The sequence below is a fragment of the Streptomyces sp. NPDC005576 genome (assembly GCF_042871745.1).
GTDB lineage: Bacteria > Actinomycetota > Actinomycetes > Streptomycetales > Streptomycetaceae > Streptomyces.
The window spans coordinates 1-111,854 of the sequence record NZ_JBIAJC010000010.1 but is presented as its reverse complement, the minus strand read 5'-3'; the positions used below and the strand labels follow the sequence as shown (position 1 = coordinate 111,854).

The following is a 111,854-nucleotide window of genomic DNA, read 5'->3' as shown; positions in this document are numbered from 1 at the left end:
TCTGCCGCGGACAGGGGCGCGGACCACTCCGCGTACCCGTAAGGCACGACTGCGGGTGTCGAAGGCCGACCCGTGGTCGGTGATGAAGGTGAGCTTCCTGCTCTCCATCGCGCTCGGCATCTGCACCGTGGTCGCGGCCGCGGTCCTGTGGATGGTGATGGACGCCATGGGCGTCTTCTCCACCGTGGGCGGCACGATCAGCGAGGCGACGGGTTCCAACGAGAGCAACGGTTTCGACCTGCAGTCGTTCCTCTCGCTGCCGCGCGTCCTCATCTTCACGTCGGTCATCGCGGTGATCGACGTGGTGCTGGCCACCGCGCTGGCGACGCTGGGCGCCTTCATCTACAACCTGTCGGCGGGATTCGTGGGCGGCGTGGAGCTCACGCTGGCCGAGGACGAGTAACCCGCGGGCTATCGATTTTGGGACTGGCCCCGACGTGCGCTAATCTTCAGAAGTCAGCGCAGCAGCGCGGCGGGGCTATAGCTCAGTTGGTTAGAGCGCATCCCTGATAAGGATGAGGCCACAGGTTCAAATCCTGTTAGCCCCACCAGTACGAAGGCCCCCCACCGGAAACGGTGGGGGGCCTTCTGCATGAAAGGCCACGTACCGGCCCCACGTACAGGCCAAGGAGGCCCGCACCATGAGCAGTACCCCTGCGTCCCTTCCCGAGCGGATCGAGATCTCGGAGGAGGGACTCGTTCTCCGCGACTGGACGGAGGCGGACGTGGCTGTGATGCCGGAGTTGTTCGACCATCCCGACATCGCGTACTGGACTCCGATCGTCTCCCCCTTCGACGAGGCGGCAGCCCGCGCACGGCTGGATCTGGCCCGGCGGATACGGGCGGACGGCACCACGATCCTGCTCGCCGTCACCGTGGACGGCGGCGCACCGCTCGGCGAGGTGATGCTGCGCCGTGCTGCCGGGGGCGCGGAGATCGGCTACGCGATCGGCCCGGCGCACCGCCGCCAGGGTCTGGCGGTGCGGGCGGTCCGGGTGATGGCCGCGTACGCCTTCCGGGAGCTGGGCGCGGAGCGGCTGATCCTGGAACTGGAGGCCGAGAACGCGGCCAGCGTCGCCGTGGCGACCAGGGCGGGCTTCGGACTGCTCGACGTGCCTCTGATCACGGGGGAGGAGAAGGGACGTCCCTTCGCGCTGCAGACATGGGGGCTGAAGCGCCCGTGACCCCGCTGCCTCCCCCGGGGCCCAAGGGGGAGGCAGCGGGAGCGGCCGGGGTGGGAGTGGGGGCCGCCGGCCGCACGAGAAGGCCCCCGGCCGGTGGGTACCGGGCCGGGGGCCTGAAGTCCGTGGTGGTGCGGGGCCATCAGGGAGGGGGGAGCGGGGACTCGCCTTCCGTAGCCGCGTAGTTGGTGCGGGCGGCTTCGGTGCCGGGCGCGTTCGCGGTGTCGGCGGGCAGGTGCCTGGTGGCGGGTGAGGAGCCGTGCGCCTCGGCGCGGATGCGCTGCTTCATCGTGGGTGGCAGCGCCCTGTCACGCGGAAGGGTCCATCGGACCGACGGGGTGGTCGCGGTTGCCGCGGTCGCACCCGTGTGCTCCTGGGTCGTGTGCGTCGGCTGCTGCTCCGTGGCCGAGGCGTTCGCCGCGGCGAGGCCGAGGGAGGCGAGGAGGGCGAAGAAGGCGGTGATGAAGGCTGTCCAGAGGTTCTTGACCTTGAAGGCGCTCATGGCCCCTCACTTTCAGGTGGTCCGGTTTGCTTACCTTTCTGATGATGTGGATGAGGAAGCGCATTTCTGGGAGCGACGCCACCGGTGCGCCGATCTTCTGATGAACACCACTCGTATGGTGCAACCGGGCTGGTGGAACGCTCCGGGACCTCCCGAGGGGGGCGTCGGAGGGTGTGGCCCGGGTGTGGTCCGGGTGCGGTCCGGGGGTTCCGCCGGCCTCGGGGATCGCCCGATGCGGGGCCTTGGGCAGGGTCCCGGGCAGGTCACCGATCGGTATCGGCCGGTGTGTATAGTCGGGCGGCAGAAGTCCCTTAGAACCTAGGAAAGACGAGGTAGCGCGGTGAAGAAGCTTCTCCTGGTCGCACTGGCCGCCATCGGCGGGCTCCTCGTGTACCGCCAGATCCAGGCGGATCGCGCCGAGCAGGATCTGTGGACGGAGGCGACCGACTCCGTGCCCGCAGGTTCGGGCGTGTGAGACGACGCAGTCTGTGAGAAGCCCCGGCCGCCTGGCGGCCGGGGCTTCGTGCTGTCCGGGGCCCCTCAGTTGCTCGCTGCCCGCTGCCCGGGTCCGCTGCCCGGGTCCGCTCTCCGGCCCGTGGCCCGTCGCCCGGTTCCGCCGCCCGGCCCGCCGCCCGGCCCGTTGCCCGGAAACGGCAACGATCCGCGGTGCTCGCAGACAGCGGAGGGGCCCCCGGGGCAGGATGGACGCGCATCGCGACCGCCGTGGCGACGGGCGCTCCGGTGGCGTCGGCGCGGGGTCCGTGCAGGGGCAACCCGGGCGCGGGGCGGTCGCCGGGACGACGAGGGGGAGCGCGTGAAGAGGCAGATCGGCAGGGGCGTCCGGGCGGCGTCGGCGGCCGTCGCCGCAGTGTGTGCGGTACTGGCGCTCTCCGGGCCCGCGTACGCGCGCGACCCGGCCCCGTACGCCTTCGATCCGGGCGCGAAGCGGGTGACCGGGAGGGTGGCGAACGCCGACGCACCGGTGCTGGACGCCGGTTCGGTCTACCGCAGCTCGATCGGGCCCGGGGAGAAGCTCTACTACCGGGTGAACCTGGACGCCACCTCGAACGCGTACGTCTCGGCGGTCGTGGTGCCCAGGACTCCGGAGGGCGAAGTCGCCTACGGCGACGGGATCACCGTCTCCATCCGTGACCGCAACGACACGCAGTGCGGTGCGGAGGACGCCTTCGTCGGCTCGGCGGAGTTCGCGCGCCCGATGTCGGCGTACGCGGTCCGCACCGTCAAGGAGGGGAATTCGTACTGCCAGGAGGCGGGGGCGTACGACGTCCTGATCGAGCGCAAGGGCAAGGAGACCTCCTCCCCCGAGGTGTGGGACCTGGAGATCCGCCACGACGTCGAGCCCGCACTGAAGGCAGCCGGTTCCCAACCCACCACGGCACCCTCGGAGTTCGCTTCCGAGCCGCCCGCCCCGCTGCCCACGTCGGCCCCCCGCGCCGCCCGGTCCGGCGGCACCGGCTTCTACGACGCGACCGGTCTGGAACCGGGCGAGTGGAAGGACTCCGTATCGCCCGGTCAGACCCTCTTCTACCGGGTTCCGGTGGACTGGGGGCAGCAGCTCTTCGTCACCGCCGAGCTGAGCAACAACAACGCCTCGACCACTTTCCTCGGCAACGCGCTCTCCCTCTCGCTGGCGAACCCGGCGCGCGGGCACGTGGAGGGAGCCGTCCTCTCGTACTCCGGAAGGCCCGCTTCCGTCTCCCTCGACCCGCTTCCCCCGGTCGGCTGGAGCAACCGCTACGCCTCGGCGACCAACATCTCGGCCATGCGCTTCGCCGGTTGGTACTACGTGTCGGTCGGGCTGAGCCCGAAGGTCGCGGAGGAGTACGGCGCCGGGCCGATCAAGCTGACCCTGACCGTCCAGGTGAAGAACGAGGCGCAGGGGTCTCCGTACGCCGGTGCGGCCGGGATCTTCGGAGTCAGCGACGACGACCGGGACATGGCGCGCAGCGGCCGGAGTGCACCCGAGGCCGCGAGGAGCGCGACCATGCGGCTGGTCGGAGTGGCCGGGATCGGCGCGGGGACGGTGCTGGTGCTGGGCCTGGGCGTCTGGACGCTGCTGGCCCGGCGCGGGCAGGGAGCGGGGGTGCCGGCGGCTTCCGGAGGGACCGCCCGGCAGCCCTCGCCGTACGGAGAGCCGCCGCAAGCTCGGTAGTGGCCTGGCGCTCGGTGAACTCGCCCGCTGTCAGGCCTGAATGAGGGCCCAGATGCCCACGGCGAAGCAGAGCAGCGCGACCAGCAGGACCGGAACCGCCACCTTCCGGGACGGCCCGGGACGCGGCGTACGGGCCGGGAGGCCGGTGGGTGCGGGGGCTGTTTCCGCCGGGCCCGCGGGATAGCCGTGGGGAGCCGTGTAGCCGCGTGTCGGCGCGGGCCGGTGGGGCAGCGGGGCGGTCTCGGTGCCGGTGGGGGGCGGCGACGGGGCAGGGGCCTGGGCCCGCGCCGGGTCGGGGCCGGGGTGCCGGGGCGGCGGGGGCGCCAGATGGAAGCTGCCGGTCTCCGACATGGACACCGGAGGCGACATCGATACCGGAGGCGGCATGGACACCGGAAGCTGCCCAGGGGGCTGGTGGGCCGCCGCGGGTTCCTGGTGCGGGAGTTGGCCGGGTCCGGCACTCCCCGCAGCGTACGGCGGTGCCTGGAGGGCCGTCGGCGGACCGCTGAGCGGACCGCTGAGCGGACCGTCCGGGCCGAACCCGTCCGGGAGTGGCCCGATCTGATCGAACACCTCCACGGGATCCTCGTCGGCAGGAGCCTCCGGCAGCATCTCCACAGCCGCGGCCAACGCCTTGCGGGCCCCGTTCGCGGTACGGAAACGGGCCTGCGGGTCGGGTTGGAGCAGCCCGGCGAGCACCTGCCAGAGGGGCTCGGGTACGCCCTGTGGGGCGCCGGGGGTGCCGTGGGCGACGAAGTGCTCGACGATCGCCCGCGAGTCGGGCTTCCGGCCGTGGAGGAGGTAGAGCGCGACGAGCCCCACCGCGAAGAGGTCGGCGGGGAAGTCGGGCTCGGCGCCCAGCATCTGTTCCGGAGCGAAGTAACCCGGGGTGCCGACCACGTAGTTGGTCTCGGTCAGCCGGGGTTCGCCCTTGCGCATCGAGATGCCGAAATCCGACAGCCGGAGGTGCGGGCGCCCCGAACCGGTCGCTTCCATGAGGATGTTGGCGGGTTTGATGTCGCGGTGGACCACGCCCTCGGCGTGCACGGTCGACAGCCCCGAGAGCAGCTGGTCGAGCAGGAGAGAGACGAAGCGGGGCGGCAACGGCCCGTAGTCCCCGATGACATGGGCCAGGGAACCCCCGCTGACCAGATCCATGGTGAACAGGACCTTGTCGTCGTCGGCCGCCCAGCTGGCGGGCGCGAGCACATGGGGATGCTCGATGCGCAGCGCCTGCTCGCGCACGAAGCGCAGGAGCGTGTGCGCGTCGCTCTGCTGGAGCACCTTGGCCGCGACGTACCTGCGGCGCCGGTGGTCCCACGCGCGCCAGACGGCGCCCACGCCGCCGCGTCCGATCGGATCGACCAGTTCGTACCGGCCGGCGAATACCTCACCCATTGCGCTGTGTCCGCTCCCAGTCCTGTGCCGGATGGTGCCGAGTGCCGGAACTCCGGACGCGTGCCGGTGCCAGGACATCGGGTGAGCCCCTGGCACCGGTGTGCGGCTGCGCCTGGCGCTGCTGTGCCGCTCCCGGCGAGCTGTGCCGGTCGCGGCGCTAGTTCTGGTGTCCCTCGTAGTGCGCGACGGCGTCCGCGGTGCGGCCCGCGCCGTACACCCGGAGGAACTCTGCCAGTTCGGGGTGGGTCGGGGCGAGGGAGTCGGCCGCGTCGATGATGTCGCCGGCCGCCGAGACCGACCGCAGCAGCGACTGGATCTCGCGGACGACACGGCGGACGGTGGGTGCTCCGCCGGTGGTCGTGGTCTGGCCGGTGCTGGACAGAACCGATCCTCCTTGGGACTTCTTGACCTGGTCCATCCGGTCGGTGGCCTCGCCCGCGCTGACGCTGCCGTCCGCGACCTGGACCGCGAGTTCCTGGAGCGCCTGGACGCGCTGGACCACCGCGGGGTTGCCGATCTTGGCCCGCTGGCCGCTCATCAGCTGGGAGAGCATGGGTGCGGACAGCCCGAGTACGGCCGCGAGCCGGGCCTGGTTCAGGCCAAGATCATCTATCAGTCGGCGGAAGAGCGCGCCGAGCGGCTCCCCGTACCAACTGCGCTGGAGTTCCCTGGCTCTTGCGGTGGCCTCTTGCTGCGCTGCGTCCATCACGCCTCCCCTTCGCTGCTGCGAACCTAGTCGGACATCTTACGGAGAGTGGTCGTCCCCCGGGAGTCCCCATCTCTTTGTGGGAAACCTGCCCGGACCCGGTACTCTGGTCTGCGACGGGCGCCCCGCGTACGAATCGTGGACGGCGGCGTTTGTTGTTCGGGGCCTTAGCTCAGTTGGTAGAGCGCTGCCTTTGCAAGGCAGATGTCAGGAGTTCGAATCTCCTAGGCTCCACCCCGTAAGACCCCTTTGACCCGCAGAAATGCAGTCAGAGGGGTCTTTTTCATCCCCGTCTCCCGTGCTGGCGAGCGGCAGTCGGGGGCTCGGTTCTCCGGGAGTCCCGGGGCGCGCTGCCGCGCTTCGCTCTCCCGCAGCCCTCCCGGCCCCGGCCGGGGCGGCCCGTCCCCGTCGTTGAGGATGGCCGGGGCGAGCGATCCGGTGCGAGCGATCCGGTGCGAGCGATTCGGTCCGAGCGATCCGGTGCGGGGGGGACGAAAGGGGGCTCTTGTCCCGGTCCTCCGGCGTTTTCGCAGCGTTCTCGCAGGTCAAGAGAGAGCGCGCCATCCGGGTGGAGTCGATGCGCGTCACACGGCGTCGTCGCGGATTGCCGAAACGGCCCGTGCGAGCAGCGACCGGAGCAACTCCCTTTCCTCCGGGCTGAACTGGTCCGAGATGCGCCGCTCGATCTCCACGGCGCGCACATCGGCGGCCTCGAACGCCTCGATCCCCTTCCGGGTCAGTTGCGTCTCCAGTACGTTGCGGTGCCAGGGGTGCGGGGTGCGCGCGACGAGGCCACGCTCGTGGAGGTTCTTCAGTACTACGTTCATCGCCTGCGGGGTCACCAGACAGGCCCGCGCCAGCGCGGCTGCGGAGATGCCGGGCGATCCGTTCAGCCCCAGCAGTGCCGCGTACTGCGGAACCGTCAGCCCGGCCGTCTTCATCACGGCGCTCTTGGCGGCGATGAGCTCCTGTTCGGCGCGCTTGATGTCGAGGCCGAGGCGATCCTCGGGGGGCATGGTCACGTATTGAGCATACGGGGTTGAGTATCGTCAAAGGATTGATAACGTTCAACACCATGACGATTCCTGAGAGCCACCTCGACCTGCTCACACGTCCGCTCTTCGTCCACCTCGCCACCACGGGCCCGCGCGGAATCCCGCACGTCAACCCGGTCTGGGCGATATGGGACGGCGAGTTCCTGCGCTTCACCACGAGCACCGACCGCCGCAAGCACAAGAACGTCGCAGCCGACCCGCAGGTCTCCATCTCGGTGAACGACCCTGACCACCCCTACCGCTATCTGGAGGTGCGCGGCGTGATCGAGCGCATCGAACCGGACACCGACGGCGCTTTCTTCGACGTCCTCGCCCAGCGGTACGGTCTGGAGTACGAGGCCCCGGTCAGTGACGCAGAGCGCCGTGTGGTGCTGGTGATGCGACCCACCCACACCACTTCCCAGTGACCCGCAGGCGCCCCTCGCCGCCCACCTGAAGGGCTTCGCCCCTGATGCGGGCCGTCCGGTCCCTCGAACTTCCGCGTCCTCGACCCCTTCGAGCCAGTGGACCGGCCTCATCGACGGCCCCCTCGGAATCGTGATGACGCGCTGACGCGGACGTGTGGACGCGGTGCCCCCAACGCCCCCCTGTGCGGGGCTCGATGGAGCGAGTCCCGCACAGGGGGGCGTTGCCTTGCTGCGGTTCTCCTGAGCCCTGTGGCCCTGCATGCATCCGCCGAACCGGACGGGCCACCGAGCACCGAGCGCCGAGCTCCGACCACCCACCACCGGGTTCCGGCCACCAAGCTCCGACCACCGGTCAGGACCCTGCCTCCGCGGAGTCCGGTCCACTGGCGCTGCCGTGGAGGAGCAGGACCCGATCGGTGGTCCCCACCAAGGCGGCTGCTCCAGCAGCGGGCCGGAGCACGGCGTCTCCGGCACTCGCAGCTCCGGCACTCGCAGCTCCGGACGATCCCGTCCCTCAGACCGGCCATCGGCGCTCAGGCCCGGACCACCCGGTGGCCGCCGCCGGTATCCGCCGGTATCCGCCGGTATCCGCCGCGGCATCCAGCGCTGACACCCGCCGACAGTGAGATGAAAGAACGCTGCGTTAGCGTCCCCTCTGGTCAGCCGGAGTCTTCCTCGGGGTGCACCCACCGCAGAGCGCGGAGTTCGTCGCACTCCTCATCTCGGCCGGGAGGCTCTCGCTTCTCGTACGCGGTCGTGGCCCGCCCGGCCTGGTCCTGCCCCCACCCCGTCCACGGGCGTCTCTGTGCCGTGTGCCGGAGACATGCGCCCCCGACATCCTCCCTCCCCCCTCGTGCCGCGACGGGACCCGCGAGGACGCCTTCCGGCACATCCGGTCGGAGGGCCGTCCGGCCCGTGGGCGGCTCGTCGAACGCGGCGGACTCCCCCGGAGGGCCGCGGGACCACGCCGTGACCCGGCTGCTCGACGACGAACGCGTCACCGAGGCGCATGCGGAGGCGGCGGACCGGGCTCGGGCAGCGTCCGGCCCGCGGCGGTGCTCCGTATGGTCCCCGGCTTCCGCTACGCCCACGTCTCGCACGGCATCCGGGCGAGGATCGTCATCGGCGGACTGCGGTGCGGTGCCGGGGCCCCGGGGAGACGCGGGCGAGCTCGGGCACACCCAGATGCCGGGACACTCCGAGAGGTGTGCCGCGCGCTCCGGCGCGCCACCGGTCTCGGTGCCGTCTCCGGCGGTGGTGTCTCCGGCGGTGCTGCCGCAGGGGGGTGTCAGCCGGGCGGCTCGGTGGAGTCCTGGCGGCCGGGCAGGGCGGTGGTGGACGGGGAGATCTCCGTCCACCGGGTGAGGGACAGCACCGACGGGACGGACTCCGCGGAAGGAGCCGCAATCCGTACGGCGAAGATCGTGGTGTCGTCATGGAGCCGTCCGTAGACGTGCCGCAGCATCCGGTCCCGTACCGCCCTGACCAGGCGGTACGGGGAATCGGCGAGCTGCGGGTCCTCGGCCACGGCCGCCTCCAGCGCCTCGGCCAGCGGGAAGAAATCGCCCGCCCGGTCCCGGGCCTCGGTCACCCCGTCCGTGGTGAGCAGCAGGGTCTCGTCCTCCGCGACGGGTACCCGGTACGGCCCCGCGGACCGCTCCGACACCGCGGCCAGCTCGCTGAGGCCGAGCGGGAGCCGGCTGCTGTCGGCGTCCAGTCGGCGGACCCCACGTGCGCTGACCGCAAAGGGCGGATCATGGCCGAAGTTGATGACGTCGATGTACCCGTCGGCCGAACCGGGCGGCGGAAAGTCCAGCAGGACGGCGGTGGCGAACCGGTCGCCGTCCTTGTAGCCCATCGCCTGCTCGTACAGCCGGTTGCGCTCCATCCTGATCTCCATGCGCTCGGCCACCACCCGTAGGTCCGGTTGGTGGAACCCCGCCTCGCGGAAGGTGCCCAGCAGGTTGGCGGCCACCGCGACGGCGCCGAGGCCCTTGCCCTGTACGTCACCCAGGAGGGCCCGGGTTCCCCAAGGGCTCGGCTGGATGTCGTAGAAGTCGCCGCCGAGCCGGGCTTCCGCGTCGGCGGGCAGGTAGATGTGCGCATGGAGCAAGCCGCCCCAGCTGGGCGGGAGCGGCCGGATCACGGTTGCCCGCGTGGTATCCGCGACGTTCTGGACGGAGAGCGCGCGCCGCTCCCCCCGGCGGCGCAGCCAGGCTGCCGCGACGGCGAGCAGCCCACCCGTGGAGACGAGGATGAAGTCGGGCAGGCCCGCGCGGAACTCGTGCTCCCACGCCTGGTCGACCACGGCGTAGGCGACCACCGCGGCGACCGCGAAGAGCGCGGTGGTGCCGACCGGGCAGAGAGCGGCGGCCACGACCGGGACCACCACGAGCCACGAGAGCACCCGGAAGTCGCCGGAAGTGTTCCAGTCGGCGAAGCAGACGACCACGAGCAGCGCGAGGGGCAGCAGCCAGCCGAGCCGGCGGCGCGGCCGGCCGAGGATCACCACCAGCGCCCGGTCCAACTGAGGCTGCCGCCGGAAGAGCCCGCTCCCGTGGGGAGGGGAGACCGGATCGGATTCCGGTGGGGAGGCGTGCGGAGAGGAACGGAAGGGCACCCGGCCAGCGAATCATGGTCTGCGACGCCACGCATCCGCGCGTCGGGGCATCTGCCCGCCGTGCCGGAGACGCGCTCCGGGAGGGCTCGCGGGGAGGAGGCCGGAGGGCTCGCGGGGAGGAGACCGGAGGGGGCCGCGGGGAGGAGACCGGAGGGGGCGCGGGGGGAGACCGGAGGGGGGCGCGGGCGGATACGCCCGAGGGGCGTCGGACGACGCTGTGGTCGTCCGACGCCCCTCGATGAGGCGGAGACTCTGGAGCACTGAGCGAGAGGGGGAGCGCGCCGTTTCACGTGAAACACGGGACGGCGCGGAGGAGGATTCGGGCGTACGGCTCAGAGCCGATCGGGGCCGTTCTTCCCTTCCGGGCCACCGGCCTCCGCCTCAGCCTGCTTCGCCCTGACGTCGGGGTCCAGGTCAGTGCCGTCGACCGAGGGCAGGGGCGCCTGGGCGTCCCCGACCTCGGTGGGCTCCGACGGCTCCACCAGCCAGTCCGGGTTGGCCTGCCGGTCCCACCAGCGCCAGGCGGCGTAGGCGCCCCCGGCGGCCATCGAGAGGACGAGGAATCCCTTGACGAATCGACCGGTCTTCGCCCGGCGGGCGTTCTTCCTGGCGAGCCGGTTGATGTCCTTGGCGGTGACCTGTCCGCGCAGGGCGGCCAGAGCCGCTGCGCTGCGTACCTGGGCCTCCTCGGCGACAGGGGTGGCCGCCGCCACCGCGTACTCGAAGCGGGGCATCGTGTACTCGGCCGCGTTCTTGGCCGCCTTGCGGGTCCGTACGGCGGCGCCCCGGGCCACGTCGTCGACCTTCGGGGGGACGTGGGCCAGAGCCTGGTCGATACGCGGCGCGACATGCGCGACGTACTGCACGCGGGCCTGCTGCGCCGCAGCCGACACCTTGGGTGCGAGACGCGCACGAGCCTCGTTGGCGTAGTGCGCGGCCTGGATCTTGGCTGTGTCGGCGTAGGGCGCCACCGCTTCCGCGGCGTGCTGCGCGCTTTCCTTCGCCGAGTCGGTTGCGGCGCGCACGCTGTCAATGCGGGTCACGGGATCCTCCTCCTTGGTGGCGGGTAGGTACTCCGCCTGTCCGCCCATGCCGAAATCATGCCTGCGGAGGTTCTGCGCGGCATGCGGAACGGGCATCCGGGTCATGGGACACATGCGATGAATCCGAATCATGGAGTGCGTGGACGACGATGCCACGGTTCAGGTGGGGGCGCGCCGCACGGCCGCCTGCCCGCAGGGGTGTGTCCCGGCGAAGCTCCCGGACGGGGCACGGGGAGAAGCGGCCTCCGCGGCCACTCCGCAGGGGAAGCCCGCCGTGCGAGGATCGGGGAGTTTCACCGCGCAGACCGAGGATCGATGGAAGGCAGACCGTGGCCGAGCAGCTGTACGCCACCCTGAGGACGAGCCAGGGCGACATCGAGATCCGGCTTCTGTCGAACCACGCCCCCAGGACCGTCCGGAACTTCGTCGACCTCGCCACCGGTGCCCGTGAGTGGACCCACCCGGCGACGGGCACCCGGTCCGCCGGCCGGCTCTACGACGGAACGGTCTTCCACCGGGTCCTGGAGAACTTCATGATCCAGGGCGGAGATCCGCTGGGGAACGGCACCGGTGGGCCCGGATACGAGTTCCCGGACGAGTTCCATCCCGACCTCGCGTTCACCCGTCCCTATCTGCTGGCCATGGCCAATGCCGGACCGGGCACCAATGGTTCGCAGTTCTTCCTGACCGTTTCGCCCACCGCGTGGCTGACGGGCAAGCACACGATCTTCGGTGAGGTTCCGGGTGCCGCCGGCCGCAAGGTCGTGGACGCGATCGCGTCGCTCCCGGCGAACCCGCGGACGAACCGGCCGCTTCAGGACGTCGTACTGGAGTCGGTCGTGGTCGAGCTGCGTTGAGCCGCTGAGCCGCTGAGCCGCTGAGCCGCGGAGCCGCGCCGCCGGTCCGACCGCCCGCCCGCCCGTCCGCCCGTTCGTCCGTCCGTCCCGCGATGTTCTCCGCGCGGGGAACCATCGGGGGTGTTGGTCCGTACGGTTACATAACGGACCAGGACTGGCAGTGACAGGACTGGCAGCGACGGACCGAGAGGTCGAGGCCGATGGATCAGCAGCCGCCAGCAGACCGCGACCCGTCCGAAGGGGACGGGGCGACGCGGTACTGCTACCGCCATCCGGACCGCAGGACCGGAATCCGCTGCACCCGGTGCGAGCGGCCCATCTGCACCGAGTGCATGATCAGTGCCTCCGTGGGTTTCCACTGCCCGGAGTGCGTCCGGAGCGGAGCGGGTACGGGCCACCACCCGGCCGCCGCGCGGCCTCGTACGCTCACCGGAGGCGCGGTGGCGGCCGATCCCCGGCTGGTCACGAAGATCCTGCTCGCGATCAATGTGGCGGTCTTCGCCGCTGTGTGGCTGACCGGCAGGTCGTGGCTGGTCGAGGACCTGATGCTGGTGGGCCGTGCCTGGGACCCCCAGCCGTTCCCCGGCGGCTTGACGGGTGTCGCCGAGGGCCAGTGGTACCGCCTGCTCACCTCGGTCTTCCTCCACGAGGAGCTGCTGCACATCGCCTTCAACTTGCTGGGGCTGTGGTGGCTGGGCGGGCCTCTGGAGGCAGCGCTCGGTCGGCTCCGCTTTCTGGCGCTCTACCTGCTGTCGGGGCTGGCGGGCAGCGCGGTCACCTACTGGATGAGCGCGCAGAACCAGGGGTCCCTGGGAGCGTCGGGGGCCGTCTTCGGTCTTTTGGGCGCCACCGTCGTGCTCATGCGGCGGATGAACTACGACCTGCGGCCGGCCCTCGTCATCCTGGCGCTGAACGTGCTCTTCAGCCTGCGGCCCGGCGTCGCATGGCAGGCCCATCTGGGTGGCCTGGTCGCCGGCACGCTCATCGCCGTCGCCCTGGTGCACGCACCCCGCGCGCGGCGGAACCTGGTGCAGTTCGGGGCCTGTGCGCTGGTGTTGGTGGTGTCGGTTGTGATCGTTCTTGCTCGCACTGCGGCGCTGACCTGACACATTCTGTCCACTCCTGGGGCGAGGTTATCCACAGAGCGGGACTGTGAGGCAGCACAGAGTGGGCACGCCTGTTCGTGCTGTCGCTGAACAGGGTATTTCTGGTCCGGAAAGGCCCTACAGCCTCCCTCGATGAGGGAGGCTGTAGTCACACCGGCGTCAACTTCGACCTTGGTTATCCACAGATCGTCTGACCTTTTCCCCTGCCTGTGGATAACTCTGTGGGTAACTTCAGGGCAGGGCTTGCGGGCAGAGCTGCCGGCCGGGGTTTGCGGTCGGGGCCCGTGGGCGGGCGCGGCCACCCGGAAGGCCGGTCGGACACCGCGGGCGCACGGGTTCCGCCACCGGTGATCCCGGGTGGTGCGGCCTTCAGGGTCGGGCGGGGCGGCAGGAGCAGGGGGGCAGCCGGGTCAGCGGACTACTTCCACTGCGTGGAGACGGCGAAGCCGCCGCCGATGAGCCCGAAGCCGACCACGATGTTCCAGTTGTGGAGCGCCTCGATGGGGAGCGAGCCGTCGGTCACGTAGAACAGGACGATCCAGGCGAGACCGATGAGGAAGAGCCCCAGCATCACCGGAGCGATCCACCCGCGATTGCCCAGCTTGATGGTGGTCGCCTGGTTCGCCGCGATGGGCGTGAAGCCGGCCTTCTTGCGGATACGTGACTTCGGCACGAGGAACGCTCCTGTCGATGCGCTGCGTGACCGCGCAGTGATCTTTGGCTCGCGCCCGAGGGCGCTGGGGGGAAGCTGCCTCCCCCGGGCGTCCGTTAGCGTAGTGCTTCCATGGCGCCTGATGAGATAAGGGTACGTTGAGCAATCTCGCGGATTCTCCCGAAGAGGCGGCCCGACGCACCTCGAAGCGGCCGGTCCGGCTGCTCACCGCTGCCGTCTTCGCGCTCGCCGGTCTGATCTTCGTGACGAGTGCCAACACGGCCAAGGGCACCAACATCCGCAGCGACTCCTCCCTGCTCAAGCTCTCCGACCTCATCGGTGAGCGGAGCGACAAGAACGGATTGCTGACCGACTCCAACGCGGCCGTGCGCGCGCGGATCGACGCGCTCGCCCAGCGCGACGACGGCAGCACCGAGGCCGAGGACGCCCGGCGCAGAATGCTGGAGAAGTCGGCGGGTACCACGGCGATCACCGGCAAGTCGGTCAGCGTGACGCTCGACGACGCCCCGCCCGACGCCACCGCGAACCCCGGTTACCCGGAGCCCCAGCCCAACGACCTGGTGATCCACCAGCAGGACCTGCAGGCCGTCGTCAACGCGCTCTGGGACGGCGGCGCAGAGGGCATCCAGGTCATGGACCAACGGCTCATCTCCACCAGTGCCGTCCGCTGCGTGGGCAACACCCTGATCCTCCAGGGCCGTGTCTACTCGCCCCCGTACAAGGTCACCGCCGTGGGTGATCCCGGCAAGCTCCGCAAGGCGCTCGACGCCTCCACGGCGCTGCAGAACTACCAGCTGTACGTGAAGGCCTACGGGCTCGGCTGGGAGCTCGACGAGAACAGCCGCACGACCCTGCCGGCGTACTCCGGCACGATCGATCTCCACTACGCGCAGCCCGCCGCGTAACGGCGGCTCCCGGGCATGACGGAGGCCGTCCCTCCGCCGGCCCCCTGTGGCTTTCCACAGCTGCCCCACGTCCGGGCCCCCGACCTTTAGTCTGGTCCCGAACCGAATGGAGGGGCAGCATGTACGGCTGGATCTGGCGCCATCTGCCGGGCAACGCGCTGGTGCGGGGAATCATCGCGCTCGTGCTCGTCCTGGCAGTCGTCTACGCACTCTTCCAGTACGTCTTCCCCTGGGCGGAGCCGCTGCTCCCGTTCGGCGACGTGACGGTGGACGGCCAGAGCGCCGGAGCGGAGGCAGGGCAGTGAGCGCACGCATTCTGGTCGTGGACAACTACGACAGCTTCGTCTTCAACCTCGTGCAGTACCTCTACCAGCTCGGCGCGGAGTGCGAGGTGGTCCGCAACGACGAGGTCACCACCGCCCACGCCCAGGACGGTTTCGACGGCGTCCTGCTTTCGCCCGGCCCCGGCGCTCCCGAACAGGCCGGTGTCTGCATCGACATGGTGCGCCACTGCGCGTCGACGGGCGTTCCGGTCTTCGGCGTCTGCCTCGGCATGCAGGCGATGGCCGTGGCGTACGGCGGGGTCGTGAACCGGGCGCCGGAGCTGCTGCACGGCAAGACCTCGCCGGTGTCCCACGACGGGCAGGGCGTCTTCGCGGGTCTGCCGTCCCCCTTCACCGCCACCCGCTACCACTCGCTGGCCGCCGAACCCTCCGCGTTCCCGGCCGAGCTGGAGGTCACGGCGCGCACGGCCGACGGCATCGTCATGGGACTGCGCCACCGCGAGCTGCCGGTCGAGGGAGTGCAGTTCCACCCCGAGTCGGTGCTCACCGAGCACGGCCACCTGATGCTGGCCAACTGGCTCGTCCGGTGCGGCGACCCTGGCGCGGTCGACAGATCGGCGGGGCTCACGCCGGTGGTGGGCAAGGCCGTCGCGTGACCGCACTCCGTCCCGAGCAGGACGCCGGGCAGGAGTACCCGCCCGGACGCGGGACGGACGGTTCGTTCGAGGACGCGGTGGGCCGGCTGGCGGACCCGTTGAACGACCCGTTGCCGGGCGGCTACGCCCCGCCCCGGGGCCGCCACGCCGGGGACGGCCCGGCCCAGAGCGCGCCGGGCGGTCCGCCGCCCGAGCGCTCCCGGTCCGGAAGCCGGCCGCAGGGCGAGCGACTTCACGCCGAACGCCCTCCCGCCGGGGGACGCGTGGTGGAGGGCGTGGTGGTGGAGAGTTCCCTGCGCGCCCGTACGGGGCGGCCACAGCCCCCGCCGCAGCCCGTCCGCCCCCATCCGCACCCGAACCCCCAACAGGCCCCGTACGGGCCGCAGGAGGGTCTCCCGCACCCCGGTGAGCCCGGCGAGTGGTACGACCCGGAGGGCTACCGCCGCGACTGGTACGGACAGGAGCAGCCGTCCGCCGTGTCCGGTCCCGCCCGGCCGACCGGCCCCACGGCGTCGGGCTCCGGCGGGTTCCCGGACGAGGCGGCGACCACCGTCGTGCCACCGCTGGACGTACCGGGGGATACCGAGGGCCAACTCCCGCCGCACGACGAGACCGTCGCCCTGCGGAGGGTGGTCCCCGACCGTGCGGAGGGCGTTCCCCGGGACGTACCGGTGCCGGGCGGCCGGGCGGAGCGGCGGCGGGCGGCCAAGGCGGACGGGCGCCGCAGGGCGCCCCAGCAGCCGGCCCCGTCCGGCGGGAACGGCCCGGCCGGGGGACCGGGGGGCAGGGAGCCGGCGAAGCCGATGTCGCGGGTGGAGGCCCGCAGGGCGGCCCGCGCGGCCAAGGACAGTCCGGCCGTGGTCGTCAGCCGGGTCGTCGGTGAACTCTTCATATCGCTCGGCGTGCTGATGCTGCTCTTCGTCGGCTACCAGCTCTGGTGGACCAACATCCGGGCGGACCGGATCGCGGGTCAGGAGACCCACAAGATCCAGGACCAGTGGGCGGCCGGGGAGCGGGACCCCGGGACCTTCGCGCCCGGCCAGGGTTTCGCGATCATCCACATCCCGAAACTCGACGTCGTCGCGCCCATCGCGGAGGGCACCAGCAAGGAGAAGGTGCTCGACCGGGGCATGGTCGGCCACTACGGCGAGGGAGCGCTGAAGACCGCGATGCCCTCGGACGACCGGGGCAACTTCGCGCTGGCCGGTCACCGCAACACCCATGGTGAGCCGTTCCGTTACGTCAACAAGCTGACCCCGGGCGACAAGGTCGTGGTCGAGACCCAGGACGCTTACTACACGTACGAGATGACGAAGACCCTCGCGCAGACCTCGCCGTCCAACGTGTCGGTGATCAGCCCGGTGCCTCCCGGATCCGGGTTCACCGCGCCCGGCCGGTACATCACTCTGACGACGTGTACGCCGGAGTTCACCAGTACCTACCGTCTGATCGTCTGGGGCAAGATGGTCGACGAGCGGCCGCGGAGCAAGGGCAAGCCCGACGCTCTCCTGGACTGACGGCAGTGCGCTCGCGGGCGGAACGGTCCCGACGACGAACAACCCCACGACAAGGGACGGTTGCGGTGGCGACGAGGACCGAGTACGAAGCGCGGGCCGACGGACCCGCGCCCCCTCCCGCGACGGAGGGGACCGTGCGGCATCCGGTCGCGGCGGCCGTCAGTATCTTCGGCGAACTCCTCATCACCGCGGGGCTGGTGCTCGGCCTCTTCGTCGCGTACTCCCTGTGGTGGACCAACGTGGTGGCCGACCACGAGGCCGACAAGCAGAGCCACGCCGTCCGCGACGGCTGGAGAGGTGCCACCGGACCGGGTGAGCTGAACACCGGGGGCGGCATCGGCTTCCTGCACGTGCCGGCCATGAAGAACGGCGAGGTGCTGGTCAAGAAGGGCACCGACACCTCCGTCCTCAACGACGGCGTCGCCGGCTACTACACCGATCCGGTGCCGGCCGCACTGCCGTCGGACGACCCGGGGAACTTCACGCTCGCCGCCCACCGGGACGGTCACGGCGCGAAGTTCCACAACATCGACAAGCTGCACGACGGTGACGCGATCGTCTTCGAGACCCAGGACACCTGGTACGTCTACAAGGTCTTCAAGACCCTCCCGGAGACCACGAAGTACAACGTGGACGTGCTCCAGCAGGTGCCGAAAGAGGCGGGCGTGACCAAGCCCGGCCACTACATCACCCTGACGACCTGTACGCCCGTCTACACCTCGAAGTACCGGTACATCGTCTGGGGCGAGCTGGAGCGTACGGAGAAGGTCGACGAGGACCGGACACCCCCGGCCGAGCTGCGCTGACCGCGAGCCGCACCGACCGCGAGCCGCACCGACCGCGAGCCGCTTCGCATGCGCCGCGGAGTCACCGTGATTCCGGTGCATCACCCGTAGAACATACGCAGGGGCCCGGACCACTTCAGGTGGTTCGGGCCCCTGCACGGGCGGGCGGGGGTCAGTGCCCCATGTTGCCGATGAGGCCCTCTCCGCCGCCGCCGAGCGTCTTCACGTTGACCGCGCTGTTCTTGTCGACCTGGGCGCCGGTGCCCGGGTCGGTGTTGATCACCATGGCGTTGTCGTCGGACGAGCCGTCCACGCTGCCGAGCTGCAGTCCGGCCTGGGCGAGCAGGTTCTTGGCGCTGCCGAGCGTCTGGCCCTTCAGCTCGGGAACGGCCACCTTCTCGGGCTGCGGCGGTCCCTTGGAGACCTTCAGCACGATCTGGACGTCCTTGGCCTGCTGGGTGTTGGCCGCCGGGGTCTGCTCGACCACCGTGCCCGCCGGGGCCGTCGAGTCGGTCTCTGCCTGCGAGATGTTGGAGAACCCGAGGGCGGACAGCTGGGCCTGTGCCTGTGCGAAGGTGCGGCCCGACGTGGACACGTCCGGCATGGAGATGAGCTTCTCCTCGGCGACGGTGATCGTCACCTCGGACTCCTTCTCGGCCTCGGAGCCGCCGTCCGGGCTCTGCTTGATGACCGTGCCCGGAGTCGCGTCGGATTCCTGGCTCTCCACCTTGACGGTGAAGCCCTTCTCCTCGAGCTTCTTGCGGGCGCTGTCCTTGGACTTCTCGGTGACGTCCGGGACCTCGACCTTGGGCGCACCGGAGGAGACGTGGACGGTGACGGTGTCGTTCTTCTTCAGCTCACCGCCGTCCGGATCCTGGGAGCAGATCTTGCCCTTCTCCTGGTCCTCGCACGCCTCCTCCTCGCCGACCTTGAGGGTCAGGGTGGAGTTGTCCGCGAGCCGCTGGGCCTGCGCGACGGTGGTGCCGACCAGGTTCGGCACCGGGACCGTGCCGGGGTCCTCCTTCTCGCTGAAGACGGCGCGGCCGATCAGGATGGCTCCGATCAGCACGAGCACGCCCGCCACCACGAGGAGGATCGTCGAGGTGTTGTTCTTCTTCTGCTGACGCCGCCGGCCGGGGCGGTCGTCGTGGCCGTAGCCGCCGTCGTCGGGGTTGAGCGGCGGCATCATCGACGTCTGCGGGGCGCCGGCGTTGTCCGTGGCGCGCAGGGCGGTGGTGGGCTGGTCGCCGCCGTAGCCACCGTCGTAACCGCCGTAGCCCCCGTAACCGGCCGCGCCCATGGCGACGGCCGCGGCGACGGGGCGGCCGTCGAGGCAGGCCTCGATGTCGGCGCGCATCTCGTCGGCGGACTGGTAGCGGTAGTCGGGGTCCTTGGTGAGCGCCTTCAGCACGATCGCGTCCATCTCGGGCGTGATCTCGGGGTCGAAGTTGCTCGGCGGCTGCGGTTCCTCGCGGACGTGCTGGTAGGCCACCGCGACGGGCGAGTCCCCGATGAAGGGCGGCCGGACCGCGAGCAGTTCGTACAGCAGGCAGCCGGTGGAGTACAGGTCGGAGCGGGCGTCGACCTGCTCGCCCTTGGCCTGCTCCGGGGAGAGGTACTGGGCGGTGCCGATGACAGCGGCGGTCTGCGTCATCGTCATGCCGGAGTCACCCATCGCACGGGCGATGCCGAAGTCCATGACCTTGACCTGGCCGGTGCGCGTCAGCATGACGTTGGCCGGCTTGATGTCGCGGTGCACGATCTGGGCGCGGTGCGAGTACTCCAGCGCCTGGAGGATGCCGACCGTCATCTCCAGGGTGCGCTCGGGCAGCAGTCTGCGGCCGGAGTGCAGGAGCTCCCGGAGCGTGGAGCCGTCGACGTACTCCATCACGATGTACGGGATCGAGACCCCGTCCACGTAGTCCTCGCCGGTGTCGTAGACGGCGACGATCGCGGGGTGGTTGAGGGAGGCGGCAGACTGGGCCTCACGGCGGAACCGGGCCTGGAAGGACGGATCGCGGGCCAGATCGACCCGGAGCGTCTTCACGGCTACGGTGCGGCCGAGCCGGGTGTCGTGCGCGAGGTAGACCTCGGCCATGCCACCACGGCCGAGCACCGAGCCCAGCTCGTACCGGCCGCCGAGGCGACGCGGCTCTTCCATCACTGTTCCAGCCCTCTCCGTCAGTCCCGACCGCACCCGTGTGTGGTCCGGCGGTGCGCTGTTCGCGCATACGCTACCGGGCACGCGCGACGCGTTCGGCCCGCACCCGTCAGCCGATATCCGACCGGTATCCCGATGTCCGGTTTGGCGGTCAGGCGTCGGGGCCCTGCTACTTGCTGTCGATGACCGCCTTCATGATGGCCCTCGCGATCGGGGCGGCCAGACCACCACCGGAGATGTCGTCGCGGTTGGCCTTGCCGTCCTCGACCACGACCGCGACGGCGACCGGGGAGCCCTTGTCGGTCTTCGCGTACGAGATGAACCAGGCGTACGGCTTCTCGCTGTTGTTCAGACCGTGCTGGGCGGTACCGGTCTTGCCGCCGACGGTGACGCCCTCGATCTTGGCGTTGGTTCCCGTGCCCTTCTCGACGACGGTCTCCATCATCTGCTGGACCTTCTGGGCGTTGGCGGCCGAGAGGGGCTGGCTCATCTGCTTCGGCTCGGCCGTGTAGATGGTGTCCGTGTTCGGTGCCTGGCGGGCCGCGACCATGTACGGCTCCATGAGCTTGCCGTCGTTGGCGACGGCGGAGGCCACCATGGCCATCTGGAGCGGGGTGGCACGGTTGGACGCCTGACCGATCCCCGCCATGGCGCTCTGCGACGGGACGTCCTCGGGGAAGACGCTCTTGTCGGCGCGGACCGGGGTGAAGATCTCCTTGTTGAAACCGAACTTGTCGGCTTCCTCGATCATCTTCTTGTTGCCGAGGTCGGCGCTCACCTTGCCGAAGACGCTGTTGCAGGAGTAGCGCAGCGCCTCACGGAGCGTGGCGTTCTCGCAGGGGATGGTGCCCTCGTTCTTGAGGGGGAGCGAGGTTCCCGGCAGCTCCCAGGGAAGCGGGGACTTGGTCGGCTCGTCGATGGAGTCGTAGAGACCGTCCTCCAGGGCGGCGGAAGCGGTGACGACCTTGAACGTCGAACCCGGCGGGTAGGTCTCCCGCAGCGCCCGGTTGAGCATGGGCTTGTCCTTGTCCGCGAGGAGCTTCGCGCGGGCCTCGGAGTCCTTCTCGGAGTTGCCGGCGAAGGCCGAGGGGTCGTAGGACGGCGTACTGGCCAGGGCCAGGATGGCGCCGGTCTGCGGGTCGAGCGCGACGGCCGCGCCCTTCAGGTTGCCGAGTCCCTGGAAGGCGGCCTTCTGCGCGGCACCGTTCAGGGTGGTGACGACGTTGCCGCCCTTCTTCTCGTCGCCGGTGAACATCGACAGGGTGCGGTTGAAGAAGAGCTGGTCGTCGTTGCCGGTGAGGATGCCGTCCTCGAGGTTCTCCAGCTGCGTGGAGTCGAAGGCCTGCGAGGAGTACCCGGTGACGGGGGCCCACATGGGCCCGTTCTTCCAGACTCGCTTGTACTTGAAGTCGCTGCCGTCCGTCTCGACGGAGCCGGTGATGGCCTTGCCGTCGACGATGATGTCGCCGCGCTCGTGGGCGTACCGCTCGATCCGGACCCGGCGGTTCTCCTTGCGCGAGTTCAGATCGTCGGCGCGGACGTACTGCAGGTAGTTCGTACGGACGAGCAGGGCCAGGATGAGGACCCCGCAGAAGATCGCGATCCGGCGCAGGGGCTTGTTCACGGGCGGACCACCTGGGTCATCTCGGCGTCGGGCGAGGGGGCGGGGGCGGGGGCCGGACGGCGCGCGGTGTCGCTGATCCGGATGAGGATGGCGATCAGCGCCCAGTTGGCGAGTACGGACGAACCGCCGTACGCCAGGAACGGCATCGTCATACCGCTGAGCGGGATCAGGCCCATCACACCGCCGGCGACGACGAAGACCTGGATGGCGAAGGCGCCGGAGAGGCCGACCGCCAGGAGCTTGCCGAACGGGTCCCGGGCGGCGAGCGCCGTACGGATACCGCGTTCGACGATCAGGCCGTAGACCAGCAGGACAGCCATCATCCCGGCCAGGCCGAGCTCCTCGCCGACGGTGGAGAGGATGAAGTCGGCGTTGGCCGCGAACATGATCAGGTCCGAGTGGCCCTGGCCGAGTCCGGTACCGAGGGTGCCGCCGGAGCCGAACGACATCAGGGACTGGGCGATCTGCTCGCTCGCGCCGGTACCGCCCTGGCCGAATCCCTTGAAGGGGTCCAGCCACGCGTCCACCCGCTGCTGGACGTGCGGCTCGAAGGTCGCGACACCGACCGCGCCCGCCCCCGACATCAGCAGACCGAAGACGATCCAGCTGGTCCGCTCGGTCGCGACGTAGAGCATGACGATGAAGAGGCCGAAGAAGAGCAGCGAGGTACCGAGGTCAGTCTCGAAGACCAGAATGAGGATCGACAGCGCCCAGATGGCCAGGATCGGGCCGAGGTCACGACCGCGGGGCAGGTACATCCCCATGAAGCGCCGGCTCGCCAGAGCGAGTGCGTCGCGCTTCACCATGAGATAGCCGGAGAAGAAGATCGCGATGAAGATCTTCGCGAACTCTCCGGGCTGGATGGAGAACGGACCCAGGCTGATCCAGATCTTCGCGCCGTTGACCTCGGGAAAGAAGATCGGCGTGATCAGCAGGATCAGGGCCACGACCATGGAGATGTACGTGTAGCGCTGGAGGACGCGGTGGTCCTTGAGGACCATCAGCACGGCGACGAAGAAGGCGACCCCGATCGCCGAGTACAGCAGCTGCTTGGGCGCGTCCGGGGTGTAGGTGTACCCCCGGATCTTCGCGTCCTGGATCAGCCGCTGCGACTGGTCGAGGCGCCAGATCAGTACCAGCCCCAAGCCGTTGAGCAGGGTGGCCAGCGGCAGCAGCAGCGGATCGGCGTACGGCGCGAACTTGCGCACCACGAGGTGGGCGACGCCGCCGAGCAGTACGAGCCCGGCGCCGTAGCCGAGCATGCCGGACGGCAGCTTGCCGTCGATGGCGAGACCGACGTTGGCGTACGCGAACACCGAGATGGCGACGGCGAAGACCATCAGCATCAGTTCGGTGTTGCGGCGGCTCGGTGCGTCGATCGCGCCGATGGTGGTCGTGTTGGTGACAACGCTCATGGTGCTGTGGGCCCCCTACGGCCTTACTGCTTACCGCACTGCGGGACCAGCTTCTGCTCTTCCTCCGAGAGGCTGGGGCCGGGAGTGGGGGTCGCTGCGGTCGGCTTCGTCTCCTTGTCGGTCTCCTTGTCGGAGGCCGTACCGGAGGTCTTGTCGGCGGAAGCGGTGCTCTCCGCGGCCTGCTTCTCGGCCGCTCGGCGCTGAGCGTCCTTCTTGCAGGCGGTGGCCTGGGTCGACAGTTGGTCGACCTTCTGTCGGGCGTCGGCGAGGTTGCCTTCGGCGATCGTCTCCTCGACCTGCTTGCGCTGGTACGGCGGCAGGTACTTGAGTTCGATCTCCGGGTGGTCCTTCTCGACCTTCGAGAGGGAGATCCAGCCGAGGTCCTGGCTGATGCCCCGGAACAGGGCGACGTTGTCGTTCTGCGCACCCACGTAGTACTGGGTCTGGGTCCAGCGGTAGCCGCCGTACACACCGCCGCCGACGATCGCCAGGGCGAGCACGGCGTACAACGACCGCTTGAGCCATCTGCGCCCGCCGGGCTTGACGAAGTCGTCCTCGGTGTACGAGTCGAAGGCGCCGTGCGGGCCCTCGCCGTAACCGGTGTCCGAGCCGCTGCCGGGAGGGCCGAAGCCACCGGCGGGGGGCGGGACGGAACGTCCGAGGCCCGCCGCGCGTCCGGCCGGGGTCTGCATGGCCCCGCCGTCGCTGAGCTGCGCCTGGTTCTCCGCGACCGCGCCCACGATCACCGGGGTGTCGCTGAGGTGGCCGGCCAGGGTGTCGTTGCTGTCGACGTCCAGGACGTCGGCGACGATGCAGGTGATGTTGTCCGGTCCGCCGCCGCGCAGGGCGAGCTGGATGAGCTCCTGGATGGTCTCCTGGGGCCCCTGGTAGCTGGCGAGCGTCTCTTCCATCGTCTGGTGCGAGACGACGCCGGAGAGGCCGTCGGAGCAGATCAGGTAGCGGTCGCCGGCCCGGACCTCGCGGATGGAGAGGTCGGGTTCCACGTGGTCGCCACTGCCCAGGGCCCGCATCAGCAGGGAGCGCTGCGGGTGGGTGGTGGCCTCCTCCTCGGTGATCCGGCCCTCGTCCACCAGACGCTGGACCCAGGTGTGGTCCTGGGTGATCTGGGTGAGGAGCCCGTCGCGCAGCAGGTACGCGCGGGAGTCGCCGACGTGCACCAGGCCGAGGCGCTGGCCCGTCCAGAGCAGGGCGGTGAGCGTGGTGCCCATGCCCTCCAGCTGGGGGTCCTCCTCGACCATGACGCGGAGCTGGTCGTTGGCCCGCTGCACGGCGGTGCCGAGCGAGGTGAGGATGTCCGAGCCGGGCACGTCGTCGTCGAGCTGGACGAGTGTGGAAATCACCTCGGAGCTGGCGACCTCACCGGCGGCCTGGCCGCCCATGCCGTCGGCGATCGCGAGGAGACGGGGCCCGGCGTAGCCGGAGTCCTCGTTCCCCTCCCGGATCATGCCCTTGTGCGATCCGGCGGCGAAACGCAAGGAGAGACTCATGCGCACCTCGCCCGTCGGTTCGGGGTACAGCCGGTCCTGTCGAGCCACACTGCCCACCCTCCGGTCGGGAGCCGGTCCGCGTCCTCGGTCAGGACCGCCGCGGCTCGCTCGCTCCGCTCGCTCATTGTCGTACTACTTCCGCAGCTCGATGACGGTCTTGCCGATACGGATCGGCGCACCCAGCGGAACGGGCGTCGGGGTGGTGAGTCGGGTCCGGTCGAGATACGTGCCGTTGGTGGACCCGAGATCCTCGACGATCCACTGGCCGTCCCGGTCGGGGTAGATCCTGGCATGCCGACTGGACGCGTAGTCGTCGTCCAGCACGATCGTTGAATCGTGGGCCCGGCCCAGCGTGATGGTCTGGCCCTGGAGCGCGACCGTGGTGCCCGTGAGGGAGCCTTCGGAGACGACCAGTTTGGTCGGTGCGCCGCGGCGCTGACGCGCCGGCTGCTGGCGTTGTTGCGGTGGTGCGGCCGCTTGTTGGCGGGTCTGCTGCGGACGCGTTTCGCTCCCCGTGCGGCGTGAGCCGCGCTGGGTGACGCGCGTTCCGAACAGATCGCTGCGGATGACCTGTACGGCCACGATCACGAACAGCCACAGAACGGCCAGGAAACCTAGCCGCATGACCGTCAGGGTCAGCTCTGACATTGCCCCCGCTTCACCCTTCGGCTTGCCGGTAAACGATGGTGGTACTGCCCACGACGATCCGCGAGCCGTCGCGGAGCGTAGCGCGGGTGGTGTGCTGCCCGTCCACCACGATGCCGTTGGTGGACCCGAGATCCTGGATCGTCGAGGGCGTTCCGGTCCGGATCTCACAGTGCCGGCGCGATACGCCGGGGTCGTCGATCCGCACGTCGGCTTCGGTGCTGCGTCCCAGCACCAGCGTCGGGCGGGAGATCTGATGGCGGGTGCCGTTGATCTCGATCCAGCGCCTGACCTGCGTCTCCGGCAGAGGGCCGGAAGGCACGGGAGGGCGGCGCCGGTCGTTCGAGGGGCCGGCCGCCCGTCCGCCGCCCGGTGGCGGGGCGGCGGGCATCGGAGGAGCCGCGGCCGGCGGGTAGCCGTAGCCGCCGGGGGCCTGCTGGCCCGGCGCCGGGCGCTGGGTGCCGTAGGCATCCGGACGCCCGCCGTGGGGCTGGTCGGGCCTGCCCTGCGGATCGGCGGGGTCCTGCTGCGAGGTACTCGACGCGAGGGTGCGGCTGCGTACGCGGTAGAGGCCCGTGTCCAGGTCCTCCGCCTTCTCCAGGTGGACCTTGATCGATCCCATGAAGGTGTAGCGCTGCTGCTTCGCGTAGTCCCGTACAAGCCCGGACAGTTCGTCGCCGAGCTGGCCGGAGTACGGGCTGAGCCGCTCGTAGTCGGGCGCGCTCAGCTCGACGATGAAGTCGTTGGGGACGACCGTCCGCTCGCGGTTCCAGATCGTCGCGTTGTTGTCGCACTCGCGCTGGAGCGCACCCGCGATCTCGACCGGCTGGACCTCGGACTTGAAGACCTTGGCGAAGGTGCCGTTGACCAGACCTTCGAGACGCTGCTCGAAACGCTTCATGACTCCCATGGGGCACCTCCTCCGGTGTCATCGTCCCTGTACTGCTTACTGATCGTATCCACGCCCGGGGAAAACGGCTGGTTCCCCTTGTCTGCACGGTGGATGAGTGTCCCCTCTCACACGGATCGTAGAGGTGCCCATGTGACAGTGTCCCGCACACGAGGTGCTCTCGGCAGGAGTGGGGAGATGGTTCCGCGTTCCCGTTTCCCGCTCCGCTCTCCTCGAAACAACGGATGTGAATCCTCCCCGCTCAGCGTGCTAATCTTCCGTTGTCGCCAGGGAGAAGCACCGAAACGGTGAGAGGAACTGGACACCACTTTGCGCGAGTGGCGGAACGGCAGACGCGCTGGCTTCAGGTGCCAGTGTCCTTCGGGACGTGGGGGTTCAAATCCCCCCTCGCGCACAACGAGTAGCTGGAAACATCTACTGGGTTGGTTCGACAGAACCCCCGCACCGGAGAGATCCGGGGCGGGGGTTCTTCGTTCTGTCCGTGGCTGTGCCTGCGCCGTGTCTTCGGTCCGGTCGGGAAGTGTCGGTGAGTGTGCCCTGTTTCACGTGAAACGGTGACGCTCGGCTGATGGTCTGCCTGAAGCCTTAGGACCCGGATCCGCTCGCGGCGTTGTAGCGCAGCAAGTACCGGGCGAAGGCGGCGAGATCCTCGGTGGTCCACTCGGCGAGACGTTCCTGGTACGCCGCCCGGCGACTGGCCCGGGTCGAGACCAGCGCCTTGAGTCCGGCTCCGGTGGGGTGCAGCACCTGGATGCGCTGGTCCTCGGGGTCCGGGTGGCGCTCGATCAGCCCGAGTTTCTCCAGGCCGGTGATCTGTCGGCTGACCGTCGACTTGTCCAGCATGTAGTGGGCCGCGAGGTCGGTGGCCCGGCAGCCCTGTCGCTCGTGGATGTACGAGAGCAGGGCTTGGGAGACCAGGGTCAGTTCGGGATGGAGCCGGGCGGCCGTGGCTCGGGCCCGCCGCGAGAAGGCGGTCAGCTCGCGCTGGATGATGTCGAAGGATTCCTCGCGCCCGCCGGGGGCGAACGCCCCGGTGGTGTCCCCCTCGGTGTCCGGCTCGGTGGTGTCCGGCACGTTGCCGTCCGTCTTGGTGTCGTCCGTCACGGGGTCCGCCTCTCCGCGCGTTCCTCCGCGCCGCCGTCGCACGAGGTCCGGTGCTCGATGCAACAAGTTGTACGATACAACTGAAGTAGAAGTTGTAAAACGCAACCATAGAGGATGGTGCCGATGTCCACAGGACCGACCACCGCCGGAGGTCCCTCCGGCCGTGCCGACGTCGCAGCGCTGCGGCATGTACTGACCCACCTGGTCACACCACTGCTGATGTGCGTCGGCATGGGACTCGCCTACCTGGGCGCCTTCCACGCCCCGGAGCCGCACGACCTCCGCGTCGACGTCGTGGGGTCGGGCGTCAGCGCCCAGGTGCTGGCGCAGACTCTCCAGGACAAGGGGGACGGTGCGCTCGACGTACGTACGGTCGCGGACCGGACGGCCGCGACGGAGCACCTGCGGACCCAGGACAGCTACGGCGCCTTCCTGCCGGGAACCAGCCCCGAACTCATGGTGGCCTCGGCCTCCTCGGACACCACCGCCACGGTGGTCCAGAAGGTCTTCACCGAGGTGGCCGCCGACCAGGGTGCTCCCCTGAAGGTCACGGACGTCGCTCCCACGGCTGCCGGCGACCCGACCGGGCAGGGCATCTTCTTCCTGCTCGTCGCCGTCAGCATCGGTTCGTACGCCTCCGTCGCGGTCGTGGGCGGCGCGGGCGGAGTGTTGCCGCTGCGGCTGCGGGCCGCGCTGGTGGCCGGCGCCTCGTTGGTGGTGAGCCTGATCGGGGTGGCGTTCGCCGGGCCGGTGTTCGGCTTGGTGGACCACGGTTTCGGCGGGCTCTGGGCGATGGCGTGGCTCTACTCGGCGGGCATCCTCCTGGTCGGTGTCGGGCTGCACACCTTCCTCAAGCGGTGGACGACGCTGGGGGTGATGGTCCTGTTCGTGATGCTCAACTTCACCAGCTCGGGCGGCATCTTCCGGCCCGAACTCCAGCCCGGTTTCTTCGGGGCGCTGCACTCCTTCTGGAACGGGGCGGGCTTCGTCGAAGGGGTGCGCAGCCACGTCTACTTCGGTGGCCACGGTCTCGGGCGCGACGTGCTGGTGCTGGCGCTCTGGCTGGTGGCCGGGATCGTGGTCATGGGCATCGCGGGGGCGGCGGAGGCGCGGCGGCGCCGTGCGGCCGTGGCCGGAGCCCTCTCCGGGTCGTCGGTGGCGCCGAGCGCGTCTGCCGCTGCTGCCGGGAGCGGCAGTCCCGCCGGGGAAGGGGAGACGGCGGCGGAGCGCGAGGAGACGGAGGAGGAGCTGGAGGAGACCGTGGGCGTCTGAGCCCGCGGTTCAACCAACGCCGTCCGCCGTGGGGATGCCTCCCGGGACTTCACCGGCCTCGTCACGGTTTTACTCGCTCTTTGGCCTGTTCAGCGACTTGTCCACAGGGTGGGGCGGTAGTTGTCCACAGGGACCGACGGGCCGGGGCGAACGGCGGTACGGTCATGGCCCATTGAGGACGAACAGGACCGCTGGTGGGCGGGGGAGGCGGTTTTCCGTGAGTGGGACCGATGCGGGGATCGATGTACGAGGGCTGCTGGGCGCGGCCGTGACGGATGTTCCGGTATCCGTGGACGGCGTGGCTCTGGGCGAAGCGTCGGCTGTGGGCGGCCTGGTGGCGGAGATTCCGGGTCGTGGGGTTCCTGCTCCGGGAATTCCGGTGCCCGGCATGCCCGGGGCGCGCATTCCGGCGGTCGCGGGGTTCGCGCGGCGGTCCGAGGAGTCCTCGCGCAAGGCGGCGGGCCGGGCGTTGCGCGAACGGGTGCCGCGAGCCTCCCACGCGTCGCTGGTCCTTCCGGCGGGGCGGCCGGACGCGGTGCGGGCGGTCGAGGAGTCGAACAAGGGGCGGGTGCCCGGTCTGACTCCGATACGCGTGGGGCGGATGGCGGCCAACCCCTTCGCGTTCCTGCGCGGATCGGCGGGGCTCATGGCGCACGACCTCACCGGGACGCCCGTCACCGGTGTGGGGGCGCAGCTCTGCGGCGACGCGCACGCCGCCAACTTCGGTCTGTACGGGGATGCGCGGGGGAATCTCGTCATCGACCTCAACGACTTCGACGAAACGGTCTTCGGCCCCTGGGAGTGGGACCTCAAACGGCTGGCGGCCTCCTTCGTGCTCGCCGGCCGGGTGGCCGGCGCCGACGAGGACACCTGCCGCAAGGGTGCGTACGACGCGGTGGGTGCCTACCGGCGGACGATGAGGCTGCTCGCCCGGCTGCCCGCGCTCGACGCCTGGAACGCCATCGCGGACGAGGCTCTGGTCTCGCACGCGGATGCGCGGGATCTCCTCGGGACGCTGGAGCGGGTCTCGGAGAAGGCCCGGAAGAACACGAGCGCCCGGTTCGCCGCCAGGTCGACCGAGGAGTCGGAGGACGGCGGGCGCCGGTTCGTGGAGGCCCGGCCGGTGCTGCGCCGGGTGCCGGACACGGAGGCGGCGGCCGTCGCGGCGGGTCTGGGCGGCTATCTGGAGACGCTCCCGGAGGACCGGGTACCGCTGCTCGCCCGCCACGCCATCCACGACGTGGCGTTCCGGGTGGTGGGGACGGGCAGCGTGGGGACCCGTTCGTACGTGGTGCTGCTGCTCGACCACCGGAGGGAGCCGCTGGTGCTCCAGGTGAAGGAGGCCCGGCCGTCCGCGCTGACTCCCCACCTGCCCGCCGTGGGGTTCGACGTTCCCGTGGTGGAGCACGAGGGCCGCCGGGTGGTGCTCGGGCAGAAGCGGATGCAGGTCGTCAGCGACCATCTGCTGGGCTGGGCCGAGGTCGGGGGTCGGCCCTACCAGGTCCGGCAGTTCAGGAACCGCAAGGGCAGCGTCGACCCGGCGACCCTGGCCCCGGCCGAGGTGGACGACTACGCGCGGATGACCGGTGCCCTGCTCGCGCGGGCCCACGCGCACAGTGCCGATCCGCGTCTCCTCGCCGCGTACTGCGGGAAGAACGACGAGTTGGAGGAGGCGGTGGCCGACTTCGCCGTGACGTACGCGGACCGTACGGAGGCGGACCACGCCGAACTGCTCAAGGCCATCAAGTCCGGACGGACAGCCGCCGAGCTGGGGGTGTGAGCACCGGCGGCCGACCCCGCCGGGTCCTCGGCGTGCCCACCGGGGCCATACGCTGGACGGGTGACCGACGAAGCCGCCGGGGTGGATGCCACCCGGAACGACGATGACCGGCAGAGCCCCGACCAGCTCCCGAGTGGGCTCCCGGTTCGGGAGAGTGCGGGCGGTGACCGGCCGCAGGACGCCGAGCCCGCCGTGGAGGGTGCCGCGCCGCCTACGGGGGCTCCGTCCGCCGAGGGCGCTGCGCCTGCCGCTGAGGAGGGGGTGTCCGGCGCTGACGGCGCCGCCGCACGGCCGGAGGCGCGGCTCGCCCGGGCCGTGCAGGCGGCCGAGCAGGCACTGATCGAGTTCGAGATCGCGGTGGAGACCTTCCGGGTCGAGGTGGACAACTTCTCGCGGCTGCACCACCAGAAGCTCGGCCCGATGTACGCCCGCCTCGACGAGCTGGACGCCCTGATCGCGGAGGCCACCGCAGCCAGGAGCGGCGACCCGGAGGACGCCCGCAAGGCACGGGAGGCACGTGCCGCCGTCATGCCGATGCCGGGGGTGGACGAGCTGTTCCACGGCTGGATGGACTCGGAGGGGCTCTACCCCGAGGCCGTCGCCATGCTCACCGAGCAGTCGGTCCGGCCGCCGAAGCGGGTACGTCCCAGCGACGAGGCCCGCAAGCTCTACCGTGAGCTGGCCCGCAAGGCCCACCCCGATCTGGCGCAGGACGAGACCGACCGGCAGCGGCGGGACGAGTTCATCGCCCGGGTCAACGCGGCGTACGGGCGCGGTGACGTGCCCCTGCTCCAGGAACTCGCCGCCGAGTGGGCCGCGGACCCGGTGCGCCCGCCGGTACTGCTCAGTGAGAGCGAGGAGCTCTACGCCCGGCTGGAGTGGCTCAGTCGGCGCAAGGAGTTGCTGACGGTGCTGGCGCAGGAGCTGGAACAGAGCGCGATCGGGTCGATGCTGCGGATGGCGCCGGACGACCCGGACCAGCTGCTGGTGGACATCGCCGACCAACTGCTGGGCGAGGTGTCCCGGCGGGAAGCGGAGCTCGCGGAGCTGGTGCAGTAGCGTTTCGACAGACGGTGTCCCGTATGTACGAGAGAAGGCATGACCCATGAATTTCGCCCCGCTGCCCTCGGTGGACGTCGCTGCGGTGCCGTCGGACGGCTTCGTGCTCGACGTCCGTGAGAACGACGAGTGGGCGGCAGGTCATGTCGAGAGCGCCCTGCACATCCCGATGAGCGACTTCGTCGGCCGCTTCGGCGAGCTCACCGAGGCTGCCGAGGACGGCCGCCGGGTGCACGTGATGTGCCGCGTCGGCGGGCGTTCCGCGCAGGTGACGCAGTACCTCGTCCAGCAGGGCATCGACGCGGTGAACATCGACGGCGGCATGCTCGCCTGGGATGGTGCGGGCCGTCCGATGGTCGCGGAGAACGGCGCTTCGCCCTTCGTCCTCTGAGGCGCCCGGAGGGCCGACCGCCGACCGCTGACAGCCGACCGCTGACAGCCGACCGCTGACCTCCGACCGGTCCCGCTGGTCAGCGGTCGAAGTCGATGGTCACTTCGGGGGTGAGCGGGTGCGACTGGCAGGCCAGGACGAAACCGGCCCCGGTCTCCTCCGGCTCCAGGGCGTAGTTCCGGTCCATCCGTACCTCGCCCCGGACCAGGAAGGCACGACAGGTGCCGCAGACACCGCCCTTGCAGGCGTAGGGCGCGTCCGTACGCCGCCGGAGCACCGTCTCCAGGAGTGAGTCGCCGCTCTCCACCGGCCAGCTGCCCGATCGGCCGTGCAGGGTCGCCGTCAGTGTGGCCTCCGCGGGGACCGTGACCCCGGCCCCGTCCACACCCTCGGCGGCCCCCGCGCTCGAGGCCGTGGTCCCGGCAGCCGGGGGCGTCGCGTCCTCCACGTGGAAGATCTCCTGGTGGATGCGGCCGCGGTCGACGTCGAGCGCGCGCAGGGCCCCTTGGGCTCCCCGGACCAGTCCGTACGGCCCGCAGAGGAACCAGCCGGCCACGTCCGGCACCGGAAGCAGTGCGGGTAGCAGCGTGGTCAGCCGCTGCTGGTCGAGCCGCCCCGTGGGCAGCCCCCCCGCCTGCTCCTCCCGGGAAAGCGCGGTGACGAGGTGGAAGCGGTCCGGGTAACGGTCCTTGAGGTCCGCCACCTCGTCGAGGAACATCGTCGACGCCACCGTCCGGTCACCGCGTACGAGGCAGAACCGGGCCAGAGGTTCGCGCGCGAGCAGGGTCGTGGCGATCGACAGGACCGGGGTGATGCCGCTGCCGCCGACCACCGCCGCGAAGAGCCCGGGCCGGGGCTCCAGGGTGAAGCGCCCGGTCGGCGCCATCGCCTCCACCTGATCGCCGACCGCGAGTTCCTTGAGCGCGTACGTCGAGAAGGTGCCGCCGTCCACCAGCCGGATGCCGACCCGCAGTACGGGCGGGTCAGGTGGGGCCACGGCGGGGGAGCAGAGCGAGTAGGAACGCCGAATCTCCTCGCCGCCCGCTTCGTAACGGACGTTGAGGTGCTGGCCGGGGACGTGGCGGAAGGTCTCCCGCAGTTCGGGCGGGACGTCGAACGTCACGGCCACCGCGTCGTCCGTGATGCGTTCGACGGCGCGGACCCGGAGCGGGTGGAACATCTACAACTCCTTGAAGTGGTCGAAGGGTTCACGGCAGTCGGCGCATCGGCGCAGCGCCTTGCAGGCGGTGGAGGAGAACCTGCTGAGCAGCTCGGTGCGGGTCGAGCCGCAGTGCGGGCAGCGCACGGCGAGGGCGAGCGGCACCGCCCCGTCCGGAGCCCGTACGGGGCGCGGGGGCGCGATGCCGGACGCGGCGAGCTTGCGGCGGCCCTCCGCGGTGATGTCGTCGGTGGACCACGGCGGTGCCAGCGCGGTGACCACCGAGACCTCGGTCGTCCCGTGGTCCCGGAGGGCCTCTTCGATGTCGTGGGCCATGGTCTCCACGGCGGGGCAGCCGGTGTAGGTCGGAGTGAGGGTGACGACGACACGGCCGGGTCCCTCCACCCGCACTCCGCGCAGAACGCCGAGTTCTTCGAGAGTCACCACCGGCAGCTCGGGGTCCGGTACGGCTCCGGCGATCCGGCGCAGTTCCTCCTCCAGGGGGGTGGTGGTCACCATGACGCCCCCGGGTGGCTGCGACGGAGGTGCTGCATCTCGGCGATCATCCGTCCGAAGGGCTCGGTGTGCACTCCCTGACGGCCGGCCCCCGCCGTCCACGCCCCGCTCCGCGGCCCGGTGGGGAGCGGGAGGGTGGCCCGCTCCACCACGTCCGTGACGGTGGCGAGCCAGTCGTCGCCGAGCGCCTGCCAGTCGACGTCGACGCCTTCCACGGGCTGGAGGAGCTCACCGGTGAACTTCCAGAGCCCGTCGAGGCCTTCACGCATCCGCCGGTGGCTCTCCTCGGTGCCGTCGCCGAGGCGCAGGGTCCACTGCTCGGCGTGGTCCTGGTGGTAGGCGACCTCCTTGACCGCCTTCGCGGCCAGGGCCTGGAACTCGCTCCGCCCGGCGGCCAGCCGCTCGTAGAGCAGGCGTTGATAGACGGAGAAGTAGAGCTGACGGGCGATCGTGCGGGCGAAGTCGCCGTTCTCCTGCTCGACCAACTGGGCGTTACGGAAGGCGCGTTCTTCGCGGAGATAGGCGAGGTCGTCCTCGTCGCCGACGAGGGAGAGGAGCACGCGGGCCTGGCCGAGCAGGTCCAGCGCGATGTTGGCGAGGGCGACCTCCTCCTCCAGCACCGGGGCGTGGCCGGCCCACTCCCCCAGCCGGTGGGACAGCACCAGCGCGTCGTCGCCCAGCGCGAGGGCACCGGCCAAGAGCGATGGAGGCGCCGCGGCCCTGACGCCGGGTGTCGCGTCGTGCGGGGTGGCGGTCACAGGTGCCGCACTCCTTCCGGGATCTCGTAGAAGGTCGGGTGGCGGTAGGGCTTGTCGGCAGCCGGTTCGAAGAAGGAGTCCTTCTCGTCGGGTGAGGAGGCGGTGACCGAGGTGGAGGGCACCACCCAGATCGAGACGCCCTCCGCGCGGCGGGTGTAGAGGTCGCGCGCGTTGCGCAGTGCCATGGCGGCGTCGGGGGCGTGCAGGCTGCCCGCGTGCGTGTGAGAGAGCCCTCGGCGGGAGCGGACGAATACCTCCCACAGGGGCCAGTCGGTCGTGCCGCTCATGCCGTCGCCTCCGTGTCCGGTGCCGGGTTGGTGGGCTCTGCCCTGTTCGCCGCAGCCGTGTCCGCCGCAGTGATCTTCGCCTCAGACGCCTCAGACGCCTCAGCCGCCTCGGCCGTTGCCGCAACGCTTACCGCCGCCGCGTACGGCTGGGTCCCGTGCGGCTCGGGCGTACGTCTCGTCTGCTTCGTCGCGTACGCGGCTGCGGCGTCACGGACCCAGGCACCGGCTTCGTGGGCGTGGCGGCGCTGGGCGAGACGCTCGTCGTTGCACGGGCCGTTGCCCCGGAGCACCTCCTGGAACTCCGTCCAGTCGATGGCGCCGAAGTCGTGCCGGCCCCGGGCGTCGTTCCACCGGAGGTCGGGGTCGGGCAGCGTGAGGCCGAGGGACTCGGCCTGCGGGACGCAGATGTCCACGAAGCGCTGGCGGAGCTCGTCGTTGGAGTGGCGCTTGATCTTCCAGGCCATCGACTGCGCGGAGTGCGCGGATTCATCGTCCGGCGGGCCGAACATCATCAGCGACGGCCACCACCAGCGGTCCACCGCGTCCTGTGCCATCCGGTGCTGGGCCGGTGTGCCGCGGCTCAGCGTCAGGAGGAGTTCGTACCCCTGGCGCTGGTGGAAGGACTCCTCCTTGCAGATACGGACCATCGCGCGGGCGTACGGGCCGTACGAGCAGCGGCACAGGGGTACCTGGTTGGTGATGGCGGCGCCGTCCACCAGCCAGCCGATGGCGCCCACGTCCGCCCAGGTCAGCGTGGGGTAGTTGAAGATCGAGGAGTACCTCTGACGGCCGGCGTGGAGCTTGTCGAGCAACTCGTCCCGGCTGGTGCCCAGGGTTTCCGCGGCGCTGTAGAGGTACAGGCCGTGTCCCGCCTCGTCCTGCACCTTGGCCATCAGGATGGCCTTGCGGCGGAGGGAAGGGGCCCGGGTGATCCAGTTGGCCTCGGGCTGCATCCCGATGATCTCGGAGTGCGCGTGCTGAGCCATCTGGCGGACCAGCGTGTCGCGGTACGCGTCCGGCATCCAGTCGCGGGGCTCGATCCGCTCGTCCGCCGCCACCATGGCGTCGAACGACGCCACGCGGCTGTCCTCCCCCGCTGCGGCGGCGCCCGCACCGTCCGGTGCCTGCCGACCCGCGGTCACTGTCGCCATGACGACTCCGTCCCGACCGATCGTTCGGTCCATCGACTTCAATGGTCGGCCGGTGGACCGTAGGGTGTCAACCCTGTGGATAACCGAGGGATGATCGACGACGATCGGGGCGGGATGGAATCGGATCACGGGGGGCGCTCGAATCGGCCGGCCGACGAGAGCGAGGAGCCGGCCGGGGAACGCAGGAACCAGGCGCCCGACGAGTCGGCCGGTGATCAGCCCGGGGAGCGGGAGAGGCCGGGCGGACAACCCGCCGAACCGCCTGCGGAACGGGCTGCTGACCAGTCCCGGGAGCGGCCCGAGGCCCGCGCGGAGGACCCCGGGGCCCGCGCGGAGGACCCCGGGGCCCGCGCGGAGGACCCCGGGGCCGACGCCGGTGATCCCGAGGGAGTCGGTGCCGGGAAGAGCGCAGGTGACCGGGCCGTCGGCGGGGTATCGGGCGCCGCGCCACGCTGGGCGCCGCCCGCTTCTCAGGCGCCGGTCTGGCCGCCCGGTACGGATGGGCACGAGCCGGCGCCCGGGCCCGACGGACATGACGTGGGCCGGGACCACGACGGCGACACCGCGGCTTCGGGCCTCGTGCCGCCGGGGCCGGGCGGGGTGAGCGCCGGGGGGCGCGAAGAGGGTCCGGACGGCAGCGGTGCCGGGGGCCCGGGTGGGCCCGACACCGGAGCCCGGACGCTCTCCGCTGCCGCTCCGGGCCCGGCGCAGGCCGGGATAGCCGGGCTGTCGACCCCGTACCGGGTCGTCGCGGGCGTGGTGATGGTCGTCCTCGGCCTGTTCACCTGTATCCACCTGGCCATGGTCTTCCTGCACGTCGCGCCGTCGAACACCCTGTCCAAGCAGTACGGACAGGGCATCTATGACTGGATCTATCCGGAGTTCGAGCAGAACTGGAAGCTCTTCGCTCCCAATCCGCTCCAGCAGAACATCTCCGTGCATGTCCGGGCGGAGGTCGTCGAAGCGAACGGGGACCGCCGCACCACCCCCTGGATGAGTCTCAGCGGGGAGGACGGCAAGGCGATCCTGCACAACCCGCTGCCCAGTCACGCGCACCAGAACGAGCTGCGCCGGGCATGGGACTTCTACGTCAACACCCATGACGACAAGAACCGTTCGACCGGGTCGCGCGGAAAACTCGCGGAGGCCTATCTGCGGCGCATCGTGATGCTCCGGCTCGGGGAACACGACTACGGCGGGACGATCGACCGCATCCAGCTGCGCTCGTCGGCGCGTATGGTCTCGGCGCCGCCGTGGAGCACCGAGAAGACCAGCACCCAGCCGATATACCGCGAGCTCGCCTGGTGGACCGTGTCCGCAGGTGATCTGCCCGAGGGCAGCGAGGCCCCGGAGGCCGCGTCCGGCGAGGAGGCCGACCAGTGAACACCGTCCCCCCGGCGGTCACCGCCGCCCCCCTCGGGCGTTCGGGCGCGATCGGCCGCTTCCTCCAGCGGATCACCGCCGCCGCCCTCGGCCCGTACCAGAGCGCGGTCATACGGATCGGGTTCGCCGCCACGTATCTGCTGTTCCTGTTGCGCGAAGTGCCGTACCGGCATGAGCTGTACGGGCCGGACAGCCCCTGGCAGTGGGACCTGGCGCACCGGCTGATATCCGAGAATGACGCCTTCACCGTCCTGATGTGGTCGGACAGTTCCGCGTGGTTCGAGGTGGTCTACGCGCTCGCGCTCGTGTCGGCGTTCTGCACGCTGCTCGGATGGCGCACCCGGACGATGTCCGTCCTCTTCATGGTCGGGGTCCTCTCGATCCAGAACCGCAACGTCTTCATGGGCGACGGCGGTGACAACGTCGTCCACCTGATGGCGATCTACCTCGTGCTGACCCGCTGCGGCCAGGTCTGGTCGCTGGACGCGCGGCGGGCAGCACGGGATGCAGCCCGCCGGGCGGCGGGCCTGGGGCCGGCCCGTGACGTGGTCGGGCCGCTGCTCTGGGCGGTCCTCGGGACGGTGCTGCTGGTCGCCCATGTGCAGGGTGGTCTGGGTGGCACCTGGTGGCTCCCGACGCTTCTCTGGCTGGTGTGGGTGGGGGCTGCCGCCCGGTGGGCCGTGACCCGGCACGCGCCGGACGGTCAGCCACGGGTGCTGCTCGACGTGGTGACCAACCTCGCCCACAACGCCGCTCTCGTGATGATCATGGCCGAGGTCTGTCTGATCTACGCGACCGCCGGCTGGTACAAGATCCAGGGTTCGCGCTGGCAGGACGGCACAGCGCTGTACTACCCCCTCAAGCTGGACTACTTCACCCCGTGGCCCGCGCTGTCGAACCTGATCGCGGCCAGCGCGGTGATGGTGATGGTGGTGACGTACGCGACGGTGATCGTGCAGGTGGCGTTCCCGTTCACGCTCTTCAACCGGCGGGTCAAGAACGTGCTGCTGGTGGTGATGATGGGTGAGCACGCCGGGATCGCGGTCCTGCTGGGTCTGCCCTTCTTCTCGATGGCGATGATCTCGGCGGACGCCGTGTTCCTGCCCACGGCCTTCCTGGTGTGGTGCGGTGCCCGCGTCGGCTTCGGCCGGGACCGGCTGTCGGCCCGGTTCGGCCGTCCGCGATCGGCCGCGGGGCGCGTACCCGGTCCGCGGGAGCCTGCCGGCACGGCGGTCGCCGGGCCGGGCGGGGAGCCCCCGCAGCGCCCCGGCGACGGGGGCCATACGCTCGTCGGGTGAGCAGTGAGACCGGCAGTACAGAGGAATTCGTGCCCTTCGTGGCCGAGGGGCCCGATCCCGCCCCGGAACCGGCGCAGTACGACGACGGTTTCGGGGACGGCATCGGCGTCGGTCCGCACCCGGCCCCGTGGCCGGAGGGCGAGCGGTACGACCCCGAGCTGCTGGCCGGCGGCGACCGGCGCAATGTGGTGGACGAGTACCGCTACTGGACCCGCGAGGCGATCGTCGCCGACCTCGATCTGCGGCGCCACGACTTCCACGTGGCGGTGGAGAACTGGGGCCACGACTTCAACATCGGTTCGGTCGTCCGCACGGCGAACGCCTTCCTCGCCAAGGAGATCCACATCGTCGGCCGACGGCGCTGGAACCGGCGCGGCGCCATGGTCACCGACCGCTACCAGCATGTGCGACACCACGCCGACACCGCCGACCTGACCGCGTGGGCCGCTGCGGAGGGGCTGCCGATCATCGGGATCGACAACCTCCCCGGGGCCGTGCCGCTGGAGCGGACCGTGCTGCCCCGGCGCTGTGTGCTGCTCTTCGGCCAGGAGGGCCCGGGCCTCACGGAGGAGGCCAGGGCCCACGCTTCGATGGTCTGCTCGATCGCGCAGTTCGGCTCGACACGGTCGATCAACGCGGGTGCGGCCGCCGCCGTCGCCATGCACGCATGGGTCCAGCGGTACGCCGAGGTGCCGGACCCCTCCGCGTGACCCGGCCCGAACGGGCCTGAGCCGAAACGGACCCGGCCCGAACGGGCCTGAGCCGACCGGGCCTGGGCCGGCCGGACCTGATCAGGCCCGGCCGGGCCGGCCCGTCGGTCCTCAGGCCTGGCGGCGGACCTCGATGGTGCGGAAGCGTCCCGCCACGAAGGCGCCGTCGCAGAGCGCCGCGTTGGCCGCCGGGTTGCCGCCGGAGCCGTGGAAGTCGGAGAAGGCCGACGTCTGGTTGACGTAGACCCCGCCGGTCAGATTCAGCGAGAGCTGGGCCGACTCCTCCAGGCAGACCTCTTCGATCGCGCGCTCCACCTCGGGAGAGGTGGTGTAGGCGCCGACCGTCATCGCGCCCTTCTCCCGGATGGTGCGGCGCAAGAGGTCCACCGCGTCGGCGACGGAGTCCACGGCGACCGCGAAGGAGACCGGGCCGAAGCACTCGGAGAGATGGACGGGTTCCGTGCCGTCCGGGCCGGGCTCCTTCGCGAGGACCTTCACGATCACGGGCGTTCGGACCACCGCCTCCGGGAATTCGGGGTGCGGCACCTCGCGCGAGGCGAGTGCCACCTCGCCGAGGTCCGGCGCGGCTTCGAGCCTGCTCCGCACGTCCGGGTTGACCAGGGCGCCGAGGAGGGCGGCGGAGCGCGCGTCGTCGCCGAGGAGCTTGGAGACCGCCGCGGCGAGGTCGGCGACCACCTCGTCGTAGGTCTTGGGGCCGGTGTCGGTGCTGATGCCGTCGCGGGGGACGAGGAGGTTCTGCGGGGTCGTGCACATCTGGCCGCTGTAGAGGGAGAGCGAGAACGCGAGGTTGGTGAGCATGCCGGTGTAGTCGTCGGTGGAGTCGATCACGACGGTATTGACGCCGGCCTTCTCCGTGTACACCTGGGCCTGGCGGGCGTGGGTCTCCAGCCAGTCCCCGAAGGCGGTGGAGCCGGTGTAGTCGATGATCCGGACCTCCGGGCGCACCGCCAGCTCCTTGGCGATCCCCTCTCCGGGCCGCTCGGCCGTCAGCGCGACGAGGTTGGGGTCGAATCCGGTCTCGGCGAGCACCTCGCGCGCGATCCGGACGGTGAGCGCGAGCGGGAGTACGGCGCGCGGGTGCGGCTTGACGAGGACCGGATTGCCGGTGGCCAGCGAGGCGAAGAGGCCCGGGTAGCCGTTCCAGGTGGGGAAGGTGTTGCAGCCGATCAGCAGGGAGACACCGCGGCCCACCGCTGTGAACGACTTCCGCAGCCGGAGCGGGTCCCGCTTGCCCTGTGGCTTGGACCAGTCGGCCTCGGCGGGGGTGCGGAGCTGCTCTTCGTACGCGTACGCGACCGCTTCCAGACCGCGGTCCTGGGCGTGCGGGCCGCCCGCCTGGAAGGCCATCAGGTAGGCCTGTCCGCTGGTGTGCATGACGGCCTGCGCCAGCTCGTGCGTACGGGCACCGACGCGCGCCAGGATCTCCAGGCAGACCAGTGCCCGCGCCTCGGGCCCCGCGGCCCGCCAGGCCGCCGTACCGGCGCGCATCGCGGGCAGCAGGACGTCGGGGTCGGCGTGCGGGTACTCGATGCCCAGCTCGGGGCCGTACGGGGATACCTCGGCGCCCGCCCATCCGTCCGTGCCGGGCTGGCCCAGGTCGAAGCGGGTGTGCAGGAGGGCGTCGAACGCCGCTCTGCCCTCGGCCGCTCCGAGGCTGCCGGGTGCGCCGCCCTCGCCGTACGCCTTGGGGTGCTCGGGATGGGGTGACCAGTAGGCGCGGGTCCGGATGGCGTCGAGGGCCCGGTCGAGCGTGGGCCGGTGGTTCTCGGACAGCTTCTGGAGGGAGAGCGCGGCGGCCATGGCGGACCAACTCCTCATCGAGCCGGGCGGGGACGTGCTGACGGAGTTAGAGTAACCGAACGATCGGTCGGGACAAGGGGCCCCGGACAACCTGTGGACAACTCATGGGGGAGGATCGCGTTCATGACCACGGCCAAGCGGGACACGTACACCCCGGAGACCCTGCTGACCGTCGCCGTGCGGGTCTTCAACGAGCGCGGGTACGACGGCACGTCCATGGAGCACCTCTCCCGGGCGGCGGGCATCTCGAAGTCGTCGATCTATCACCATGTGGCGGGCAAGGAGGAGCTCCTGCGCCGTGCGGTGAGCCGTGCGATCGACGGCCTCTTCCGGATTCTCGACGAGCCGGGCGCGGTGCGGGGGCGTGCGGTCGAGCGGGTCGAGTACGTCACGCGCCGCACGGTGGAGGTGCTGATGGCGGAGCTCCCCTACGTCACCCTGCTGCTGCGCGTCCGGGGCAACACGAAGACCGAGCGCTGGGCGCTGGAGCGTCGCCGCGAGTTCGACCAGCGGGTGTCGGCCCTGCTGAAGGCGGCCGTCGCGGACGGGGACCTCCGGGCCGACGTGGACATACGGCTCGCCACCCGGCTGCTGTTCGGCATGGTCAACTCGCTGGTCGAGTGGTACCGCCCGCACCCCGAAGGGGCCGTCACCGGTCCGGGCGGTGCGGACGGGGCGTGGGCGGTGGACGATCTGCCGGGGACCGTCGTGCGGCTGGCCTTCGAGGGGATGCGTTCCGCCGGCCGGTGAAGCGGCGCGTACCGGGCACGGTGGGTGCCACCGGTCGCGGCGCTGTCAGGCGAGGTCGGAGGGACGGTCCGCCAGGCGGTCCGTGGGACGGTCCGGGCCGTGGCCCAGTTCCGTCTCCTCGAACACCAGCAGGGTGCGGGTGGAGAGCACTTCGTCGATGGCCTGGATACGGGTGAGGACGAGCTCGCGCAGGGCGCGGTTGTCCGGGGTGTGGACCAGCAGCAGCACGTCGAAATCGCCGCTGACCAGCGCGATGTGGGTGGCTCCGGGGAGTGCCCGGAGCTGCTCGCGCACGGTCCGCCAGGAGTTCTGCACGATCTTGAGCGTGATGTAGGCGGACGCCCCCTGCCCGGCCCGCTCGTGGTCGACCCGGGCGCTGAAGCCCCGGATGACCCCGTCCTCGACGAGCCGGTTGATGCGGGCGTAGGCGTTGGCGCGCGAGACGTGCACCTGATCGGCGACGGCCCGTATCGAGGCCCGGCCGTCGGTACGGAGGATGCGCAGGATGTCCCGGTCGACGGCGTCCAGCGGGCGGGCCGGGGACGTCCGCCCGGCCCCGTCGGCCATTCGTTCAGCTGCCATGCCCCCGCGCCTCCCTGTTGTGGACGAGCTGCCTCCATCCCAGGCTGTGGACAACCGTTTGTCCACAGGGCGAGGGCGGCCGTAGCCAAATTGCGCCCGCGACCGAACAATCGGTAGGTGAGACACGTCACCCGGGGCTGCCCCGGGCGGCGTCCGCGTGCATCCACTTCCACTTCCACGTACACCCGATCCACGTAACACCCCGACGTAGGGCGCGAGGCCCGGCGGGATTCCGTTCTCCTCGGGCTTCGTATCCGGGTGTTCCCGTGTGCCGGCCCCGATGCCAGGAGGTGCCTCCCATGACGGTCCAAGAACTGCCCGGTCCGGCCGGTTACCGGCCCGCGCCGCCCCCGGCCTGGAAGCCGCTCACCGATCCGGTGCCTCTCCTCCCGGACCCCGAGCCGTACCGGGTGCTCGGTACGGACGCCGCGGCCGGGGCCGACCCGCGGCTGCTGCTGCGCCTCTACGCCGAGCTGGTGCGGGGCCGCCGGTACAACGCGCAGGCCACGGCGCTCACCAAGCAGGGGCGCCTCGCCGTCTATCCGTCCAGTACGGGTCAGGAGGCATGCCAGGTGGCCGCCGCCCTGGTGCTGGAGGAGCGCGACTGGCTCTTCCCGAGCTACCGGGACACGCTCGCCGCGGTGGCCCGGGGGCTCGACCCGGTCGACGCGCTGACGCTTCTGCGGGGCGACCGGCACACCGGTTACGACCCACGGGAGCGCCGGATCGCTCCGCTCTGTACCCCGCTGGCCACGCAGTTGCCGCACGCGGTCGGTCTGGCGCACGCGGCGCGGCTCAAGGGCGACGACGTGGTGGCGCTGGCCATGGTCGGGGACGGCGGCACCAGCGAGGGGGACTTCCACGAGGCGCTGAACTTCGCGGCCGTGTGGCGGGCGCCCGTCGTCTTCCTCGTGCAGAACAACGGCTTCGCCATCTCCGTGCCGCTGGCCAAGCAGACGGCGGCACCGTCGCTCGCCCACAAGGCGGTCGGTTACGGCATGCCCGGCAGGCTGGTCGACGGCAACGACGCCGCGGCGGTCCACGAGGTGCTCGCCGAGGCGGTGGCGCGCGCCCGGAGCGGCGGTGGCCCCACGCTGGTGGAGGCGATCACCTACCGCATGGACGCCCACACCAACGCCGACGACGCGACCCGCTACCGCTCAGAGGACGAGGTGGCCTCCTGGCGGGACCACGACCCGGTGCTGCTCATGGAACGCGAGCTGACCGGGCGCGGCCTGCTCGACGAGGCCGCCGCGGGGGCGGTGCGCCAGGACGCGGAGCGGATGGCGGCGGCGTTGCGGGAGCGGATGAACGCCGATCCGGTGCTCGACCCGGCGGACCTGTTCGCGCACGTCTACGCGCGGCGGACCGGACCGCTGCGGGAGCAGGAGGACCGGCTGCGCGCCGAACTGGAGGCCGCGGACGGATACGACGACGCCGGGCACGGGGGATCCCCCGGGGACGGCGCCGGCGGACGGGCCGGGCACGGCGGGAACGACCACGGACGGGCCGGGAACGGGCAGGGCGAGCGGGAAACGGAGGACGGGCGATGACGACGGCGGTGCGGGCGCGGGCCGGCCGTTCGGGGCCGGCCACGATGGCCCAGGCGCTGGGGCGGGCGCTGCGGGACGCGATGGCGCAGGACCCCTCGGTACACGTGCTCGGCGAGGACGTGGGCACGCTCGGGGGCGTCTTCCGCGTCACGGACGGGCTGGCGGCGGAGTTCGGCGAGGAGCGGTGCACGGACACCCCGCTCGCTGAGGCGGGCATTCTCGGCGCCGCGGTCGGGATGGCGATGTACGGCCTGCGGCCCGTGGTGGAGATGCAGTTCGACGCGTTCGCGTACCCGGCGTTCGAGCAGCTCGTCAGCCACGTGGCACGGATGCGGAACCGGACCGGGGGAGCCCTCCCGATGCCGTTGACCGTGCGGATTCCGTACGGCGGTGGCATCGGTGGGGTCGAGCACCACAGCGACTCCTCGGAGGCCTACTACATGGCCACCCCGGGACTCCACGTCGTCACCCCGGCCACCGTGGAGGACGCCTACGGGCTGCTGCGGGCCTCCATCGCCTCGGACGACCCCGTGGTGTTCCTGGAGCCGAAGCGGCTGTACTGGTCGAAGTCCGACTGGTCGCCGGAGGCCCCGGCGGAGGTCGGACCCGTCGGACGGGCGGTGGTCCGCAGGGCGGGGACGAGCGCGACCCTGATCACCTACGGTCCGTCGCTGCCGGTGTGCCTGGAGGCGGCCGAGGCGGCGGTGGCGGAGGGCTGGGACTTGGAGGTCGTCGACCTGCGGTCGTTGGTGCCCTTCGACGACGAGACGGTCGCCGCCTCCGTGCGGCGGACCGGGCGCGCGGTGATCGTCCACGAGTCCGCCGGGTTCGGCGGACCGGGGGGCGAGATCGCCGCGCGGGTGACCGAGCGGTGCTTCCACCATCTGGAGGCGCCGGTGCTGCGGGTCACCGGCTTCGACATCCCGTATCCGCCGCCGATGCTGGAGCGGCACCATCTGCCGGGAGTGGACCGGGTTCTCGACGCGGTCGCCCGGCTCCAGTGGGAGGCGACGCGCTGATGCCCACGGTGCTCGAATTCAAGTTGCCGGACCTCGGCGAGGGGCTGACCGAGGCGGTGATCGTGCGGTGGCTGGTGCAGGTCGGCGAGGTCGTCTCCGTGGACCAGCCGGTGGTCGAGGTCGAGACGGCCAAGGCCCTGGTGGACGTGCCGTGCCCGTACGGAGGCGTGGTGACGGCCCGTTTCGGCGAAGAGGGAGCGGAACTCCCGGTCGGCGCCCCGCTGATGACGGTCGCGGTCGCGCCGACGCCGGAATCCGCAGCGGAGCCCGCGTCGGCCGGCGCCTCGGGGAATGTACTGGTCGGGTACGGCACGGCCGCCCCGGCGGCACGCCGGCGACGGGTCCGCCCGGTCTCGGTGCCGACCGCTGCTCCGGCCTCCGGTCCGGCCGGTACCGCAACGGACGCCCCGACCACTCCGGCCCCTCCGGCGGCTTCGGCTCCTCCGGCTGCGGCGGGTGCCCGGACCGGGGCGGGCGGGCCGGTCCCCGTCATCTCGCCGCTCGTCCGCAGACTCGCCCGGCAGCACGGACTCGACCTCGGCGAACTCGCGGGATCGGGGCCGGACGGGCTGATCCTGCGGTCCGATGTCGAATCGGTGATCGGTAAGGCGCCGACGACGGCGGAGGGGTGCACCGCCAACGGCACCGTCGGTGCCTCCGAACCTGCCGCCGGGTCTGCTTCCGAGCCCTCGCGGGTCGGTACCGCGGCAGGTGAGCGGATCGCGCTGCGCGGTGTACGGGGTGCGGTGGCCGACAAGATGGCCCGCAGCAGGACCGAGATCCCCGACGCGACCTGCTGGGTGGACGCCGACGCGACCGAGCTGATGGCGGCCCGCACGGCGATGAACGCGAGCGCAGGCCCGAAGGTGTCGGTCCTCGCACTGCTGGCCCGGATCTGCGTGGCCGCGCTGGATAAGTATCCCGAGCTGAACTCCACCGTGGACACCGCCGCCCGGGAGGTCGTACGGCTGCCGTCCGTCCACCTCGGTTTCGCCGCGCAGACCGACCGGGGGCTCGTCGTGCCGGTGGTCCGCGACGCCCACACGCGTTCCGTGGACTCGCTGGCGGCCGAACTCGCCCGCCTCACCGAGGTGTCCCGGGGCGGGAAGCTGACGCCGGCCGAACTGACGGGCGGCACGTTCACCCTGAACAACTACGGCGTGTTCGGAGTGGACGGGTCCACGCCGATCATCAACCATCCCGAGGCGGCCATGCTCGGCGTCGGCCGCATCGTGCCCCGGCCATGGGTCCACGAGGGCGAGCTGGCGGTCCGTCACGTGGTGCAGCTCTCCCTCACCTTCGACCACCGGGTCTGTGACGGCGGCACGGCCGGCGGCTTCCTGCGGTACGTCGCCGACTGCGTGGAACGACCGGCCGTCCTGCTGCGAACCCTGTAGGCGAGGGGCCCGGCGGATCGACGCCCGGCGGATCGAGGCCGGCGAGGAGCGCCCTCGCCGGCCTCGATCCGCCGGGCATCGCCGAGGCCCCGCCCAGGCAGGTGCCCGGGTCGGCCGCGCTCCGGAGTGGGCGCCCATACTCGTCGCATGACCGCCTATGACGCCATCGTCCTCGCCGGAGGGGCCGCCAGACGGCTCGGGGGAGCCGACAAACCCGGGATCGGCGTCGGTGGCCGGGCGCTGCTCGACCGGGTGCTCGCCGCGTGCGCCGGTGCCGCGAACACGGTCGTGGTGGGGCCCCGCAGAGCCACGGTCCGGCCGGTGATCTGGACCCGCGAAACACCCGCGGGAGGCGGGCCGGTGGCCGCGCTGGGCGCGGGCGTCCGAGAGACCGCCGCGCCCTGGATCGTGGTGCTCTCGGCCGACCTGCCGTTCCTCGGCGCCGCCACCATCGACGCGCTGCTGGCCGCCGCCGAGAGGGGCGGCCGGGAAGGCGCCCTCTGCACGGACCCCGACGGGCGCCGGCAGCCGCTGGTCGCCGTCTACCGCGCCGAACCACTGCGGCGCGAGCTCGCTCTGCTCGCCACCGAACACGGCAACCTCATCGGACTTCCGCTGCGTCTGCTGACGGACGAACTCGATCTGGACGCCCTGGCCACACCGAAGTTCGCCTCTTTCGACTGCGACACTTGGGACGACATCAAGCTGGCGAGGGCGCACATCAGGGAGCATGAGGCCGTGCTGGACGAATGGATCACCGCAGTCAAGACCGAACTGGGCCTCGAACTCGACGTCGACACCGATGTTCTGCTCGACCTGGCGCGCGACGCCGCACACGGTGTCGCGCGGCCCGCCGCCCCGCTCACCACCTTCCTCGTCGGGTATGCGGCGGGGCTGGCGCGCGCGAACGCCGCAGCCGGCGACGGTCCCAGGGCCGTGGCCGAGGCGGCCCGCAAGGCGACCGCCCTCGCCCTGCGGTGGGAAGAGGAGTCGGGCGACGGCAAGGGAGCCGGAGCCCCGTGACCGGCCGGGAGCCGTTCAGGGCTTCGGAGGCCCCGACCGTGCGGATCTCGGGACGGGGGGCCTCGGGAGCCCCCTTCGTGCTTCCGGAGCTCGATGATTGCCCCGCGCCGGAGCGGGTGGCCTCCTCGGCGGAGGACGAGCGTGCCGTCGAACAGGCGCTGGCCCTGGCCAACCGGGTTCCCCCGCACGAGACTTCGCCCCACGACCACTCGCCCCCGGACTCCTCCCGCCACGCCCCTTCCCCCTCCCCCTCGGTCGAAGACCGGGCCCAGCCGTCCGACCGGGCCGACCGGGCCGACCGGGCCGACCGGGCCGACCGGGCCGACCGGGCCGACCGGTCTTCGGGGCCGACTCCTCCGGCGGCATCCGGCTCCGCGAAGTCCGGTTCCGCGCCGTCCGGTCCTGCGAAGTCCGACTCCGCGAAGTCGGGTTCCGTGACATCAGGACCCGCCGAGTCCGTACCGGAGAGTGGGCCCGCAGCCGTGCACCGGCCACCCGTCACGCACTGGGAGCAGGCCCGGGCGCTCGCCGTGCGAGCCGGTCGGAGGTCTTCGCTGCCCGCGATCCGGCTGCCGCTCGACAGCTCCCTGGGCCATGTGCTCGCCGAGGGGCTCGCGGCACTCACCGATCTGCCGTCCTTCGACACCTCGGCCATGGACGGCTGGGCCGTCACCGGTCCGGGCCCCTGGCGCTTCGGTGGGGGCTCAGGACTTCTGGCCGGGGACGGCGGCCTCGGCCGGCTGCCGGACGGAGAGGCGGTACGGATCGCGACGGGTGCCCGCATCCCCACGGAGGCCACGGCGGTCATCCGCTCGGAGCACGCCGCGGTGGACGAGGCCAAGGAAATGCTGCACGCCCGGCACACGGTCGTTCCCGGCCAGGACATCCGGCCGCGGGCGCAGGAGTGCCGGACCGGCGAGCAACTGCTGGCGCCGGGAACGCTGGTGACCCCCGCCGTCCTCGGTCTGGCCGCAGCCGCCGGGTACGACGCACTCGTCGTCGTACCGCGTCCCCGGGTCGAGGTGCTGGTGCTCGGTGACGAGCTGCTCACCTCGGGTCTCCCGCACGGTGGTCGCATCCGGGACGCGCTCGGTCCCATGCTCGGCCCATGGCTTCGGGCGGCCGGTGCCGACGTCGCCGACCCTCGCTGTCTGGGGGACGACCCGGAGGCGTTGCGGCACGCGCTCACCACCACCGACGCGGACCTGGTGGTGACGACCGGCGGTACGGCTGCCGGTCCGGTCGACCATGTGCACCCGATCCTCTCCGGGATCGGCGCCGACATGGTGGTCGACGGAGTGGCGGTACGCCCGGGCCACCCGATGCTGCTGGCCAGACTGGCACCGGACGGCCCCTGTTTGGTGGGGCTGCCCGGCAACCCGCTCGCCGCGGTCTCCGGACTCCTCACGCTCGCTCTTCCGCTCCTCGGCAGCCTCGCGGGGCGGGTGGCGCAGGAGCCGTACCGGGCGCTCGTCCATGACGCGGTGCAAGGGCACCCGCACGACACCCGGCTCGTGCCCGTGGTCCATCGGGCCGGGCGCGGAGAAACCAGGGACCACGTCGTGCCGCTGCGCTACAACGGCCCCGCGATGCTGCGGGGGATCGCCACCGCCGACGGGATGGCCGTCGTGCCGCCGGGCGGTCTGCGTCCCGGTGCGGAGGTGGAGATCCTCGATCTGCCGTGGGTCTGAGAAGTGTTTTGAGCGAGTTCTGAGCGAGTTCTGAGCAGTGTCCGGCGGCCCGGCTGATACCCGGGCAGTCCCGAAGACGGCGCGCATGTTTCACGTGAAACACGCGCGCCGGGCCGGCACAGGGCAACCGGCACAGGGCAACCGGCACCAGGCAGACCGGCGCCCGGCGGGGCGCAGGTGGTCCCGGTCCGGGTGTCAGCGGTCGGTCGGCCCCGACCGGCTGATGCTGATGACGCGGTCCGCCCGTTGGAGGACGGCGACCGCAGGGTCCGTGTAGTCGAGCAACTTCCTGTTGCGGAGCACCGCGACGATCAGGTCGGCGCACTCGCGCGGCGCTCGGCCGATCTCTTCCTCGGTCACCGCGCGCTCCCCCAGGTCCAGCCCGCTGCCGTGGGTCATCAGGTCCTCCAGAGTCCTGGCCACCGGTGGGCTGGCCATCGAGACCCCGAGCAGGCGGCCGGCCGAACTGGAGCTGGTGACCACCGTGTCCGCGCCGCTCTGCTTGAGCAGCGGGACGTTCTCGTCCTCCCGGACCGCGACGACGATGGTGGCGTGCCTGTTGAGCTGGCGGGCGGTCAGGGTGATGAGGGTGGCCGTCTCGTCGCGTTGAGGCGCGATGATCACTCGACTGGCGCTCTGGACCTCGGCCTTGAGCAGCGTTTCGGAGCGCGTGGCATCGCCGACCACGGCCACCAGCCCGTCGTCGCCGGCCGCGTGCGCGGCCTTCTGCTGCGGGTCCACCACGACGATCTTCTCCTTGCCGATGCCCGTGGAGAGCAGCGACTCGATGGCGTGCCGGCCCTTGGTGCCGTAGCCGACCACCACGACATGGTCGCGGGTACGGGACCGCCAGCGGTGGATGCGCACCTGCTGTCGGGTCCGCTCGGTGAGGACTTCGAGGGTGGTGCCGACCAGGATGATCAGGAAGAGCACTCGAAGGGGGGTGATGACCAGCACGTTCGTGAGGCGGGCGCCGTCGCTCACCGGGGTGATGTCGCCGTAACCGGTGGTGGAGAGGGTGACGGTCGCGTAGTAGACCGCGTCGAGCAGGTCGACGCTGCCGTCGGAGGTGTCGTTGTAGCCGGCGCGGTCGGCCCAGACGATCAACACCGTGACCGCCAGCACCAGCAGCGCCATCGCCAGGCGCCGGAGCACCTGTTGGAGCGGCGGCAGGGCGCCCTGCGTGGGCATGGTGATGGCACGGCTGGCCTCGCTGTCGTCCCGCGCCTCCGCTCGCGAGCGGTGCCAGAGGGTCCGCAGGATGAAGAACCTGTTGGTCCTGGCTGCTGGTTGGTTCTCGTCCTTCAAGGCATGTCCTCTGGCGGCGGCGGGCAGGTGGTCACGTCGTGGCCCATGGTCGTGGATCGACGACGAGGACGGACGCCGAAGTGCCCGGCACGCGGTGTGTCTTCCCCGGTCGTGCACCGTCACCGGCGGAGAGAAGCGTAAGGGGTTCGGCTTGGCCGTTCCGTCCCACGTCCTTCCGTACCCTGGGAGCCGCGCCGTACCGCGCGATACGCCGAACAGGGCGACCCGTCTGACCGTCGAGTTCCTGAATCGCTGGAGAAGCAACGTGCGTGATCACAGTGTGATCGTCGGTTTCGGTACGAAGGGCCGTTCGGCCGTGCAGACGCTCTGCGCGACCGGCCATCGGAAGGACCGGATCGTCATCGTCGATCCGTCCGGCAAGGTGATCGACGGGGTCAACGCGCAGGGGTTCACCGGGGTGCTGGGAGATGCCACGCGCAGCGCGGTCCTGCTGCGGGCCGAGGTCCAGAAGGCGCGGCAGATCATCATCGCCACTCAGCGCGACGACACCGCCGTCCTGGTGGCGCTGACGGCTCGGCAACTGAACCAGAGCGCGAAGATCGTCGCCGCGGTGCGCGAGGAGGAGAACGCCCCGCTGCTCCGGCAGTCCGGAGCGGACGCGGTCATCACCAGCGCGAGTGCCGCGGGCCGGCTGCTGGGGCTTTCGGCGCTCAGCCCGAGCGCGGGCACGGTGCTGGAGGACCTCATCCAGCACGGCAGCGGCTTGGACCTCATCGAGCGGCCGGTGATAAAGAGCGAGGTGGGCAAGGGAGTCCGGGAGACCGGCGACCTGGTGGTGAACGTGGTGCGGGGGCACCGGATGCTCAGTTACGACGACCCCGCCGCGAGCCCCCTGCAGATGACGGACCGGGTGGTGGTGGTCGTGCGGGCTTCCCCGCTGCCCTCCCCGCTGGCGCCGAACCGCCCGCCGCAGGGCCCGCAGCGGCTGTAGCGCCCACGCCCGGTCGTCGGCCGCCCGTCCGTCCGCCTGGCCGCCCGCCCCGCCCGGCTGTCCGTCCCGCCCGGTCACCCGGTCACCCGGCCCGCCGAGCTGCTTCGCCGGCCGCCGGGGGACGGAGCTTGCCGGGTGCGCCCGGTGGCTTCGGAGTAGCCTCGCGATCATGTATGCGATCACTATCCCGGACCCCGGTGGCCCCGAGGCGCTCGTCTGGACCGAGGCGCCCGATCCCGTACCCGGCGAGGGCGAAGTCCTCGTGGAGGTGCTCTCCAGTGCGGTGAACCGCGCCGATGTCCTGCAACGCCAGGGCTTCTACGATCCTCCGCCGGGTGCGTCCGCGTACCCCGGGCTGGAATGCGCGGGGCGGATCGCCGCGCTGGGCCCTGGGGTGAGCGGATGGGCGGTGGGTGACGAGGTCTGCGCGCTCCTCGCCGGCGGCGGTTACGCGGAGAAGGTCGCGGTGCCTTCCGGGCAGCTGCTGCCGGTGCCCGCGGGCGTGGACCTGGTGTCGGCGGCGGCGCTTCCCGAGGTGACGTCGACGGTCTGGTCCAACGTCTTCATGGTGGCGCATCTGCGTCCTGGCGAGACCCTGCTCGTGCACGGCGGTTCCAGCGGCATCGGGACCATGGCGATCCAGCTGGCCAAGGCGGTCGGCGCCCGGGTCGCGGTGACCGCGGGCAGTGCGGAGAAGCTGGCGAGCTGTGCGGAACTCGGTGCCGACATCCTGATCAACTACCGCGAGCAGGACTTCGTGGAGGAGATCCGCAAGGCGACGGACGGTGCGGGCGCGGACGTCATCCTGGACATCGTCGGCGCGAAGTACCTGGCGAAGAACGTCGAGGCGCTCGCCACCAACGGGCGGCTCGCCATCATCGGCCTCCAGGGCGGCGCGAAGGCCGAACTGAACCTCGGCGCCCTGCTGGCCAAAAGGGCCGCCGTCACCGCGACCTCGCTCAGGAGCCGCCCGCTCGCCGAGAAGGCCGCGATCGTGGCGGCGGTGCGTGAGCACGTCTGGCCGCTGATCGAGGCCGGCGTGGTCCGCCCGATCGTGGACCGTACGATCCCGATGGCCGAGGCCGCGGAGGCCCACCGGGTGCTGGAGACCAGCACCCATGTCGGCAAGGTCCTCCTGCTGGCGCCCGCCGCGAACCAGGGCTGACCCGCCTCCGGGGTCCGCCCCGGGAGTTCCATGACGAGAGCCCGGCCCGCACGGCCCCCCTCCGGATCCGCATGCGCATCGGACGGGTCGTGCGGGCCGGGCTCTGCCGGACACTGTCTACAGGTACGGACGCCTACGAGTACGGACGCCCACGGGTACGGACACCTACAAGTAAGGGCGCCCACGGGTACAGGGCCTACAGGTACGGGCCGGAGCGGATCGCGCCGTGCGGGTCGCCGGCGACTCCCTCTTCGTCGCCGGAGCCGGGCGGCAGCGCGCGCCGCATCTGCTCCAGCTGGGCCCGGGCCGCCATCTGCTGGGCGAACAGGGCGGTCTGGATGCCGTGGAACAGGCCCTCCAGCCAGCCCACCAGCTGGGCCTGGGCGATCCGCAGCTCGGCCTCCGAGGGGACCGACTCCTCCGTGAAGGGGAGCGAGAGGCGTTCCAGCTCCTCCACCAGCTCCGGCGCGAGTCCGTCCTCCAGCTCCTTCACGGAACTGGCGTGGATCTCCTTGAGCCGGACGCGGCTCGCCTCGTCGAGAGGTGCAGCTCTGACCTCCTCAAGAAGCTGCTTGATCATGCTGCCGATGCGCATGACCTTCGCGGGCTGTTCGACCATCTCCGTCACTGGGACCTCGCGGGACTCGTCGCCACTGGCACCGCCGCCGACAGCCATTCCGTCCTGTCCCACCACGAGGACCTGGGGGTGCTCCTGCGACCGGTCATTCCTCGGCATCTCCATGCCGCCATTGTCTCGCACATGCTCCGCACAGAAGGGTGGTGCCCCTTCTTAGGCGTGATCCACCGTCCCCCGCGCATCTGATACGTACCTGAATGCGTGATCGGTCCCCCCGGATGTCCCGGCGGATGACCGGGTGAGGACCCCGTTCGGCCCCCGTTCGCCCGTGTCCACGCCTCCACCCGCCGCCACGCCTCCACCCGCTTCCACGCCTTCGGCTGCGTCGACCGTGTCAGTCCCGCGTCAGTCCCGCGTCAGTCCCGCGTCAGTCCGCGCGGCGCATGCGGACGCCGAGGAAGAGCAGACCGAGGCCGACCAGGGTGATACCGCCGCCCAGGGAGAGCCCGTGGAGCCGTTCGGCGCCCCGGACGCTCAGGGCGTACTGCCGATTCGCCGGCACGGGTTCCGAGGGCGGGAAGGGCGGTGCGGTGGAGACCGGGGCGGGCGGGGGAACCGCCTCGTCGTCCTCCAGAGCGGCGACGGCCGACGCGAGCTCCTCAGGGGTCAGCGACCGCCCGGGGCGTACCCGGCCCTCCCCGGCAGGCCGCCCGGCGAACGGTGCCCCGCCCTCCGACGGCCTGGTTGACGGACTGGCCGAGGGGTTACCCGACGGGTCCAGGGACGAGGACGGCCCCACGGACGGTCGCCCGGACCGATGGACGGACGGGGGGACCAGCGGGTCGGCCGGGGGCGTGATCGTGGTGGGGCCCGTGGAGATGCTCGCGTCGACTCCGCCCGCCGGGGCCGAGGCGGCGGAGGCCGGGCGGCCGGAAGCCGGTGCGTAGAAGTCCGGCGAAGGCCACCCCGGGGGCGGCTCGACCCCCGGGGAGTGGCGGGTGGACGGAGCGGGCGGCGCGGGAGGGGCCCGGTACGGCAGGTGCGCGGCGGGTGCACGCGAGACGGGGGGAACGGAGGGAACGGCGGCGGTGGCGTCCGTACGCGGGGAGGCGGAGGCGGCCCCACCGGCCCCACCGGCCGTCTGCATCGGCACGGCGGTCAGAGTGGCGAGCAGGAGACAGGCCAGCGATCTCGACAGCCACGGAGACCGCGAGGGCGGAGGACCTGGAGCCATGGGATCAGCGTCACACGCCCCCACCGTCCCGGCATCCCGGATCGACGGATGTCATCCGCCGCGGTGACGGCACGTCCCCGTCTCACCCGAACGGCCGGTCAGGGCCCCGCACAGATGGCCGATCCGCCCGGTGCGGTCCGTGGACAGAACACCTAGTGCCGCCAGCGCCGTGCCCGGCAAGCTTTGCCCCGTCGCGGTGGTCGGCACGCGCACTCGCTGCGTTGACCAGAAGCCCTGGTAGCTCCGCTACAAGGACTTCCGGCCGCCTTGCGATCGCACGCACCGACCACCGGGCGCGGCACTAGCTCGGGTCCCCCGTGGAGACGCTCACCTCGATGTGGGCGCTGTCCGGATCGATGGCCGTACCGGCGGTCGGGAACTGCTTGACGATCTGGTCCTCGGCGTAGGTGTTGCCGGGTTCCTCGATCACCTTGAGGGTCCACCCTGCGGCGTCGGCGCAGGCCTTGGCGGAGAGCAGGTCCTTGTAGACGAAGTCCGGTGCGGAGACCTTCTCCGGGTCGCGGACGTCCGTGCTCGGACGGGTGCACTTGTCGGTGTTCATCGTCCGGTTGCGCTCGGGGCCCTTGTGCTGCCCCGCGACCGCCGGCGCGCTGCTGCCGGAGCCGTCGGTGGCCTCCGGTTCCTCGTCCCCGCCACGGTTGGTCAGGTAGACGGCCAGCAGGCCGACGACGGCGACGAGCGCGACGGCGACGGAACCCAGGACCGCCGCGTTCCGCCGGGGCTTGCCACCGCCGTTCCCCGTGCCGGTACCGCTGCCGGTCGCGGCGACGGCGTACGGCGGCGGGGTCTGCTGGTACGCCGCGGGGGCCGGCTGCGGGTAGCCGTAACTCGGCGTGGGGGTCGGGACCCCGTACGGGCCGGGATGCTGCGGTTGCTGGTGCGCCGGGTACGGGGTCTGGATGCCGTACGGGGTGGGCGGGGAGTGCTGGTCCACCGGCGGGAAGACCGCCGCGCCGACGCCCGACCCGCTGTTGGGGGGACCGCCGGCGACGATCACCGGGGCGGCGGCGTGGCCCGAGGCGCTCAGCACCCGGAGGACCTCGTCGCGCATCGCTACGGCGCTGGGGAAGCGTTCGTTCGGGTTCTTCCGCAGCGCGCGGGCGACGAGCGCGTCCACCGCCGGGGAGACCGCCCGGTTGAGGGTGGACGGGGTCGCGGGCTGCTCCTGCACGTGGGCGTACGCGATGGCGAGCGGTGAGTCCGCGTCGAAGGGGAGGCGCCCGGTGAGCAGCTGGAAGAGCATGACGCCGACCGAGTAGAGGTCGGAGCGGGCGTCCACGCCCCGGCCGAGGGCCTGCTCGGGGGAGAGGTACTGGGGCGTGCCGACCACCATGCCGGTCTGGGTCATCGAGGTGACGCCGGACTGCATGGCGCGGGCGATGCCGAAGTCCATGACCTTCACGACGCCACGCTTGGTGATCATGACGTTGCCGGGCTTGATGTCGCGGTGGACGAGCCCCATCTCGTGGCTGGTCTCCAGGGCGGCCAGCACGTCGGCGGTCACCTTGAGGGCCTTGTCGGCGGGCATCGCGCCCTGGGTGGCGATGTCCTCGCGCAGCACCGAGCCGAGCGGCCGGCCCTCCACGTACTCCATGACGATGTACGGCATCAGGGCGCCGCCGAGTTCGTCCTCGCCGGTGTCGAAGACGGAGACGATGTTGGGGTGCTGGAGCTTCGCGACGGCTTGGGCCTCGCGGCGGAAGCGCTCGCGGAAGGACTGTTCGCGGCCGAGCTCGGTGTGCAGGGTCTTGATCGCCACCTGGCGGTCGAGTGCCGCGTCGTAGGCGAGGTAGACGGAGGCCATGCCGCCTTCGCCGAGAAGATCACGGAGCTGGTACCGGCCACCGGCGACGGCTCCGCCCGCGTAGCGCCCCTGCGAACCGTCCTGGCTCATGACGTGTCTCCCCCTCGGCGCGCTGGTGCGCGTGCCCCATGTTTTCGCGGGTGTTCGCGGGTATCGCGGAAATCTGTCCGGAAACTTGGGTGAACAGAGAGCGCCGGTGCCCGGAAATCCGCGAAGATCCGTACCTGGGGCAAGTCTGCCCGAGGGGTGGGAGACGTCAAGCCAGGTGCCGGTTCCGTGACCCTGACCACACGAACCGTCTCGGAAGCGTTACAGGAACCGCCCGGAATGTGCCCGTGCGGCACACGAGGCGATCGGATGACCGGTTTCGCTCGGGACCGAGGGGCGCGGCGGAGGCTGTAGCGTGGCGTGGCAATGCAGCTGCCCATTCAGCTGATGCAGGTACCAGGCACCGTGAGGACCCGCGGACGCGCGGACAGATACGACGGCGAGGACTGATGGCACCCGATTCCGAAGCAAACGGCGGCGGAGTCTCGGATGGCACCGACTCCTGGGGCGTCGGCGGCGTCGTCGGGGACGGCCGTTATCGGATGACCCACCGCCTCGGCAGGGGTGGAATGGCGGAGGTCTACGCGGCGGAGGACGTCCGTCTCGGACGTACGGTCGCGGTGAAGCTGCTCCGTTCCGATCTCGCCGAGGACCCGGTTTCCAAGGCGCGGTTCACCCGCGAGGCGCAGTCGGTGGCGGGGCTCAACCACCACGCGATCGTCGCCGTGTACGACTCCGGCGAGGACACGGTGGGCGGTCAGACCGTCCCCTACATCGTGATGGAGCTGGTCGAGGGCCGCACCATCCGCGAGTTGCTGCTCAGCGCGGAGGCGCCGCCTCCCGAGCAGGCGCTCATCATCGTCTCGGGTGTGCTGGAGGCGCTGGCCTACTCGCACCAGCACGGCATCGTGCACCGGGACATCAAGCCGGCGAACGTCATCATCACGAACTCCGGTGCCGTCAAGGTCATGGACTTCGGCATCGCCCGCGCGCTGCACGGCGCGCAGTCGACGATGACGCAGACCGGCATGGTCATGGGCACGCCCCAGTACCTCTCTCCGGAGCAGGCGCTCGGCAAGGCCGTGGACCACCGCTCCGATCTGTACGCGACCGGTTGTCTGCTCTACGAACTGCTGGCGCTGCGGCCCCCGTTCACCGGTGAGACGCCGCTCTCGGTGGTGTACCAGCACGTCCAGGACATCCCGCTGCCGCCTTCCGAGGTCTCGGAGGACGTGCCGCCGGAGCTGGACGGTCTGGTGATGCGTTCGCTCGCGAAGGAGCCGGACGACCGGTTCCAGAGCGCCGAGGAGATGCGCGGGCTGGTCCAGTACGGCCTGCAGATGCTTCAGGTGCAGGGCAGCCACACCGGTACGTGGAACACCGGGCCGGTCGGCGGGTACGAGGGTGGTCAGACTCCCGCGCAGGGTTTCGCCGGTTCGACCCAGGTGATGGGGGCCGGCGGTTACGCGTCGCACGGGGAGACCTCGAAGGGCCCGATCCTGCCGCCGGTGAACCCGGAGGACGGCGGCTACGGCGGCGGGTACAACTCCTACGACGGCGGTCAGGGGAACGGCGGCGGCAAGAGCAAGGTGTGGCTCTTCGCGGTGCTGGCGCTGGTCGCGATCGGTATCGGGATCGCCATCGCCGTCAACGCGGCGAGCGGCAGTGACACCGAGAAGGGCCGGGTGGAGCAGCCCACCTCGTCCTCGCCGTCCCCGGACGAGACCTCGGCCCGGCCGAGCGACGAGCCGAGCGAGCAGACGCAGGCGCCCGCGGACTCCTCGGACGGCCAGTCGGACTGGTCCCAGGAGCCGACCTGGACGCCGACGCCGACGGAGTCAAAGCCTTCGGACTCGCCGAAGCCGACGCAGACGACGGAGGCACCCTCGACGTCGACCGGTGGTGACGAGTCCGGCTCCACGGGCGAGACGTCCGAGGAGCCGAGCACCGATCCGACGGACGACGGCGAGGGCGCCAGTTCGCTGGGCGGCACGGGCATCATCGGTGGCGGCAACTCCACGACCGGTTCCAGTGGCGACGCCACCACCGGCTCCACCGACGCGCAGGGGACGACGACCGGCAGCACCACCTGACCGGGGCCGCCTGACCGGCACCACCCGCCCGCCACCACCCGACCGGGCCCCCGACCGGCCCCCCGATCGGGCCCGCCTGATCCCGGGACTCCGTCCGGGGCGGGCGTGGGGGCCGCTCAGCCGGTGAACGCCTCGTTCACCGCCTCGTACTCCCGGGTCCACCACACCACCAGGGCCGACACCGCAGGGAACTGCGGGTCGGCCCTTCGGTCTCCCAGGGCGTAGCGCCAGCGCAATATCCAGAAGTCGTTGAGCCGCTCCCACCAGACCCGGTGCACCGCGGCCGCGAGTTCCGCCGAGCCGGCCCCGGCGGCTTCGCGGTAGGCGCGTGCGTACGCCCTCACCTTCTCCAGCTCCAGTTTTCCGGCCGGCTGGACGAAGAAGATGGCGGCCGCGCGTACCGCTTCCTCGGCGCGCGGCTGTACGCCGAGCCGGTCCCAGTCGACGATCGCCACCGGGTCGCTGCCCCGGTAGAGCAGGTTCAGCGGGTGGAAGTCGCCGTGCACCCAGCCGTGGGCGGGGCCCACGGGAGTGGGCGGGCGGCGGTGGGCGTGACGTTCCAGCAGTGCCCGGCGTTCGACGAGGCGGTGCACCGCCAGCTCGTCGAAGGCGTCCAGCGGGGTGTCGCGGGGGCGTACGCCGCGTGCCGCGTCGAGCAGCTCGTCGATGAGGGCGAAGGTGTCGGCCGGATCGGGGCTGCCGTGCCCACGCCGTGTGGGCGGTGTGCCGCTGCCCGGGCCCATGACCTGTTCGAGACCCGTGTGTACGGCTCCGAGGAGCGCCCCGAGACGTTGCGACTGGGCGGGGGTGAGCTGGGCGCCGATCCGGTGGCGGCCGTCGACCCACGGGTGCAGGGCGAAGCAGTGGCCGTCGATCACGGTGACGGTCTCGCCGTCCGCGTCGGCCAGCGGTGGGGCCACGGGGACGCCGATCGACTGGAGGCGCTGGGTCGCCCGGTGCTGACGGGCGATGAGGGAGCGTTCGCCGGTGGCGTCGTCCAGGTGCTGCTTGTCCAGGTGGTGCTTGAGGAAGTACGCGCCGCGCGTGGTGGAGACGCGGTATCCGTGGTTGAGCAGTCCCTTGGTGATCGGCTCGCAGGCGAGCGGTTCACCGACCGCGGGATAGCGGCGCATGACCTCGCCGACCGGAGGCTGGGGAGGATGGGTTACATATGAGCGCGGCACTTACCAGATGGTAGATCACACAACGTGGCCCGGATGCGGACTTGAATTCCAGCCCAGAGTGTGCACAGAGGCGAACTGCGGGTGCAGTCGGAGGTACACCGGATCAAAGGCCTCGCCGTTGACCTGCGCGGGCAGCGGGCCGAAACGGCCGCGCGGTGCGCGGGCGGTATCGAGCAGTTCGGCGGTGCCGGTGAACTGCACGGCCCACAGGCCCAGGTCGCCCGGGGAGGCCGTGTTCAGGTTGTCGGCCCCGTAGGTGACGACGCTGCCGTCGCAGGCCTCGTGGTGGCCGAATCCGGCGTGCATGCGCAGCACGACGTGCCCGTCGTGCACGACGTGACGGGCGAGTGCCAGCAGCGGGAGCGCACGCATGCTGGTCGCCAGCCGGCCGTACGGGACCCGGTCCAGCAACTCGATGGCCTGCGATTCCTCTGGAGACATGTTCTCCACTGTCCGATGGCGCCACGGCCGTGCGTAAGGGCCGGCGGCCCCGTGGGTACCGGGTCCAAGGTCCCCGTCAGCGGCGCTCTTCGGCCTGGATCCGAGCGACGTACGCGGCGGCCTGCGAGCGGCGCTCCATGCCGAGCTTCGACAGCAGGCTGGAGACGTAGTTCTTGATGGTCTTCTCCGCGAGGTGCAGGCGCTCCCCGATGACCCGGTTGGTGAGGCCCTCGCCGATCAGGTCGAGGATCTTGCGTTCCTGGTCGGTCAGGTTGGCGAGCCGGTCGTCGCCCTTGCTGTCCTTGCCGTCGCGCAGCCGGGCCAGTACCCGGGCGGTGGCCGCCGGGTCGAGGAGTGACTTTCCGGCCGCCACGTCACGTACCGCGCTCAGCAGTTCGTTGCCCCGGATCGCCTTCAGTACGTACCCGGAGGCCCCGGCCATGATCGCGTCGAACAGGGCCTCGTCGTCCGCGTACGAGGTGAGCATCAGGCACTTGATGTTCTCGTTCTGGGAGCGGATCTCCCGGCACACCTCCACCCCGCTGCCGTCCGGCAGGCGCACGTCCAGGACGGCCACGTCGGGGCGGGTGGCGGGGATGCGGACCAGGGCGTCGGCGGCGGTACCGGCCTCGCCGACGACCTCGATGTCGTCCTCCACCGCGAGCAGGTCGTGGACGCCCCGGCGGACCACCTCGTGGTCGTCGAGCAGGAATACGGTGATTTTTCCGTCTTCGGACACATTTGCAGTCTCACACACTCCGCTCCGGTCCGCCCTTCCCTGCTTCTCCGTGCTCCTCCCGTGCTCCTCCATGGTCTTCTTTGCTCTTCCCTGCGGGGACCCCCCGGGATAACGTGCCGTTGTTCCGGCGGCCTGCCAGGCTGTTACCAGCGCTGTGACCAGCGAGCATTCGGATTTTCGCGATTTACTTGGAAATCCAAGCAAAAACGCAGGTCAGAGAGGGTTTCGCGTATACGCGACCCACTGGGTAACGTGCCTGTGACAGGGTGCTCGCCGGGGCACCTGTCACGCCTGTTCCCGGCCGAGCGGCACCCACCCCGTGCACGGGTCCGGACACAGGCGAGCCGCACTGGTTCCCGGCAGACCCCGGGGTCCGGACCGACGGAGGAGCACGCACGTGACCGTGGAAAGCACTGCCGCGCGTAAGCCGCGACGCAGTAGCAGCAGGCGCACCAGCGCCGCGAAGGCACCACAGAGTTCCGAGCCCCAGCTCGTACAGCTCCTCACCCCCGAGGGCGAGCGTGTGGAGCACCCCGAATACAGCGTCGACCTCTCCCCCGAGGAGATGCGCGGGCTGTACCGGGACATGGTGCTCACCCGCCGATTCGACGCCGAGGCGACCGCCCTGCAGCGCCAGGGCGAGCTGGGCCTGTGGGCCTCGCTGCTGGGCCAGGAGGCCGCGCAGATCGGCTCGGGCCGGGCGCTGCGCGACGACGACTACGTCTTCCCCACCTACCGCGAGCACGGTGTCGCCTGGTGCCGGGGCGTGGACCCGACGAACCTGCTCGGCCTCTTCCGCGGTGTGAACCACGGCGGCTGGGACCCGAGCAGCAACAACTTCCACCTGTACACGCTCGTCATCGGCTCGCAGACCCTCCACGCCACCGGTTACGCCATGGGCGTCGCCAAGGACGGTGCCGACTCCGCCGTGGTCGCGTACTTCGGTGACGGCGCCACCAGCCAGGGCGACGTGGGCGAGGCGTTCACCTTCGCCGCGGTCTACAACGCCCCGGTCGTCTTCTTCTGCCAGAACAACCAGTGGGCGATCTCCGAGCCCACCGAGCGCCAGGCCCGGGTGCCGCTCTACCAGCGTGCCCAGGGCTACGGCTTCCCCGGCGTCCGCGTCGACGGCAACGACGTGCTCGCCTGCCTCGCCGTGACCAAGGCGTCGCTGGAGCGGGCCCGCCGCGGTGAGGGCCCCACCCTCGTGGAGGCGTTCACGTACCGCATGGGCGCGCACACCACCTCCGACGACCCGACGAAGTACCGGGCCGACGAGGAGCGCGTCGCGTGGGAGGCCAAGGACCCGATCCTGCGGCTGCGCACGTACCTGGAGAAGCAGAAGTTCGCGGACGACGCCTTCTTCACCGCCCTGGAGCAGGAGAGCGACGCTCTCGGCAAGGGGGTGCGTGAGGCCGTCCGCGCGATGCCGGACCCCGGCCCCCTGTCCATGTTCGAGCACGCGTACGCCGACGGGTCCTCGCTCGTCGACGAGGAGCGCGCCGAGTTCACCGCCTACCAGGCATCGTTCGCCGAGGAGGGGAACTGACCATGGCCGCGGAAAAGATGTCCATCGCGAAGGCACTCAACGAGTCGCTGCGCCACGCCCTCGACACCGACCCCAAGGTACTGATCATGGGTGAGGACGTCGGCAAGCTCGGCGGCGTCTTCCGGATCACCGACGGGCTCCAGAAGGACTTCGGTGAAGGACGGGTGATCGACACCCCGCTCGCCGAGTCCGGCATCGTCGGCACGGCGATCGGCCTGGCCCTGCGCGGCTACCGTCCGATCGTCGAGATCCAGTTCGACGGCTTCGTCTTCCCCGCGTACGACCAGATCGTCACGCAGCTCGCGAAGATGCGCGCCCGTTCGCTCGGCAAGATCAAGCTGCCCGTGGTGATCCGCATCCCCTACGGCGGCGGCATCGGCGCGGTCGAGCACCACAGCGAGTCGCCCGAGGCGCTCTTCGCGCACGTCGCCGGTCTGAAGGTCGTCTCGCCGTCGAACGCGCACGACGCGTACTGGATGATGCAGCAGGCCGTCCAGAGCGACGATCCGATCATCTTCTTCGAGCCGAAGCGGCGGTACTGGGACAAGGGCGAGGTCGACACCGAGGCCATCCCGCTCCCGCTGCACCGGGCGGCCACGGTCCGCGAGGGCAGCGACCTCACGCTCGTCGCGTACGGGCCGATGGTGAAGGTCTGCCTGGAGGCTGCCGCGGCCGCCGAGAGCGAGGGCCGGTCGGTCGAGGTCCTGGACCTGCGGTCGATGGCCCCGATCGACTTCGACGCCGTCCAGGCCTCGGTCGAGAAGACCGGCCGGCTGGTCGTCGTGCACGAGGCCCCCGTCTTCTACGGTTCGGGCGCGGAGATCGCCGCCCGGATCACCGAGCGCTGCTTCTACCATCTCGAAGCACCGGTCCTGCGTGTCGGCGGCTATCACGTCCCGTACCCGCCGGCCCGGCTGGAGGACGAGTACCTGCCGGGTCTCGACCGGGTGCTCGACGCCGTCGACCGCTCGCTGGCGTACTGAGGAGAGGGTCGTGACGACGATGACCGACACATCGGTCCGCTTCCGCGAGTTCAAGATGCCCGACGTGGGCGAGGGCCTCACCGAGGCCGAGATCCTCAAGTGGTTCGTCCAGCCCGGTGACACCGTCACCGACGGCCAGGTCGTCTGCGAGGTGGAGACCGCCAAGGCGGCCGTGGAGCTGCCCATCCCGTTCGACGGGGTGGTCCATGAGCTGCGCTTCCCCGAGGGCACCACGGTCGACGTGGGCCAAGTGATCATCTCCGTGGACGTGGCGCCCGGTTCGCCCGCCGAAGCGCCCGCGCAGGCACCGGTCGCCGATGCCTCCGCCGCCCCCGCCGTCTCCGCTCCGGTGGAGCCCGCTGCCGCCGCTGCCGCCCTGCCGGAGGAGGCGCCCACGGGCCGCCGGCCCGTGCTGGTCGGTTACGGCGTCTCCGAGGGCTCGACCAAGCGCCGCCGGCGTAAGGGCGCCGAGCCCGCCGCCCCGGAGACCGTGTTGAACGGCGAGGGTGCCGGTGCCGCGCAGGCGGTGGCCAAGAGCCGTCCGCTCGCCAAGCCCCCGGTCCGCAAGCTCGCGAAGGACCTCGGCATCGACCTGGCCGCGGTCACCCCGACCGGCCCGGACGGTGTCATCACCCGCGAGGACGTGCACGCCGCGGCCGCTCCGGCCCCGGCCGCCGCTCCGGCCCCCGTGGCCGTCAACGGCACGGCCGCCGCCCGGACGGAGTCGCTCGACGAGAACGCGCCGTACGACACCGCGCCTTACGACACCACGCCGTACGACACCACGTCGGCCGAGGCCGCCCCGGCAGAGACCGCTCCGTACGGTCAGCCGCCGGTGGCCGCGGTGCCGGGTACGCGGGAGACCCGCATCCCCGTCAAGGGGGTACGGAAGGCCATCGCGCAGGCGATGGTCACCAGCGCCTTCACCGCGCCGCACGTCACCGAATTCGTCACGGTCGACATCACCCGCACGATGAAGCTCGTCGCGGAGCTGAAGGAGGACAAGGACCTCGCCGGGGTCCGGGTCAACCCGCTGCTCCTGATCGCGAAGGCCCTCCTCGTCGCGGTCAAGCGCAACCCGGGCGTCAACGCCGCCTGGGACGAGGCCAACCAGGAGATCGTCCAGAAGCACTACGTGAACCTGGGCATCGCCGCCGCCACCCCGCGCGGGCTGATCGTGCCGAACATCAAGGACGCGCAGGACAAGACCCTGCCCGAACTCGCCAAGGAGCTCGGCGAGTTGGTCACCACCGCCCGCGAGGGCAAGACCTCCCCGGCGGTGATGGCGGGCGGCACGCTCACCATCACCAACGTGGGCGTCTTCGGCGTCGACACCGGCACTCCCATCCTCAACCCGGGTGAGTCGGCGATCCTCGCGATCGGTTCGATCAAGCTCCAGCCGTGGGTCCACAAGGGCAAGGTGAAGCCCCGTCAGGTCACCACGCTGGCGCTGTCGTTCGACCACCGGCTGATCGACGGTGAGCTGGGTTCGAGGTTCCTGGCGGACGTCGCCGCGATCCTGGAGCAGCCGAAACGGCTGATCACCTGGGCCTGACCGCCCCTCCCGATATGAAGGTGGGCCCGCACGCAGCAGCGTGCGGGCCCACCGCCATGTGCGGCCGATGCGGGCGCGGGAGACGTACCGCCCGACCGGGTGGTGGGCGTCCCCACTCCACCGTAACGAACGGGATAATGACCCCTTTTACGCCCCGAAGGGCTGAGCCGACGCGCTGCCGTGCCGCGTGGTCCCCCGCAGGGCCACGTGGCACGCCCATGTGGTCAGTGAGCCGGAGCCAGCCGCAGCTCGGCGAAGACGGTCTTGCCGACCGTGCGGTGCTCGATGCCCCAGGTGTCGGCGATGTGCGCCACGATCAGCAGGCCCCGGCCGTAACAGTCGGTATCGACGGGCTTGCGGGTGTCGGGCAGTCGTTCCGCCCGAGGATCGCTGACCTCGACCCGCAGGGCGGTCGCGGTGATCAGAAGGCGGACGCGGAAGAGCCGTCGTTGCAACCCGCCGTGCAGCACCGCATTGGTGGCCAACTCGCTGACGAGTAGGGCCACATCGTCGGCAAGCTCGTCATACCCCCACTCCGCGAGGAGCCGCGCGGCCCGGCGCCGGCTGAGTGAGACGTTGCCGGGCGTGGGCGTGTAGCTGAGCACGTCCTCGTGAAGGACGGGCTCGGGGGCGGGGATCTCCTGAGTGGGCGTCATGGACACGTACCTCCGTGGAAACGGGCGGTGGCGTTGCCGGGCCGGCGGCCGGGCCGGTACCTCTCCGGGCGCAGGGCAGGACGGTGCGCCTCCGCCGTTCGGCTCCGCTGAGCGAGCGGTTGGGGACTGAACGTAGCGACCCTGGAGCGCTGGGCACAAGTGAAACGGAGACAATTGTCCCCAACGGGGGAACGTTCTCGACGCCTACGTGACAGGGCGCCACACTGGCTCCGTGAATCGAGCAACCCAACTCGGGAACCGGACCTCAACCGTTCTGGGCCGCAGGCTCGGGAGCGAGCTGCTTCGCCTGCGGGACGCGTCCGGGAAAACGCAGCAGCAGGCCGCGCAGACGATCAGTGCGACCAACTCGAAGATCGTGAAGATGGAGCGAGGATGGGTCCCGATGCGGGACCCGGACATCCGCACGCTGTGCGAGTTCTACGGCGCCGACGATCCCAAGCTCATCAGCCGCTTGATGGAGCTGGCCGGGCTCGACCGGGAGCGCCGCAAGGCGAAGGGCTGGTGGAACCAGTATCCGGAGCTGCGCTCGCTGGTCGAGTACGTGGCGCTGGAGGACATCGCCACCGGCATCCGCACGTGGCAGGGCGCGTTCGTGCCCGGCCTGCTTCAGACACCGGACTACGCGAGGGCCCTCGCGGTGGGCAATGCCGAGTGGCGGGAGCCGGAAGAGATCGAGCGCTTCGTCGAAGCGAAGGTGGCCCGCCAAGCCCGTCTTGCGGATGACCCGCCCCTCGCGCTGTGGGCGATCATCGGAGAGGGCGCGCTGCGGCAGTTGGTCGGCGGCCGTGAGGTGATGCGTAACCAACTTGCACGACTTGCCGAAGCATCGCAGGAGCCACATGTCACCGTGCAGGTTGTCCCGTTCCTCGCAGGGTCCCATCCGGGGATGACCAGCGCGTTCAGCGTTGTTTCCTTCGCCGAACCGGGGGCGCTGGACGTGGTTTACATGGACACCACGTCGTCTACGCTGTGGTTGGAGAGCGAGACGGACGCCGCACGTCACAACGTCACGTTCGGCCGGATTGCAAGAAGCGGACTCGCTCCCCGCGATTCCATCGCTCTGATAGAGCGTATTCGCAAGGAGTTGTAGCTGTGCCCCACTTCGAATTCGTCAAGTCCAGCTATAGCAGCGGAGATGGCGAGTGCGTCGAAGTGGCCCGCAACATCCCTGGGGCCGTCGCGTTCCGCGACTCCAAGTGCCCTGATGGCCCAGTACTCGTCATAGCCCCCCGCACATGGGAGTCGTTCCGGTGGGCTGCGTGCCGCGTGGAATGACCTGCTGCTGACGGACTGCTCATTCGTCAGGTCAGCCCCCTGCGGCGGGAGCGCTGCCGAACAGGGAGGCAGGCGGGCCGACTCTGTTCAGTTCATTGAAGGCAGCGCAAAGGGATTGGGCAAGCGGAGTCGTACCAGTCACGCCGCGTGAGGCTTGGGACGAGTGCGACGAGGTGGGGTGCGTCTACGGCCCGCAGGTACTGAGCATTGCTCATCGACGGCAGCGTAAGGGGGATGAGCAAGTGAAGCCGGACCAGTTTTCGAAGTCCAGCTACAGCGGGGGGAATGCCGGTCAGGAGTGCGTCGAAGTCGCCCACAACGGCCCCGACTCCGTAGCGATCCGTGACTCCAAGGGCCCCGGCGGCCCCGTCATTGTGGTCAGCCTGGCGGCTTGGGCGGCCTTCGGTGCCGACCTGGGCCGGAGTGAGGTCCGTCCGTCTCGGTGAACGGACCTCGTACGGAAGGGGCGGCGTAGTGACGGCAGCGACCGACCCCGCTCAGTCCCGGGACGGGTAGGTGAGCCAGCGGTCGTCCTGGAACGCGGCGGGGATCTCGTCCTCCCCCGGATCGATTCCACGGCGCTCCAACGCGTCGAACCATCGGTCGCGCTGGGATTCGGGGAGGCGCCGTCCGCACCACGGGCAGAAGTCGATGCTGATCGCCGAGGTACCGCCGTCGTGGATGATCAGCTCGTACTCCTGGAACCGGGCATCGAAGGTGACCAGCGTGTCCGGGCAGGCGAAGGGGTCGTCGTGCTGGGCGCAGTCCACGTTCGCGTAGCGGGTCATCGTCTCGCAGCAGTGATCGGCCATGGCCTCGGTCTCTCTCGGCAGTGGGCGTTACGGGCGGCCGGCGGTCCGCCGCCCGGAAGGCAGCGTCGGGCGGTGCAGCCCGGCAGCAACCGCGCGCCCGCGGCGCCCGGCCGGAAAGCTGCCGGGCGCCGCGACCGCTCGGATCAGTGCTGTGAAGTGACAGTCCGGGAAGTGACAGTCCGGGAAGTGACCGTCCGGCCGAAGTGCCGGGCGAAGAATTCGACCGCGGCGGCGCTCTCGAACCTGGGCTGCTCCCCCTGTTTGCCGGCGTTGGCGTGCAGGGTCTTCTCCTCCGAGGCGAAGGCGTGGAAGAGTGCGAGGGCGTCCTCGCGCGCGATGTGCTCGTCGTCCCACTGCATGCTGAACTCGACCGGGACGGTGATGTGCTTCGCCGTTTCGACCACGGACTCGGACCAGTACAGACCGAAGACCGCGGCCGTGATCCGGGAGTCGGCCGCCACGAGCGGCATCCCGAACGCGGTGCCCATCCGGACGCCGAAGAAGCCGACCGGTCCGCCGGTGCCGATCTCCGGGAGCTCCTGGAGCGCGTCCAGGGCCGCCCGCATCTCGGGCAGGGCGCGGGCCGCCAGGTGCTCGTTGAAGCGCACGACGATCGGCATCACCGACTCACCCGCCGCCCTCGCCCCGGCCAGTGCGGCCCGCTCCTGCTCGTCGTGGTCCGTGCGCGGCCGGTCGCCGTGGCTGGGCGCGTCGAGGACGGCGACGTGGAAGCCGCAGCCGTTCACGAAGAGCCGGGCACGGTTGGCCATCGCCGGGTGCTTCTTGTCGTTGCCGCCGGCGTGGGCCATCAGGATCAGGGGCGCGGGATCGGCCGAGGCCGAGGCGGAGCCGGAGACGGAGGCGGGGGACCAGAGGACACCGGGGACGTCGCCCACGGTGAAGTCACGTTCGAGCACGCCGTCCGAGACGGACTCGGCGGTGAAGTGGAGAGAGTGCGTCTGAGGATGCATGGTGTTGCCCTTCGGGAGTGCCTTGTGTTCGAGGCGCTCCCGGCGACACCTACGTCAATCGCCCGACCGTGACGGCAGGGGGAGCACCCACATCGATACAGCGTTCATGGGTCTCACCTCCTGGGACAGCGTCGCGGTCGACGGTAAAAGTATCAGCGCGAGCCGGTCCCGCCCAATTCTTTTTCCGCGCGGATCACGGATCACGAATCACGGATCACATGCGCGGCCCCCGGGACCGGGGCGCTACCGCCGCCGGACCTCGGCCATGAAGCACCCGTACTCCACCGCCCGTACGTGGACCAGCGCCACGGCAGGGTCCGCGAAGACCTCGCGCAGGACGCCGTCCACCTCCGCCGCGCGCTCGCGCGGGATCTCGACGAGGCGCCCGCCGAGGATGTGCCCCCGGGCGTCGTAGGCCCGAAGGACACGCCGCTCACCGTGGAGTTGAGCCGGGTAGCCGGGCCCGGACACCGGGCCGCCGCAGCTCTCGGCGTGCAGGAAGACCGGGCCGCACTCGTCGTACGGTCCGGGCTCGGCGCCCGTCTCACGCGCCCAGCGGCGCAGCGGGGCGTACGAGACGAGGACGATCCGTTCGCCCGCCTCGCTCCGCCGGAGGCAGCAGCGGAGCGGGGCGCCGCCCTCGGGGTCGGTGGTCGCCTCCCGGGTGTGGCCGGCGTCGTCCTGGAGCCGGAGCTGGTCCGCAGTCGCGGGGGTGATGGCGTGTACCTCGTACGTCGTGGTCATGGGTCCAGGGTCCCGGCGCGGAGCCCGAGGCGCTGGCGGGAATCGGACGTGACGTTTTCCGGCGTGCGGCGGCCCTCGCTTCCCACCGCCTCGTCGGTCTCCGGAGGCCGAATGTTCCGTACTTCTCCCACCGGGGCGGGCGCAGGGCCGTTTCCGATCCGGCGACGGGGTTACTCGTGAGTCATGGCACCGACCCCCACATCACCCCAGGACAATGAAGAATCCGCCGGGTACCACCGTTCCGGGCACCAGAGCTCCGGCGAGTACGCCGGCGAATACGCCGACGCGGGCGTCGGCAAGGACGTGCGCGGGCTGCGGCCCACGACCAGCGAGAACGTCGGGCCCGGCCCGGAGGTGGAGCGCAACGCTCCCGACGCCCCGACCGGCATGCCGAAGAGGTCGTGGTGGGCGGTGCTGAAGCGGACGGCGAAGGAGTTCAAGGACGACGAGCTCACCGACCGCGCCGCCTCCCTGACCTACTACGGCATCCTCTCGCTCTTCCCGGCCCTGCTGGTGCTGGTGTCGATCCTCGGTCTCGCCGGGAAGTCGACCACCCAGAAGGTCATGGACAACCTGCAGAAGCTCGCCCCCGGGCCGGCGCGGGACCTGCTGTCCGACGCCGTGAAGCAGTTGCAGGGCAACGGCGGGATCGGTTCGGCCATGGCCGTCCTGGGACTCGTGCTGGCGGTGTGGTCGGCCTCCGGCTACATCGCGGCGTTCATCCGCTCCTCCAACGCCGTCTACGACGTCCCGGAGGGGCGCCCGGTGTGGAAGGTCCTGCCGCTGCGTCTCGTGCTGACGGTGATCCTGATGGTGATGGCGGTGGTCAGCGCGCTGATCGTGGTCTTCACCGGCCCCCTCGCGCGACGGGCGGGCGACACGCTCGGCGTCGGGGACACCGCGTTGACGGCGTGGTCGATCGCCAAGTGGCCCGTACTGGCGCTGCTGGTCATCCTCATGATCGCGATCCTCTACTGGGCCGCCCCCAACGCACGCGGCCGCGGCTTCCGCTGGGTGACGCCGGGTAGTTTCCTGGCGCTGCTGATCTGGCTGGTCGCCTCGGCGGGCTTCGCGCTCTACGTCGCCAACTTCGCTTCGTACAACAAGACGTACGGGGCCCTCGCGGGGGTAATCGTCTTCCTGGTGTGGTTGTGGATCACCAATCTGGCGATTCTCCTCGGCCTCGAATTCGACGCCGAGATGAGCCGGGAGCGTGCCATCGTCGGCGGACTTCCCGCGACCGAGGAGCCGTACGTCGAGCCGCGCGACACCAGCAAGTGGTCCGACGAGGACCGCCGCAGGCTGGGCTGAACCCACGGTGCGACCGCCCCGGGAACGGCCCGACATAGCCCCGGTGGCGGCCCGTCCGGGCCTGGGACCCATGACGAGCAGAAGGACGGGACATCGGTGTACGGGACAGCGAGCGACGGTACGACCCTGCGGCACGCGACGGGGCTCGATGCCCTGAGGGAGGGCGATCGCCGGCTGGTCCACCGCGTGGCGCGGTGGAGTTCGCACCTGACGCGGGAGGTGCTGCCCGCCGTGGAGTCGGCGGCCGAGCACACCAAGCTGTGGTGGGCCGCGGCGGGCGCCATGGCCGTGCTCGGCGGCCCGCGTCAGCGGAAGGCGGCGGTCGCCGGGCTGGCCGCCATGGGACTCGCGGAGTTCCTCTCCAACGGGGTGGGCAAGCAGCTGTACGAGCGGCGCAGACCGCCGGCCGAGCTGATCCCGCACGACGGTGTCCACGACCGCCCGGACAGTTCGTCCTTCCCGTCCGGTCACACCGCTGCCGCGGTGGGGTTCACCGCGGCGGTGGCCGGTGTCTCGCCGCTCCTGGGGGGTTTCTGCGCCGTTCCGGCCGCCGCCGTGGCGGTCGAGCGGGTGCAGTCGGGGGCGCACTACCCGACCGATGTGGCCGCCGGTGCGGCTCTGGGGCTGGCGAGCGCGTGGGTCATCCGCCGTGTTCCGAAGCTGTGGTGGCAGCGGCTTCCTCTCTGAGACGCGGCGCGCGGGGAGAGTGCGCGGGAGGAATGCGCATGGGGCGGACTCCCGGGGGTAACCGCCTTTTAGATGCATTCATGACAATCCAGAAATATGTGGTGGGCGACCGCCCCTCCCGAGGGGCGACGCCGCGAGGGAAGGCGGGCGAACGTCATGAGCACGGTTGAGCACACCGCCGGGCGGGACGGGTACGGCCACGGCGGCACCGCGATCGGCGGCACCCCGACCGGTGGTACCGGCCCCGAAGGCAGCCGCCGGGCCGGGGACGCCTCGGTCGGGGCGCTGGTGACCCAGGCGTCGCAACAGCTCTCGCAGCTGGTACGGGACGAAATGCGCCTGGCGCAGGCGGAGATGACCCAGAAGGGCAAGCGGTTCGGGCTGGGCGGCGGCCTCTTCGGTGGTGCGGCGACCGTGGGTTTCCTCGCCCTGGGTTCCCTCGTCGCCGCAGCGATCGCCGGACTGGCCACCGCGCTTCCGGTGTGGGCCTCGGCGCTGATCGTGTGCGCCGTGCTGGCGGCGGTCGCCGCGGTCCTGGCCATGAAGGGCAAGAAGGAAATCGCCCTGGCCACCCCGCCCAAGCCCGAGCGGGCGATCGACAACGTCAAGGCAGACATGGCAGAGATCAAGGAGAAGGCGCACCGATGAGTGAGACGCCCCAGCACCAGCACCAGAACCAGCACCAGAACCAGCCGCAGGACCTGGTCCCGCCCACGCCCCACCCCGAGGCCCAGCCCCGGCCCGACGAGGCCCAGACCCCCGAGCAGCTGCGTCGGAACGCCGAGGCGACCCGCCAGCAGCTCGGCCAGACGGTCGAGGCCCTCGCGGAGAAGGCCGACGTGAAGGCCCAGGTCCAGCAGAAGGCGGAGAACGCCAAGGCCCAGGCGCAGGTGAAGGCCTCCGAAGCCAAGGTGCAGGCGCAGCTCAAGGCGGCTGAGGCCACGGCGCAGGTGCGGGAGAAGGCCGCACAGGCCAAGGACCAGGCGGCCAGAATCGCCCGGGACGCGCAGGAGAAGCTTCCGCCGCCGGTGGTGGACAAGGCGGCACGCGCCAAGGACCGGATCACCTCGGCGGCCTCGGCCGTGGCGGCCAAGGTCGAGGAGAAGACCCCGGACGCGTTCGCGGAGAAGGCCGGCCGTGCGCAGCAGGCCGTCGGTCGCCGGCGCGGACCGCTGCTCGCGGTGGCCGCCGTCGTCGTGCTGCTGGTGGTCCGGAAGCGCAGGGCCGCAGGGAAGCGGTGACACCATCGTCCCCCGCCGGGAAGCCCCCGGCGGTGGCGACGCCGTACCGAAGGGCCGGACCCGGACTCGTAGGAGCCGGGGCCGGCCCTTCTGCTCTGCACGGGCACTACGGACGCCGTTCCCCGGGCAGAGGTAACCCGGGGCGGCGGCCTCTCGTACCGAAGCGGAGGAGCGGCGATGACCACTGACGCGGAGATGACAACTGACGCGGAGATGACACCCGGGACGGCGACGGCACCCGGGCCGTGGCCGGAGGCGCCACCCGGGACGGCGACGCCACCGGAGACGGCGACCCCACCCGGGCCGTGGCCGGAGGCGCCACCCCGGAGCGATACCGTCGAAGACCCGGAGTGGTGGAAGTCGGCCGTCGTCTACCAGGTCTATCCGCGCAGCTTCGCGGATTCCGACGGTGACGGGATCGGCGATCTGGACGGCATCACCAGCAGGCTCGACCACATCGCCGGCCTGGGGGCGGACGTGGTCTGGCTCTCCCCGGTGTACCCGTCGCCCCAGGCCGACAACGGCTACGACATCAGCGACTACCAGGACATCGACCCCGTCTTCGGTGACCTGGAGGCCTTCGACCGCCTGCTGGCCGCCGTGCACGCGCGGTCCATGAAACTGATCATGGACCTGGTGGTCAACCACACTTCGGACGCGCACCCGTGGTTCCAGGAGTCGCGTGTCCCCGGCAGCCCCAAGCGGGACTGGTACTGGTGGCGTCCGGCGCGCGAGGGCCGGGAGCCGAACAACTGGGGCTCGTTCTTCTCGGGCCCGGCGTGGAGTCACGACGAGGTGGGCGGGGCGTACTACCTCCACCTGTTCGCGCCGGGGCAGCCCGACCTCAACTGGGAGAACCCGCAGGTGAGGGAGGCCGTTTACGCGATGATGCGCTGGTGGCTGGAGCGGGGCGTGGACGGCTTCCGGATGGACGTCGTCAACCTCATCTCCAAGGACCCCGCCCTGCCGGACGGGGCGGCCACCGAGAACGGCCCGTACGGCGACGGCTCGGCGCACTACGTCTGCGGCCCGCGCATCCACGAGTACCTCCAGGAGATGCACCGCGAGGTGATGGGCCGCTACCCGGGCCGGCTGCTCAGCGTGGGTGAGATGCCCGGGGTGACCGTCGAGCAGGCCCGGCTCTTCACCGACCCGCGCCGGGCCGAGCTCGACATGGTCTTCCAGTTCGAGCACGTGGGGCTGGACCACGGGCACGGCAAGTTCGACCCGCGCCCGCTGCGGCTGACCGATCTGAAGGCGTCCCTGGGGCGCTGGCAGGAGGGCCTCGCGGACGTCGGCTGGAACAGCCTGTACTGGAACAACCACGACCAGCCCCGCGTGGTCTCCCGGTTCGGCGACGACGGCCCCCGCCACCGCACCCGTTCCGCGAAGATGCTGGCGACCGTGCTGCACCTGCACCGGGGCACCCCGTACGTCTACCAGGGCGAGGAACTCGGCATGGCCAACGCCCCGTTCGCCACCATCGACGACTTCCGGGACATCGAGTCGCTGCACCACTACGCCGAGGCCCTGCGTGCGGGCGCCCGGCCCGAGGACGTGCTGCCCGGGCTGCGGGCGATGGGCCGGGACAACGCGCGTACCCCCATGCAGTGGGACGCCTCCCCGCAGGCGGGGTTCACCACGGGGACCCCGTGGCTCCCGGTCAACCCCGACCACACCGAGGTCAATGCCGAGGCGGCCGAGGCGGACCCCGACTCCGTCCTCCACCACTACCGGCGGCTCATCGCCCTGCGCCACGCCGAACCGGCCGTCGTGCACGGGGACTTCACGATGCTGCTGCCGGACGACGAGCGGATCTACGCGTTCACCCGCAGCCACGGCCCAACGACCCTGCTGGTCCTCGGGAACTTCACCGGCGAGACGGTGAGCGTGGACCTGGCAGGAGCAGGAGCAGGAGCGGGGGCGGGAGCAGGAGCAGGAGCGGGGGCGGGAGCAGGGCTCGCGGGGTGGGAGGGGGCCGAACTCCTCCTCGGCAACGGTCCGTCGGCGACTCCCGAGCCCGGACGCCTGGTGCTCGCTCCCTGGGAGGCGAGGGTGCACCGCCGCGTCGGCTGAGTCCGGACCCGGGGGCGCCGCGACGATGATCCGGGCGTCCCCGGGTACCCGCGATCCATGACCGTCTACGGATTTCACGCATCACACGAGCAGATACCGCCGGCGGCCCTGTTGGCCGCCGCCGTCCGTGCCGAGCAGGCGGGCTTCACCGCCGCCATGTGCTCCGACCACTTCTCGCCCTGGAGCGTCCGGCAGGGCGAGTCGGGCTTCGCCTGGTCCTGGCTGGGGGCCGCCCTCCAGGCCACCGAGAGCGTCCCGCTGGGCGTGGTCAACGCCCCCGGGCAGCGCTACCACCCCGCGATCGTCGCGCAGGCCATCGGGAGCCTCGCGGCGATGTACCCGGGCCGCTTCTGGGCCGCCCTGGGCAGCGGCGAGGCGTCCAACGAGCACATCACGGGCGATGGCTGGCCGCGCAAGGACATCCGTAAAGCCCGGCTGCGGGAGTGCGTCGACATCATCCGGGCGCTGCTGAACGGCGAGGAGGTGAGCCACGACGGCCTGGTGACCGTGGACCGGGCCCGGCTCTGGACGCTCCCCGACGCGGTGCCGCCGCTGATCGGCGCCGCGTGCAGCGAGGAGACCGCGCGGTGGTGCGCCGAGTGGGCGGACGGGCTGATCACCGTCAACGCCCCGCACGCGACGTTGCGGCGGATCGTGGACGCCTACCGTTCGGCGGGCGGTGCCGGCCCGCTCCACCTCCAGGTGCACCTGAGCTGGGACCCCGACCCGGACACGGCTCTCGCCGTCGCCCACGACCAGTGGCGCACCAACGTGCACGGCGCGCCGGCCAGTTGGGACCTGGACTCGGCCGAGCTCTTCGACAGCGTCAGTGAGCACGTCACGCCCGAGCGGGTCGCGGAGAGCGTGCGGGTCTCGGCCGACCTCGGCCAACACGCGGCCTGGCTCCAGGAGTACGCCGATCTCGGCTTCGACTCGGTGATGCTGCACCACGTGGGCGTCGAACAGAGCGCCTTCATCGACGCGTTCGGCGAGAAGGTGCTGCCGCGCCTCGACGTCACCCGGCCCGCCCCCGCCGTGGTGGGAGGCAACCGATGAGGCTGACCCGTACCTCCGACGTGTGGTGGAAGAACGCGGTCGTCTACTGCCTGGACGTGGAGACCTACCAGGACGGCGACGGCGACGGGGTCGGTGACTTCGCCGGGCTCACCCAGCGGATCGACCACTTGGTGCGCCTCGGAGTCACCTGCGTCTGGCTGATGCCCTTCTACCCGACCATGGAACGCGACGACGGCTACGACATCACCGACTTCTACGGCGTCGATCCGAGGCTGGGCACCCTGGGCGACTTCACCGAGTTCGTACGGACCGCCCGCGACCGGGGCATCCGGGTCATCGCCGACCTGGTGGTCAACCACACCTCGGACCACCACCCCTGGTTCCTGGACGCCCGCTCCAGCCGTGACTCCGCCCACCGCGACTGGTACGTCTGGTGCGACACCCCGCCCGAGGACGGGCCGCAGGGGGTGGTCTTCCCGGACGAGGAGAAGAGCGTCTGGGAGTACGACGAGGCGACCGAGCAGTACTACCTCCACCGCTTCTACAAGCAGCAGCCCGACCTCAACGTCGCGAACCCCGCCGTGCGGGACGAGATAGCCCGGATCATGGGCTTCTGGACGGAGCTCGGGCTGTCGGGCTTCCGCGTCGACGCGGTGCCCTTCCTGCTGGAGACCGACGGGCAGCCGGACGCCGGCGACCTCCCCGACCCGCACGCGTACCTCGCCGACCTGCGGGCCTTCCTTGGCCGCCGCAACGGCGAGGCGATCCTGCTGGGCGAGGTGAACCTGCCGTACGAGGACACCGCCCGGTTCTTCGGCGGCGCCGAGGCCGGCGAGGGCGACGAGCTGACCCTCTGCTTCGACTTCATCGGCATGCAGCGGATGTACCTCTCCATGGCCCGGGAGGACGCCGGGCCGCTGGCTTCGGCCCTGCGCGAGCGCCCCGTACCGCCCCGCGACGCGCGCTGGGCGACCTTCGTCCGCAACCACGACGAGCTGACGCTCGACAAGCTCGACGAGGACGAACGCGGCGAGGTCTTCGCCGCCTTCGGCCCCGACAAGGACATGCAGCTCTACGACCGGGGGCTGCGCCGCAGGCTGCCGCCGATGGTCGGAGGCGACCGGCGCCGGGTGGAGCTGGCCTACAGTCTGCTGCTCACCCTGCCGGGGACCCCCGTGCTCTTCTACGGCGAGGAGATCGGGATGGGGGAGAACCTCGCCGCACCCGGCCGCCAGGCGGTGCGGACCCCCATGCAGTGGACACCGGACAAGGGCGGCGGCTTCACCCGGGCCGAGGGCGTGACGCTGCCCAACCCGGTGGTGGAGGGCGCGTACGGCCCGAAGCGGGTCAATGTGCACGACCAGACGCACGATCCCGATTCGCTGCTCTCCCGGATGCGGACCCTGATCGAGCGGTACCGCGAGGCGCCCGAATTCGCCTGGGGCCACTGCGAGGTGCTCGACACCGAGGACCCGGGCGTCCTGGCGCACCTCAGCTCCCTGCCGGAGGGGGCGGTGCTGGCCGTTCACAACTTCACCGGCCGGGAACTCACCGCGTCCATGGAGGTGCCGGGGCTGCGGGGCGGCCGTCTCCTCACCGACCTGTTCGGCGGCGAGGGGGCGAAGGCGGCGGCCGGCGGGCGGCTCGACGTCGAGCTGGAACCGTACGGCTACCGCTGGCTCCGGGTGAACACCCCGCTCGACGACCCGGACCGCACGATCGAGGAGTGATCCGGCCCTTTCGGCCACGGGCCGCGAGCGCCGGAGGAGCGCCGGAGGAGCGAAGGGGAGCGGAACAGACAGAGGGGCCCGGACCGCGCGGAGCGCGCGCGGTCCGGGCCCCTCCTGGGCACCTGTAGCAGGTGCCGGGACTACTTCTTGAAGCCGTAGTCGAGCAGCTTCTTCACGTCGGCGGTCCGGGTCGTCTCGGACGTGGACGCCAGGACGGCGCCGATCACCGTCTTGCCGCTGCGGGTCGCGGCGAAGACCAGGCAGTACTTGGCGTTGCTGCCGGAGCCGGTCTTGATGCCGATCATGCCGCTGTAACTGCTCAGCAGCTTGTTGGTGTTGGTCCACGACATGTAGCGGTAGCCGCCGGTCTTCGTGGTCACCTTCTGCTTCGTCGACTTGGTGCTGACGACGGCGCGGAAGGTGGAGTTCTTCATGGCGCTGCTGGCGATCTTCGTCAGGTCGCGCGGCGTCGAGTAGTTCGAGCCATTGCTTATGCCGTCGAACGAGTCGAAGTGCGTGTTCTTCAGACCGAGGGTCTTCGCGTCGGCGTTCATCTTGCCGAGGAAGGACTTCACCCGGGCCGCGCGGGTCGTGCCGACGCCGAACTTGTCGGCGAGCGCGTACGCCGCGTCGCAGCCGGACGGCAGCATCAGGCCGTACAGCAGCTGGCGCACGGTGACCTTGTCGCCGACGATCAGGTGCGCCGAGGAGGCGCCCTTGGCGACGATGTAGTCGCTGTACGCCTTCTGGATCGTGACGGTGCTGTTCAGGTTGAGGTTCTTCTGCGCCAGCACCACCTTGGCGGTCATGATCTTGGTGGTGGAGCCGGTGGCGCGGCGGGTGTCGGCGCCCTTGGAGTAGAGCGTCGAGGCGTTGGCGTTGTTCATCACGAACCCGCCGGGTGCGACGACGGTGGGCGTCGGAACCGTGGCCGCCTGCGCGGTGGTGGCGAGCGCCCCACCTGCGATGACGGCGCCGGCCGTCAGGGTAACGGTCGCCGCCACGGAAGTGCGACGAATGCCCGACATGCGGATTTTCAAGGTAAACGCTCCAAATGCCACTGGAATGCGGCTGCATGGGAGCCGCTGATGGGTGAGACTCCTGAGAAGGCCGCTTGGATGTACGAGCGCCGGGGCGCGTTTGGGCGGCGTGCGGAGCGTAGCGCGCGGGGTCTCCCGTCCGGTCATCGCTGGGGCGGGTGAGTCGCCTGGGGCGAAGGAGTCGTGTGGGGCGAAAGAGTTGCGTGGGGTTGTCGTGAAGTCCGCATCACGGACGGATCCCCTCATGCGTGCACGTTGTATCTATGCTGTGTGCATGCCTGCCGCACCTCCCGCCTCCCCCGCCGCCCACCGGGCGCAGCCCAAACCGCCCCCCGCCGCCGAGCGCGTCTACTCCCACGTCAAGGGGGCCGTGCTGGACCGCCGTTACGAGGGCGGGACGCTCCTCACCGAGGGGGACCTCGCCGAAGCGGTCGGCGTCTCCCGGACCCCCGTCCGCGAGGCGCTGCTCCGCCTCGAAGCGGAAGGGCTGATCAAGCTCTATCCGAAGAAGGGCGCGCTCGTCCTCGCGGTCTCCGCGCAGGAGATCGCCGACGTCGTCGAAACCCGGCTGCTGGTCGAGGAGTTCGCCGCCCGCAAGGCGATTCCGGCCTCCCCGCGGCTGATCGGCCGGCTCGAAGAGCTGCTGGCCGAGCAGAGCACCCTCGCCGAGGCCGGAGACCTGGCCGCGGTCTCCGTCGCCGACCGCGGCTTCCACGCCGAGATCGTCCGCAACGCCGGGAACCAGATCCTTTCCCGCCTCTACGACCAGCTCCGCGACCGCCAGTTGAGGATGGGCGTCGCCGTGATGGAGGCGCACCCCGGCAGGATCGCGGCCAACATCGCCGAGCACACGGAGCTGTTGGAAGCCATTCGATCGGGTGATGCCGACGAGGCCGCGCGGGTCGTCCGGCGCCACGTCGGCCGGGTCAAGGTGCTGGTGCGGGGGGAGGACCGATGAGTTCGGCGGCAGCGCCCACCCTCTCCCTCCCCGGTGATCCGCCCGGCGGACGCCGCGCCCTGCGGGTGTGGGGCATCGGGGTCGCCGTCTACTTCGTCGCGATCATCTTCCGTACGAGCCTGGGGGTCGCCGGACTCGACGCCGCCGAGCGGTTCGACGTCAACGCCTCGGCCCTCTCCACCTTCTCCATCCTCCAGCTGCTGGTGTACGCGGGGATGCAGATACCCGTCGGCCTGATGGTCGACCGGCTCGGCACGAAGAGGGTCCTCACCCTGGGGGCGATCCTCTTCACCGCGGGCCAGCTCGGCTTCGCGCTCTCCCCGTCGTACGGCACCGCGCTCGCCTCACGCGCGCTGCTCGGCTGCGGCGACGCCATGACCTTCATCAGCGTGCTGCGGCTCGGCAGCCGGTGGTTCCCGGCCCGGCGCGGACCGCTGATCGGTCAGGTCGCCGCGCTGTTCGGGATGGCGGGCAACCTCGTCTCCACCCTCTTCATCGCCCGTGCCCTGCACGGCTTCGGCTGGACCACCACCTTCGTCGGCAGCTCCCTGGCGGGTGTGGTGGTGCTGGTCCTGTTGCTGCTGTTCCTGAAGGACCACCCCGAGGGCCACGAGCCACCGCCCGTGGAGCACGCGGGCGCCGCGTACGTACGCCGGCAGATCGCCGCGTGCTGGCGGGAGCCCGGCACCCGGCTCGGCATGTGGGTGCACTTCACCACGCAGTTCCCGGCGATGGTCTTCCTGCTGCTGTGGGGGCTGCCGTTCCTCGTCGAGGACCAGGGGCTGAGCCGGGGGACGGCCGGCAGCCTGCTCACCCTGGTGGTGCTGTCGAACATGTCGGTGGGGCTCGTCTACGGCCAGGTGATCGCCCGCCACCACGCGGCCCGGCTGCCGCTCGCCCTCGGCACGGTCGGGGCGACGGCGCTGCTCTGGGCCGCCACCATCTTCCACCCCGGCCACGCCCCGATGTGGCTGCTGATCGTGTTGTGCCTGGTCCTCGGCGCCTGCGGCCCCGCGTCGATGATCGGCTTCGACTTCGGCCGGCCCGCCAACCCGCCGGAACGCCAGGGCACCGCCTCCGGCATCGTCAACATGGGTGGCTTCGTCGCCTCGATGACCACGCTGTTCCTGGTGGGCGTACTGCTCGACGCGACCGGCGACGACTACACGGTCGCCTTCTCCTCGGTGTTCTTCCTGGAGGCCCTCGGTGTCGCCCAGATCCTCCGGCTGCGGAAGCGCGCGGCGGTGCGGGAGAGCGAGCACCACGTGATCAGCCGGGTCGAAGCGGTGCACGTACCGGTGTGAGCGCGCGGGCGGGAGCGGGGGGGCGGGGGCGGGGCGGTGCTCGTGGGAGCGGCGCTCGTGGCGTCGTACGGGTTCACTCGCCTCCGCCCGTGACGTCGAGCCTGCGCGGGGGACGTCCTCACCCTCCTGCGGGAGATCGACGCCGACGCGCTCCATGTGTACGTGAGTACGTGAGTACGTGTGTGCGTGTGCGGCTACGGGGTCACGGAGAACCGGTGCAGGATCGCCGACGCCAGGTCCTCGTCGCCCTCCACCTTGATCCGGTCCGCGACGTTCGACGGGCGTACCCGCCCGCAGGCCAGCCGGTAGAAGGTCTCCCAGTCCATCGCCAGCGACACGGCGGGCCCCAGGGACGGCGAGCCGTCGACCGAGCCGCGCCCCTCCGCGTCCACCCGGATCGTACGGAGGAACTCCATCGGCCCCTGCACGTCGAGCACCACGGCCGAGTTCGGCGGAGCACCCGCGTCCTTGGCGACGACCTTCGGCAGCGCTTGGAGCAGGGCGTCGCGGACGATGTGGGCGCCCGGGGAGTCGAGGTTGCCGGGCTGCCCGAGGGCCCAGCGGAGGTCCTGCTCGTGCACCCACACGTCGAAGGCCCGCATGTGCAGCGCCACTTCGAGGGTCTGCTCGGCACCGAGGGGCGCCCGGACCATCGTCTCCGGCGGGCGGGACTCGTTCCGCAGTTGCCGGGAACGGCGGATGATCGTGTACTCCAGCTCCGAGGTCATCTCGGGCGAGGTGTGGTGGCGCCGTACGTCGACCTGCATCTCCATGTACCGCGCCATGTCGGTCCGCACGTGGTAGAGATCGCGCGGCAGCGTGTGGATGGGCCGTGGGTCGCCGAGCTGCTCGCACTCCATGCCGATGATGTGCGACACGATGTCACGCACCGACCAGGCGGGGCACGGCGTGCGGCGGTTCCAGTCCCCCTCGGCGAGCGGCAGCACCAGCTCCGTTATCGCCTCGATGGAGTGGGTCCAGGCATCGGCGTAGGTCTGGAGGCTGGGATGGACGGTCACGGGACCCCTCGTGCGGTTCTTCGGTGCGTGGGCTGGAGAGCAGGTAGTGCTGGCGGGCGGGCTGGCACTGACGGCGCTGTCTGGCGAGCTGCGTGGGAGGTTCGTTCCTTCGGAAAGTTCCAAGTTACGCTGCGAGCAGGCACCCCGGCAGTGCTTTCGTGTGACGATCGTAGGCCGGTGTTGACGGCTCGAATGCCAGGACGGTGGTACTGTGCGCGCCTCTCTGATCCAGATTGCGGTAAACCCGGACGAACCCGTCAATTACCGGAGAGCGAGGGTCGCTTCTCTGGTTGCGGGGGAGGTGTCGGGGCCCCAGCCCGCCGACTTGGTGGTGCTCCCGGAGCTCTGGCCGCTCGGTGCCTTCAACTTCACCGAGTTCGCGGCCGAGGCCGAGCCCCTCGAAGGCCCCACCCATGAGGTGATGTCCCGGGCGGCGGCCGAGGCGGGCGTCTGGCTGCACGCCGGATCGTTCGTCGAACGCGCCGAGGACGGCACCCTCTACAACACCTCCCTCGTCTTCGACCCCCGGGGCGAGCGCGTCGCCACCTACCGCAAGATGCACCGTTTCGGCTTCGACCGGGGCGAAGCGGTCCTGATGGGCGCGGGCGAGGACCTCGTCACCGTCACCCTCCCGGAAACCACCCTGGGCCTCGCCACCTGCTACGACCTGCGCTTCCCCGAACTCTTCCGGGGCCTGGTCGACGCGGGCGCCCAGACCCTCGTCATCCCCGCCGGCTGGCCGGAACGCCGCCGTGCCCACTGGACCCTCCTCGCCCAGGCCCGCGCCGTCGAGAACCAGGCGTACGTCCTCGCCGTCGGCACCGCCGGCACCCACGCCGACGTCCCGCAGGCGGGTCACAGCATCGCGGTCGACCCCTGGGGCGAGATCCTCGGCGAGGCGGGGGCGGAGGAGGAGATCCTGCGCGTCGAGTTCGACCCGGCGAAGGTCGAGAAGACCCGCGCGCACTTCCCGGCCCTGAAGGACCGTCGGCTGGGGGTGTAGGGAACGGGGCGGTGCTGGGGAGTCCCCGGGACCACGGCAGAGTGTGGGCATGGACGTCATCGATCTTGCCCGTGCCCTCGTTCTGGAGCGCCACCCCGACGCCCGCGCCGCGTTCCTCGGCGGCAGTGTCCTGACGAGCCGGCGTACCGCCCGGTCCGACCTGGACGTCGTCGTGCTGCTCGGTGGCCCGCCCGCCCCGTACCGCGAGAGCCTGCGGTACGGGGACTGGCCGGTGGAGTTGTTCGTGCACACCGAGGACTCCTGGCACACCTTCGTGACCCCGGAGATCGTGCAGCGGAACTCGCCCCTGTTGTGGATGTGCGCCGAGGGGGCGCTGCTGCTCGACGCCGACGGGACGGGAGCACGGATGGCGGAGACGGCGAAACGCCTCGCGGCCGCAGGCCCGCCCCCGGTCACCGACACGGCGCTCGAAGACGCCCGGTACGCGCTGACGGACCTGCTCGACGACTTCGCCGCCTGTACGGATGCGGGGGAGCGGCTGTTCGTCGTGGCCGAACTCGTCCGGCGGAGCGGCGAGCTGGCGCTGCTGACCCACGGCACCTGGCTCGGCGGCGGCACATGGCTGGCCCGGCGTCTCGAACCCGTTGCGCCGGACCTGGCCGCGCGCTTGGACGAGACGGCGCAAGCCGCGCTGCGCGGCGCACCGGAGGGCCTCACCTCGCTGGTCACGGAGGTCCTCGACGCGGCGGGCGGCCCGGTCTGGGAGGGGTACCGCCGCAGCGGACCGCGTAAGGCGGCCTGAACTCGTCGCGCCCGAGAGCAGGGCATCGGGCGGCGCGGGCGGGCCAGCATCCCGGATCGGTGGACAGCTTCGCGCCCCGGATCAGGCGTCGGACGGGTCGTCTCGCGGGCGCCGGAGGGACGTACTCCCCGCGCCGGCGGGACGCCCCTCCTTTCCCCGGCACGGCGCCGCCGGGGAAAGGAGGGGCCGTCGGTTCGGCCGCCCTACTGCTCGTCGACGAACTGCGGGTCCTTCTTCTGGTTGTAGATCTCCTTGCCGGATGCGTCGAAGGCATGGACGTAGGAGCTCGGGCCCCCGAAGCGCGGGCCGGGGTCGGCCGCACCGGTGGAGAGGGCCGCCGCGTAGACGAACGCGCCGCCCGCCATGGCCGCCGGGTACTGCTTCGGGTCGTCGCCGTAACTGACGCTGATCTTGGCGATGTTCGCCGCATAGTGCCCGGCGCCCAGCGCGAGGTACCGCCCCTTGCCGGCCGGTGCGGTGAAGGAATCGAAGTACGCGATCAGGTGACCGGTGCCCCACAGGCGGTCGTTGATGAACGTGGGCGGGGAGTCCGGGCTGCTGCCCTTGGCGCCCTTGGTCTCGCACTGCACGTACTGGCCGGCCGAGTCGACGGCGACGACCACGCCGTCCCAGTCCTGCGAGGCGACGGGAGTACGGACCCCGAGCACCGCGTGGTAGCGCGACGCGTCCGAACCCAGGCAGGAGGACAGGATCTTGGCGACGGTCCCCGCGTCGATCGGGGTCGTCGTCGCGCTGGTGACGACGGCCGGGACGGACGACTCGTCGGGCGCCACGACGGCTCCTGCCGACGGGGAGTCGGGCGTCGCGCTCGGAGTCGTACTCGGAGTCGGTGACGCGGCGGTGCTCGTCGGGTTCCCCCCGCTGCTCGCGGGAGAGGCGAGAGCCGGCGCGGAGTCCTCCGCACTGCCGAAGGCGGCCACGGCCGCGACGCTTACCGCCACGACCCCGGCGGCGACGCCCAGCGGCACTCCCCATCTGCGGCGCAGCGAAGCGCGGTGGTCCTCGGTGTCGATCTTCATCAGTAGTTCCTCTCGAATCCGCCGGTGGTCCGGCAGATCACGATCGGAAGGAGCCGCAGGAATGCCCTGCATGTCGTTCATCGTGCGACGTCCTCCGCGTTGACGGGATTCGTGGAACCGAATGACGCCGGAACCCTGGCTCCGCCGACGAGGTCCGCCCCCAACCGCCGTCGCGCCCGGTGCAGCCTGGATTTGACGGTACCGACCGCCACCTCCAGCGCCGCCGCGGCCGCTTGCTGATCAAGGCCGGACCATACGCAGAGCTCGACGACCTCGCGTTCGTGGCGCGGCAGCCGGGCCAACGCCCGGTGGATCGCCGACATGCGCCGCTCGTCGTCGATCAGGACGGCGACCCGGTCCGCGTGGTCGTCCACCGGCTCGTCGTGCGAGACGAGCCGGTGCAGCAGCGCCTCGGCCCGTCTCAGCCGCCGCCTGGTGTTCGACAGCAGACGGTCGGCGATGCCCAGCAGCCACGGCAGGGCCGAGTCGCGGTCCAGGACCGTCTCCGATCGCCGGCGCCAGGCGTGCATGAACACCGTCGACGTGAGGTCTTCCGCCTCGGACCAGTCGGCCGTCCGGCGGAACAGGTAGTTGTAGACGGTCTTCCCATGCCGGTCGAAGATCCGACCGAACGCCTCCCGGTCGCCGTCGACGGCCCGCGCCCACAGCTCCCGGTCGGACGTACCTCCGACCGGGAGGGCGGGACCAGCGTCGTTCAGTTCCATGCTCTGTACGTGTCCGGCAACGGACCAGAGGTTCCCGCCCGGATCCTTTCGTTCGCGGACCACGGTCGCGCTCGCGCGCGCGAGCCGAACGCAGGACTCCAAGGGCTCACTCGTCGTGCTTGTCGTGCTCCTTCTCCGCGAGCACGATCACGCACATCGCCACCGCGATCAGCAGCGAGGCGTCCGCGTCCTCACGCACGATGTCGATGCCGTACGTGTCACGAATGCTGAGCCACCGTCGGGAGATCTGGGCCAGCAGTTCACCGTCGTAGTCGACGGCGAACTCACGGTCGAGGATCTTGCCGCTGACGTCGAGTTCGGTGCCGTCCGCCATCACCACCCGGTAGTGGTTCCGCAGCAGCGACAGGTGCTTCTTCTTGACCCGGGCCAGCTCCTCCCCGTCCCGCTCGATGATCATCGTGTCGCGGATGCTGATCAGCTTCTGCCGCAGTTCGACGAGGACCCGCCCGTTCGCGTCCTTCAGCTCGAAGGTGTCGCGTACCCGCATGGCCTTGCCGTCGACGAGGAACACCTTGCGGCCCTCGGTGTCCTCGATCCAGTAGTCGTCACCGATGGCGAACAGTCGTTCGCGTACGAGAAGTCTCATGGGGGACAGGTTCCCGTTGCCCCGCGAGGAATGCGAGAAGCGCGCAGGGGTGTCGGGCGGGGAAGCCGGGGAGCCCTACCCGCGGGGGCCGCCTCGGCGGTCCTCGTCCACCCCTTCGGCGTTCCCTTCGCCATCAGCCGAAATATCTGGACACGCGGCATTCCATCGCTAGCGTCGGAGCATGGAACTCGTTCAGGTCGCCCCCGTCGTCTGGCAGCTTGCCTTTCCGGTCGGGCACGTCCACTTCGTCCGTACGCCGCACGGTTGGGCGTTGATCGACACCGGCGTCCCGGGGTCCGCCCCCGTGATCCTCGATGCACTGGAGCGGCTCGGTGGACGCCCGCGGGACCTGCGGCAGATCGTTCTCACGCACTCCCACCTCGACCACATGGGCTCCGCCGCGGATCTCGTCGAGGTCACCGGGGCCCGGGTCCTGGCGGGAGCCCCGGACGCCCCGTTCGTCCGCGGTACGGCGCCCGAACCCCGGCCGGTGCACACCGCCTCCGAACGCGCGCTGCACGAGCAGGTCGTGGCGGGCTTCTCCGAAGCGGACGTCCGGCCCGCGCGCCACCTGCCGGTGGACGGGGAACTGCACGAAGGGGACTCCGTGAGTGACTGGGGCGAGCCCGTCCACGTCCTGCACGTGCCCGGACACACCCCGGGGAGCATCGCCCTGCACCTGCCCTCCAGCGGCGTGCTCTTCCCGGGTGACATCGTCGCCACCGCGGAGGGCAGGGCGATCCTCGGCCCGTTCAACGTGGACCGGGAGCAGGCCATCGCCTCCTTCCGGCGGCTGGCTTCGCTGGAGGTGGAGGTGGTGTGCATCCCGCACGGGGAGCCGGTGCTGAAGGGCGCGAGCGAGGTGCTGCGGGCGGCCGAGCCGGAGAGGGACTGGGTGTGAGCCCGGCTCGTCGGGCCCCGCCCGGCCCGTGATCGGCGAGCGCACCGCGGGTGGCACCCTTGAGGCATGAACGATGCCGTCCCGGCGCCCACCCCCGCGCCCCACCGTGCCCGTGTCCGCGCCCCCGAGCTCATCGGCAAGGGCGGCTGGCTCAACACGGGTGGTCAGCAATACACCCTCGCTGACCTGCGAGGACGTATTGTCGTCCTCGATTTCTGGACCTTCTGCTGTGTGAACTGTCTGCACGTGCTCGACGAGCTGCGCGAGCTGGAGGAGAAGCACCGCGACACCGTGGTGATCATCGGTGTGCACTCGCCGAAGTTCGTGCACGAGGCGGAGCACCAGGCCGTCGTGGACGCCGTCGAGCGGTACGAGGTGCACCACCCGGTGCTGGACGACCCGGAGCTCGCGACGTGGAAGCAGTACGCGGTCCGCGCCTGGCCGACGCTCGTGGTCGTCGACCCCGAGGGGTACGTCGTCGCCCAGCACGCCGGTGAGGGCCACGCCCACGCCATCGCGAAGCTGGTGGACGAGCTGGAGGCCGAGCACACGGCGAAGGGCACGCTGCGGCGCGGGGACGGTCCGTACGTGGCGCCCGAGCCGGTCGCCACCCACCTGCGCTTCCCGGGCAAGGCCCTGCTGCTGCCGGACGGCGGCTTCCTGGTGTCGGACACCACCCGGCACCGTCTGGTCGAGCTGGAGGCGGACGGCGAGACCGTACGCGGCCACTACGGCACGGGTGAGCGCGGCTTCACCGACGGCGGCCGGGACGAGGTGCGGTTCAGCGAGCCGCAGGGCCTCACCGTGCTGCCGGACGGCCGGATCGCCGTCGCGGACACCGTCAACCACGCGCTGCGCGCCCTGGACCTCACCACGGGCCGTACGGAGACGCTGGCCGGCACCGGCAACCAGTGGTGGCAGGGTTCCGCGACCTCCGGCCCGGCGCGCGAGGTGGACCTCTCCTCGCCGTGGGACGTCGCCTGGTTCGGCGACCGCCTCTGGATCGCCATGGCGGGCGTCCACCAGCTGTGGACGTACGACCCCGCGAGCGGCACCGTCGAGGTCGCGGCGGGCACCACCAACGAGGGTCTCGTCGACGGTCCGGCGGCCGAGGCGTGGTTCGCGCAGCCCTCCGGTCTCGCGGTCTCCACCGACGGGGAGCGGCTGTGGATCGCCGACTCCGAGACCTCGGCGCTGCGCTTCGTGGACCGCGGGGGCGTGGTGACCACGGCCGTGGGCACCGGGCTCTTCGACTTCGGGCACCGGGACGGGGCCGCCGGGCAGGCGCTGTTCCAGCACCCGCTGGGGGTCACCGCCCTGCCGGACGGTTCGGTGGCGGTCTCCGACACGTACAACAACGCGCTGCGGCGCTTCGACCCGGCGAGCGGCGAGGTGACCACGCTCGCGACCGATCTGCGGGAGCCGAGCGACGCGGTGCTGGTCGACGGCGATCTGGTGGTCGTGGAGTCGGCGCGGCACCGGCTGACCCGGCTGCGGCTGCCCGAGGAGGCCCTGCGGGTCGACGGCGGTGCGCACCGCACCCAGCGCGCGGCCACCGAGGTCGCCGCCGGGAACCTCCGGCTGGACGTGGTCTTCCAGGCGCCGGCCGGCCAGAAGCTCGACCTGCGCTACGGCCCCTCCACCCGGCTGCTGGTCTCCTCGACCCCGCCGGAGCTGCTGGCCGACGGCGCGGGCGCGGGTACGGACCTCTTCCGCGACCTGGTGCTCGCGGACGGGGTCACCGAGGGCATCCTCCACGTCTCGGCGATGGCGGCGTCCTGCGACGACGACCCGGCGAACGAGTACCCGGCCTGCCACGTCCACCAGCAGGACTGGGGCGTACCGGTCGTGGTGACGGCGGACGGCGTGGCCCGGCTGCCGCTGGTGCTCGCGGGCATGGACGACGCATGACCGTCCGGACGTCACCCGGGGCGTGAAGAGGGCGCGGAGACGTTCTACGGTCTCCGCGCCCTCCGCCGTTCCCGCGGCCGGCGCACCGGCCCCGCCGTCACAGGTAGCGCTTCTCGTCCTCCGTGGTGGGGACGACCGTGGTGGGCGGCACGATCATGCGGCGGCGCCGCGCGATGCTCATGTAGGCGAAGACGCCGACGAGGCCGACGAGCATCATGATCCAGCCGACCAGGTCGACGTTGACGGTGTCGATCTGCCAGTCGGTGGCGAACGCCAGTACCGCTCCGGCACCGATCAGGAGAATGCATCCTCCGAGTCCCATGATTCCCGCCTCCTCGACGGCCCGGTGACTCCGGGCCGGTGTACGGATCGCGTACCCGGCCCGGCAACAAGCATGTCCGTCAGGGAGGTTGGGACTGGGGCCCGGGGTGGCCGTCAGCCCGCCAGAAACGCGGTCAGGGCGTTGGCCAGCAGGAACGGGTCGTCGGAGCCGCAGAGTTCGCGGGCGCTGTGCATCGACAGGATCGCCACACCGATGTCGACGGTCCGGATTCCGTGCCGGGCGGCGGTGATCGGACCGATCGTCGTGCCGCACGGCATCGAGTTGTTGCTGACGAACGTCTGCATCGGTACCCCCGCCCGCTCGCACGCGGCGGCGAACACGGCCCGGCCGCTGCCGTCCGTCGCGTACCGCATGTTGACGTTGACCTTCAGCATCGGGCCGCCGTTGACGACCGGGTGGTGCGTCGGGTCGTGGCGCTCCCCGTAGTTGGGGTGGATCGCGTGACCGGTGTCGGAGGAGACGCAGACGCTTCCCGCGAAGGCGCGGGCGCGGTCCTCGTAACCGCCGCCCCGGGCGTACACCGAGCGCTCCATGACGGTGCCGAGCAGCGGGCCGTCGGCACCGGTGTCGGACTGCGAGCCGTTCTCCTCGTGGTCGAACGCGGCGAGCACCGGGATGTACGGGAGTTCGGTGCCCTCGGCGGCGTGCCGCTGGGCGACGGCGGCCAGCGCGGCGGCGCCCGCGTGCACGGAGAGCAGGTTGTCCATCCGGGGGCCGGCCATCAGCTCCCGGTCGCGGCCCAGGTAGGCGGGCTGCTCGACGGCGTGCGCCATCAGGTCCCAGCCGCTCACGTCCTCCGGGTCGACGCCCGCCTCTTCGGCGACGAACCGGATGAGGTCGCCCTCCTCCACCCGGCCGAGGCCCCAGATCGGCTGCATGTGCTTCTGGCGGTCGAGCTTGAGGCCGTCGGTGTTGGCCGAGCGGTCCAGGTGAACGGCCAGCTGGGGGACGCGCAGCAGCGGGCGGTCGATGGAGGTCAGCACGTCGGTGCCGTCGCGCAGTGTGAGCCGGCCCGCGATGCCGAGGTCACGGTCGAGCCAGGTGTTCAGCAGGGTTCCGCCGTAGATCTCCACGGCGACCTGGCGCCAGCCGTGCGCGCCGGTGTCCGGCAGCGGCTTGACCCGCAGGTTGGGCGAGTCGGTGTGGGCGCCGACGATACGGAACGGGGTGTGGGGGGACGCGCCTTCGGGGACGTACCAGGCGATGATGGCGCCGCCGCGCAGGACGTACTTCCCGCCGCTCGTCGCGTCCCAGGCCGCGGTCTCCTCGACCTGCCGGAACCCTGCCTTCTCCAGTCGGGCCGCGGTGTTGGCGACGGCGTGGTAGGGCGAGGGGCTCGCGGCGAGGAAGGCCATCAGGTCATCGGTGTGGGACCTGTCGAAGTGGTGGGAGGAACTCATGTTCTTCACTGTAACGAGGGCTGTTGTGGACCATTCACGGTCGTGCCGCCGCGCGGGCAGGGCGACGGCCCGCGGATGACGGCGACGGCCCGCCCCCCGGTATGTGCCGTATGGGGGGACGGGCCGTCGCTGAGGACGTGGTCGAACGAGAGCCGGAGACTAGTGCCGCGCCCTGCAAGCTTTGCCCCGTCGCGGTGGTCGGCACGCGCACTCGCTGCGTTGACCGGAAGCCCTGGTAGCTCCGCTACAAGGACTTCCGGCCGCCTTGCGATCACACGCACCGACCACCGCTCCTCATGGGGCAGACATTGCCGGGCGCGGCACTAGAACGCGGCCTCGTCCAGCTCCATCAGGGAGTTGTCGACCGACTCGGCGAGCGCGCGCTCGGCCGAGACGCCGGGCAGGACGTTGGCGGCGAAGAACTTCGCGGCTGCGATCTTGCCCTGGTAGAAGGCGACGTCCTTGCCGGAGGCGGTCGGCAGCTTCTCGACGGCGACCGAGGCGCCCTTGAGGAGGAGGTAGCCGACGACGACGTCACCGGAGGCGAGCAGCAGGCGGGTGGTGTTGAGGCCCACCTTGTAGATGCTCTTCACGTCCTCGCCGGTCGCGGTGAGGTCGGTGATCATCGTGCCGACGATCGCCTCCAGGTCCACGGCGGCCTTGGCGAGGGAGTCCAGCGCGGGGGCCAGCTCCTCGTTGCCCTGGGCGCCGGCGAGGAACTTCTTGATCTCCTCGGAGAGCGTGTTGAGCGAAGCGCCCTGGTCGCGGACGATCTTCCGGAAGAAGAAGTCCTGGCCCTGGATGGCCGTGGTGCCCTCGTAGAGGGTGTCGATCTTGGCGTCGCGGATGTACTGCTCGATCGGGTACTCCTGGAGGTACCCGGAGCCGCCGAAGGTCTGGAGCGACTGCGCCAGCTGCTCGTAGGAGCGCTCGGAGCCGTACCCCTTCACGATCGGCAGCAGCAGGTCGTTGAGGCCGTGCAGCGCCTTGGCGTCCTCGCCGGCGGCCTCCTTGACCTGGATCGCGTCCTGGACGGAGGCGGTGTACAGCACGAGCGAGCGCATGCCCTCGGCGTACGCCTTCTGCGTCATGAGGGAGCGGCGCACGTCGGGGTGGTGCGTGATGGTGACCTTGGGGGCGGTCTTGTCCATGAACTGCGACAGGTCCGAGCCCTGGACGCGCTCCTTGGCGTACTCCAGCGCGTTGAGGTAGCCGGTGGAGAGGGTGGCGATGGCCTTCGTGCCGACCATCATCCGGGCGAACTCGATGATCATGAACATCTGGCGGATGCCGTCGTGCTTGTCGCCGATCAGCCAGCCCTTGGCGGGGTGCTGGTCGCCGAAGGTCATCTCGCAGGTGTTGGAGGCCTTGAGGCCCATCTTGTGCTCGACGTTCGTTGCGTAGACGCCGTTGCGCTCGCCCAGCTCGCCGGTCTGCCAGTCGAAGTGGTACTTCGGGACGAGGAAGAGCGACAGGCCCTTGGTGCCCGGTCCGGCGCCCTCGGGGCGGGCCAGCACGTAGTGGAGGATGTTCTCCGACATGTCGTGCTCACCGGAGGTGATAAAGCGCTTCACGCCCTCGATGTGCCAGGAACCGTCGTCCTGCTGGACCGCCTTGGTGCGGCCCGCGCCGACGTCCGAACCGGCGTCCGGCTCGGTCAGCACCATGGTCGAGCCCCACTGCTTCTCGACGGCGATCTCGGCGATCTTCTTCTGCGCGTCGTTGCCCTCGGCGTGCAGGATGCCGGCGAACGCGGGGCCGGAGGAGTACATCCAGATGGCCGGGTTCGCGCCGAGCAGCAGCTCCGCGTAGGCCCAGATCAGGGAGCGCGGGGAGGTGGTGCCGCCGATCTCCTCCGGGAGGCCCAGGCGCCAGTACTCGGAGTCCATGAAGGCCTGGTACGACCGCTTGAAGGTCTCCGGGACCGGTGCGGTGCTGGTCGCGGGGTCGAAGACCGGCGGGTTGCGGTCGGCGTCGGTGTAGGAGGCGGCGAGCTCGTTCTCCGCGAGGCGGGTGACCTCGTCGAGGATGCTCTTCGCGGTCTCGACGTCCATCTCCGCGAACGGTCCGGTGCCGTACAGCTGGTCGCGCCCGAGCACCTCGAAGAGGTTGAACTCGATGTCGCGGAGATTCGACTTGTAGTGCCCCATGGGAAGGCTCCGTAATCAATAGCAGTGGCGCGCAGCGCCCCGGGGAGTGGTGCGGGTCGGGCGACGGGCTGTGCGGAAGACCGGCCGGCTGCATGATGCGATCAGTCGACCTCCACGATGATGCTACCCGTGAGTAATAAGGCGCAACCCCTGGAGCCGGAGATGTGTCCGATTACTCTTCGGGGTATGTACGGCTACGACCAGAACCCGGGTGCACAGCAGCAGATGGGTCAGATGGGGCAGATGGGCGGCGGCTACGCCGAGCAGCCGCTCTACCCCGAGCCTTCGCCGCCCTCCCTGGCGGACGCGGTACGGGCCTTCACCACGGGCACCCTCGCCGCGGAGGACTTCCAGCAGATCTTCGCGACCTCGAAGGTCTACTGTCCGCGCGGCGACGGCCCGGGTTTCCTCGCGCTGCACAACACCCAGCAGCCGGTGATCCCGATGTTCAGCACGCTCAAGGAGCTCCGGCGGTACGCGGGCAAGGAGTCGAAGTACTTCGTGATCACCGGCGCCGAGGTGATCGACCTGCTCCCGACCGGGTACGGCTTCGTCCTGGACATGGAGGGCGACCACCGGATGGTCTTCGACGCCAAGGCCGTCGAGCAGATGGTCGACTTCGCGATGCGGCGCATGTACGGCTGACGCCCCGATCCGCCTGTCCCCGAGGCCCGCACCCCCGTGGTGCGGGCCTTTTCCGGTGGGTGCCTTGGCGGTGTGCGCCTCTGTGGGCCGCCCCCGTCTCCCCAGGTCGGCGCCGGTCGCGCCCCGCCGGGAATGCGCGACGCCTTGCAAGATGTTCACTGTTCAACTAACTTGGAAGCAGATCCCGCCCGGAGGTGGCTCCCATGCCCGCAGTGACCGTAGAAAACCCGCTGACCCTGCCCAAGGTGGCCGCCTCGGGCGACGCCCTCGCCCGTCCCGTCCTCGCGGTCACCACCGCGCCGACCGGCTTCGAGGGAGAGGGCTTCCCGGTGCGCCGCGCGTTCGCCGGGATCAACTACAAGCACCTCGACCCGTTCATCATGATGGACCAGATGGGTGAGGTGGAGTACGCGGCCGGAGAGCCCAAGGGAACTCCCTGGCACCCGCACCGCGGCTTCGAGACCGTCACGTACCTGATCGACGGCAGCTTCATCCACCAGGACTCCAACGGTGGCGGCGGCACCATCGAGAACGGCGACACCCAGTGGATGACGGCGGGCTCCGGCCTGCTGCACATCGAGGCTCCGCCGGAGTCGCTGGTCGCGTCCGGCGGCCTGTTCCACGGCCTCCAGCTCTGGGTGAACCTGCCGAAGAGCCACAAGATGATGGACCCCCGCTACCAGGACATCCGCGGTGGCCAGGTCCAGCTCCTCGCCTCCCCGGACGGCGGCGCGCTGCTCCGCGTCATCGCCGGTGAGCTCGACGGGCACGAGGGCCCCGGCATCACCCACACCCCGATCACGATGATCCACGCGACCGTCCGGCCGGGCGCCGAGGTGACCCTGCCGTGGCGCGAGGACTTCAACGGTCTCGCGTACGTGCTCGCCGGCCGCGGCACCGCGGGCGCCGAGCGCCGCCCGGTCCACATGGGCCAGACGGCCGTCTTCGGCGCCGGTTCCTCGCTGACCGTCCGCGCGGACGAGCAGCAGGACGGGCACACCCCCGACCTGGAGGTCGTGCTCCTCGGCGGACGCCCCATCCGTGAGCCGATGGCGCACTACGGGCCGTTCGTGATGAACAACCAGGCCGAACTGAAGAAGGCCTTCGAGGACTTCCAGGCCGGCCGCCTCGGCACCGTCCCGGCGGTCCACGGCATGTGATCCCCTCCGCGTGCGGATGACGGTCCGTCACCCGCACGCGCCACGGGGCGGGACACCGTGTCCGCCCCGTGGTCGGGTGGGGGAGTGCCGAACCAGAAGCCCCTCCTGCCCGACGCCGCGCGGCGGACGGCCGCCTGGTGCGGCGTCCTGCTCCTCGTCGCGGCGGTCGCGACGGTCGTCGTCTGGCTGTCCGTCTACCTCAAGACCGCCGTCACCCCCGTGCTGCTCGCTCTGCTCGGCACGGCGCTGCTCGGCCCGGTCCACCGCTGGCTGACCGCCCACCACGTGCAGCGTTCCCTCTCCGCCGGGCTGACCTGCGCCGCGCTGGTCGCGGTCGTCGGCGGCGCCGGGTACATCGTCGTCACCGCGCTCATCGACACCGGCGACCAGATCGTGGCCTCACTGAAGGACGCCGGTCAGTGGGTGATCGACCACTTCGAGCTGGGCGGCCAGGCGTCCGTGGACAACCTCGCCGGCAACGCCAGGAACCTCGTCGAGAAATTCGGCGCGACCGCCGCCGGCGGAGTCCTCACCGGGCTGAGCCTGATCGGCACGCTGACCGCGACCGCCGTCCTCGCCCTGCTGCTCACCTTCTTCTTCCTGCGCGACTCCGACCGGGCCGTACGCCTCGCCCACTCCCTCGCGCCGCGCGGCAGCGGCGACCTGGTCGAGGCCATGGGACGCCGTGCCTTCGAGGCGGTCGAGGGGTTCATGCGCGGCACCACCTTCATCGCGCTGATCGACGCCCTCTGCATCACGGTCGGCCTGCTGATCCTGCGGGTGCCCGGCGCTGTGGGACTGGGCGCGCTGGTCTTCGTCGGCGCCTACATCCCCTACCTCGGGGCCTTTCTCTCCGGTGCGGTCGCCGTCCTGGTCGCACTCGCCGACCGGGGGTTCGTCATCGCCCTCTGGGCGCTCGGCGTGGTGGTCGCGGTCCAGTTGCTGGAGGGCCATGTGCTCCAGCCGATGATCCAGAGCCGCACCGTACGGCTCCATCCGGCCGTCATCCTGATCGCGCTGACCGCCGGAGCGAGTGTCGCCGGAATCCTCGGCATGCTGCTCGCCGTCCCGCTCTGCGCGGCGGCCCACGGGGTGATCGAGGAGGTGCGGCACCGCAACGCGGCACCCGCACCGGAACCTCCGGCGGGAAGCGGTCCGGCCTGAGCCCACCGGGGGCGCTCAGCACGGTGCGGCCGGTCCGGGCGGTCAGATCTGTTCGAACGGGACCGACCCCGCCGTGAGCTCCTCCGGCTCGGAGGACTCGTACAGCTCGAACCAGATCGACTTGCCCTCGCCGCGCGGATCGACCCCCCAGGTGTCCGCCAGCATCTCCATCAGGACGAGCCCGCGTCCGCTGGACGCCATCTCGCCCGGGCGCCGCTTGTGCGGGAGCTCGTCGCTGCCGTCCGCCACCTCGACCCGCAACCGCCGCTCGCCCTGCTCGCCGGTCACCTCCGCCACCATCAGGGCGTTCCCGTCGGTGTGGACCAGCACGTTGGTGACCATCTCGGAGAGCATCAGCACGGCCGAGTCGACCTGCTCCGCGTCCGCCCAGTCGTGCAGCAGCTCGCGCAGCAACTGCCGGGCGATGGCGATCCGCTCCGGTTCGGCCTGCGCGATGGTGACGGCGGCCCGGCGCGGCGGGGTCTTCGCGAGGGTGGCGGGAGTGTCACGGCGGAGCACCACCAGCGCGATGTCGTCCTCGTGCCGCTCCGCGAGGGGGCCCGTCGTGTAGTGCGAGGTGGGGCCGTGGACCGTCTCCAGGAGTGCCTGGGCGAGGGTCTCCGGATCGGCTCCGGGCGTCTCCAGAACCGGGCGCAGCCGCTCCCAGCCGGTCGCCAGGTCGTGTCCGCCGGTCTCGATGAGCCCGTCGGTGCAGAGCATGATCGTCTCGCCGGGCTCCAGCACCACCTGGGTCGTCGGGTAGTCGGCGTCGGTCTCGATGCCGAGCGGCAGTCCGCCCTGGGTCTGCCGGATCACGGCGGTGCCGTCGGCGCTGATCACCACGGGGTCGGGATGGCCCGCGCGGGCGATGTCGAGGGAGCCGTTCGCCGGGTCCACCTCGGCGTAGAGGCAGGTCGCGAAGCGCGGGGCACTGGAGTCGTCGCCGTCGCCGTCGTACTCGTACGCCTTCGTCAGCCCGGCCAGGAAGCGGGAGGCGCGGGCGAGCACCGCGTCCGGGCGGTGCCCCTCGGACGCGTACGCCCGCAGGGCGATGCGGAGCTGGCCCATCAGACCGGCCGCGCGCACGTCGTGCCCCTGGACGTCGCCGATGATGACCGCGACCCGGCCGTTGGGCAGCGGGATCATGTCGTACCAGTCACCGCCGACCTGGAGGCCGCCACCGGTGGGGATGTAGCGGGCCGCCACGGTGATGCCGGGGGCGCTCATGCCCAGGGACGGCATCATCGCCCGCTGGAGTCCCAGGGAGAGTTCCCGCTCGGTCTCGGCCGCCCCGGCGCGGTCGAGGGCCTGGGCGAGCATCCTGGCCACCGTGGTGAGCACGGCCCGCTCGTCGGGGGAGAAGCTCACCGACTGGCGGAAGCCGGCCATCCAGGCGCCCATGGTGTGGCCGGAGACGACCAGCGGCAGGAAGGCCCAGGAATGCCGGCCGAAGTTGCGGGCGAGCGGCCAGGTCAGCGGGAAGCGCCGGGCGTACTCCTCGGGCGTCGACAGGTAGATCGACCGGCCGGTCCGGGCGACCTCGGCCGCCGGATAGTCGGTCTGGAGCGGCATGTCGGCGAAGGGTTCCTCGTCGCCGTCGTTGTGCCCGTGGTGGCCGACGACGGTGAGCCGGTCCCCCTCGATGCCGAAGACCGCGAGCCCGTCCGGCGAGAAGCCGGGCATCGAGAGTGATCCGGCGACCCGCAGCACCTCCTCCGTGGACCGGGCCTCGGCCAGGGCCCTCCCCGCGTCCAGCAGGAACGCCTCGCGGGAGCGCCGCCAGTCGCCGGTGACGGGCGTCTGCGCGGACGAGATGCCGGGAATGGGCTCCGCGACCTCCTGGAGCGTGCCCCAGAGGACGAACTGATCGGTGATCCGGCCCCTGGGCATGTAGGGCCGGGCCCGCGCCCGCACGGTACGGAGCACCGTGCTGTCCCCGTCGACGATCCGGAGCCGGGATTCCGCGAGCGTGTCCTCGGAGACCGCCAGATTGACGACCGAGCGGACCTCGTTCCAGTCGGCGGGGTGGTAGCGGGCGCGTACGACGGATTCCCGGTAGTCCCCGGCCCCGGGCAACCCGAGGAGACGGGCGGCCTCCGCGTCGAGCGTGACCGTCCCGTCCGCGGTGTCCCAGCGCCACAGCCCCGTCTCGGTGGCCGCCAGGATGTCCTCGGTACGCATTGCCCCACTTTAGGAAGATGCGTTCCGCATACGCCACCGAGGGAGCCGCCACCGAGGGGGCCCGACCGGCCGCGGCGGAGGCGCTCCCCACGCGTGTGCGACGGCCGGTGGGCGGTTGCGCGACGAGTGTGAATGATCTTGGAGCGGTTATGGCAATGAAGTGGCCGGGCTCCGGGCGGTAGCCTGGGGTGGCTCACAGACCCCAACCGCGAAGACTGGATGAACGACGATGCATCGGTACAGGTCCCACACCTGCGGCGAGCTCCGCGCCTCTGACGTCGGCACCGACGTCCGGCTGAGCGGCTGGCTGCACAATCGCCGAGACCTGGGCGGCATCCTCTTCATCGATCTCCGCGACCACTACGGCCTGGTCCAGCTCGTCGCCCGCCCCGGCACCCCGGGGAACGAGGCACTCTCGAAGCTGACCAAGGAGACCGTCGTCCGGATCGACGGCAAGGTCTCCGCGCGCGGCACCGAGAACGTGAACCCGGAGCTCCCGACCGGCGAGATCGAGATCGAGGTCGCCGAGGTCGAGGTGCTCGGCGAGGCGGCCCCGCTGCCCTTCACGATCAACACCGAGGACGGTGTGAACGAGGAGCGCCGCCTGGAGTACCGCTTCCTCGACCTGCGCCGCGAGCGCATGCACCGCAACATCATGCTGCGCTCGGCCGTCATCGCCTCCATCCGCTCGAAGATGGTGGCCCTAGGCTTCAACGAGATGGCGACCCCGATCCTCACCGCGACCTCCCCCGAGGGCGCCCGTGACTTCGTCGTGCCCTCGCGTCTCAACCCCGGCAAGTTCTACGCGCTGCCGCAGGCCCCGCAGCAGTTCAAGCAGCTGCTGATGATCTCCGGCTTCGACCGCTACTTCCAGATCGCGCCCTGTTTCCGCGACGAGGACGCCCGCGCCGACCGCTCGCCGGGCGAGTTCTACCAGCTCGACGTCGAGATGTCGTTCGTCGAGCAGGAAGACGTCTTCCAGCCGATCGAGAAGCTGATGACCGAACTCTTCACCGAGTTCGGCAACGGCCGCGAGGTCACCTCGCCCTTCCCGCGCATCCCGTTCCGCGAGTCGATGCTGAAGTACGGCAACGACAAGCCGGACCTCCGCGCGAAGCTGGAGCTCGTCGACATCTCGGACGTCTTCGCCGACTCCGGGTTCAAGGCGTTCGCCGGCAAGCACGTCCGCGCGCTGCCCGTCCCGGACACCGCCGGCCAGTCCCGCAAGTTCTTCGACGGCCTCGGTGAGTACGCCGTCGAGCACGGCGCCAAGGGCCTCGCCTGGGTCCGCGTCGGCGAGGACGGCACGCTCGCCGGTCCGATCGCCAAGTTCCTCACCGAGACCGACGTCAAGACGCTCACCGAGCGCCTCTCGCTCGTCCCGGGCCACGCGATCTTCTTCGGCGCGGGCGAGTTCGACGAAGTCTCCAAGATCATGTCGGCCGTTCGGGTCGAGGCGGCCAAGCGGTCCGGCCACTTCGAGGAGGGCGTCTTCCGGTTCTGCTGGATCGTCGACTTCCCGATGTACGAGAAGGACGAGGAGACCGGCAAGATCGACTTCTCGCACAACCCCTTCTCGATGCCCCAGGGCGGCTTGGAGGACCTGGAGACGAAGGACCCGCTCGACATCCTCGCCTGGCAGTACGACATCGTCTGCAACGGCATCGAGCTCTCCTCCGGCGCGATCCGTAACCACGAGCCCGAGCTGATGCTCAAGGCATTCGAGATCGCCGGTTACGACCGCGAGACCGTCGAGCAGGAGTTCGCGGGCATGCTGCGCGCCTTCCGCCTCGGCGCCCCGCCGCACGGTGGCATCGCCCCGGGCGTCGACCGCATCGTGATGCTGCTCGCCGATGAGCCGAACATCCGCGAGACGATCGCCTTCCCGCTCAACGGCAACGCCCAGGACCTGATGATGGGCGCCCCGACCGTGCTGGACGAGGCCCGGCTGCGCGAGCTGAACATCCAGCTCCGCAAGCCGGCCGCCGTGTCGAAGGGCGAGGCCGCCAAGGCCGAGTCCGCCGCTGCGGAGAAGACCGAGAAGTAACCGGCGGAGCGGGGCGGCAACTCCTCCCGTCGGGGCCGGGCCGGGGCTCGAGTGCCCGGCCCGATCCGGACGAGGGCCCGGTGGTCCTCCTGCGGCACCGAGCCGTCCTCGGCCCCGCGCCCCCGCTCCCCGTACGTTTCACGTGAAACAGCCCCCGACCGGCCGGTCGGGGGCTGTTCCGCGGTGCCGGAGTCTCCTTCGGCCGGCCGGGACGGACCGGTCGCCGTGGTACTGGGTGGGCCGGTGTACGGCCGGATGGCCCCCGCCCGGATTCGCAAAGGCCGGGCGCGGCGAAGAGTGGCTCCTGAGAGGCCGTCAGTCAGAACCACTCAGGAGCCCGCCCCGTGTCCGTCTCCCGTCGTCCGCGCGTCTCCCGCCCGCCCGTCTCCCCCCGCCCGCCCGTCGCCCCCGGCTCGTCGGTTTCCCCAGGTCCGGCCGTTCTTCTCCGCGCGTCCGTTGCCCCCGGCCGGGCCCCTCTGCCCCGGCCGGGGGTTCTCTTCCGTCCGGGTACCGTGCCTCGCACGGTTCCGCGCCGCCGACGGCCGGCTCTGCTCGTCGCTCCGGTCCTCGCGCTCCTGCTGGTGCTCACCGGCTGTGGTGCCCACACCTCCCCCGCGGCCCCTGCGAAGACCGTGGGGGCCGGGGTCCGGGCGGACGGCGAGGGCGGCCGGGGGACCGCCGGCGCCACCGCCGCCCCGGCGCCGCCCGCCCCGTCCGCGCCGCCTGCCCCGTCCGTATCCGTACCGCCGCTGGAGATCCCGGGGCTGGGACCGCAGACCCGGGCGGAGATCCCGGTCGACGCCCGGCAGGCGTTCGTCGTGACCGGTCAGGGGGTGGACTCCAACGAGTCCACCGCCGTCCTCTACGCCCGGGACGCCCCGGACCGCAGCTGGACCCCCGTCTTCGCACCCTGGGCCGCCCACAACGGCATGGAAGGGTGGACCGAGGACCACGTCACCGGGGACCTCAGGTCCCCCGTCGGCGTCTTCGGCCTCACCGACGCGGGTGGCAAGCTGCCCGACCCCGGCACGCTCCTCCCCTACGACGAGGAGGAGTACTTCGCGGTGGAGGGCGACGGCTTCTTCGGTGAGCCCTTGCAAGGCTCCTTCGACTACGTCGTAGCCATCAACTACAACCGTGTCGAGGGGGTCAGCCCGATCGACCACGAGCGCCCCCTCGGGGAGGACCGGGGCGGCGGCATCTGGATCCACGTGGACCACGGCGGCCCGACGCAGGGCTGCGTCTCGGTCTCGGAAGCGCGGATGAAGGAACTACTGCTCACGCTGGACCCGGCGAAGAAGCCGGTCGTCGTGATGGGCGACAAGGCGTCACTCGCCCGCTGATGACGTATCCGGACCCTGGGCGGTGTCCCGGTGCCCGGGTACGCCGGAAGGGCGGGGCCACGGGGGTCCCGCCCTTCCGGCATGTCCTGCGTCATGGGCCCCGAGGCCCCATCCCGTACAAGGCCCCACCAGGGTTGGTGCGGCCGTGCGCCGGCTACGCGGCCGGCTTCTCCTCCAGGCGCGGGAAGAGCACCGCACCCTTGGTGACGGTGGCGCCTGCGGGCAGTCGGCCCCAGGTGGCCGCATCCTGGACGCGCTGGTCGGCCAGCGCGCCGAGGGAGGGCTCGGCGCCGAGCGACTCCCACAGCTTCTGCGAGGTCTCCGGCATCACCGGGTTCAGCAGCACCGCGACACCGCGCAGCGCCTCGGAGGCCGTGTAGAGGATGGTCGCCAGACGCGCCTGGCCCTCGGGCGAGGTGTCCTTGGCGACCTTCCACGGCTCCTGCTCCGTGATGTAGCCGTTGACCTGCTTCACGAAGTCGAAGATCGCCAGGATGCCGGCCTGGAAGTCGAGCTCCTCACCGATCTTCTGGTCCGCCGCGGCGACGGCCTTCGCGAGGCCGTCCTGGACCGCCTGCTCGGCGTCACCGGCGGCGGTCGCACCCGGGAGCGTGCCGCCGAAGTACTTGCCGATCATGGCGGCCACCCGGGAGGCGAGGTTGCCGTAGTCGTTGGCGAGCTCGGAGGTGTAGCGGGCCGAGAAGTCCTCCCACGAGAACGAGCCGTCGCTGCCGAAGGCGATGGCGCGCAGGAAGTACCAGCGGTACGCGTCCACACCGAAGTGCGAGGTCAGGTCCTGCGGCTTGATGCCGGTCAGGTTCGACTTCGACATCTTCTCGCCGCCGACCATCAGCCAGCCGTTGGCCGCGACCCGGCCGGGCAGCGGGAGGCCCTGGGCCATCAGCATCGCGGGCCAGATCACCGCGTGGAAGCGCAGGATGTCCTTGCCGACCAGGTGCACGTTGGCCGGGAAGGTCGCGTCGAACTTCTCCTGGTTGGAGCCGTAGCCGACCGCCGACGCGTAGTTGAGCAGGGCGTCGACCCACACGTAGATGACGTGCTTCTCGTCCCACGGCACCGGGACGCCCCAGTCGAAGGTCGAGCGGGAGATCGAGAGGTCCTGGAGGCCCTGCTTGACGAAGTTGACGACCTCGTTGCGGGCTGACTCCGGCTGGATGAAGCCGGGATTGGCCTCGTAGAACTCCAGCAGCTTCGGACCGTACGCGCTCAGCTTGAAGAAGTAGTTCTCCTCCTTGAGGATCTCCACCGGCTTCTTGTGGATCGGGCAGAGCGGGGTGCCGTCCTCGGCCTGGATGAGGTCCCCGGGGAGCTTGTACTCCTCACAGCCCACGCAGTACGGGCCTTCGTACCCGCCCTTGTAGATCTCGTCCTTGTCGTACAGGTCCTGGACGAACTCCTGCACCCGGTCGGTGTGACGCTTCTCCGTGGTGCGGATGAAGTCGTCGTTCGCGATGTTGAGGTGCTCCCAGAGGGGCTTCCACGCCTCTTCGACGAGCTTGTCGCACCAGGCCTGCGGGGTGACGCCGTGCTGTTCGGCCGTGCGCATGATCTTCTGACCGTGCTCGTCCGTGCCGGTGAGGTACCACACCTTCTCGCCACGCTGGCGGTGCCAGCGCGTGAGCACGTCGCCTGCGACGGTCGTGTAGGCGTGGCCCAGGTGAGGAGCGTCGTTGACGTAGTAAATGGGGGTGGAGACGTAGAACGACGTCTCTCCCTGCTTCTCGGATCCAGTGGCCGCCATGGCCAAAATCCTAACGGTCCGCAGGAGGTTCCCCCGACTCCCCGCTCCTCGCTCCCGCCCGGAACCGCCCCAGGGCCCGGGACGCGGACGGCGGGCCCGGTGACCGGGCCCGCCGTGAGGTGCGGTGGAGCGGTGGTTCAGGGGTGCGGGGTACGAGGTCAGCCGACGGAGCCGCCGGACCTGGCCGCGATCCAGGCGGGGAGCCCGGCGAGGATCTCCCGGTAGAACGTGGCGTCCGGGATCGTGGCGGGCGCAGGACCGGCGTGGAAGAAGCCGAAGTGTTCGGCGTCCAGCCTCCGCAGGAAGTCGAAGCCCTTGGCGTCGTGGTCACCGAAGGCGACGAACTGGAAGAAGAGCGGCAGTCGCGCGGCTTCGGTCAGTGCCTGCTTGGCCGCGACCTTGGCGTCCGGCGGACCGTCCGTCTGGAAGACGACCAGCGCGGGGCCGGTGGAACCGGACTTCTCGTAGTGGGAGACGACCTCTTCGACGGCCCGGTGGTAGTTGGTCCGCCCCAGGCGTCCCAGACCGGCGTTCAGCAGGTCGATGCGCCCCTCGTGGCCGTCGAGGCCGAGCGTGCCGGTGCCGTCGATGTCGGTGGAGAAGAAGACCACGTCGACCGAGGCGTCCTCGTCCAGGTGCGCGGCGAGGGCCAGCGTGCGGTCTCCCAGGTGCTGGGCGCTGCCGTCCCTGTAGAACGGCCGCATGGAACCCGAGCGGTCGAGCACCAGGTAGACGGAGGCCCGCAACCCGCTCAGCCCCTCGGCCTTGAGCGCGGCCTGCGCGGACTTGTACGGGGCGACCAGCCCGGGGGCGCGCGACTTCACCCGGGCGAGCGGGGTGGCGGACTTGGCGGCGGTGCCCGGGGCCTCCGGCGCGGCGGGGGCGGCCTGGGCTTCCACCGCGGTCACCGGGGCGCCCGCGGCTTCCGGGGCGACCGCGGGTTCGTGCGCGCCCGCGGCTTCCGGGGCGACCGCGGGTTCCGGGACGGCCGGGGCCGTTGCCTCGGGGGCGGGCGTTTCGGCGGCCGGCTCGGGCTCGTAGTCGATGATGATCGCGTCGAGGGCGGCCTCGGTGGCCTTCTCCGCGGCCTTGGGCTCGTCGGCCGCGGGCTGGGCGGCCGCGGGCTGCGGGGACCCGACCTGCGGGGCCTCGGGCTCGGTGAGCTCGGACTCGGCCTCGGGCTCCGGGTCCATGTCGATCGTGATCGCGGCGGCGAGCACCTCGGGCTCGATGACCGCGGCGTCCCCGGCCGCGGTTTCCGGCTCGGACGCGGCAGCCTGTTCGGCGACCGGCTCGGCGACCGGCTTGGCGACCGGGTCAGTGACCGGCTCGGCGACCGGCTCGGCCTTGGGCTCGACGACTGCCTCGGCGACCGGCTCCGGCTTCGGCTCGGCGACCGGCTCGGCCTTGGGCTCGACGACTGCCTCGGCGACCGGCTCCGGCTCCGGCTTCGGCTTCGGCTTCGGCTCGGCCGCCGACTCGGCGACCGGCGCCGGTGCGGGCTTCGCTTCGGCCGCGGGCTTGGGGCCCGAGTTCTGGGCGGGCACCGTCGGCGTCGCGGCGGTGGACGGCTGGTCGAAGGCGGCGGCCACCAGCTCCGCCGCGTGCCCCTTGTCCGACCGGTCTTCCCCGTCCGTACCGGCCGTCCCGTCCGTACCCGCGTCCGAGGAGGTGCGGGAGGCGGAGGAGAGGGGGGAGGCGGCGGGCGCGGGAACGGTCACCTTGGACTCGGCAGCGGGAACGCTCTCCGGGACCGCGTGCGACTCCGGCTCCGGCTCCGTCGATCGGGCGCGCTCACCCTGGGGAGGAACGGTGGCCGTGGTCGGCTCGTCCTGCTCCCGGCCGAACACCTTGCGCAGCAAGCTCCGAATGCCCATGGGCGAGGCCTTTCGCGTGAGTTGGGTGCGGGATATGTCCGACCCGTGGAAAATCATCCCTGGCCAGGACGGATACGTAAGGTTAGCGGCCGGATCCGGCCGTTCGGCGGTCCGGCCCGCGCGCGGGTGAACCGACGCGCAACCGTTTCCTTGTGAGAAGCCAAGAGTTCGGCGGTCAGGCGGACTTCGCCGCAGGTTCATGGGCTCGTTCCTCAACACCCGGACGGACGTACCTCGTCACGGTGCGCACACGTCCTGCGCCCTCCCGGGCGCATGGTGGTCCGCCTCGGGTGCGGTCTCCGTGGTACGGACTCCCGCGCGGACCGTGCCGGACTCACATGCCCTGGCCGGGAGCTCCCCGTTACAGTCGGAGCATGGTTTCGGTTTCCGGTGAGGCTCCGCAGGCGGCAGGCAGCGTCCGGGTCGATGTGTGGATCTGGTCGGTCCGGTTGACGAAGACCCGGGCGCAGGCGGCGGCCGCCTGCCGTGCCGGGCACGTCAAGGTCGCGGGGGAACGCGCGAAGCCCGCCCAGTCGGTGCGGGTCGGCGACGAGGTGCGGCTGAGGCACGAGGGCCGGGACCGGATCGTCACCGTGTCGAAGATCGTGAAGAAGCGCGTCGGCGCACCCGTGGCGGTGGAGTGCTTCGTCGACACCAGCCCGCCCCCGCCGCCCCGGGAAGTGGCTCTCCAGGTGCCGGTCCGCGACCGGGGTACCGGGCGCCCCACCAAGCGCGACCGCCGGGAGATGGACCGGCTCCAGGGTGGCCGGGACGCGGGATCGCGCTGAACCGGAGACGCCTGCCGTCGCGAGGCGGACCGGTGGCGCCCGTCACCACTCTCCGTGGTGCACGTTTCACGTGAAACAACGTCAAGGCTGGGGAGAGGCGATGGCTCGGGCGGCCGCGACTTCCTGGCAGAGCGGACCGAGCACGCTCTCCTCGTCGGCGGAGAGATCGGCCCGTACCCCCACCAGGGTTTCGCTGGAGCGGATTCCGGCGGCCAGCTCCCGCAACTGGCCCTCGATCATGATGGCTTCGCCGGGCTCGGGTGCCGGCGCTCCGTAATTCAGGCGTACCCGGGCCGCTGTCGCCGCGTCGACGATGCGCTCGACCGCGACGACCAGCGGCCACCAGGCCGCGGCGCGCGTGCCCATGGGCGGCGGTTCGGTGAGGGCGCGCTGGAACTCTGAGCGGACCGCCGAGAGGTCGCGGTAGAGCCGCCGACGCGCCCGGACGCGCTCGGCCCGGTCGAGCTCGCTGGTGAGGTCGAAGGCGTAGGCGACGTAGTCGGCGATGTCCTCCACCGCGTCCGCGAGCCGGTCGCCGACGCGGGTGTGCCAGCTCTCCGGCCAGAGCAGGTAGCCGGCCACCAGCACGATCGCGCATCCGAGGAGGCTGTCGAGGAAGCGCGGCTGGACCAGATCGAGGCCCTGGTGGTTGAGGAGGTCGGAGAGCAGCAGGATGGGCGGTGTGACGGCCGCGGTCTGGAACGCGTACCCCTTCGCCGTCAGCGCCGGGATCAGCGCGGCGAGGACCACCATCGCCGGGACGAACCACCAGCCGGTCGGCACCTCGGCCAGCACGGGAGCGGCGACGACCAGCCCGGCGGTGGTGCCCACCGCCCGCAGTACGGCGCGCGAGAACACCGAGCCGTAGTCCGGCTTGAGGACGAAGGTGACGGTGAGCGCGACCCAGTAGGAGCGTTCCACCGGGATGAGCGAGGTGAGTGCCTGGGCCAGCCCGATGCAGAGGGCCAGACGCAGCCCGTAGCGCCAGGACGCCTCGGAGAGCAGTACGGACCGGAGCGCCCGGCGGACCCGGACGCGCAGGGCGGCGGGTCGGCCGAGCCGGTCGTCCACGTTGTGCGGGTCGGGGCCGGCCCGGTGCACGACGGTCGCGGTGTGGCGCAGCGCGCTGTCCACGGCGCGGGTGGCGGGCGAATCGGGCGCGGGCAGTTCGGGATCGGGGAGCCCGGTGCGGCCCCGTTCGATGTCGTCGGCGAGAGCACGGACGGCTGCCGGGACACCATCGGGCAGCGTGCGTCCCTCGCCGTGCGCGGCGGGTGCCGCTTCGACGAGCGGGATGACGACATTGAGCTGGGAGAGCGTCCGCACCATGGCGGGACTGCGGCCGTGGTAGCGGGCCCGCCGGGCGAGGATCAGGTCGTAGGAGGTGTTGAGGCTCTCGGTGACGTCCTGGCGGTGCAGTTCGTACGCGGGGGTCCCGGCGGCGTGCAGCAGGGCGGCGACCGCGCGGTAGGTGCGGGCGACCGCGGTGCGTTCGGGGAGCGTGCGGCGGAAGGGCCAGGAGAGCAGGGCGAGCGCCAGCACCACGAGCCCGCCGAGTGCGAGGAGTACCGGGGCGACCCACCAGGGGTCGGGCATCGGGAGACCCGCGCCGATCACGGAGTTGAGCAGGAACAGCAGGCCGGAGACGGATGCCACGGCGCCGATCGTGGACATCATTCCGGAGACCAGTGCGATGGCGGTCAGCACGCCCACGGCGGCCCATCCGGTTCCGTACACGAGCGAGCCGAGGGTGACGCCGATGGCCCCGAAGAGTTGCGGCACGGCGATGTTGAAGATGCGCATCCGGTAGGCGTCGGCGGTGTCGCCGATGACACCGGAGAGCGCCCCCATGGAGACGAGGGCACCGTAGGAGGGGCGGTCGACGGCGAAGCCGACGGCGAGCGGTGCGGCCATCGCGACGGCGGCGCGCAGTACGGCCGCCCACGGGATCGGGGTGGGCTGGGGGCGGAGTCCGTTCAGCAGCCAGGGCGGCGGCGTCACGCGTCGCTTTCCGGTGCCGGCTTCGGCCGTGGCCACTGCTCACTCTCCTCGTGGGACTGCCCGGAGCACGGACCGGCCGGGTCTCGTCGGGCCGGCCCGGATCGGGCGTGTTCGGTCGTGCGGTTCAGCTCTGATACCCCTCCACCTCGTCGGCCGGCCGTACCCGGGCCTTCGAAGGGTCATCGCCGTACTCGCTCAGCGCGCGACGCTGTCGCAGCAGGTCCCAGCACTGATCGAGTTGGACCTCCACCGTACGCAACCGGATCTTCTCCTCCGCGGACAGGCCGAGGGAGGCGGTGGACCGGTCGCGCAGGGACCGTTCCTCGGCGACGAGTTCGTCGATGTTCGCGAGGATGTCGTTGTCGGGCACAGGGGTTCCTTCCGTGGAGGGCGGACGGGGCGGGCGGCACGGGCGGGACGGCGGCCCACCCGCAGCGGGCCGGGTGCTGGTGCGGGGCGGTCGGGGAGCGGATCACCGGGTGGGGTGTCCGGCACCGCCGCCGGGCCGGAGGACGAAGACCGTCTTGCCCCGGGCGCCGCCCGCGCGGTTCTGCGCGAGCGCTCCGGGAGCCTTCTCCAAGGGCAGTTCGACGTCGATGGGGACGACGAACGCCCCGCTGGTCACCGCTGCGGCGAGGGCGTCGAGCAGAAGGGCGGACGGGGCGAGCCGGAAGTCGACGGGGGGAGGGCCGACGTGCCGTGTGCGGTTTCCGGGGGTGCCGGTGGCGCCCCGGGTGGTGAGCGCGATGCCGCCTTCCCGGACGAGGGCGACGTGCGCGGCGAAGGCGTCCGGAGTCTCGGAGACGAGGTCGGCGAGGGCGTCCACCCCCTGCGGGCACCCCTCCCGTACGGCGGTGGGGAGCGATTCCGGGCCGGCTGAGACGTCCAGGGTGCGGGCGGCGCCGAGAATGGCCATCCGGCGGCGTTCGTCGCCGCGTACGGCGGCGAGCACGCGTACGCCCCGGGCGGAGGCGAGCTGGGTGAGGTAGCTGCCGATGCCGCCCGCCGCTCCGACGATCAGCAGGGAGTCGCCTTCGCCGGCGCCCGAGGCGGCGAGGATCTGGCAGGCGGCCGTCCCGGCGGTCGGCAGCGCGGCGGCGACCTTGAGCGAAAGGCCGGCCGGGACCAGGGCGATGGGCGAGTCCTGGTGCACGGATACGTAATCGGCGTAGGCGCCCCGGCCGGGCAGCGGGTGGGCGACCCGGCCGAACACCGCGTCGCCCACCCGGAAGCGGCTGGGGCCGCGGCCGATCATGTCGACCCGGCCGGCGAAGTCCACCCCGAGGACGTGCGGGAGGCCCTGGGGGGACGAGCCCGCCGCCGGGGCGTCGGCGCGCTGCCAGTCGCACGGGTTGAGGGCCGCGTACTCGATCCGTACCCGTACCTCGCCCGGCTCCGGGTCGGGCTTGGGGAGTTCGACGAGTGCGGGCTCCCCGAGGAGCGCGGTGACGGCGACGGCACGCATACGGGAACCTCCCAGTCACCCCGGCGTTCAGGCTCAGCTCCCACTCTCGCCCGGCCCGTTCCGTGCCGCACGCGGAGGCGGTCCCCGCCGGTGCGGGGGCCGGGGCAGCCTGCGCCCGCGTCAGCGGGGACGGCGCGAGGGCAGCAGGTACCGGGCGGTGAGACCGGCCACCAGCAGCACGGCGCCCACTCCGAGGAGCCACCACACCGTGGTGCGCAGCGAGGCGGTCAGCGCGTCGGAGATCGCCGCCGCACCGGCCCGGTCGCTGTCGGGCACCGCGTCCAGCACCTCGGAGCGGCCCACCGCGATCAGCACCCGCAGGACGACCGCGCCCAGGAGGAGCCCGCCGCCCACGACGGCGGTGGCGAAGAGCCCGGCCCGGCGGCCGCCCCGGACCGTCGCCAGCCCCACCACCAGCACGAGGAGGACCAGGGTGGCCACGGCCGGCCAGACGCTGGCGTACCGCAGCCGGCCGAACGTCCGGCGCACATGGTCGGCGCGGTCCCCGGAGAGGACGGTGAGTTCGGTGCGTTCGACCGGGATCTGGTCGGCGAACGGCACCCCGCTGTTCTCCAGCTCCTTCTTCACCTGCTCGATCACCGGGGCGAGGTCGAGGGTCACCGCCTCGCCGGAGTCGCCGTCGAGCGCGGCCGTGATCGAGGTGTGGGCGGTGCGGTTCGCCGCGTCCCAGGCGGTACGGAAGGCGTCCGTCGTGGTGAACGACAACACGCCCTGGTGCAGGAAATCGCGCATGGTGTCCTGGAGCGCGCCGAGTTCGATCCGCTTCATCACCTCGTCGGTGATGAGGTCGGCGACGGTGTCGCGCACCGCGGGGTCGGAGGAGAGCGGGGAGACGGCGGCCACGTACCGGTCGGTGTCGTCGATCTCCAGGTCGACCCAGGCGGAGAGCGCGCTCAACGGCACCAGCACGGCGAGCAGGACGAGCAGCACGGCCGACAGGATCGCTGAGAGGGAGGTCCGCATCTCCTCAGGGAATCCCGGCCGCCGGTGCCGCGCCCCGAGCCGTCGTCCATTCGAGTTGCCGGGTGGCGCGGCCGGGTGTGCGCTGGAGTGAAAAGGGGGCGACGGAAGGAGCTCTCCGCCATGGCCACACACGCAGCCATGCCCGCCGGGTCGAGGCCCGAGGCGCGGCGTGCTCGGACGCCGGCCCATCACCGCACCGCGATGGCCTGGGGGGTGCCTCTGCTCCTCGGTGTCATCTACGGCTTCTACGCCGCGTTCATCCGGCGTGACGGCGGCCCGAGTACGGGTGGACAGGTGGCGCTGGGTTTCGCCGCCGGTATCGCGTTCGCCGTGCTCTGCCTCGCCCTGGCCAGGTTCCAGTACGTGATCCCGCGCGAGGCGCGGGCGACGGCCTACGGGGCGCTGACGGCGTCCGCGATCGGCTTCCTGGTGAGTCTGACCGACACCAGTGTGCTCCGCTCCACCATCCTCGGTCTGGTGGTCGGTATCCCGGTGGGGCTCGCCATGTACTACTTCTTCTACTCACGGGAGGACTGGCCGGAGGAGCGGACCACCGACCGCACCACCGGCGGGACGATCTACCGGGCCACCGACCGGACCGCCCACCGGATCACCGACCGGCCCTTCGCCGAGGAAGGCGCGGGCGACCGCCGAACCGGCGTCCGGAGCGACCGGACCGGTGACGGGCTCCGGTGAGGACGGGGCCGTGGACGGCGATGAGGGGCGCCCCGCACGGGGGTGCCCCTCATCGCCGTCCGTTCGCGCTCGGCCGCTCAGCCGCTCAGATGCTCAGTCGCGTACGACGGTCACCGGGCAGGGGGCGTTCTGGGTGACGTGGAGGCTGACCGAGCCCAGCAGGGTCGCCTTGAAGCCGCTGTAGCCGCGCGCGCCGACCACCAGCAGGTTGGCCCCCCGGGCGCGGTCGATGAGGTTCTGCGCCGGGTTGCCGAGCATCACGACCTTGCTGATCCCTGCCGCGCGCTCCGCGCCGAGGGCCTCTTCCAGTGCCTCGGTGAGGGAGACCGTCGCCAGGGCCTGGGGGTCGAAGTCCTCCGGCAGGCCCGGCATCATCGAGGCCCAGCTCGTGGCGGGGTACTCCCAGCTGTTGGCGGCTTCGACGGTGTCGCCGGTCAGCTCGCCCTGGCGCACCGCCCAGTGCAGTGCCTTGATCGACGATGCCGAGCCGTCCACACCTACGACGATCCTGCCCATGTTCTGCCTCCCGCTCGGTCCCGCTCGGTCCCACTCGATCCGATGTCCGGTCCACACTCTAAGCAGACTGGACATTCGGGACATCCGAGTGCGTGTCGGGGTGCGCGTGTCCGTGGGACACGGCCCCGGGCGGGGCGCCGGGATCAGTCGAGCCGCAGGCCGGCGAGCTGCTGCGCGAACGGCACGATCGCGTCGAGCCCGTCGTCCAGTCCCAGTGACCGGGAGGCACCGGAGACGGTACGTCCCAGAACGGCCGAGGCCAGCTCGCCGCCGGCCCGCCGGATGCGGGACGGCAGGCCGTCGGTGTACTCGTCACCGGACGAGCCCCAGTCCTCCGACGCCGCGTAGACCGAGGTCGGTACGGTCACGGCCCGCAGGTAGGCGAAGAGCGGGCGCATCGCGTGTTCCAGGACCAGCGAGTGCCGGGCCGAACCGCCGGTCGCGGCGATCACGACCGGCTTCCCGGTCAGCGCGGTGTTCTCGATCAGGTCGAAGAAGGACTTGAAGAGACCGCTGTACGAGGCGCTGAACACGGGGGTCACCGCGATCAGCCCGTCCGCCCCGGCCACCGCGTCCACGGCATCCCGCAGGTCGGCCGGCGGGAAGCCGGTGACCAGGTTCTTCGCGATGTCGACGGCCAGGTCGCGCAGCTCGATCACACGGACCTCGACCTGGCGGTCCTGGCCTGCCTCCAGCTGCTCCCGGGCGGCCGATGCCAGCCGGTCGGCCAGCATCCGGGTCGAGGACGGCTGGCTCAGCCCGGCCGACACGGCGACGATCCGGAGCGGGGTGGTGGTGAGGCCGAGGGGCGTTGTCATGACGGTCAGACCTCCTTCGAGGTGGTGTGGGCGGCGAGGAGTGAGGCGTGGGTGGGGGCGTCGGGGACGTTCGCGGGGCGGAGGGCGGCGAATTCCTTGCGGAGGACGGGGACGACTTCTTCGCCGAGGATGTCGAGCTGTTCGAGGACGGTCTTGAGGGGGAGGCCGGCGTGGTCCATGAGGAAGAGCTGGCGTTGGTAGTCGCCGATGGTGT

General features: G+C 71.1%; 101 protein-coding genes, 3 tRNA genes and 3 pseudogenes (1 of these 107 running past the window's edge). 57 read left to right on the top strand and 50 right to left on the bottom strand.

Annotated features, from left to right (window positions below; genetic code table 11):
• From ACFYPN_RS19335 to ACFYPN_RS19325, 3 genes are all read left to right on the top strand, one after another.
• Positions 1-403, top strand: partial view of a DUF3566 domain-containing protein gene (locus ACFYPN_RS19335; protein ID WP_266706619.1) — the 3' portion only. The gene continues 164 nt to the left of window position 1, outside the view; only the last 403 of its 567 coding nucleotides appear in the window; its start codon lies off the left edge, out of view; its stop codon occupies positions 401-403.
• 71 nt (positions 404-474) lie between these two features.
• Positions 475-551 (top strand) — tRNA-Ile (locus tag ACFYPN_RS19330).
• A gap of 90 nt (positions 552-641) precedes the next feature.
• The gene (locus tag ACFYPN_RS19325) at positions 642-1,184 is read left to right on the top strand and encodes a GNAT family N-acetyltransferase (RefSeq protein WP_389299593.1); all 543 of its coding nucleotides are present in this window, start codon (positions 642-644) and stop codon (positions 1,182-1,184) included.
• A 139-nt stretch (positions 1,185-1,323) separates the two neighbouring features.
• On the opposite strand, the gene ACFYPN_RS19320 is transcribed toward ACFYPN_RS19325, so the two are convergent.
• Positions 1,324-1,683 (bottom strand): DUF6344 domain-containing protein, encoded by a 360-nt coding sequence (locus ACFYPN_RS19320; RefSeq protein WP_358761664.1) that lies wholly within the window; start codon positions 1,681-1,683, stop codon positions 1,324-1,326.
• Positions 1,684-2,023: 340 nt separating this feature from the next.
• Between ACFYPN_RS19320 and ACFYPN_RS19315 the strand changes: the two genes are divergently transcribed.
• A complete protein-coding gene (locus tag ACFYPN_RS19315; protein WP_003958712.1) occupies positions 2,024-2,158 on the top strand; it encodes a DLW-39 family protein in 135 nt (44 codons plus the stop codon).
• 339 nt (positions 2,159-2,497) lie between these two features.
• Positions 2,498-3,856, top strand: a complete 1,359-nt coding sequence (locus ACFYPN_RS19310; protein WP_389299591.1) for a hypothetical protein — start codon at positions 2,498-2,500, stop codon at positions 3,854-3,856.
• Positions 3,857-3,886: 30 nt separating this feature from the next.
• On the opposite strand, the gene ACFYPN_RS19305 is transcribed toward ACFYPN_RS19310, so the two are convergent.
• Both ACFYPN_RS19305 and ACFYPN_RS19300 read right to left on the bottom strand, forming a co-directional pair.
• Entirely contained in the window at positions 3,887-5,254 is a 1,368-nt protein-coding gene (locus ACFYPN_RS19305; RefSeq protein ID WP_358761660.1) for a protein kinase, read from the bottom strand.
• A gap of 157 nt (positions 5,255-5,411) precedes the next feature.
• Positions 5,412-5,960 carry a DNA-binding protein gene (locus ACFYPN_RS19300; protein ID WP_266706625.1) on the bottom strand — a complete coding sequence of 183 codons (549 nt, stop codon included), beginning with the start codon at positions 5,958-5,960 and terminating at the stop codon, positions 5,412-5,414.
• 161 nt (positions 5,961-6,121) lie between these two features.
• Between ACFYPN_RS19300 and ACFYPN_RS19295 the strand changes: the two genes are divergently transcribed.
• A tRNA-Ala gene (locus ACFYPN_RS19295) sits at positions 6,122-6,194 on the top strand.
• 350 nt (positions 6,195-6,544) lie between these two features.
• Here the strand turns inward: ACFYPN_RS19295 and ACFYPN_RS19290 are convergent.
• On the bottom strand, positions 6,545-6,976 hold the full coding sequence (locus ACFYPN_RS19290; RefSeq protein WP_358761716.1) for a MarR family transcriptional regulator: 432 nt from the start codon (positions 6,974-6,976) through the stop codon (positions 6,545-6,547).
• Between the two features lie 59 nt (positions 6,977-7,035).
• Here ACFYPN_RS19290 and ACFYPN_RS19285 point away from each other — a divergent pair, with 59 nt between their 5' ends.
• Positions 7,036-7,422 (top strand): PPOX class F420-dependent oxidoreductase, encoded by a 387-nt coding sequence (locus ACFYPN_RS19285; protein ID WP_358761658.1) that lies wholly within the window; start codon positions 7,036-7,038, stop codon positions 7,420-7,422.
• Between the two features lie 1,288 nt (positions 7,423-8,710).
• Here ACFYPN_RS19285 and ACFYPN_RS19280 read toward each other — a convergent pair.
• Both ACFYPN_RS19280 and ACFYPN_RS19275 read right to left on the bottom strand, forming a co-directional pair.
• Positions 8,711-10,042: a PP2C family protein-serine/threonine phosphatase gene (locus ACFYPN_RS19280; protein ID WP_389299588.1), complete on the bottom strand. Its 1,332-nt coding sequence runs from the start codon at positions 10,040-10,042 to the stop codon at positions 8,711-8,713.
• 332 nt (positions 10,043-10,374) lie between these two features.
• The gene (locus ACFYPN_RS19275) at positions 10,375-11,085 is read right to left on the bottom strand and encodes a DUF5324 family protein (protein WP_389299586.1); all 711 of its coding nucleotides are present in this window, start codon (positions 11,083-11,085) and stop codon (positions 10,375-10,377) included.
• A 329-nt stretch (positions 11,086-11,414) separates the two neighbouring features.
• Between ACFYPN_RS19275 and ACFYPN_RS19270 the strand changes: the two genes are divergently transcribed.
• Entirely contained in the window at positions 11,415-11,942 is a 528-nt protein-coding gene (locus tag ACFYPN_RS19270; protein ID WP_358761652.1) for a peptidylprolyl isomerase, read from the top strand.
• Positions 11,943-12,142: 200 nt separating this feature from the next.
• Positions 12,143-13,048 (top strand): rhomboid family intramembrane serine protease, encoded by a 906-nt coding sequence (locus ACFYPN_RS19265; RefSeq protein ID WP_389299583.1) that lies wholly within the window; start codon positions 12,143-12,145, stop codon positions 13,046-13,048.
• A gap of 418 nt (positions 13,049-13,466) precedes the next feature.
• Here ACFYPN_RS19265 and crgA read toward each other — a convergent pair whose 3' ends face one another.
• The gene (gene crgA / locus ACFYPN_RS19260; RefSeq protein WP_328720551.1) at positions 13,467-13,721 is read right to left on the bottom strand and encodes a cell division protein CrgA; all 255 of its coding nucleotides are present in this window, start codon (positions 13,719-13,721) and stop codon (positions 13,467-13,469) included.
• 137 nt (positions 13,722-13,858) lie between these two features.
• Here crgA and ACFYPN_RS19255 point away from each other — a divergent pair, with 137 nt between their 5' ends.
• The 5 genes from ACFYPN_RS19255 to ACFYPN_RS19235 all read left to right on the top strand — a co-directional run bounded on the left by ACFYPN_RS19255 (position 13,859) and on the right by ACFYPN_RS19235 (position 17,889).
• Positions 13,859-14,626 carry a DUF881 domain-containing protein gene (locus ACFYPN_RS19255; protein WP_358761648.1) on the top strand — a complete coding sequence of 256 codons (768 nt, stop codon included), beginning with the start codon at positions 13,859-13,861 and terminating at the stop codon, positions 14,624-14,626.
• A gap of 119 nt (positions 14,627-14,745) precedes the next feature.
• On the top strand, positions 14,746-14,931 hold the full coding sequence (locus ACFYPN_RS19250; RefSeq protein ID WP_358761646.1) for a hypothetical protein: 186 nt from the start codon (positions 14,746-14,748) through the stop codon (positions 14,929-14,931).
• A complete protein-coding gene (locus tag ACFYPN_RS19245; RefSeq protein ID WP_358761644.1) occupies positions 14,928-15,566 on the top strand; it encodes an aminodeoxychorismate/anthranilate synthase component II in 639 nt (212 codons plus the stop codon). Before ACFYPN_RS19250 ends, ACFYPN_RS19245 begins: the two co-directional genes overlap by 4 nt.
• Complete coding sequence (locus ACFYPN_RS19240; RefSeq protein ID WP_389299579.1) at positions 15,563-17,083, top strand: class E sortase; 1,521 nt, start codon at positions 15,563-15,565, stop codon at positions 17,081-17,083. The genes ACFYPN_RS19245 and ACFYPN_RS19240 overlap by 4 nt, the downstream gene beginning before the upstream one ends.
• Positions 17,084-17,148: 65 nt before the next feature.
• The gene (locus ACFYPN_RS19235) at positions 17,149-17,889 is read left to right on the top strand and encodes a class E sortase (RefSeq protein ID WP_358761641.1); all 741 of its coding nucleotides are present in this window, start codon (positions 17,149-17,151) and stop codon (positions 17,887-17,889) included.
• 151 nt (positions 17,890-18,040) lie between these two features.
• On the opposite strand, the gene pknB is transcribed toward ACFYPN_RS19235, so the two are convergent.
• The 6 genes from pknB to ACFYPN_RS19205 all read right to left on the bottom strand — a co-directional run bounded on the left by pknB (position 18,041) and on the right by ACFYPN_RS19205 (position 26,131).
• Positions 18,041-20,029 (bottom strand): Stk1 family PASTA domain-containing Ser/Thr kinase, encoded by a 1,989-nt coding sequence (gene pknB / locus ACFYPN_RS19230; RefSeq protein ID WP_358761639.1) that lies wholly within the window; start codon positions 20,027-20,029, stop codon positions 18,041-18,043.
• 169 nt (positions 20,030-20,198) lie between these two features.
• Positions 20,199-21,653: a penicillin-binding transpeptidase domain-containing protein gene (locus ACFYPN_RS19225; RefSeq protein ID WP_358761637.1), complete on the bottom strand. Its 1,455-nt coding sequence runs from the start codon at positions 21,651-21,653 to the stop codon at positions 20,199-20,201.
• Positions 21,650-23,068, bottom strand: a complete 1,419-nt coding sequence (locus ACFYPN_RS19220) for an FtsW/RodA/SpoVE family cell cycle protein (RefSeq protein ID WP_358761635.1) — start codon at positions 23,066-23,068, stop codon at positions 21,650-21,652. Before ACFYPN_RS19220 ends, ACFYPN_RS19225 begins: the two co-directional genes overlap by 4 nt.
• 23 nt (positions 23,069-23,091) lie before the next feature.
• Complete coding sequence (locus ACFYPN_RS19215; RefSeq protein WP_358761633.1) at positions 23,092-24,576, bottom strand: Stp1/IreP family PP2C-type Ser/Thr phosphatase; 1,485 nt, start codon at positions 24,574-24,576, stop codon at positions 23,092-23,094.
• A 132-nt stretch (positions 24,577-24,708) separates the two neighbouring features.
• Positions 24,709-25,224, bottom strand: a complete 516-nt coding sequence (locus ACFYPN_RS19210; RefSeq protein WP_358761631.1) for an FHA domain-containing protein — start codon at positions 25,222-25,224, stop codon at positions 24,709-24,711.
• A 10-nt stretch (positions 25,225-25,234) separates the two neighbouring features.
• Positions 25,235-26,131 (bottom strand): DUF3662 and FHA domain-containing protein, encoded by an 897-nt coding sequence (locus ACFYPN_RS19205; protein WP_358761629.1) that lies wholly within the window; start codon positions 26,129-26,131, stop codon positions 25,235-25,237.
• 311 nt (positions 26,132-26,442) lie between these two features.
• Between ACFYPN_RS19205 and ACFYPN_RS19200 the strand changes: the two genes are divergently transcribed.
• Positions 26,443-26,525: transfer RNA gene (locus ACFYPN_RS19200), tRNA-Leu, on the top strand.
• A 191-nt stretch (positions 26,526-26,716) separates the two neighbouring features.
• Here ACFYPN_RS19200 and ACFYPN_RS19195 read toward each other — a convergent pair.
• Positions 26,717-27,205 (bottom strand): MarR family winged helix-turn-helix transcriptional regulator, encoded by a 489-nt coding sequence (locus ACFYPN_RS19195; protein ID WP_389299854.1) that lies wholly within the window; start codon positions 27,203-27,205, stop codon positions 26,717-26,719.
• A 153-nt stretch (positions 27,206-27,358) separates the two neighbouring features.
• Here ACFYPN_RS19195 and ACFYPN_RS19190 point away from each other — a divergent pair, with 153 nt between their 5' ends.
• The 4 genes from ACFYPN_RS19190 (at position 27,359) to ACFYPN_RS19175 (ending at position 31,737) form a co-directional block, all read left to right on the top strand.
• Positions 27,359-28,507, top strand: a complete 1,149-nt coding sequence (locus tag ACFYPN_RS19190) for a hypothetical protein (protein WP_389299573.1) — start codon at positions 27,359-27,361, stop codon at positions 28,505-28,507.
• Positions 28,508-28,895: 388 nt separating this feature from the next.
• Positions 28,896-30,287, top strand: coding sequence for a DUF2252 domain-containing protein (locus ACFYPN_RS19185; protein ID WP_389299851.1), 1,392 nt, complete (start codon positions 28,896-28,898; stop codon positions 30,285-30,287).
• A gap of 60 nt (positions 30,288-30,347) precedes the next feature.
• Positions 30,348-31,346, top strand: coding sequence for a hypothetical protein (locus ACFYPN_RS19180; protein ID WP_389299571.1), 999 nt, complete (start codon positions 30,348-30,350; stop codon positions 31,344-31,346).
• A 46-nt stretch (positions 31,347-31,392) separates the two neighbouring features.
• Complete coding sequence (locus tag ACFYPN_RS19175; protein WP_358761624.1) at positions 31,393-31,737, top strand: rhodanese-like domain-containing protein; 345 nt, start codon at positions 31,393-31,395, stop codon at positions 31,735-31,737.
• Positions 31,738-31,816: 79 nt separating this feature from the next.
• Here ACFYPN_RS19175 and ACFYPN_RS19170 read toward each other — a convergent pair whose 3' ends face one another.
• The 5 genes from ACFYPN_RS19170 to paaA are packed head-to-tail and all read right to left on the bottom strand — an operon-like array spanning position 31,817 to position 35,608.
• Entirely contained in the window at positions 31,817-32,917 is a 1,101-nt protein-coding gene (locus ACFYPN_RS19170) for a 2Fe-2S iron-sulfur cluster-binding protein (protein WP_389299568.1), read from the bottom strand.
• Entirely contained in the window at positions 32,918-33,415 is a 498-nt protein-coding gene (gene paaD, locus ACFYPN_RS19165) for a 1,2-phenylacetyl-CoA epoxidase subunit PaaD (RefSeq protein ID WP_389299566.1), read from the bottom strand. It lies immediately after the preceding gene.
• Positions 33,409-34,110 carry a 1,2-phenylacetyl-CoA epoxidase subunit PaaC gene (gene paaC / locus ACFYPN_RS19160; RefSeq protein WP_358761710.1) on the bottom strand — a complete coding sequence of 234 codons (702 nt, stop codon included), beginning with the start codon at positions 34,108-34,110 and terminating at the stop codon, positions 33,409-33,411. The genes paaD and paaC overlap by 7 nt, the downstream gene beginning before the upstream one ends.
• A 56-nt stretch (positions 34,111-34,166) precedes the next feature.
• On the bottom strand, positions 34,167-34,457 hold the full coding sequence (paaB, locus tag ACFYPN_RS19155; RefSeq protein WP_389299563.1) for a 1,2-phenylacetyl-CoA epoxidase subunit PaaB: 291 nt from the start codon (positions 34,455-34,457) through the stop codon (positions 34,167-34,169).
• Positions 34,454-35,608 (bottom strand): 1,2-phenylacetyl-CoA epoxidase subunit PaaA, encoded by a 1,155-nt coding sequence (gene paaA / locus ACFYPN_RS19150; protein WP_389299560.1) that lies wholly within the window; start codon positions 35,606-35,608, stop codon positions 34,454-34,456. Before paaA ends, paaB begins: the two co-directional genes overlap by 4 nt.
• A 537-nt stretch (positions 35,609-36,145) precedes the next feature.
• On the opposite strand from paaA, the gene ACFYPN_RS19145 reads away from it, so the two are divergent.
• The 3 genes from ACFYPN_RS19145 to ACFYPN_RS19135 are packed head-to-tail and all read left to right on the top strand — an operon-like array spanning position 36,146 to position 38,999.
• Positions 36,146-36,991: a DUF5819 family protein gene (locus tag ACFYPN_RS19145; protein ID WP_358761615.1), complete on the top strand. Its 846-nt coding sequence runs from the start codon at positions 36,146-36,148 to the stop codon at positions 36,989-36,991.
• Positions 36,988-38,289: an HTTM domain-containing protein gene (locus tag ACFYPN_RS19140; protein ID WP_389299558.1), complete on the top strand. Its 1,302-nt coding sequence runs from the start codon at positions 36,988-36,990 to the stop codon at positions 38,287-38,289. Before ACFYPN_RS19145 ends, ACFYPN_RS19140 begins: the two co-directional genes overlap by 4 nt.
• Positions 38,286-38,999 (top strand): TrmH family RNA methyltransferase, encoded by a 714-nt coding sequence (locus ACFYPN_RS19135; protein ID WP_358761611.1) that lies wholly within the window; start codon positions 38,286-38,288, stop codon positions 38,997-38,999. Before ACFYPN_RS19140 ends, ACFYPN_RS19135 begins: the two co-directional genes overlap by 4 nt.
• A gap of 111 nt (positions 39,000-39,110) precedes the next feature.
• Here ACFYPN_RS19135 and paaN read toward each other — a convergent pair whose 3' ends face one another.
• Positions 39,111-40,820, bottom strand: coding sequence for a phenylacetic acid degradation protein PaaN (gene paaN, locus ACFYPN_RS19130; RefSeq protein ID WP_389299555.1), 1,710 nt, complete (start codon positions 40,818-40,820; stop codon positions 39,111-39,113).
• Between the two features lie 123 nt (positions 40,821-40,943).
• Here paaN and ACFYPN_RS19125 point away from each other — a divergent pair, with 123 nt between their 5' ends.
• The gene (locus tag ACFYPN_RS19125) at positions 40,944-41,570 is read left to right on the top strand and encodes a TetR/AcrR family transcriptional regulator (protein ID WP_389299554.1); all 627 of its coding nucleotides are present in this window, start codon (positions 40,944-40,946) and stop codon (positions 41,568-41,570) included.
• Between the two features lie 45 nt (positions 41,571-41,615).
• Here ACFYPN_RS19125 and ACFYPN_RS19120 read toward each other — a convergent pair whose 3' ends face one another.
• The gene (locus ACFYPN_RS19120; RefSeq protein WP_389299848.1) at positions 41,616-42,137 is read right to left on the bottom strand and encodes an Lrp/AsnC family transcriptional regulator; all 522 of its coding nucleotides are present in this window, start codon (positions 42,135-42,137) and stop codon (positions 41,616-41,618) included.
• A gap of 314 nt (positions 42,138-42,451) precedes the next feature.
• Between ACFYPN_RS19120 and pdhA (ACFYPN_RS19115) the strand changes: the two genes are divergently transcribed.
• From pdhA (ACFYPN_RS19115) to ACFYPN_RS19095, 5 genes are all read left to right on the top strand, one after another.
• Complete coding sequence (pdhA, locus tag ACFYPN_RS19115) at positions 42,452-43,705, top strand: pyruvate dehydrogenase (acetyl-transferring) E1 component subunit alpha (RefSeq protein WP_389299552.1); 1,254 nt, start codon at positions 42,452-42,454, stop codon at positions 43,703-43,705.
• Complete coding sequence (locus ACFYPN_RS19110; protein WP_389299549.1) at positions 43,702-44,724, top strand: alpha-ketoacid dehydrogenase subunit beta; 1,023 nt, start codon at positions 43,702-43,704, stop codon at positions 44,722-44,724. Before pdhA (ACFYPN_RS19115) ends, ACFYPN_RS19110 begins: the two co-directional genes overlap by 4 nt.
• Complete coding sequence (locus ACFYPN_RS19105; RefSeq protein WP_389299547.1) at positions 44,724-46,121, top strand: dihydrolipoamide acetyltransferase family protein; 1,398 nt, start codon at positions 44,724-44,726, stop codon at positions 46,119-46,121. The genes ACFYPN_RS19110 and ACFYPN_RS19105 overlap by 1 nt, the downstream gene beginning before the upstream one ends.
• Before the next feature lie 147 nt (positions 46,122-46,268).
• Positions 46,269-47,144: an NTP transferase domain-containing protein gene (locus tag ACFYPN_RS19100; RefSeq protein WP_389299545.1), complete on the top strand. Its 876-nt coding sequence runs from the start codon at positions 46,269-46,271 to the stop codon at positions 47,142-47,144.
• Between the two features lie 77 nt (positions 47,145-47,221).
• Positions 47,222-48,835 (top strand): molybdopterin-binding protein, encoded by a 1,614-nt coding sequence (locus ACFYPN_RS19095; RefSeq protein ID WP_389299543.1) that lies wholly within the window; start codon positions 47,222-47,224, stop codon positions 48,833-48,835.
• A 195-nt stretch (positions 48,836-49,030) separates the two neighbouring features.
• Here ACFYPN_RS19095 and ACFYPN_RS19090 read toward each other — a convergent pair whose 3' ends face one another.
• Positions 49,031-50,095, bottom strand: a complete 1,065-nt coding sequence (locus ACFYPN_RS19090) for a potassium channel family protein (protein WP_389299846.1) — start codon at positions 50,093-50,095, stop codon at positions 49,031-49,033.
• Between the two features lie 292 nt (positions 50,096-50,387).
• On the opposite strand from ACFYPN_RS19090, the pseudogene ACFYPN_RS19085 reads away from it, so the two are divergent.
• Positions 50,388-51,095 (top strand): annotated as a pseudogene (locus tag ACFYPN_RS19085) (potassium channel family protein); the annotation flags it as partial.
• Positions 51,096-51,264: 169 nt separating this feature from the next.
• Complete coding sequence (locus tag ACFYPN_RS19080; RefSeq protein ID WP_358764047.1) at positions 51,265-52,260, top strand: NAD(P)H-quinone oxidoreductase; 996 nt, start codon at positions 51,265-51,267, stop codon at positions 52,258-52,260.
• Between the two features lie 196 nt (positions 52,261-52,456).
• Here the strand turns inward: ACFYPN_RS19080 and ACFYPN_RS19075 are convergent, their stop codons facing one another.
• The 3 genes from ACFYPN_RS19075 to ACFYPN_RS19065 form a co-directional block, all read right to left on the bottom strand.
• Entirely contained in the window at positions 52,457-53,002 is a 546-nt protein-coding gene (locus tag ACFYPN_RS19075; RefSeq protein WP_358764045.1) for a bacterial proteasome activator family protein, read from the bottom strand.
• Positions 53,003-53,264: 262 nt separating this feature from the next.
• The gene (locus tag ACFYPN_RS19070; RefSeq protein ID WP_389299541.1) at positions 53,265-54,071 is read right to left on the bottom strand and encodes a hypothetical protein; all 807 of its coding nucleotides are present in this window, start codon (positions 54,069-54,071) and stop codon (positions 53,265-53,267) included.
• Between the two features lie 301 nt (positions 54,072-54,372).
• Positions 54,373-55,986 carry a protein kinase gene (locus ACFYPN_RS19065; RefSeq protein WP_389299538.1) on the bottom strand — a complete coding sequence of 538 codons (1,614 nt, stop codon included), beginning with the start codon at positions 55,984-55,986 and terminating at the stop codon, positions 54,373-54,375.
• A gap of 407 nt (positions 55,987-56,393) precedes the next feature.
• On the opposite strand from ACFYPN_RS19065, the gene ACFYPN_RS19060 reads away from it, so the two are divergent.
• Positions 56,394-58,037 carry a protein kinase gene (locus ACFYPN_RS19060; protein ID WP_358764040.1) on the top strand — a complete coding sequence of 548 codons (1,644 nt, stop codon included), beginning with the start codon at positions 56,394-56,396 and terminating at the stop codon, positions 58,035-58,037.
• Positions 58,038-58,153: 116 nt separating this feature from the next.
• Here ACFYPN_RS19060 and ACFYPN_RS19055 read toward each other — a convergent pair whose 3' ends face one another.
• The 3 genes from ACFYPN_RS19055 to ACFYPN_RS19045 all read right to left on the bottom strand — a co-directional run bounded on the left by ACFYPN_RS19055 (position 58,154) and on the right by ACFYPN_RS19045 (position 60,401).
• Positions 58,154-59,170: a phosphotransferase gene (locus ACFYPN_RS19055; protein ID WP_358764057.1), complete on the bottom strand. Its 1,017-nt coding sequence runs from the start codon at positions 59,168-59,170 to the stop codon at positions 58,154-58,156.
• Positions 59,171-59,236: 66 nt separating this feature from the next.
• Positions 59,237-59,662: a pyridoxamine 5'-phosphate oxidase family protein gene (locus ACFYPN_RS19050; RefSeq protein WP_358764038.1), complete on the bottom strand. Its 426-nt coding sequence runs from the start codon at positions 59,660-59,662 to the stop codon at positions 59,237-59,239.
• Between the two features lie 76 nt (positions 59,663-59,738).
• Complete coding sequence (locus ACFYPN_RS19045) at positions 59,739-60,401, bottom strand: response regulator transcription factor (protein ID WP_358764036.1); 663 nt, start codon at positions 60,399-60,401, stop codon at positions 59,739-59,741.
• 397 nt (positions 60,402-60,798) lie between these two features.
• Between ACFYPN_RS19045 and pdhA (ACFYPN_RS19040) the strand changes: the two genes are divergently transcribed.
• The 3 genes from pdhA (ACFYPN_RS19040) to ACFYPN_RS19030 are packed head-to-tail and all read left to right on the top strand — an operon-like array spanning position 60,799 to position 64,488.
• Complete coding sequence (gene pdhA / locus ACFYPN_RS19040; protein WP_389299534.1) at positions 60,799-61,950, top strand: pyruvate dehydrogenase (acetyl-transferring) E1 component subunit alpha; 1,152 nt, start codon at positions 60,799-60,801, stop codon at positions 61,948-61,950.
• Positions 61,951-61,952: 2 nt separating this feature from the next.
• Complete coding sequence (locus ACFYPN_RS19035) at positions 61,953-62,933, top strand: alpha-ketoacid dehydrogenase subunit beta (RefSeq protein ID WP_389299531.1); 981 nt, start codon at positions 61,953-61,955, stop codon at positions 62,931-62,933.
• 10 nt (positions 62,934-62,943) lie between these two features.
• On the top strand, positions 62,944-64,488 hold the full coding sequence (locus ACFYPN_RS19030) for a dihydrolipoamide acetyltransferase family protein (protein ID WP_389299528.1): 1,545 nt from the start codon (positions 62,944-62,946) through the stop codon (positions 64,486-64,488).
• Between the two features lie 224 nt (positions 64,489-64,712).
• Here ACFYPN_RS19030 and ACFYPN_RS19025 read toward each other — a convergent pair whose 3' ends face one another.
• The gene (locus ACFYPN_RS19025) at positions 64,713-65,144 is read right to left on the bottom strand and encodes an ATP-binding protein (RefSeq protein ID WP_389299525.1); all 432 of its coding nucleotides are present in this window, start codon (positions 65,142-65,144) and stop codon (positions 64,713-64,715) included.
• A gap of 232 nt (positions 65,145-65,376) precedes the next feature.
• On the opposite strand from ACFYPN_RS19025, the gene ACFYPN_RS19020 reads away from it, so the two are divergent.
• From ACFYPN_RS19020 to ACFYPN_RS19010, 3 genes are all read left to right on the top strand, one after another.
• Positions 65,377-66,255 (top strand): helix-turn-helix transcriptional regulator, encoded by an 879-nt coding sequence (locus ACFYPN_RS19020; RefSeq protein ID WP_358764026.1) that lies wholly within the window; start codon positions 65,377-65,379, stop codon positions 66,253-66,255.
• Positions 66,256-66,257: 2 nt separating this feature from the next.
• A complete protein-coding gene (locus ACFYPN_RS19015; protein ID WP_358764024.1) occupies positions 66,258-66,440 on the top strand; it encodes a DUF397 domain-containing protein in 183 nt (60 codons plus the stop codon).
• 173 nt (positions 66,441-66,613) lie between these two features.
• Positions 66,614-66,886 (top strand): DUF397 domain-containing protein, encoded by a 273-nt coding sequence (locus tag ACFYPN_RS19010; protein ID WP_358764055.1) that lies wholly within the window; start codon positions 66,614-66,616, stop codon positions 66,884-66,886.
• A 51-nt stretch (positions 66,887-66,937) separates the two neighbouring features.
• Here the strand turns inward: ACFYPN_RS19010 and ACFYPN_RS19005 are convergent, their stop codons facing one another.
• The 3 genes from ACFYPN_RS19005 to ACFYPN_RS18995 form a co-directional block, all read right to left on the bottom strand.
• Positions 66,938-67,252, bottom strand: coding sequence for a DUF6980 family protein (locus ACFYPN_RS19005; protein ID WP_389299522.1), 315 nt, complete (start codon positions 67,250-67,252; stop codon positions 66,938-66,940).
• A gap of 143 nt (positions 67,253-67,395) precedes the next feature.
• Positions 67,396-68,223 (bottom strand): alpha/beta hydrolase, encoded by an 828-nt coding sequence (locus ACFYPN_RS19000; protein ID WP_389299519.1) that lies wholly within the window; start codon positions 68,221-68,223, stop codon positions 67,396-67,398.
• Positions 68,224-68,466: 243 nt separating this feature from the next.
• Entirely contained in the window at positions 68,467-68,967 is a 501-nt protein-coding gene (locus tag ACFYPN_RS18995) for a DUF1203 domain-containing protein (RefSeq protein ID WP_389299516.1), read from the bottom strand.
• A gap of 183 nt (positions 68,968-69,150) precedes the next feature.
• Between ACFYPN_RS18995 and ACFYPN_RS18990 the strand changes: the two genes are divergently transcribed.
• The 7 genes from ACFYPN_RS18990 to ACFYPN_RS18960 all read left to right on the top strand — a co-directional run bounded on the left by ACFYPN_RS18990 (position 69,151) and on the right by ACFYPN_RS18960 (position 77,029).
• Positions 69,151-70,278 (top strand): YihY/virulence factor BrkB family protein, encoded by a 1,128-nt coding sequence (locus tag ACFYPN_RS18990; RefSeq protein ID WP_389299515.1) that lies wholly within the window; start codon positions 69,151-69,153, stop codon positions 70,276-70,278.
• A 96-nt stretch (positions 70,279-70,374) separates the two neighbouring features.
• Positions 70,375-70,965, top strand: a complete 591-nt coding sequence (locus tag ACFYPN_RS18985; RefSeq protein WP_358764015.1) for a phosphatase PAP2 family protein — start codon at positions 70,375-70,377, stop codon at positions 70,963-70,965.
• Positions 70,966-71,121: 156 nt separating this feature from the next.
• Entirely contained in the window at positions 71,122-71,613 is a 492-nt protein-coding gene (locus ACFYPN_RS18980) for a phage holin family protein (protein ID WP_358764013.1), read from the top strand.
• Positions 71,610-72,206 carry a DUF3618 domain-containing protein gene (locus tag ACFYPN_RS18975; protein ID WP_358764011.1) on the top strand — a complete coding sequence of 199 codons (597 nt, stop codon included), beginning with the start codon at positions 71,610-71,612 and terminating at the stop codon, positions 72,204-72,206. Before ACFYPN_RS18980 ends, ACFYPN_RS18975 begins: the two co-directional genes overlap by 4 nt.
• Positions 72,207-72,383: 177 nt before the next feature.
• Positions 72,384-74,282, top strand: a complete 1,899-nt coding sequence (locus ACFYPN_RS18970) for an alpha-glucosidase (protein WP_389299512.1) — start codon at positions 72,384-72,386, stop codon at positions 74,280-74,282.
• A 57-nt stretch (positions 74,283-74,339) separates the two neighbouring features.
• Positions 74,340-75,338, top strand: a complete 999-nt coding sequence (locus tag ACFYPN_RS18965; RefSeq protein ID WP_389299510.1) for a TIGR03885 family FMN-dependent LLM class oxidoreductase — start codon at positions 74,340-74,342, stop codon at positions 75,336-75,338.
• Positions 75,335-77,029 carry an alpha-amylase family protein gene (locus ACFYPN_RS18960; protein WP_358764005.1) on the top strand — a complete coding sequence of 565 codons (1,695 nt, stop codon included), beginning with the start codon at positions 75,335-75,337 and terminating at the stop codon, positions 77,027-77,029. The genes ACFYPN_RS18965 and ACFYPN_RS18960 overlap by 4 nt, the downstream gene beginning before the upstream one ends.
• A gap of 140 nt (positions 77,030-77,169) precedes the next feature.
• On the opposite strand, the gene ACFYPN_RS18955 is transcribed toward ACFYPN_RS18960, so the two are convergent.
• A complete protein-coding gene (locus ACFYPN_RS18955; protein WP_358764004.1) occupies positions 77,170-78,057 on the bottom strand; it encodes a D-alanyl-D-alanine carboxypeptidase in 888 nt (295 codons plus the stop codon).
• Between the two features lie 286 nt (positions 78,058-78,343).
• On the opposite strand from ACFYPN_RS18955, the gene ACFYPN_RS18950 reads away from it, so the two are divergent.
• Together ACFYPN_RS18950 and ACFYPN_RS18945 are read left to right on the top strand one after the other, a co-directional pair.
• A complete protein-coding gene (locus tag ACFYPN_RS18950; protein WP_358764002.1) occupies positions 78,344-79,027 on the top strand; it encodes a GntR family transcriptional regulator in 684 nt (227 codons plus the stop codon).
• A complete protein-coding gene (locus tag ACFYPN_RS18945) occupies positions 79,024-80,331 on the top strand; it encodes an MFS transporter (RefSeq protein WP_358764000.1) in 1,308 nt (435 codons plus the stop codon). The genes ACFYPN_RS18950 and ACFYPN_RS18945 overlap by 4 nt, the downstream gene beginning before the upstream one ends.
• A gap of 194 nt (positions 80,332-80,525) precedes the next feature.
• Here ACFYPN_RS18945 and ACFYPN_RS18940 read toward each other — a convergent pair whose 3' ends face one another.
• Positions 80,526-81,350 (bottom strand): maleylpyruvate isomerase family mycothiol-dependent enzyme, encoded by an 825-nt coding sequence (locus tag ACFYPN_RS18940; RefSeq protein ID WP_358763998.1) that lies wholly within the window; start codon positions 81,348-81,350, stop codon positions 80,526-80,528.
• Positions 81,351-81,561: 211 nt separating this feature from the next.
• Between ACFYPN_RS18940 and ACFYPN_RS18935 the strand changes: the two genes are divergently transcribed.
• Positions 81,562-82,353, top strand: a complete 792-nt coding sequence (locus ACFYPN_RS18935; protein ID WP_389299505.1) for a carbon-nitrogen family hydrolase — start codon at positions 81,562-81,564, stop codon at positions 82,351-82,353.
• 49 nt (positions 82,354-82,402) lie between these two features.
• The gene (locus tag ACFYPN_RS18930) at positions 82,403-83,116 is read left to right on the top strand and encodes a nucleotidyltransferase domain-containing protein (RefSeq protein WP_389299502.1); all 714 of its coding nucleotides are present in this window, start codon (positions 82,403-82,405) and stop codon (positions 83,114-83,116) included.
• Positions 83,117-83,319: 203 nt separating this feature from the next.
• Here ACFYPN_RS18930 and ACFYPN_RS18925 read toward each other — a convergent pair whose 3' ends face one another.
• From ACFYPN_RS18925 to ACFYPN_RS18915, 3 genes are all read right to left on the bottom strand, one after another.
• Positions 83,320-84,156 (bottom strand): hypothetical protein, encoded by an 837-nt coding sequence (locus tag ACFYPN_RS18925; protein ID WP_389299501.1) that lies wholly within the window; start codon positions 84,154-84,156, stop codon positions 83,320-83,322.
• A 77-nt stretch (positions 84,157-84,233) separates the two neighbouring features.
• Entirely contained in the window at positions 84,234-84,881 is a 648-nt protein-coding gene (locus ACFYPN_RS18920; RefSeq protein WP_358763991.1) for an RNA polymerase sigma factor, read from the bottom strand.
• Between the two features lie 106 nt (positions 84,882-84,987).
• A complete protein-coding gene (locus tag ACFYPN_RS18915; protein ID WP_389299498.1) occupies positions 84,988-85,488 on the bottom strand; it encodes an LURP-one-related/scramblase family protein in 501 nt (166 codons plus the stop codon).
• Positions 85,489-85,669: 181 nt separating this feature from the next.
• Between ACFYPN_RS18915 and ACFYPN_RS18910 the strand changes: the two genes are divergently transcribed.
• Positions 85,670-86,389 carry an MBL fold metallo-hydrolase gene (locus ACFYPN_RS18910; RefSeq protein WP_389299496.1) on the top strand — a complete coding sequence of 240 codons (720 nt, stop codon included), beginning with the start codon at positions 85,670-85,672 and terminating at the stop codon, positions 86,387-86,389.
• Positions 86,390-86,455: 66 nt separating this feature from the next.
• Entirely contained in the window at positions 86,456-88,300 is a 1,845-nt protein-coding gene (locus ACFYPN_RS18905) for a thioredoxin-like domain-containing protein (protein WP_389299493.1), read from the top strand.
• A 97-nt stretch (positions 88,301-88,397) separates the two neighbouring features.
• Here the strand turns inward: ACFYPN_RS18905 and ACFYPN_RS18900 are convergent, their stop codons facing one another.
• The 3 genes from ACFYPN_RS18900 to ACFYPN_RS18890 all read right to left on the bottom strand — a co-directional run bounded on the left by ACFYPN_RS18900 (position 88,398) and on the right by ACFYPN_RS18890 (position 92,193).
• The gene (locus tag ACFYPN_RS18900; protein WP_358763983.1) at positions 88,398-88,622 is read right to left on the bottom strand and encodes a DUF6458 family protein; all 225 of its coding nucleotides are present in this window, start codon (positions 88,620-88,622) and stop codon (positions 88,398-88,400) included.
• Positions 88,623-88,735: 113 nt separating this feature from the next.
• Complete coding sequence (locus ACFYPN_RS18895) at positions 88,736-90,043, bottom strand: M18 family aminopeptidase (RefSeq protein WP_358763982.1); 1,308 nt, start codon at positions 90,041-90,043, stop codon at positions 88,736-88,738.
• Between the two features lie 323 nt (positions 90,044-90,366).
• Positions 90,367-92,193, bottom strand: a complete 1,827-nt coding sequence (locus ACFYPN_RS18890; RefSeq protein WP_389299490.1) for an acyl-CoA dehydrogenase — start codon at positions 92,191-92,193, stop codon at positions 90,367-90,369.
• 186 nt (positions 92,194-92,379) lie between these two features.
• Between ACFYPN_RS18890 and ACFYPN_RS18885 the strand changes: the two genes are divergently transcribed.
• The 3 genes from ACFYPN_RS18885 (at position 92,380) to ACFYPN_RS18875 (ending at position 95,162) form a co-directional block, all read left to right on the top strand.
• Positions 92,380-92,838 (top strand): SseB family protein, encoded by a 459-nt coding sequence (locus ACFYPN_RS18885; protein WP_266706714.1) that lies wholly within the window; start codon positions 92,380-92,382, stop codon positions 92,836-92,838.
• A 203-nt stretch (positions 92,839-93,041) separates the two neighbouring features.
• Positions 93,042-93,998: a pirin family protein gene (locus ACFYPN_RS18880; RefSeq protein ID WP_358765602.1), complete on the top strand. Its 957-nt coding sequence runs from the start codon at positions 93,042-93,044 to the stop codon at positions 93,996-93,998.
• An 84-nt stretch (positions 93,999-94,082) separates the two neighbouring features.
• Positions 94,083-95,162, top strand: a complete 1,080-nt coding sequence (locus ACFYPN_RS18875; protein WP_358765600.1) for an AI-2E family transporter — start codon at positions 94,083-94,085, stop codon at positions 95,160-95,162.
• A 42-nt stretch (positions 95,163-95,204) separates the two neighbouring features.
• Here the strand turns inward: ACFYPN_RS18875 and ACFYPN_RS18870 are convergent, their stop codons facing one another.
• On the bottom strand, positions 95,205-97,343 hold the full coding sequence (locus ACFYPN_RS18870) for a SpoIIE family protein phosphatase (protein WP_358765598.1): 2,139 nt from the start codon (positions 97,341-97,343) through the stop codon (positions 95,205-95,207).
• Positions 97,344-97,572: 229 nt separating this feature from the next.
• Here ACFYPN_RS18870 and aspS point away from each other — a divergent pair, with 229 nt between their 5' ends.
• On the top strand, positions 97,573-99,390 hold the full coding sequence (gene aspS / locus ACFYPN_RS18865) for an aspartate--tRNA ligase (protein ID WP_389299486.1): 1,818 nt from the start codon (positions 97,573-97,575) through the stop codon (positions 99,388-99,390).
• A gap of 512 nt (positions 99,391-99,902) precedes the next feature.
• Positions 99,903-100,733 carry a L,D-transpeptidase family protein gene (locus ACFYPN_RS18860; protein ID WP_389299484.1) on the top strand — a complete coding sequence of 277 codons (831 nt, stop codon included), beginning with the start codon at positions 99,903-99,905 and terminating at the stop codon, positions 100,731-100,733.
• A 154-nt stretch (positions 100,734-100,887) separates the two neighbouring features.
• Here ACFYPN_RS18860 and metG read toward each other — a convergent pair whose 3' ends face one another.
• Both metG and ACFYPN_RS18850 read right to left on the bottom strand, forming a co-directional pair.
• Positions 100,888-102,495 carry a methionine--tRNA ligase gene (gene metG / locus ACFYPN_RS18855; protein WP_358765593.1) on the bottom strand — a complete coding sequence of 536 codons (1,608 nt, stop codon included), beginning with the start codon at positions 102,493-102,495 and terminating at the stop codon, positions 100,888-100,890.
• A 158-nt stretch (positions 102,496-102,653) separates the two neighbouring features.
• Positions 102,654-104,372 (bottom strand): VWA domain-containing protein, encoded by a 1,719-nt coding sequence (locus ACFYPN_RS18850; protein ID WP_389299481.1) that lies wholly within the window; start codon positions 104,370-104,372, stop codon positions 102,654-102,656.
• Positions 104,373-104,746: 374 nt separating this feature from the next.
• On the opposite strand from ACFYPN_RS18850, the gene ACFYPN_RS18845 reads away from it, so the two are divergent.
• Positions 104,747-105,160 carry a S4 domain-containing protein gene (locus ACFYPN_RS18845; RefSeq protein WP_358765589.1) on the top strand — a complete coding sequence of 138 codons (414 nt, stop codon included), beginning with the start codon at positions 104,747-104,749 and terminating at the stop codon, positions 105,158-105,160.
• An 81-nt stretch (positions 105,161-105,241) separates the two neighbouring features.
• Here ACFYPN_RS18845 and ACFYPN_RS18840 read toward each other — a convergent pair whose 3' ends face one another.
• The 4 genes from ACFYPN_RS18840 to ACFYPN_RS18825 all read right to left on the bottom strand — a co-directional run bounded on the left by ACFYPN_RS18840 (position 105,242) and on the right by ACFYPN_RS18825 (position 109,610).
• Positions 105,242-107,197, bottom strand: a complete 1,956-nt coding sequence (locus ACFYPN_RS18840) for an FUSC family protein (protein WP_389299477.1) — start codon at positions 107,195-107,197, stop codon at positions 105,242-105,244.
• Positions 107,198-107,285: 88 nt separating this feature from the next.
• Complete coding sequence (locus ACFYPN_RS18835) at positions 107,286-107,531, bottom strand: DUF2630 family protein (RefSeq protein ID WP_358765586.1); 246 nt, start codon at positions 107,529-107,531, stop codon at positions 107,286-107,288.
• A gap of 102 nt (positions 107,532-107,633) precedes the next feature.
• Positions 107,634-108,626, bottom strand: coding sequence for an NADP-dependent oxidoreductase (locus ACFYPN_RS18830; RefSeq protein ID WP_389299474.1), 993 nt, complete (start codon positions 108,624-108,626; stop codon positions 107,634-107,636).
• Between the two features lie 120 nt (positions 108,627-108,746).
• Positions 108,747-109,610 (bottom strand): hypothetical protein, encoded by an 864-nt coding sequence (locus ACFYPN_RS18825; protein ID WP_358765583.1) that lies wholly within the window; start codon positions 109,608-109,610, stop codon positions 108,747-108,749.
• Positions 109,611-109,730: 120 nt separating this feature from the next.
• On the opposite strand from ACFYPN_RS18825, the pseudogene ACFYPN_RS18820 reads away from it, so the two are divergent.
• Positions 109,731-110,141 (top strand): annotated as a pseudogene (locus ACFYPN_RS18820) (hypothetical protein); the annotation flags it as partial.
• A 258-nt stretch (positions 110,142-110,399) separates the two neighbouring features.
• Here the strand turns inward: ACFYPN_RS18820 and ACFYPN_RS18815 are convergent.
• From ACFYPN_RS18815 to ACFYPN_RS18805, 3 genes and pseudogenes are all read right to left on the bottom strand, one after another.
• Positions 110,400-110,822, bottom strand: a complete 423-nt coding sequence (locus ACFYPN_RS18815; protein WP_389299471.1) for a universal stress protein — start codon at positions 110,820-110,822, stop codon at positions 110,400-110,402.
• 143 nt (positions 110,823-110,965) lie between these two features.
• Positions 110,966-111,640, bottom strand: a complete 675-nt coding sequence (locus ACFYPN_RS18810) for an FMN reductase (RefSeq protein ID WP_389299468.1) — start codon at positions 111,638-111,640, stop codon at positions 110,966-110,968.
• A gap of 5 nt (positions 111,641-111,645) precedes the next feature.
• Positions 111,646-111,854 (bottom strand): annotated as a pseudogene (locus ACFYPN_RS18805) (5,10-methylene tetrahydromethanopterin reductase); the annotation flags it as partial.

Excerpts from the sequence above, each read along its gene's own strand:
- ACFYPN_RS19325 (WP_389299593.1), top strand. The coding sequence starts at position 642 with ATGAGCAGTACCCCTGCGTCCCTTCCCGAGCGGATCGAGATCTCGGAG.
- ACFYPN_RS19320 (WP_358761664.1), bottom strand. The coding sequence starts at position 1,683 with ATGAGCGCCTTCAAGGTCAAGAACCTCTGGACAGCCTTCATCACCGCC.
- ACFYPN_RS19305 (WP_358761660.1), bottom strand. The coding sequence starts at position 5,254 with ATGGGTGAGGTATTCGCCGGCCGGTACGAACTGGTCGATCCGATCGGA.
- ACFYPN_RS19300 (WP_266706625.1), bottom strand. The coding sequence starts at position 5,960 with ATGGACGCAGCGCAGCAAGAGGCCACCGCAAGAGCCAGGGAACTCCAG.
- ACFYPN_RS19290 (WP_358761716.1), bottom strand. The coding sequence starts at position 6,976 with ATGCCCCCCGAGGATCGCCTCGGCCTCGACATCAAGCGCGCCGAACAG.
- ACFYPN_RS19285 (WP_358761658.1), top strand. The coding sequence starts at position 7,036 with ATGACGATTCCTGAGAGCCACCTCGACCTGCTCACACGTCCGCTCTTC.
- ACFYPN_RS19265 (WP_389299583.1), top strand. The coding sequence starts at position 12,143 with ATGGATCAGCAGCCGCCAGCAGACCGCGACCCGTCCGAAGGGGACGGG.
- ACFYPN_RS19250 (WP_358761646.1), top strand. The coding sequence starts at position 14,746 with ATGTACGGCTGGATCTGGCGCCATCTGCCGGGCAACGCGCTGGTGCGG.
- pknB (WP_358761639.1), bottom strand. The coding sequence starts at position 20,029 with ATGGAAGAGCCGCGTCGCCTCGGCGGCCGGTACGAGCTGGGCTCGGTG.
- ACFYPN_RS19220 (WP_358761635.1), bottom strand. The coding sequence starts at position 23,068 with ATGAGCGTTGTCACCAACACGACCACCATCGGCGCGATCGACGCACCG.
- ACFYPN_RS19215 (WP_358761633.1), bottom strand. The coding sequence starts at position 24,576 with ATGAGTCTCTCCTTGCGTTTCGCCGCCGGATCGCACAAGGGCATGATC.
- ACFYPN_RS19210 (WP_358761631.1), bottom strand. The coding sequence starts at position 25,224 with ATGTCAGAGCTGACCCTGACGGTCATGCGGCTAGGTTTCCTGGCCGTT.
- ACFYPN_RS19205 (WP_358761629.1), bottom strand. The coding sequence starts at position 26,131 with ATGGGAGTCATGAAGCGTTTCGAGCAGCGTCTCGAAGGTCTGGTCAAC.
- ACFYPN_RS19190 (WP_389299573.1), top strand. The coding sequence starts at position 27,359 with ATGTCCACAGGACCGACCACCGCCGGAGGTCCCTCCGGCCGTGCCGAC.
- ACFYPN_RS19185 (WP_389299851.1), top strand. The coding sequence starts at position 28,896 with ATGCCCGGGGCGCGCATTCCGGCGGTCGCGGGGTTCGCGCGGCGGTCC.
- ACFYPN_RS19175 (WP_358761624.1), top strand. The coding sequence starts at position 31,393 with ATGAATTTCGCCCCGCTGCCCTCGGTGGACGTCGCTGCGGTGCCGTCG.
- ACFYPN_RS19170 (WP_389299568.1), bottom strand. The coding sequence starts at position 32,917 with ATGTTCCACCCGCTCCGGGTCCGCGCCGTCGAACGCATCACGGACGAC.
- paaD (WP_389299566.1), bottom strand. The coding sequence starts at position 33,415 with ATGGTGACCACCACCCCCCTGGAGGAGGAACTGCGCCGGATCGCCGGA.
- paaB (WP_389299563.1), bottom strand. The coding sequence starts at position 34,457 with ATGAGCGGCACGACCGACTGGCCCCTGTGGGAGGTATTCGTCCGCTCC.
- paaA (WP_389299560.1), bottom strand. The coding sequence starts at position 35,608 with ATGGCGACAGTGACCGCGGGTCGGCAGGCACCGGACGGTGCGGGCGCC.
- paaN (WP_389299555.1), bottom strand. The coding sequence starts at position 40,820 with ATGGCCGCCGCGCTCTCCCTCCAGAAGCTGTCCGAGAACCACCGGCCC.
- ACFYPN_RS19125 (WP_389299554.1), top strand. The coding sequence starts at position 40,944 with ATGACCACGGCCAAGCGGGACACGTACACCCCGGAGACCCTGCTGACC.
- ACFYPN_RS19120 (WP_389299848.1), bottom strand. The coding sequence starts at position 42,137 with ATGGCCGACGGGGCCGGGCGGACGTCCCCGGCCCGCCCGCTGGACGCC.
- pdhA (WP_389299552.1), top strand. The coding sequence starts at position 42,452 with ATGACGGTCCAAGAACTGCCCGGTCCGGCCGGTTACCGGCCCGCGCCG.
- ACFYPN_RS19110 (WP_389299549.1), top strand. The coding sequence starts at position 43,702 with ATGACGACGGCGGTGCGGGCGCGGGCCGGCCGTTCGGGGCCGGCCACG.
- ACFYPN_RS19105 (WP_389299547.1), top strand. The coding sequence starts at position 44,724 with ATGCCCACGGTGCTCGAATTCAAGTTGCCGGACCTCGGCGAGGGGCTG.
- ACFYPN_RS19100 (WP_389299545.1), top strand. The coding sequence starts at position 46,269 with ATGACCGCCTATGACGCCATCGTCCTCGCCGGAGGGGCCGCCAGACGG.
- ACFYPN_RS19080 (WP_358764047.1), top strand. The coding sequence starts at position 51,265 with ATGTATGCGATCACTATCCCGGACCCCGGTGGCCCCGAGGCGCTCGTC.
- ACFYPN_RS19075 (WP_358764045.1), bottom strand. The coding sequence starts at position 53,002 with ATGGAGATGCCGAGGAATGACCGGTCGCAGGAGCACCCCCAGGTCCTC.
- ACFYPN_RS19070 (WP_389299541.1), bottom strand. The coding sequence starts at position 54,071 with ATGGCTCCAGGTCCTCCGCCCTCGCGGTCTCCGTGGCTGTCGAGATCG.
- ACFYPN_RS19065 (WP_389299538.1), bottom strand. The coding sequence starts at position 55,986 with ATGAGCCAGGACGGTTCGCAGGGGCGCTACGCGGGCGGAGCCGTCGCC.
- ACFYPN_RS19060 (WP_358764040.1), top strand. The coding sequence starts at position 56,394 with ATGGCACCCGATTCCGAAGCAAACGGCGGCGGAGTCTCGGATGGCACC.
- ACFYPN_RS19055 (WP_358764057.1), bottom strand. The coding sequence starts at position 59,170 with ATGCGCCGCTATCCCGCGGTCGGTGAACCGCTCGCCTGCGAGCCGATC.
- ACFYPN_RS19050 (WP_358764038.1), bottom strand. The coding sequence starts at position 59,662 with ATGTCTCCAGAGGAATCGCAGGCCATCGAGTTGCTGGACCGGGTCCCG.
- ACFYPN_RS19035 (WP_389299531.1), top strand. The coding sequence starts at position 61,953 with ATGGCCGCGGAAAAGATGTCCATCGCGAAGGCACTCAACGAGTCGCTG.
- ACFYPN_RS19025 (WP_389299525.1), bottom strand. The coding sequence starts at position 65,144 with ATGACGCCCACTCAGGAGATCCCCGCCCCCGAGCCCGTCCTTCACGAG.
- ACFYPN_RS19005 (WP_389299522.1), bottom strand. The coding sequence starts at position 67,252 with ATGGCCGATCACTGCTGCGAGACGATGACCCGCTACGCGAACGTGGAC.
- ACFYPN_RS19000 (WP_389299519.1), bottom strand. The coding sequence starts at position 68,223 with ATGCATCCTCAGACGCACTCTCTCCACTTCACCGCCGAGTCCGTCTCG.
- ACFYPN_RS18995 (WP_389299516.1), bottom strand. The coding sequence starts at position 68,967 with ATGACCACGACGTACGAGGTACACGCCATCACCCCCGCGACTGCGGAC.
- ACFYPN_RS18990 (WP_389299515.1), top strand. The coding sequence starts at position 69,151 with ATGGCACCGACCCCCACATCACCCCAGGACAATGAAGAATCCGCCGGG.
- ACFYPN_RS18980 (WP_358764013.1), top strand. The coding sequence starts at position 71,122 with ATGAGCACGGTTGAGCACACCGCCGGGCGGGACGGGTACGGCCACGGC.
- ACFYPN_RS18975 (WP_358764011.1), top strand. The coding sequence starts at position 71,610 with ATGAGTGAGACGCCCCAGCACCAGCACCAGAACCAGCACCAGAACCAG.
- ACFYPN_RS18970 (WP_389299512.1), top strand. The coding sequence starts at position 72,384 with ATGACCACTGACGCGGAGATGACAACTGACGCGGAGATGACACCCGGG.
- ACFYPN_RS18965 (WP_389299510.1), top strand. The coding sequence starts at position 74,340 with ATGACCGTCTACGGATTTCACGCATCACACGAGCAGATACCGCCGGCG.
- ACFYPN_RS18960 (WP_358764005.1), top strand. The coding sequence starts at position 75,335 with ATGAGGCTGACCCGTACCTCCGACGTGTGGTGGAAGAACGCGGTCGTC.
- ACFYPN_RS18955 (WP_358764004.1), bottom strand. The coding sequence starts at position 78,057 with ATGTCGGGCATTCGTCGCACTTCCGTGGCGGCGACCGTTACCCTGACG.
- ACFYPN_RS18950 (WP_358764002.1), top strand. The coding sequence starts at position 78,344 with ATGCCTGCCGCACCTCCCGCCTCCCCCGCCGCCCACCGGGCGCAGCCC.
- ACFYPN_RS18945 (WP_358764000.1), top strand. The coding sequence starts at position 79,024 with ATGAGTTCGGCGGCAGCGCCCACCCTCTCCCTCCCCGGTGATCCGCCC.
- ACFYPN_RS18930 (WP_389299502.1), top strand. The coding sequence starts at position 82,403 with ATGGACGTCATCGATCTTGCCCGTGCCCTCGTTCTGGAGCGCCACCCC.
- ACFYPN_RS18925 (WP_389299501.1), bottom strand. The coding sequence starts at position 84,156 with ATGAAGATCGACACCGAGGACCACCGCGCTTCGCTGCGCCGCAGATGG.
- ACFYPN_RS18920 (WP_358763991.1), bottom strand. The coding sequence starts at position 84,881 with ATGGAACTGAACGACGCTGGTCCCGCCCTCCCGGTCGGAGGTACGTCC.
- ACFYPN_RS18915 (WP_389299498.1), bottom strand. The coding sequence starts at position 85,488 with ATGAGACTTCTCGTACGCGAACGACTGTTCGCCATCGGTGACGACTAC.
- ACFYPN_RS18910 (WP_389299496.1), top strand. The coding sequence starts at position 85,670 with ATGGAACTCGTTCAGGTCGCCCCCGTCGTCTGGCAGCTTGCCTTTCCG.
- ACFYPN_RS18905 (WP_389299493.1), top strand. The coding sequence starts at position 86,456 with ATGAACGATGCCGTCCCGGCGCCCACCCCCGCGCCCCACCGTGCCCGT.
- ACFYPN_RS18900 (WP_358763983.1), bottom strand. The coding sequence starts at position 88,622 with ATGGGACTCGGAGGATGCATTCTCCTGATCGGTGCCGGAGCGGTACTG.
- ACFYPN_RS18895 (WP_358763982.1), bottom strand. The coding sequence starts at position 90,043 with ATGAGTTCCTCCCACCACTTCGACAGGTCCCACACCGATGACCTGATG.
- ACFYPN_RS18890 (WP_389299490.1), bottom strand. The coding sequence starts at position 92,193 with ATGGGGCACTACAAGTCGAATCTCCGCGACATCGAGTTCAACCTCTTC.
- ACFYPN_RS18885 (WP_266706714.1), top strand. The coding sequence starts at position 92,380 with ATGTACGGCTACGACCAGAACCCGGGTGCACAGCAGCAGATGGGTCAG.
- ACFYPN_RS18880 (WP_358765602.1), top strand. The coding sequence starts at position 93,042 with ATGCCCGCAGTGACCGTAGAAAACCCGCTGACCCTGCCCAAGGTGGCC.
- ACFYPN_RS18870 (WP_358765598.1), bottom strand. The coding sequence starts at position 97,343 with ATGCGTACCGAGGACATCCTGGCGGCCACCGAGACGGGGCTGTGGCGC.
- aspS (WP_389299486.1), top strand. The coding sequence starts at position 97,573 with ATGCATCGGTACAGGTCCCACACCTGCGGCGAGCTCCGCGCCTCTGAC.
- metG (WP_358765593.1), bottom strand. The coding sequence starts at position 102,495 with ATGGCGGCCACTGGATCCGAGAAGCAGGGAGAGACGTCGTTCTACGTC.
- ACFYPN_RS18850 (WP_389299481.1), bottom strand. The coding sequence starts at position 104,372 with ATGGGCATTCGGAGCTTGCTGCGCAAGGTGTTCGGCCGGGAGCAGGAC.
- ACFYPN_RS18845 (WP_358765589.1), top strand. The coding sequence starts at position 104,747 with ATGGTTTCGGTTTCCGGTGAGGCTCCGCAGGCGGCAGGCAGCGTCCGG.
- ACFYPN_RS18830 (WP_389299474.1), bottom strand. The coding sequence starts at position 108,626 with ATGCGTGCCGTCGCCGTCACCGCGCTCCTCGGGGAGCCCGCACTCGTC.
- ACFYPN_RS18825 (WP_358765583.1), bottom strand. The coding sequence starts at position 109,610 with ATGCGGACCTCCCTCTCAGCGATCCTGTCGGCCGTGCTGCTCGTCCTG.
- ACFYPN_RS18815 (WP_389299471.1), bottom strand. The coding sequence starts at position 110,822 with ATGGGCAGGATCGTCGTAGGTGTGGACGGCTCGGCATCGTCGATCAAG.
- ACFYPN_RS18810 (WP_389299468.1), bottom strand. The coding sequence starts at position 111,640 with ATGACAACGCCCCTCGGCCTCACCACCACCCCGCTCCGGATCGTCGCC.